95 protein-coding genes, 1 other RNA gene, 1 pseudogene and 2 riboswitches (1 of these 99 running past the window's edge) are annotated in these 115,343 nt (G+C 50.1%); of the genes and pseudogenes, 68 read left to right on the top strand and 29 right to left on the bottom strand.

The features are described from left to right. Positions 1–1,240, top strand: the 3' portion of a protein-coding gene (locus tag HA050_RS09660; RefSeq protein ID WP_166825136.1) for a SulP family inorganic anion transporter. It extends 455 nt beyond the left edge of the window; only the last 1,240 of its 1,695 coding nucleotides appear in the window; its start codon lies off the left edge, out of view; it ends in the stop codon at positions 1,238–1,240. A gap of 171 nt (positions 1,241–1,411) precedes the next feature. Here the strand turns inward: HA050_RS09660 and motD are convergent, their stop codons facing one another. From motD to HA050_RS09685, 5 genes are all read right to left on the bottom strand, one after another. Continuing rightward, positions 1,412–2,224, bottom strand: a complete 813-nt coding sequence (gene motD, locus HA050_RS09665) for a flagellar motor protein MotD (protein ID WP_166825139.1) — start codon at positions 2,222–2,224, stop codon at positions 1,412–1,414. Between the two features lie 87 nt (positions 2,225–2,311). Beyond that, entirely contained in the window at positions 2,312–3,244 is a 933-nt protein-coding gene (locus HA050_RS09670; RefSeq protein ID WP_099398459.1) for a S49 family peptidase, read from the bottom strand. Beyond that, positions 3,237–3,593, bottom strand: coding sequence for a Rieske (2Fe-2S) protein (locus HA050_RS09675; protein WP_166825142.1), 357 nt, complete (start codon positions 3,591–3,593; stop codon positions 3,237–3,239). The genes HA050_RS09670 and HA050_RS09675 overlap by 8 nt, the downstream gene beginning before the upstream one ends. Continuing rightward, on the bottom strand, positions 3,586–4,242 hold the full coding sequence (locus HA050_RS09680) for an HAD-IA family hydrolase (protein WP_166825145.1): 657 nt from the start codon (positions 4,240–4,242) through the stop codon (positions 3,586–3,588). Before HA050_RS09680 ends, HA050_RS09675 begins: the two co-directional genes overlap by 8 nt. Then, positions 4,235–5,191 (bottom strand): RluA family pseudouridine synthase, encoded by a 957-nt coding sequence (locus HA050_RS09685; protein ID WP_166825148.1) that lies wholly within the window; start codon positions 5,189–5,191, stop codon positions 4,235–4,237. Before HA050_RS09685 ends, HA050_RS09680 begins: the two co-directional genes overlap by 8 nt. 778 nt (positions 5,192–5,969) lie before the next feature. Between HA050_RS09685 and HA050_RS09690 the strand changes: the two genes are divergently transcribed. The 9 genes from HA050_RS09690 (at position 5,970) to HA050_RS09730 (ending at position 17,970) form a co-directional block, all read left to right on the top strand. Then, complete coding sequence (locus tag HA050_RS09690; RefSeq protein WP_166825150.1) at positions 5,970–8,972, top strand: Rne/Rng family ribonuclease; 3,003 nt, start codon at positions 5,970–5,972, stop codon at positions 8,970–8,972. A gap of 480 nt (positions 8,973–9,452) precedes the next feature. Next, a complete protein-coding gene (locus HA050_RS09695) occupies positions 9,453–10,382 on the top strand; it encodes a branched-chain amino acid ABC transporter permease (RefSeq protein WP_099398492.1) in 930 nt (309 codons plus the stop codon). Between the two features lie 14 nt (positions 10,383–10,396). Beyond that, positions 10,397–11,509: an ABC transporter permease subunit gene (locus tag HA050_RS09700; RefSeq protein WP_166825153.1), complete on the top strand. Its 1,113-nt coding sequence runs from the start codon at positions 10,397–10,399 to the stop codon at positions 11,507–11,509. Next, complete coding sequence (locus tag HA050_RS09705) at positions 11,506–12,276, top strand: ABC transporter ATP-binding protein (protein WP_166825155.1); 771 nt, start codon at positions 11,506–11,508, stop codon at positions 12,274–12,276. The genes HA050_RS09700 and HA050_RS09705 overlap by 4 nt, the downstream gene beginning before the upstream one ends. 73 nt (positions 12,277–12,349) lie before the next feature. Continuing rightward, a complete protein-coding gene (locus tag HA050_RS09710; RefSeq protein ID WP_099398452.1) occupies positions 12,350–13,066 on the top strand; it encodes an ABC transporter ATP-binding protein in 717 nt (238 codons plus the stop codon). A 207-nt stretch (positions 13,067–13,273) separates the two neighbouring features. Beyond that, on the top strand, positions 13,274–14,017 hold the full coding sequence (locus HA050_RS09715; protein WP_166825158.1) for a YdcF family protein: 744 nt from the start codon (positions 13,274–13,276) through the stop codon (positions 14,015–14,017). Positions 14,018–14,421: 404 nt separating this feature from the next. Beyond that, positions 14,422–15,048 (top strand): helix-turn-helix transcriptional regulator, encoded by a 627-nt coding sequence (locus tag HA050_RS09720; protein WP_099399103.1) that lies wholly within the window; start codon positions 14,422–14,424, stop codon positions 15,046–15,048. 76 nt (positions 15,049–15,124) lie between these two features. Then, positions 15,125–16,426, top strand: a complete 1,302-nt coding sequence (locus tag HA050_RS09725) for an HAAAP family serine/threonine permease (protein WP_166825161.1) — start codon at positions 15,125–15,127, stop codon at positions 16,424–16,426. A gap of 152 nt (positions 16,427–16,578) precedes the next feature. After that, positions 16,579–17,970, top strand: coding sequence for an L-serine ammonia-lyase (locus HA050_RS09730; protein WP_166825164.1), 1,392 nt, complete (start codon positions 16,579–16,581; stop codon positions 17,968–17,970). Between the two features lie 236 nt (positions 17,971–18,206). Here HA050_RS09730 and HA050_RS09735 read toward each other — a convergent pair whose 3' ends face one another. From HA050_RS09735 to HA050_RS09760, 6 genes are all read right to left on the bottom strand, one after another. Then, positions 18,207–18,989, bottom strand: a complete 783-nt coding sequence (locus HA050_RS09735; RefSeq protein ID WP_115226851.1) for a peptidylprolyl isomerase — start codon at positions 18,987–18,989, stop codon at positions 18,207–18,209. 49 nt (positions 18,990–19,038) lie between these two features. Beyond that, positions 19,039–19,320, bottom strand: coding sequence for a BolA family protein (locus tag HA050_RS09740; RefSeq protein ID WP_099399107.1), 282 nt, complete (start codon positions 19,318–19,320; stop codon positions 19,039–19,041). Next, positions 19,307–19,606, bottom strand: coding sequence for a YciI family protein (locus tag HA050_RS09745; RefSeq protein ID WP_166825167.1), 300 nt, complete (start codon positions 19,604–19,606; stop codon positions 19,307–19,309). Before HA050_RS09745 ends, HA050_RS09740 begins: the two co-directional genes overlap by 14 nt. After that, a complete protein-coding gene (locus HA050_RS09750; RefSeq protein WP_166825170.1) occupies positions 19,606–20,163 on the bottom strand; it encodes a septation protein A in 558 nt (185 codons plus the stop codon). The genes HA050_RS09745 and HA050_RS09750 overlap by 1 nt, the downstream gene beginning before the upstream one ends. Before the next feature lie 343 nt (positions 20,164–20,506). After that, an RNA gene (gene ffs / locus HA050_RS09755) (signal recognition particle sRNA small type) lies at positions 20,507–20,604 on the bottom strand. Between the two features lie 122 nt (positions 20,605–20,726). Beyond that, positions 20,727–21,704, bottom strand: a complete 978-nt coding sequence (locus HA050_RS09760; RefSeq protein WP_166825173.1) for an asparaginase domain-containing protein — start codon at positions 21,702–21,704, stop codon at positions 20,727–20,729. A 63-nt stretch (positions 21,705–21,767) separates the two neighbouring features. Here HA050_RS09760 and smpB point away from each other — a divergent pair, with 63 nt between their 5' ends. Further along, a complete protein-coding gene (gene smpB, locus HA050_RS09765) occupies positions 21,768–22,223 on the top strand; it encodes an SsrA-binding protein SmpB (protein WP_099399112.1) in 456 nt (151 codons plus the stop codon). Between the two features lie 68 nt (positions 22,224–22,291). On the opposite strand, the gene HA050_RS22465 is transcribed toward smpB, so the two are convergent. Together HA050_RS22465 and plsY are read right to left on the bottom strand one after the other, a co-directional pair. Then, positions 22,292–24,325 (bottom strand): LTA synthase family protein, encoded by a 2,034-nt coding sequence (locus HA050_RS22465; protein WP_166825176.1) that lies wholly within the window; start codon positions 24,323–24,325, stop codon positions 22,292–22,294. Continuing rightward, positions 24,303–24,914, bottom strand: a complete 612-nt coding sequence (plsY, locus tag HA050_RS09775) for a glycerol-3-phosphate 1-O-acyltransferase PlsY (protein WP_166825179.1) — start codon at positions 24,912–24,914, stop codon at positions 24,303–24,305. The genes HA050_RS22465 and plsY overlap by 23 nt, the downstream gene beginning before the upstream one ends. 81 nt (positions 24,915–24,995) lie before the next feature. Here plsY and HA050_RS09780 point away from each other — a divergent pair, with 81 nt between their 5' ends. From HA050_RS09780 to HA050_RS09815, 8 genes are all read left to right on the top strand, one after another. Then, a complete protein-coding gene (locus HA050_RS09780) occupies positions 24,996–25,352 on the top strand; it encodes a dihydroneopterin aldolase (RefSeq protein WP_099399115.1) in 357 nt (118 codons plus the stop codon). A 268-nt stretch (positions 25,353–25,620) separates the two neighbouring features. Then, positions 25,621–26,502, top strand: a complete 882-nt coding sequence (locus tag HA050_RS09785; protein ID WP_166825182.1) for a Tim44 domain-containing protein — start codon at positions 25,621–25,623, stop codon at positions 26,500–26,502. A gap of 132 nt (positions 26,503–26,634) precedes the next feature. Continuing rightward, complete coding sequence (locus HA050_RS09790) at positions 26,635–26,970, top strand: hypothetical protein (RefSeq protein ID WP_166825185.1); 336 nt, start codon at positions 26,635–26,637, stop codon at positions 26,968–26,970. Continuing rightward, positions 26,970–27,641, top strand: coding sequence for a Crp/Fnr family transcriptional regulator (locus HA050_RS09795; protein ID WP_166825188.1), 672 nt, complete (start codon positions 26,970–26,972; stop codon positions 27,639–27,641). The genes HA050_RS09790 and HA050_RS09795 overlap by 1 nt, the downstream gene beginning before the upstream one ends. Positions 27,642–27,690: 49 nt before the next feature. Beyond that, positions 27,691–28,359, top strand: a complete 669-nt coding sequence (locus HA050_RS09800) for a Crp/Fnr family transcriptional regulator (protein WP_099399119.1) — start codon at positions 27,691–27,693, stop codon at positions 28,357–28,359. 178 nt (positions 28,360–28,537) lie between these two features. Then, entirely contained in the window at positions 28,538–29,176 is a 639-nt protein-coding gene (locus HA050_RS22470) for a TetR/AcrR family transcriptional regulator (protein WP_166825191.1), read from the top strand. Next, positions 29,173–30,258, top strand: a complete 1,086-nt coding sequence (locus HA050_RS09810) for an HlyD family secretion protein (RefSeq protein WP_166825194.1) — start codon at positions 29,173–29,175, stop codon at positions 30,256–30,258. Before HA050_RS22470 ends, HA050_RS09810 begins: the two co-directional genes overlap by 4 nt. A gap of 103 nt (positions 30,259–30,361) precedes the next feature. Next, complete coding sequence (locus tag HA050_RS09815; RefSeq protein WP_166825197.1) at positions 30,362–31,948, top strand: DHA2 family efflux MFS transporter permease subunit; 1,587 nt, start codon at positions 30,362–30,364, stop codon at positions 31,946–31,948. A gap of 51 nt (positions 31,949–31,999) precedes the next feature. Here the strand turns inward: HA050_RS09815 and luxS are convergent, their stop codons facing one another. Further along, the gene (gene luxS, locus HA050_RS09820; protein WP_166825200.1) at positions 32,000–32,509 is read right to left on the bottom strand and encodes an S-ribosylhomocysteine lyase; all 510 of its coding nucleotides are present in this window, start codon (positions 32,507–32,509) and stop codon (positions 32,000–32,002) included. Between the two features lie 213 nt (positions 32,510–32,722). Here luxS and HA050_RS09825 point away from each other — a divergent pair, with 213 nt between their 5' ends. The 12 genes from HA050_RS09825 (at position 32,723) to HA050_RS09880 (ending at position 42,235) form a co-directional block, all read left to right on the top strand. Next, a complete protein-coding gene (locus HA050_RS09825; protein WP_166825203.1) occupies positions 32,723–33,697 on the top strand; it encodes an L-threonylcarbamoyladenylate synthase in 975 nt (324 codons plus the stop codon). A 390-nt stretch (positions 33,698–34,087) separates the two neighbouring features. Next, on the top strand, positions 34,088–34,498 hold the full coding sequence (locus HA050_RS09830; RefSeq protein ID WP_166825206.1) for a type IV pilin protein: 411 nt from the start codon (positions 34,088–34,090) through the stop codon (positions 34,496–34,498). A 58-nt stretch (positions 34,499–34,556) separates the two neighbouring features. Further along, entirely contained in the window at positions 34,557–34,994 is a 438-nt protein-coding gene (locus HA050_RS09835; protein WP_166825209.1) for a hypothetical protein, read from the top strand. A gap of 59 nt (positions 34,995–35,053) precedes the next feature. Next, the gene (locus HA050_RS09840; protein WP_166825211.1) at positions 35,054–35,485 is read left to right on the top strand and encodes a type IV pilin protein; all 432 of its coding nucleotides are present in this window, start codon (positions 35,054–35,056) and stop codon (positions 35,483–35,485) included. Further along, positions 35,466–35,915 (top strand): pilus assembly FimT family protein, encoded by a 450-nt coding sequence (locus HA050_RS09845; RefSeq protein WP_166825214.1) that lies wholly within the window; start codon positions 35,466–35,468, stop codon positions 35,913–35,915. The genes HA050_RS09840 and HA050_RS09845 overlap by 20 nt, the downstream gene beginning before the upstream one ends. After that, positions 35,899–36,309: a type IV pilus modification PilV family protein gene (locus HA050_RS09850; protein ID WP_166825217.1), complete on the top strand. Its 411-nt coding sequence runs from the start codon at positions 35,899–35,901 to the stop codon at positions 36,307–36,309. The genes HA050_RS09845 and HA050_RS09850 overlap by 17 nt, the downstream gene beginning before the upstream one ends. Next, the gene (locus HA050_RS09855) at positions 36,287–36,928 is read left to right on the top strand and encodes a type IV pilus modification PilV family protein (RefSeq protein ID WP_166825220.1); all 642 of its coding nucleotides are present in this window, start codon (positions 36,287–36,289) and stop codon (positions 36,926–36,928) included. Before HA050_RS09850 ends, HA050_RS09855 begins: the two co-directional genes overlap by 23 nt. After that, on the top strand, positions 36,925–38,865 hold the full coding sequence (locus HA050_RS09860) for a DUF342 domain-containing protein (RefSeq protein WP_166825223.1): 1,941 nt from the start codon (positions 36,925–36,927) through the stop codon (positions 38,863–38,865). The genes HA050_RS09855 and HA050_RS09860 overlap by 4 nt, the downstream gene beginning before the upstream one ends. Before the next feature lie 191 nt (positions 38,866–39,056). After that, positions 39,057–39,581, top strand: coding sequence for a pilus assembly FimT family protein (locus HA050_RS09865; protein WP_166825225.1), 525 nt, complete (start codon positions 39,057–39,059; stop codon positions 39,579–39,581). Next, positions 39,572–40,192, top strand: a complete 621-nt coding sequence (locus HA050_RS09870; RefSeq protein WP_166825228.1) for a hypothetical protein — start codon at positions 39,572–39,574, stop codon at positions 40,190–40,192. Before HA050_RS09865 ends, HA050_RS09870 begins: the two co-directional genes overlap by 10 nt. Positions 40,193–40,202: 10 nt before the next feature. After that, complete coding sequence (locus tag HA050_RS09875) at positions 40,203–41,543, top strand: pilus assembly PilX family protein (protein WP_166825231.1); 1,341 nt, start codon at positions 40,203–40,205, stop codon at positions 41,541–41,543. Beyond that, a complete protein-coding gene (locus HA050_RS09880) occupies positions 41,537–42,235 on the top strand; it encodes a type IV pilus modification PilV family protein (protein WP_166825234.1) in 699 nt (232 codons plus the stop codon). The genes HA050_RS09875 and HA050_RS09880 overlap by 7 nt, the downstream gene beginning before the upstream one ends. A gap of 252 nt (positions 42,236–42,487) precedes the next feature. On the opposite strand, the gene HA050_RS09885 is transcribed toward HA050_RS09880, so the two are convergent. Beyond that, entirely contained in the window at positions 42,488–42,766 is a 279-nt protein-coding gene (locus HA050_RS09885; protein ID WP_166825237.1) for a (2Fe-2S) ferredoxin domain-containing protein, read from the bottom strand. Positions 42,767–42,862: 96 nt separating this feature from the next. On the opposite strand from HA050_RS09885, the gene HA050_RS09890 reads away from it, so the two are divergent. From HA050_RS09890 to HA050_RS09935, 10 genes are all read left to right on the top strand, one after another. Then, positions 42,863–45,127, top strand: a complete 2,265-nt coding sequence (locus tag HA050_RS09890) for an arginine/lysine/ornithine decarboxylase (protein ID WP_166825240.1) — start codon at positions 42,863–42,865, stop codon at positions 45,125–45,127. Between the two features lie 187 nt (positions 45,128–45,314). Continuing rightward, on the top strand, positions 45,315–46,829 hold the full coding sequence (locus HA050_RS09895; protein WP_166825243.1) for a mechanosensitive ion channel family protein: 1,515 nt from the start codon (positions 45,315–45,317) through the stop codon (positions 46,827–46,829). A 140-nt stretch (positions 46,830–46,969) separates the two neighbouring features. Further along, the gene (clpB, locus tag HA050_RS09900; RefSeq protein ID WP_166825245.1) at positions 46,970–49,552 is read left to right on the top strand and encodes an ATP-dependent chaperone ClpB; all 2,583 of its coding nucleotides are present in this window, start codon (positions 46,970–46,972) and stop codon (positions 49,550–49,552) included. Between the two features lie 198 nt (positions 49,553–49,750). Next, entirely contained in the window at positions 49,751–51,265 is a 1,515-nt protein-coding gene (locus tag HA050_RS09905) for a sensor domain-containing diguanylate cyclase (RefSeq protein ID WP_166825248.1), read from the top strand. A gap of 101 nt (positions 51,266–51,366) precedes the next feature. Further along, positions 51,367–53,058: a SulP family inorganic anion transporter gene (locus tag HA050_RS09910; protein ID WP_166825251.1), complete on the top strand. Its 1,692-nt coding sequence runs from the start codon at positions 51,367–51,369 to the stop codon at positions 53,056–53,058. 164 nt (positions 53,059–53,222) lie between these two features. Further along, positions 53,223–55,235: a BCCT family transporter gene (locus HA050_RS09915; RefSeq protein WP_166825254.1), complete on the top strand. Its 2,013-nt coding sequence runs from the start codon at positions 53,223–53,225 to the stop codon at positions 55,233–55,235. Positions 55,236–55,374: 139 nt separating this feature from the next. Beyond that, a riboswitch (glycine riboswitch) is annotated at positions 55,375–55,470 on the top strand. A gap of 1 nt (position 55,471) precedes the next feature. Then, positions 55,472–55,567: riboswitch (glycine riboswitch) on the top strand. A 53-nt stretch (positions 55,568–55,620) separates the two neighbouring features. Further along, positions 55,621–56,715, top strand: coding sequence for a glycine cleavage system aminomethyltransferase GcvT (gene gcvT, locus HA050_RS09920; RefSeq protein WP_205836384.1), 1,095 nt, complete (start codon positions 55,621–55,623; stop codon positions 56,713–56,715). A gap of 169 nt (positions 56,716–56,884) precedes the next feature. Continuing rightward, positions 56,885–57,262: a glycine cleavage system protein GcvH gene (gcvH, locus tag HA050_RS09925; RefSeq protein ID WP_166825259.1), complete on the top strand. Its 378-nt coding sequence runs from the start codon at positions 56,885–56,887 to the stop codon at positions 57,260–57,262. Between the two features lie 118 nt (positions 57,263–57,380). Then, positions 57,381–60,251 (top strand): aminomethyl-transferring glycine dehydrogenase, encoded by a 2,871-nt coding sequence (gene gcvP, locus HA050_RS09930; RefSeq protein WP_166825262.1) that lies wholly within the window; start codon positions 57,381–57,383, stop codon positions 60,249–60,251. A gap of 181 nt (positions 60,252–60,432) precedes the next feature. After that, the gene (locus tag HA050_RS09935; protein WP_166825264.1) at positions 60,433–61,386 is read left to right on the top strand and encodes a substrate-binding domain-containing protein; all 954 of its coding nucleotides are present in this window, start codon (positions 60,433–60,435) and stop codon (positions 61,384–61,386) included. A gap of 128 nt (positions 61,387–61,514) precedes the next feature. Here HA050_RS09935 and HA050_RS09940 read toward each other — a convergent pair whose 3' ends face one another. Both HA050_RS09940 and HA050_RS09945 read right to left on the bottom strand, forming a co-directional pair. Beyond that, positions 61,515–62,318, bottom strand: a complete 804-nt coding sequence (locus HA050_RS09940; RefSeq protein WP_166825267.1) for a hypothetical protein — start codon at positions 62,316–62,318, stop codon at positions 61,515–61,517. Positions 62,319–62,382: 64 nt separating this feature from the next. Then, entirely contained in the window at positions 62,383–62,940 is a 558-nt protein-coding gene (locus HA050_RS09945; protein WP_166825270.1) for a neutral zinc metallopeptidase, read from the bottom strand. Between the two features lie 747 nt (positions 62,941–63,687). On the opposite strand from HA050_RS09945, the gene epsC reads away from it, so the two are divergent. The 3 genes from epsC to HA050_RS09960 all read left to right on the top strand — a co-directional run bounded on the left by epsC (position 63,688) and on the right by HA050_RS09960 (position 67,269). Then, on the top strand, positions 63,688–64,644 hold the full coding sequence (gene epsC / locus HA050_RS09950) for a serine O-acetyltransferase EpsC (RefSeq protein ID WP_166825273.1): 957 nt from the start codon (positions 63,688–63,690) through the stop codon (positions 64,642–64,644). An 80-nt stretch (positions 64,645–64,724) separates the two neighbouring features. Further along, positions 64,725–65,636: a family 2A encapsulin nanocompartment shell protein gene (locus HA050_RS09955; RefSeq protein WP_166825276.1), complete on the top strand. Its 912-nt coding sequence runs from the start codon at positions 64,725–64,727 to the stop codon at positions 65,634–65,636. Continuing rightward, positions 65,623–67,269 (top strand): family 2A encapsulin nanocompartment cargo protein cysteine desulfurase, encoded by a 1,647-nt coding sequence (locus HA050_RS09960; protein WP_166825279.1) that lies wholly within the window; start codon positions 65,623–65,625, stop codon positions 67,267–67,269. Before HA050_RS09955 ends, HA050_RS09960 begins: the two co-directional genes overlap by 14 nt. Before the next feature lie 35 nt (positions 67,270–67,304). Here the strand turns inward: HA050_RS09960 and HA050_RS09965 are convergent, their stop codons facing one another. Beyond that, entirely contained in the window at positions 67,305–67,898 is a 594-nt protein-coding gene (locus HA050_RS09965; protein WP_166825283.1) for a CoA pyrophosphatase, read from the bottom strand. Positions 67,899–67,950: 52 nt separating this feature from the next. Continuing rightward, positions 67,951–72,426, bottom strand: coding sequence for a PAS domain-containing hybrid sensor histidine kinase/response regulator (locus tag HA050_RS09970; protein ID WP_166825286.1), 4,476 nt, complete (start codon positions 72,424–72,426; stop codon positions 67,951–67,953). Between the two features lie 437 nt (positions 72,427–72,863). On the opposite strand from HA050_RS09970, the gene metG reads away from it, so the two are divergent. Both metG and HA050_RS09980 read left to right on the top strand, forming a co-directional pair. After that, entirely contained in the window at positions 72,864–74,912 is a 2,049-nt protein-coding gene (gene metG, locus HA050_RS09975) for a methionine--tRNA ligase (RefSeq protein WP_166825289.1), read from the top strand. A 151-nt stretch (positions 74,913–75,063) separates the two neighbouring features. Then, entirely contained in the window at positions 75,064–76,536 is a 1,473-nt protein-coding gene (locus HA050_RS09980; protein ID WP_166825292.1) for a hypothetical protein, read from the top strand. Positions 76,537–76,683: 147 nt separating this feature from the next. Here the strand turns inward: HA050_RS09980 and HA050_RS09985 are convergent, their stop codons facing one another. Beyond that, positions 76,684–77,151, bottom strand: a complete 468-nt coding sequence (locus HA050_RS09985; RefSeq protein ID WP_205836385.1) for a WbuC family cupin fold metalloprotein — start codon at positions 77,149–77,151, stop codon at positions 76,684–76,686. Between the two features lie 53 nt (positions 77,152–77,204). Then, positions 77,205–77,642: a PACE efflux transporter gene (locus tag HA050_RS09990; RefSeq protein WP_205836386.1), complete on the bottom strand. Its 438-nt coding sequence runs from the start codon at positions 77,640–77,642 to the stop codon at positions 77,205–77,207. A gap of 84 nt (positions 77,643–77,726) precedes the next feature. On the opposite strand from HA050_RS09990, the gene HA050_RS09995 reads away from it, so the two are divergent. The 8 genes from HA050_RS09995 to mscL all read left to right on the top strand — a co-directional run bounded on the left by HA050_RS09995 (position 77,727) and on the right by mscL (position 85,229). Beyond that, the gene (locus tag HA050_RS09995) at positions 77,727–78,626 is read left to right on the top strand and encodes a LysR family transcriptional regulator (protein ID WP_166825295.1); all 900 of its coding nucleotides are present in this window, start codon (positions 77,727–77,729) and stop codon (positions 78,624–78,626) included. Positions 78,627–78,722: 96 nt separating this feature from the next. Continuing rightward, positions 78,723–79,817, top strand: coding sequence for a hypothetical protein (locus tag HA050_RS10000; RefSeq protein WP_166825298.1), 1,095 nt, complete (start codon positions 78,723–78,725; stop codon positions 79,815–79,817). Between the two features lie 402 nt (positions 79,818–80,219). Beyond that, positions 80,220–80,531 carry a (2Fe-2S) ferredoxin domain-containing protein gene (locus HA050_RS10005; protein WP_166825301.1) on the top strand — a complete coding sequence of 104 codons (312 nt, stop codon included), beginning with the start codon at positions 80,220–80,222 and terminating at the stop codon, positions 80,529–80,531. 93 nt (positions 80,532–80,624) lie between these two features. Beyond that, positions 80,625–81,269 (top strand): alpha/beta hydrolase, encoded by a 645-nt coding sequence (locus HA050_RS10010; RefSeq protein WP_166825304.1) that lies wholly within the window; start codon positions 80,625–80,627, stop codon positions 81,267–81,269. Further along, the gene (locus HA050_RS10015) at positions 81,266–81,931 is read left to right on the top strand and encodes an energy-coupling factor ABC transporter permease (RefSeq protein WP_166825307.1); all 666 of its coding nucleotides are present in this window, start codon (positions 81,266–81,268) and stop codon (positions 81,929–81,931) included. Before HA050_RS10010 ends, HA050_RS10015 begins: the two co-directional genes overlap by 4 nt. A 140-nt stretch (positions 81,932–82,071) precedes the next feature. Continuing rightward, positions 82,072–83,616 (top strand): sensor histidine kinase, encoded by a 1,545-nt coding sequence (locus HA050_RS10020; RefSeq protein ID WP_166825309.1) that lies wholly within the window; start codon positions 82,072–82,074, stop codon positions 83,614–83,616. Positions 83,617–83,646: 30 nt separating this feature from the next. Beyond that, positions 83,647–84,702 (top strand): 23S rRNA (cytidine(2498)-2'-O)-methyltransferase RlmM, encoded by a 1,056-nt coding sequence (rlmM, locus tag HA050_RS10025; protein ID WP_166825312.1) that lies wholly within the window; start codon positions 83,647–83,649, stop codon positions 84,700–84,702. Positions 84,703–84,803: 101 nt separating this feature from the next. After that, entirely contained in the window at positions 84,804–85,229 is a 426-nt protein-coding gene (gene mscL / locus HA050_RS10030; protein WP_099397779.1) for a large conductance mechanosensitive channel protein MscL, read from the top strand. A 61-nt stretch (positions 85,230–85,290) separates the two neighbouring features. On the opposite strand, the gene HA050_RS10035 is transcribed toward mscL, so the two are convergent. Next, positions 85,291–87,474, bottom strand: a complete 2,184-nt coding sequence (locus tag HA050_RS10035) for a sensor domain-containing diguanylate cyclase (RefSeq protein ID WP_166825315.1) — start codon at positions 87,472–87,474, stop codon at positions 85,291–85,293. Between the two features lie 165 nt (positions 87,475–87,639). On the opposite strand from HA050_RS10035, the gene hutC reads away from it, so the two are divergent. The 6 genes from hutC to hutH all read left to right on the top strand — a co-directional run bounded on the left by hutC (position 87,640) and on the right by hutH (position 96,307). Next, positions 87,640–88,347, top strand: a complete 708-nt coding sequence (gene hutC, locus HA050_RS10040) for a histidine utilization transcriptional repressor HutC (protein WP_166825318.1) — start codon at positions 87,640–87,642, stop codon at positions 88,345–88,347. Positions 88,348–88,633: 286 nt separating this feature from the next. Further along, complete coding sequence (locus HA050_RS10045) at positions 88,634–90,442, top strand: DUF1302 domain-containing protein (protein ID WP_166825321.1); 1,809 nt, start codon at positions 88,634–88,636, stop codon at positions 90,440–90,442. A 211-nt stretch (positions 90,443–90,653) separates the two neighbouring features. Continuing rightward, positions 90,654–91,907 carry an imidazolonepropionase gene (gene hutI, locus HA050_RS10050; RefSeq protein WP_166825323.1) on the top strand — a complete coding sequence of 418 codons (1,254 nt, stop codon included), beginning with the start codon at positions 90,654–90,656 and terminating at the stop codon, positions 91,905–91,907. A gap of 62 nt (positions 91,908–91,969) precedes the next feature. After that, entirely contained in the window at positions 91,970–92,893 is a 924-nt protein-coding gene (gene hutG / locus HA050_RS10055; protein WP_166825326.1) for a formimidoylglutamase, read from the top strand. 86 nt (positions 92,894–92,979) lie between these two features. Next, on the top strand, positions 92,980–94,650 hold the full coding sequence (gene hutU, locus HA050_RS10060; RefSeq protein ID WP_166825329.1) for a urocanate hydratase: 1,671 nt from the start codon (positions 92,980–92,982) through the stop codon (positions 94,648–94,650). Between the two features lie 121 nt (positions 94,651–94,771). Beyond that, entirely contained in the window at positions 94,772–96,307 is a 1,536-nt protein-coding gene (gene hutH / locus HA050_RS10065; RefSeq protein WP_166825332.1) for a histidine ammonia-lyase, read from the top strand. Between the two features lie 77 nt (positions 96,308–96,384). Here hutH and HA050_RS10070 read toward each other — a convergent pair whose 3' ends face one another. Continuing rightward, positions 96,385–96,984: an OmpA family protein gene (locus HA050_RS10070; protein ID WP_099397786.1), complete on the bottom strand. Its 600-nt coding sequence runs from the start codon at positions 96,982–96,984 to the stop codon at positions 96,385–96,387. A 3-nt stretch (positions 96,985–96,987) separates the two neighbouring features. After that, entirely contained in the window at positions 96,988–97,422 is a 435-nt protein-coding gene (locus tag HA050_RS10075) for a FecR family protein (protein ID WP_099397798.1), read from the bottom strand. 276 nt (positions 97,423–97,698) lie between these two features. Here HA050_RS10075 and HA050_RS10080 point away from each other — a divergent pair, with 276 nt between their 5' ends. The 4 genes from HA050_RS10080 (at position 97,699) to HA050_RS10095 (ending at position 103,641) form a co-directional block, all read left to right on the top strand. Beyond that, the gene (locus HA050_RS10080; protein WP_166825335.1) at positions 97,699–99,840 is read left to right on the top strand and encodes a CHASE2 domain-containing protein; all 2,142 of its coding nucleotides are present in this window, start codon (positions 97,699–97,701) and stop codon (positions 99,838–99,840) included. An 8-nt stretch (positions 99,841–99,848) separates the two neighbouring features. Further along, a complete protein-coding gene (locus HA050_RS10085) occupies positions 99,849–101,219 on the top strand; it encodes a hypothetical protein (protein ID WP_166825338.1) in 1,371 nt (456 codons plus the stop codon). Positions 101,220–101,705: 486 nt separating this feature from the next. After that, positions 101,706–102,461: a metalloprotease LoiP gene (loiP, locus tag HA050_RS10090; RefSeq protein ID WP_099397789.1), complete on the top strand. Its 756-nt coding sequence runs from the start codon at positions 101,706–101,708 to the stop codon at positions 102,459–102,461. A gap of 217 nt (positions 102,462–102,678) precedes the next feature. Beyond that, complete coding sequence (locus tag HA050_RS10095; protein WP_166825341.1) at positions 102,679–103,641, top strand: DUF4349 domain-containing protein; 963 nt, start codon at positions 102,679–102,681, stop codon at positions 103,639–103,641. A 202-nt stretch (positions 103,642–103,843) separates the two neighbouring features. Here HA050_RS10095 and HA050_RS10100 read toward each other — a convergent pair whose 3' ends face one another. Beyond that, entirely contained in the window at positions 103,844–104,533 is a 690-nt protein-coding gene (locus HA050_RS10100) for an FMN-dependent NADH-azoreductase (RefSeq protein WP_166825343.1), read from the bottom strand. 119 nt (positions 104,534–104,652) lie between these two features. On the opposite strand from HA050_RS10100, the gene HA050_RS10105 reads away from it, so the two are divergent. After that, entirely contained in the window at positions 104,653–105,564 is a 912-nt protein-coding gene (locus HA050_RS10105) for a LysR substrate-binding domain-containing protein (RefSeq protein WP_166825345.1), read from the top strand. Between the two features lie 118 nt (positions 105,565–105,682). On the opposite strand, the gene HA050_RS10110 is transcribed toward HA050_RS10105, so the two are convergent. Beyond that, positions 105,683–106,153 (bottom strand): Lrp/AsnC family transcriptional regulator, encoded by a 471-nt coding sequence (locus HA050_RS10110; protein WP_166825348.1) that lies wholly within the window; start codon positions 106,151–106,153, stop codon positions 105,683–105,685. A 152-nt stretch (positions 106,154–106,305) separates the two neighbouring features. Here HA050_RS10110 and glmS point away from each other — a divergent pair, with 152 nt between their 5' ends. The 3 genes and pseudogenes from glmS (at position 106,306) to HA050_RS10125 (ending at position 111,098) form a co-directional block, all read left to right on the top strand. Beyond that, a complete protein-coding gene (gene glmS / locus HA050_RS10115; RefSeq protein ID WP_166825351.1) occupies positions 106,306–108,123 on the top strand; it encodes a glutamine--fructose-6-phosphate transaminase (isomerizing) in 1,818 nt (605 codons plus the stop codon). Positions 108,124–108,385: 262 nt separating this feature from the next. Then, positions 108,386–109,427 (top strand): annotated as a pseudogene (locus tag HA050_RS10120) (IS3 family transposase); the annotation flags it as partial. Between the two features lie 279 nt (positions 109,428–109,706). After that, positions 109,707–111,098: a lysozyme inhibitor LprI family protein gene (locus HA050_RS10125; RefSeq protein WP_166825353.1), complete on the top strand. Its 1,392-nt coding sequence runs from the start codon at positions 109,707–109,709 to the stop codon at positions 111,096–111,098. A 215-nt stretch (positions 111,099–111,313) separates the two neighbouring features. Here the strand turns inward: HA050_RS10125 and sph are convergent, their stop codons facing one another. The 3 genes from sph to HA050_RS10140 form a co-directional block, all read right to left on the bottom strand. Then, on the bottom strand, positions 111,314–112,927 hold the full coding sequence (gene sph, locus HA050_RS10130) for a sphingomyelin phosphodiesterase (RefSeq protein WP_166825356.1): 1,614 nt from the start codon (positions 112,925–112,927) through the stop codon (positions 111,314–111,316). Positions 112,928–113,182: 255 nt separating this feature from the next. Further along, positions 113,183–114,538, bottom strand: coding sequence for a heavy metal sensor histidine kinase (locus tag HA050_RS10135; RefSeq protein WP_166825358.1), 1,356 nt, complete (start codon positions 114,536–114,538; stop codon positions 113,183–113,185). After that, positions 114,535–115,206 carry a heavy metal response regulator transcription factor gene (locus HA050_RS10140; protein ID WP_166825361.1) on the bottom strand — a complete coding sequence of 224 codons (672 nt, stop codon included), beginning with the start codon at positions 115,204–115,206 and terminating at the stop codon, positions 114,535–114,537. The genes HA050_RS10135 and HA050_RS10140 overlap by 4 nt, the downstream gene beginning before the upstream one ends. Between the last annotated feature and the right edge of the window lie 137 nt (positions 115,207–115,343).

Consider the following 115,343-nt stretch of genomic DNA (forward strand, 5'->3'; position numbering starts at 1 on the left):
TGGGCAAACCACCCCACTGCTTGGCGCGCAGGACCATACGCTGCTGCACGTCATCATACATCAGCCCCATCACCTTCTTTTTGGCCTGACTTGCCTTGCTTTACTCTGGCTGCTGGGGCAGCCACTCAACACCCTGCTGCTGAATAAAAAAGTACCGCATGCCCAGCTGATTGCAAAACTCAGCCCGCTGTTTCTGATACTGCTGATCACCGCCGCAGTACACGGCTTAAACATCCAAACGCGCTTAATTGGCCCATTTCCAGGCCAGTTGCCTGCATTTGCCTGGCCAGATCTTCATCCGGATCAGCTCGCCCGGCTCTGGCTGCCTGCCATCACCATTGGTTTAGCTGGCTTTTTGCAAAGCATCACCATTGCTCAAAGTCTGGCGCTCAAAGCCAGGCGAAATATTGACAGCAATCAGGAGCTGATTGGTTTAGGTGCCGCCAATATTGCAGCTGCAGCAAGCGGCGGGTTTCCTGTGAGCGGCGGGTTTTCCCGCACTGCCGTCAATGCCGCTTCGGGCGCACATACCCCTCTGGCGGGTGTAATGACTGCAGCATGGATTGCTCTGGCGGCACACTGGTTCAGCGATTACTTAGCGCTCCTGCCGCAAGCACTGTTAGCCGCCACCATTATTCTGGTAGCCATTCGCCTGATTGATTTTGATTTTCTGATTCGCAGCTGGCGTTATGACTGGCGTGACGGGGCTGCTTTTATCAGCACAGCCATCGCTGTTTTACTTTTAGGCGCCATGCAGGGCATTGTGGCCGGGACAGGGGTATCGCTCATTCTGTTTTTATACCGCAGCAGCCAGCCGCATATCGCCGTCGTCGGCCGGATTGCGGGCACAGAGCATTTTAGAAACATCAACCGTTTTACCACCCAAACCTGTCCGGCCGTTGTGGCCATCCGAATTGATGAAAGCCTTTATTTTGGCAATAGCGCAAAAATACAGGCTGAACTCATCCAAATTCTTGCCCAGGCACCTGCCGCGAAACATCTGCTGCTTATTCTGTCTGCGGTCAACAGTATTGATTACAGTGCCATGCAGGCGATCAGCCTCCTGCAAGAAAACCTGCGGGTGCGGCAAATTAAAATCCATCTGGCCGAAGTAAAAGGCCCTGTTATGGATCATTTGCGCCGCAGTGAAATGCTGAGCACGCTGGACGGGGAAGTATTTCTCAGCGCCCACTTAGCCATGCAGACCTTAAGCGGAGTGAGTGAGGATTTTTCGATTTAAACAGACAGCCCCAGCCTCAGATCTTCAAACACAGAGCTAAACGGGGGCACAACAAACAGAAAGGCAAGCGCCATAATCCCTCGGGATATTCCTGGCGTACTGTCTTTAAACTTTGTGCTCTCTGTGCCTGCAGATCTTTTTAACGGGAGAGGCCTTACTGATGAGTTTGGTTTATTTAGGCGCAGCAGGAGCGGGGGCAGGCTTGGTTTCATTCCCCGGTGGCAGTACTGCTACTTCGTCTTTATTATCAGCAAGAATATTCAAGGTCACCCTGCGATTGCTGGCCCGGCCTTCCGGGGTGTCATTACTGCCTTGCGGCCGAAATTCACCATAGCCTATTGCCACAAGTCGCTGCGGCGCTACGCCTACATCAACAAATAAACGCACCACGCTGGCGGCACGGGCTGCAGATAATTCCCAGTTGGAAGGAAACTGCCCGGAGCGCATGGCCTGATTATCCGTATTGCCTTCGATCTGAATCAGGTTATCCGTATTCTTAACCATTTCAGCCACCGCAATCAGCGCTGTGGCCGATTCAGTATGTAAATCTGCCTTGGCAGTATCAAACAAAACTGAATCGCTGATTTCTACCGCAATACCCCGCTTGGACTGAGTTACACGCACCTTGCCCTGATCAATCAAAGTACCCAGCGATTTTTTTAAATCACCAGCCATGCCCTGCATTTTTTGTGTCTGCTCAAGCACTTTAGGGCTGGGCGAAGGGACAGATACTGCTGTCAGCACCACAAGCTTATCCGGCACACCTGCAACAGGCTGGTTTTGTTTGATCACTTCTTTGCTGGTTGGTGTTTGCTTGAATGCATCCACCATCGAATTTGACAACACCTTATATTTGCCTTCATTCACCGATGAAATAGCGTACATCACCACAAAAAAAGCAAATAGCAGGGTAATAAAATCTGCATAAGACACCAACCAGCGCTCATGATTATCATGTTCCTCGTGCCTGCGCTTGCGTGCCATGCTGAGCCCCTTTTCAAGATAAAAGGCGGGCACACTGCTGTACCCACCTGCACAAGCCAATATTTTAAAACCAGTCTTGTCTGCCTTTTACTTTAGTTGCAGATTAAATTCTGAAACCAGCTTGTTTGCCGCAGACACCCCAATCTGGCGGGCCAGGCGGTCTGCATAACTTGGGCGGGGCGTAAAATCGACAATATCTTTCGCCTTAACCACATCACGCGCAACGCTGTCCACCGAGCCTAATGCATCAACCAGACCCATTTTGACGCTGGCTGCGCCACTCCACACCAGGCCGGAAAAGAGATCCGGGTTATCTGCCAGCTTATTACCGCGCCCAGCTTTAACCACCGCAATAAACTGCTGATGAATCTCATCCAGCATGACCTGCGCCTTATCCCGCTGCCCCTGGCTCATTGGTGAATAAGGGTCTAAAAAACCTTTGTTTGCACCTGCTGTCAGCAAACGACGCTCTACGCCCAGTTTTTCCATGACACCGCTAAAACCAAAGCCATCCATCAATACACCAATCGAGCCCACCATAGAAGCCTTATCCGCGTAGATTTTATCTGCACCTGCTGCTGCGTAATAGCAGCCGGAAGCGCATATTTCCTCAATCACCACATAAAATGGAATCTTAGGATGCAACTTTTTCAGGCGGGCAATTTCATCCGACATCATCCCAGCCTGTACCGGACTGCCACCCGGGCTGTTGGCCTGTAAAATCACCGCTTTGGTGTTTTTATCTTCAAACGCAGCAGTTAAACCTTCGATCAGAGTGGCTGCATCGGCCTCGCCCCCCGCTGAAATAGCACCCTCCAGACGCACCACGGCTGTATGCGGCCCCGCCAGCTCATCACTGGCTTTCTTACCCACCCAGCCCATCATCATGGCCAGAATCAGAATCACAATACTAAAAGTGACCAGCTTAAAAAAGATATTCCAGCGGCGGGCACTGCGTCTTTCTTTAATACCGGCATGCAGCAAACTTTGTAATTGTTCGCGTTCCCAGGATTCATTCATGCTGTGTTTTTTCCTCAATCAGGCAAACTTGGCCCGCGTATTCGCGAACCGGTAAAGAAACAAGCTTGCGGCCCGGGCAAGGGCCGCCCAGGCAAAGACCCGTATCGGGCGCATAATATGCGCCGTGTGTAGAACAAACAAGCCAGGAGCGGGAGTAATCAAAAAAATCCCCCGGATTAAAATCCAGCTCAATCGGAATATGTGCACACTCATTAATATATGCATACACCTGACCATCATACCTAAGTACGAAAGCATTCCGTTCACGCCCTCCCCACAGCAGGGTAAAGCGCTGCGCCAGGCCACGCTCTGCTAAATCCTGGCTCTGGCACAGCACCCGGTCAGGCATTTAATAAAATCCAATCTTTTAAAGCATGGAAATTATCAAAATGCGCCAACGGCTTGCATGTTAATAACTCTGGCAGTTTGTGTGCACCATAGGTGAGCGCCAAACTTTGCGTCCCCGCATTTTGTGCCAGCTGCAAATCATGCGTGGTGTCGCCAATCATCACTGCCCGGCTCCCATCCACTCCGCATTTATCCAGAATGTAATGCAGCATTGCAGGATGAGGTTTGGAAAACGCTTCATCGGCCGTGCGCGTAATTTTAAAAAACGCATCCAGCCCCGTAGACGCCAGGACCCGGTCTAAACCCGCCCTGGATTTTCCCGTTGCCACAGCCATTTGAAAGCCTGCATCAGCAAATAATGGCAGGGCATCCAGCACCCCGTCGTATAAAGCCACATCCTGATCCTGAGCTAAATAAAAGCGCCGGTACGCCCCGACAACCTCGGTAATCTGGGCAGCACTGGCTTCAGGGGCAAGATGCTGCATGGCCTCATGCATTCCGTATCCAATGACATAACGTGCTTCTTTATCTGATGGCTCAGGTAAACCAACCTCTGCAAAAGCCGATTGAATAGCACGGGCGATCGTGCCCGTGGAATCCATCAAAGTGCCATCCCAATCAAAAACCAGCAAATCAAATTGCTTAGGCATGCGTTTTCTCAAGTTTGTCGATATACGATTGTAATTCGGGCGGCAAAGGCGCTTCCAGCTCTAATGATTTACCTGTAACAGGGTGATCAACCACCAGGCGCCATGCATGCAGAAACATGCGCCGCAACCCTTGCTTTGGCAAGATTTTATTTAAAGCAAAGTCACCGTATTTCTCATCGCCCAGAATAGGATGCTCGCTTGCAGCAAGGTGCACCCGAATCTGATGAGTGCGCCCTGTTTTAAGCTCGCATTCCAGCAAGGAACAATCTTTCCAGACCTGACGGCGATTCACAACCGTATGCGAAATCTTACCTTCGGGCGAAACACGCACACGACGCTCACCCTCGGCAGTGTTGTATTTCAACAAAGAAAATTTGACATGGCTGCGTGGATTTTCCCACACACCTTTCACCAAAGCCAAATATCGCTTATCAATCCGGTGATTATCACGCAAGGCATCCTGCAAAGCAGTCAGCGCAGAGCGCTTTTTGGCCACCATCAGAATGCCCGACGTTTCTCTGTCCAGCCTGTGCACTAATTCCAGAAATTTAGCTTGCGGCCGCTGAGCGCGAATCAGCTCAATCAGACCAAAGCTGACACCCGAGCCACCATGAACCGCAAGCCCTGCAGGTTTATTTAAAATTAAAATGGCATCATCTTCAAAGATGATGGGGATATCAATACGGTGCGAAGCCGCCACAGCTGGCGTGGCATCAGGCTTTTCTGCAACACGGACCGGCGGCAAGCGTAAAACATCACCGGCAGCGATGCGATACGTTACATCACTGCGGCCCTTATTTACGCGAACTTCACCGCTGCGCACAATACGATAAACATGACTTTTGGGTACGCCCTTGAGGTGTTTTAACAAAAAATTATCCAGCCTTTGGCCGGCATCTTCTTCATCCACGGTCAGGAACGTGACGGATGCTTTGCTACTGCCCTTCATCTTGACTTATACTCTCCGCACGCCACAACCCAGAAGGTTGCGGCAGGTTGGCCGGTGCGATAAAAACGCAACGGCAACGATTACCGCAAGGGCTTGTTTTGATAAGGGACTTTTTAACAGCCCCCTCAGGACAAGCACTGCGCAAGGTGGCCAAGGCCACTTTTAGATCCCGCTCTTAAAGCAATACTGCAAGACGATACAGCCGGCGATTACCTTCCCGCCGTAGAGAAATATGCTCTGCCCCTCCCAACTGGCACAAAAAGCCAGTCTTAGCAAAACTGGGAGCGCGAGCGCGGGGCTCGCCTGTCTGCCGTCAAGCTGATGCAACAAGTTCCGGGAAGCGGTTATCTCGCTCACCGCAAAAAGCAGCGATGGTAATTGATTTATATATATAAAGCACTCATCGGATTCTTATTAGCGTACTGGCCTACTTTTACAGAAAAACAAGTAAAAACGCCGGTATGGTACGTTCGGCAGCTAGTCACCATTGTAATGGCCGCAAAAAAAAGGTGAGAGAAGAATAAAAACCAGCAAGAAACCGAATCCAGATCCTTGTTTAAATCATTGCTTAACAAGGATTTTAGGCCGATTTCCAAGCCCAGGTATAAACTTCACCGCCCTTTTGCTGGCCGCTGTAAATAATTGCATGGAAACAGCCTAACTCCCCCAGCGCCATCAATATGATGCGGGCACTTATTAACCGCCTGCGTTCAGGCAGTTACACTGGGCATGCCAGAACCTAATTCCTGCCGCGTGAGTGCGTGCCGGAGTCTTTTTTATGAAACGTATGTTATTTAACGCAACGCAGGCTGAAGAGCTGCGCGTTGCGATTGTTGATGGTCAGAAGCTGGTCGACCTCGACATTGAAACCGTTGGTAAAGAACAGCGGAAATCCAATATCTACAAGGGTGTGATTACCCGCGTAGAGCCTAGCCTTGAAGCCTGCTTCATTGATTACGGCTGCGATCGCCATGGCTTTTTGCCGTTTAAGGAAGTCGCCCGCGCCTACCTGAATGACAATGGCGACGGCAATGGCCGCCCGCGTATCGGTGATTCTCTTAAAGAAGGTCAGGAACTGATCGTTCAGGTAGAGAAAGACGAGCGTGGCAATAAAGGCGCAGCCCTGACGACCTATATCAGCCTTGCTGGCCGTTATTTGGTACTGATGCCAAACAACCCGCGTGGTGGTGGTGTTTCCCGCCGCATCGAGGGTGAAGAGCGTAACGAGCTTCGCGCCGTTCTTGATCAGCTGGAAACGCCAAACGGCATGAGCCTGATTGCCCGCACTGCCGCCATTGGCCGCAATGCCGAAGAATTACAGTGGGATTTAAACTACCTATTGCAACTCTGGCGTGCAGTTGAAGGCGCGGCTTCTACCCAGACTGGCGCTTTCCTGATTTATCAGGAATCCAGCCTGGTCATCCGTGCAATCCGCGATTACTTCCAGCCTGAAATCGGCGAACTCCTGATCGACAAGCTCGATATTTATGAGCAGGCACGCCAGTTTATGAGCCATGTAATGCCGGCCAATGTAAACCGCGTGAAGTTCTATCAGGATGACGTACCGCTGTTCTCACGCTTCCAGATCGAACATCAGATCGAAACCGCCTTTGCCCGCGAAGTGAATCTGCCATCCGGCGGCGCGATTGTAATCGATAAAACCGAAGCGCTTTATTCTATCGACGTAAACTCGGCCCGCTCCACCAAAGGTGCCGATATCGAAGAAACCGCATTGCGCACCAATATGGAAGCCGCTGACGAAATCGCCCGTCAGATGCGTTTACGTGACGTGGGTGGTTTGATCGTGATCGATTTTATCGACATGGAAAACCCAAAGAATCAGCGCGAAGTAGAAAACCGCCTGCGTGACGCCCTGCATCACGACCGTGCCCGTGTTCAAACCGGCAAAATCAGCCGCTTTGGCCTGATGGAATTATCCCGCCAGCGCCTGCAGCCTTCATTAGAAGAAACCAGCCATATCGCTTGCCCGCGCTGCCACGGCACCGGCTTTACACGCGGCATCGAATCTTCTGCACTCAATATCCTGCGGATTATTCAAGAAGAATCAATGAAGGAAAACACCGGTGCAATTCATGCACAGGTGCCGGTTGATGTTGCGACCTTCCTGCTCAATGAAAAACGTGCCGAAATTTTTGCACTTGAAGCACGCCTGAAAGTCAGTGTGGTACTGATTCCAAATACCCATCTGGAAACACCCAACTACAATCTGTCGCGCCTGCGTCACGAAGACATTGGCAACAATGAAGACGTTATTCCTTCCTACAAAATGGTTGACCAGCCAAGTGAAACCGGCTACCAGCCAGGCAAGGTGAAAGAAGAGCAAACCAAGCGCCAGGAAGCCATGGTGAAGGGTATTACGCCTGACCAGCCAGCGCCAATCTCTGCCCGTGATCGTATAGCCGCACCGAGCGACACCGTTGCTGCCCCATCACTGTGGAAAAAACTGCTGACATGGTTCCAGGGTGAGCCTGCTGCTCCGGTTGAGCCACCAAAACCTGTAGCTGCCGCTCGTCCGCAAAACAACTCGCGCAACCGCAATGATCGTGGCCAGCGCCCGCCGCGTGAGCCACGTGAAGGCCAGGCACCACGCGCAGAGCGTCCTGCCCGTAATGAAGAAGCACCTGCACAGGCACGTCGCGGCAGTGGCAAACCTCGCATCGAAGAAGACTTGCAAAAGAGCCGTGAAAATCGTGAAGCGCGTGAAAACCGCGAGCCACGTGAACGGAACGAGCGCAATGATCGCACTGAACGCAGCGAAGCCCCGGCAGAACAACGCCCGCGTAACGAGCGTCCGCCACGGCCACGTCAGGAACGTCAGCCACGTAAAGAAGCCGCTGCTGCAAGTAATACTGAAGCGTTGTTAAATGCACCTGTAGCAGAAAACAACACGGATGAAGCCAGCGAGCAGCAACGCAGCCGCCGCCGTCGCAGCCGCCGTGGCGAGCGTCGTGGTGAACGTGTTGAAACCAGCGGAGCAGAAGCAGCCTTCACAGCCATTGATGCACCAGCACACGGCTTTGTGGCTTCAGCCCCTGCACCAGCGCCCGTTGTGAGCACACCCACCCCGGCTCCGGTACATGCTCCGGTTGTAAATGTTGCGCCTGCTGCTCCTGTCGTAAATATTGCACCAGTGGAAGTTGCAGCTGTACCAGTAGCGCCTGCTGTTGCTGAAGCGGCTCCTGTTGCCCCGGTTGTTGTACCTGCAGCGGTCATCCCTGCCGCACCGGTGCTTGCTCCGGCCCCTGTTGCTCCGGCGGCAGAAGCCATTGCAACCCCAGCGCCTGCGCCAGTGGTTGTAAGCACACCTGCACCTGTTGTCGCTGCTGAGCCTGTTGCTGCGCCAGCACCGGTTGCAGCTCCTGCGGCTCCTGTTGTTACAGTCACCCCGGCTGAGCCAGCGCCTGTTGTACCTGCGCCTGTAACGCCTGCTGCACCAGCACCAGCACCCGCATTACAAATTGGCACACCTGAAGCCGCAGGACTGGTCATGGTTGCTACCCGCAACCTGCCGGCAGCGGCCGAAGAGCCGGTTGTTGTGGCACCAGTGCGCCGCCGCCGCCGCGATGTGCAAGCTGCAAACACACAGCTGGTAAACGAAACACCGATGCTTCAGCAAGTTGAAACACAAGCAGCAGGTAATACGGAAGCAGCAGCGAAACCGGTAGCAGATGCACCCCGTGCGCCGCGCCGTGATGCAGCGGTGCCCGCAAGTGATCACACTGCAGAGCCTTTAGTTCAGGTTCAAACCAAGCAGTTTTAATCAGACCTGAAATAAGCCTGCCCAAAGCCACCGGATCATCTCCGGTGGCTTTTTTATTTCTGTAAACAACAGTCTGTCTATTCTTGCCCTGCCAACAATCAACCCAGAACGAGCAATATCCTTTTCTAAATCAATGCTTATCCCCGCCATTCCCCAAGGTTTAAACCTCATACCAATGAAGTAGCCTTAAATAAATCCCACGCTCCTGATTTACAGAACAAAAGCCCTATCCTCCTGTTTTAAAAAATGAATAAAGCATTCAAAACAATGACAATTAAATAGCAGCGGGCTTATATCCGAATAGAATGCATTAGCCAATAAACCTTAATCTCCTTGTTTAAAACGCCCTCACCCCAGATGGCCAGTTGGGGAAATTCACAAGTATCCGCAGCAATTATTCAAGGTTAATTTTTGTACTCAGACCAAACTGTAATGGTCTTATTCAATCGCATCTGCACTCCTTACTTGGGCCTAAACAACGTGGATATTTTTCTCCAGCAAATTTTTAATGGCTTGGTTGTCGGCAGCATTTATGCGCTGATTGCCCTTGGCTACACCATGGTGTACGGCATCATGCAGCTGATCAATTTTGCCCATGGCGAGATTGTTATGATTGGCGCGATGGTCACCATTACCTGTATCAACGTCTTAATTGGCCACAACGTCGCATTGCCAGGCCCGATGCTTTTATTAATTGGCTTTATGATGGCCGTGCCTGTCTCGATTCTTTTAGGCTATGCGATTGAGAAAATTGCCTATCGTCCGCTGCGTAAAGCCCCAAGGCTTGCCCCCCTGATTACAGCCATTGGTGTATCCATTGTCTTGCAACAGGCCGCCATGCTGATCTGGGGCCGCAACTACCGGCCTTTCCCCGCCATTTTGCCCAGCACCGTACATGAAATTGGCGGCGCAACCATTACCAGCTTGCAAATCGCCATTATTGGCCTGGCCCTGGCCTTAATGGCTGGCCTGTTTTTTCTGATTGAGCGCACCAAGCTTGGCCGTGCCATGCGCGCTACGGCACAAAACCCGGAAGTTGCAGGCTTAATGGGTGTAAACATCAACTCCATCATTTCTATGGTATTTATGATTGGCTCTGCACTGGGTGCGGTAGCAGGCGTCATGGTTGCCGCGAATTACGATCAGGCCCATGCCTATATGGGTTTTCTGATTGGCCTGAAAGCCTTTACTGCAGCGGTACTGGGCGGAATTGGTAATTTAGGTGGCGCAGTATTAGGCGGGCTGTTGCTCGGCCTCATCGAAAGCCTGGGCTCTGGCTATCTGGGCGATTTAACCGGTGGTGCATTTGGCAGTAACTACAAAGACATCTTCGCTTTTATCGTACTGATTATCGTACTGGTTTTCCGTCCGTCCGGCCTGTTAGGCGAGCGTGTTGCTGACCGTGCTTAATGCCCAGAGGAAACATGATGCTATTAAAACTTGAAAATCCCCGCACACGGCTGATCGCCATGGCGGTGCTGACAGTCGTGATGCTGGTCCTGCCTTTTGCATTAACAGGCAGCTTTGAAAGCGGCAAATCCTGGATTCGCACCATCGACTTTGCCCTGCTCTATATCATGCTGGCCCTCGGGCTAAATATTGTTGTCGGTTACGCAGGTCTTCTGGATTTAGGCTATATCGCCTTTTATGCTGTAGGCGCCTATCTCTATGCCATTTTAAACTCACCTCATCTGGCTGCCGTTTTGCCTGCCTGGCTTATTTCTCCTTCTTTTCCTGTCATGATTTTAATGGCCGGCTTAGTTGCCGGGCTGTTTGGCGTTTTATTAGGCTCACCCACTTTAAAGCTGCGCGGTGATTATCTGGCCATTGTTACCTTAGGCTTCGGTGAGATTATCCGTATTTTTATGAACAACCTGGATCGCCCAATCAATATCACCAATGGGCCACAGGGCATTAACAATATTAAGAGCATTCACGTAGCCGGTTACGATTTTGGCCGCCCGATTGAGTTTCTGGGTCTCTCTTTTGAAAAAGTGCACCTCTACTACTACTTGATTCTGGCATTTTGTCTTTTGATTATTTTTGTCTCCATGCGCCTGCAGAACTCCCGTATTGGCCGTGCCTGGGTAGCAATTCGTGAAGATGAAATTGCCGCCAATGCAATGGGCATTAACACCCGCAATATCAAACTGCTGGCGTTTGCCATGGGCGCAAGTTTTGGCGGTGTATCAGGGGCATTATTTGCCAGCTTCCAGGGCTTTGTTTCACCTGAGTCCTTCGTCTTGATGGAATCCATCATGGTGCTGTGCATGGTGGTCTTAGGCGGGATGGGGCATATTCCTGGCGTGATTCTGGGTGCGATTATTGTATCGATCACACCAGAGATTTTGCGGGACGTGATCAATCCACTGCAACACGCCCTGGTTGGCCGCAAAGTGGTCGATCCGGAAAACTTACGCATGCTGATTTTTGGCCTTGCCATGATCGTGATTATGCTGCTCCGCCCCGAAGGCTTGTGGCCATCCAAGCGCCGCAAAGCAGAATTTCACGAAAAAGATGAGGAGGCAAAAGCATGAGCGAATTACTGTTAAAAATTGAAGGCATTACCAAGCGTTTTGGCGGGCTGCATGCTTTGTCTGGTGTTGGGCTGACCATCAATAAAGGTGAAATTTACGGCTTAATCGGCCCTAATGGCGCTGGCAAAACCACGCTGTTTAATGTGCTTACCGGGCTGTATCAGCCTGATGAAGGCCAATTCAGTTTTAATGGTCTGGATTTATTCCGCCAAAAACCCAATATCGTTGTTGAATCAGGCATTGCCCGCACTTTTCAGAATATCCGCCTTTTTGCCAATATGACGGCACTTGAAAACGTAATGGTCGGCCAGCACGTGCGCACTCAGTCCGGTATTCTGGGCGCGATTTTCCATAGCCCCAAAGCCGTCAAAGAAGAGCGCGATATCCACACTAAAGCGACTGAACTGCTTGCCTATGTAGGAATCAGCAAGCACGCCAAAGAGCTGGCACGCAACTTGTCATACGGGGATCAGCGCCGTCTGGAAATTGCCCGTGCCTTAGCGACACGCCCCAAGCTGCTGGCGCTGGATGAACCGGCGGCGGGGATGAATCCCAAAGAAACAGACGATCTGAAAAAACTGATGGAAAAAATCAGAAACGATGGGGTCACTATCTTGCTGATCGAGCACGATGTAAAACTCATGATGGATTTATGTGATCGCATCGCGGTGCTCGATTACGGCAAAAAAATTGCTGAAGGCATACCCGAAATCGTAAAAAATGATCCCCGTGTGATTGAGGCCTATCTGGGCGTTGCACCGGAATGAGTACGCTATTACTGCCGGCCAAAGCGCCCTCAAAAAACGATTGGCGCGAAGCTTTTCAAGGAGTTGCACAAAAATGAGTAGCCCATTATTACAAGTAAAAGACTTAAAAGTGGCCTACGGCGGCATTCATGCCGTAAAAGGAATTGATTTAGAAATCCATCAGGGGGAGCTGGTGGCCCTGATTGGTGCCAATGGTGCAGGTAAAACCACCACGCTTAAAACACTGATCGGCATGTGCAACCCCAGCTCGGGCGATATTTTATTTGATGGTCAGTCAACCGCTAAAAAACCCATTTACGATTACGTTAAACAAGGGCTGATTATGGTGCCCGAAGGCCGGGGCATTTTCAGCCGCCTCACCGTCGAAGAAAATCTGTTAATGGGGGCCTACACGCGCAACGATAAAGCAGGCATTGAGCATGATATGGAGCGTGTTTACTACCTTTTTCCAAGACTAAAAGAGCGGATGAAACAGCTGGCGGGCACGCTGTCTGGCGGTGAACAGCAAATGGTGGCAATTGGCCGCGCCATATTAGGCCGCCCCAAGCTGCTGCTGCTGGATGAGCCATCGATGGGCCTTGCGCCGATTATTGTGCAAAAGATTTTTGAGATCATCAAAATGATCGCCGCCGAAGGGGTCACCATGCTGCTGGTAGAGCAAAATGCCAAACTGGCTTTGCAAACCGCCAACCGTGGCTATGTAATGGAGTCAGGAAAAATCACCTTAGCAGATACTGCAGAAAACCTGCTGGCCAACCCTAAGATTCAGCAAGCATATCTGGGCGAATAAAACCTGCGTTGTTCAACCCCCAAATAAAGAGCCGCCTATCGCGGCTCTTTGTGCATTTGGCAGCTCAAATTCATTCATTTAAATGATCAGCCGGCATTTCTCTCAATAAGCCACAGCACACGCTATTTTTAGTTTTTTTTGCAGCGGAAAAGCCCGTTATATAATCCCCCCAAACATGCCCCCCCTACTTACCGCTCAGGAAGCCCCATGCATTCTGCCGTACTCGCTAAAAACGCTATTGCCGCATGCTTACTGCCACCCGGCCTGTTTTTATTACTGATGACTATCGGCCTAATTTTACTGACCCGTAAGCCTCGCCTTGGGCGTAGCTTGATTGCGGCCGGCATATTAAGCCTTACTATTCTTTCAATGCCGGTGATAGAGAAGCGTTTGCTGCGCATGATTGAGCCTCCTGCCCTCACAACCATCCCTGCGAATACAGTGGCCATTGTCTGCTTAGGCGGGGGAAAACGCTTTGCCGCTTACGATCAGCCAGAAGGGGAAACCATCAATAACGCCACGCTGGCCCGGCTGCGCTATACCGCGCAGATTGCGAAGCAAAGCCAGCTTCCTGTCTTGGTGACCGGCGGAAAACCACTAGGGGGCATCAGTGAGGCGGTACTGATGGCGAAGATTTTGCGTGAAGAATTCAATACTCCGGTGCGCTGGGTAGAAAGTGAATCTGTTGATACCCAGGAAAACGCCAGCCTGAGCGCCAGGCTACTCGGAAAAAACGCCAAAATTGTACTGATCACCGAAGCCGCACACATGCAAAGAGCGCAAATGGCTTTTGAAAATACCGGATTCCGTGTAACTGCGGCTGCTACAGACTACGCAAACCAAGAGCCACTTTCTATCCTTTCTTTTATGCCAAAAGCCGCGGCGCTCAACCGCAGCAGTTTTGCCTTACACGAGTTACTGGGCATGCTCTGGCATCGTCTTCGTGCCTGATTTGTCCGTTCGTCAGCAGTACCCTTGACATTCAAACTGACACAGAGCTGCTAAAAAAACCGCCAAAGCCCCCTTAAAACCCCGCAACCCTACAAAAAAACAACACTTTTACTTCATAAAATGAAGGGTGTTGTTTTTTTTCGCCCTCAATCCAATAAGAACAAAAAAGTAAATAATACAAATTTTACAAAAAACAGTTTAAAGAGATATAAGGCGCTAAACACGCAGCTAAACATAATATATTCCATTTAGCATTAAAATTTTGACATTTTGTATTAATAATTTTTTATTTCTGTGAAAATTTTTTTATTGATGATCATCAAAAAACGTACTTAATCCAACATCATGAACAAAAATTCGGGAGTAGAATCCACACCAACTTATCAAGACAAGAATTTTTTATCATGAAGATCTCGGTAGACCTAGACATCCTCTCAGATTTCCTATCACAGGTATTAGGGGAGTCGACAGAGGTGGCGGTTCACGATATGAATCAGCTGGAAAAATCGCTGTGCATTATTAAGAACCCAATCTCGGGACGAAAAGTTGGCGCTCCAGCCACGGATTTTGCGCTGCGCTTGCTGCACGAATGCCAGAACAGCGCCAAAGCGCCTTTTCGAACTAACTACCAGGGCAAGACACTCGACGGCCATCGCCTGCGCAGCTCCAGCATGCTGCTTCAGGACGAAGCAGGTAAACCCTTTGCCATGTTGTGCATTAACCGCAACGACCATCACCTGCAACGTGCCAGCGAATTACTGCATCAGTATTTTCAGCACGAAGAAAACACACCCAGCGAAGAATTACTCAGCCACTCAGTAGAAGAATTAGGCGACGACATTATTAATCAGGCATTAGCCAGCTATCCGATTGCCGCCAAACATTTAAGCAGCACCGATAAAAAAGACATTGTGCAAAAACTTGAACAAAACGGCGTTTTTTTAGTGAAAGGGTTTATTGCAAAAACAGCCTCTTTACTCTCGATTTCAGAACCCACGCTTTATCGCTATTTGAAAAACAGTACTAACTAAAAGAGAAACCAACGATCCAGATTGATCGACTTAAACATACACACTCAAAAAATTATTTTTATCTAGAGAAAACATCATGTCTGACACAACACTCAATGATCTTGCACTGCCTGGCAGCGCACCAACCTGGACCAAACACGACACCGTTTGGATGCTTGGCCTCTACGGCACTGCCGTTGGTGCGGGCACTTTATTCCTGCCGATTAATGCTGGGATTGGTGGTCTTTGGCCGCTGGTTTTAATGGCGTTTTTAGCATTGCCATTAACCTTTTTTGCGCACCGCGGGCTGAGCCGTTTTGTTTTATCCGGCTCAACAAAAGATGGTGACATTACAGAGGTAGTAGAAGAACACTTTGGTAAAGGCGCAGGTAAAATCATTACCCTGCTTTATTTCTTTGCGATTTACCCGATTCTGCTGGTGTACAGCGTAGCGATTACCAACACCGTGCTGTCTTTTTTAACGCACCAGATGCATATCGCAGTTGGGACAGATTTAGTAACACGCGGCATTTTTGCCCTGTGTCTGATCTTAGGTCTGATGTCTATTGTGCGCCTTGGCGGTGAATTCATCGTTAAAGCCATGAGCGTCCTGGTTTATCCCTTTGTGATTGCCTTAATGTTGCTTGCTGTTTATCTGATTCCAAACTGGAACAGCGCAGTTATCGATCAGGCAGGCAGCCTGGGTGATGCACTGACCAGCGCTTCTTTCTACAAAACCATGTGGCTGGCTATCCCGGTGATGGTGTTCTCGTTTAACCATTCACCTATTATTTCTTCTTTTGCTGTAGGTCAGAAAAAACTGCACCCAGGCAAAGAAGACCAAATCGCATCGAAAATCTTGCTGCGCAGCCACATCATGATGGTGTTGTCGGTCATGTTCTTTGTATTTAGCTGCGTATTCAGCCTGGCACCTGCCGATTTAGTTGCTGCTAAAGCACAAAATATTTCGATTCTGTCCTACCTTGCCAATCACTTTGATAACCCTGTTATTGCCTGGATGGCTCCGATCATTGCCTTTATCGCGATTACTAAGTCCTACCTTGGCCATTACCTTGGTGCAAAAGAAGGTCTGCATGGTCTGGTAATCAAACAATTGCGTGAAAAAGGTAAAACCATCTCAACACCTAAGCTTGAGCGTTACACCTCGATCTTTATGCTGATCACCACATGGTTAGTTGCCACAATCAACCCAAATATTCTGGGAATGATTGAAACCTTAGGTGGCCCGGTGATTGCAGTACTGCTGTTCCTGATGCCGATGTACGCCATCCATAAAGTACCAGCAATGCGTAAGTATTCCGGCGCAGCGAGCAATGTGTTTGTGGTCATGATTGGTCTGATTGCGATCTCTGCGATCTTCTACAGCCTCTTTGCCTAAACACCACCCGCTTTATATACAGCCTGCTTTTCACCCGCGGACTGTCTGACTTAAGCAATCACAATGAGGAAAAAAGTATTTTTTCCTCAGCAGATGAAGCTTAAGCCCGGCAGCCCCGCCAGGTGGCAGGCTGTTTTTACAAGGAAACCGCCATGTTCAGCACCTTAGATATCTACAAAATTGGTATTGGCCCATCAAGCTCCCACACTATCGGCCCAATGAAAGCAGGCCATCAGTTTTTAGGCACATTAAAAGAAACCGGCCAATTTAATGCGGTTACAAAAATTGCAGTTGATTGTTATGGCTCGCTCTCGCTCACAGGCAAGGGCCACTGCACCGATCACGCCATTATGCTGGGGCTGGCAGGCAATCTGCCCGATACCATTGATTTAGACAATATGGCTAAGATCGTGCACGAAGTAGAGCAAAACGGCACGATTTGCCTTGGCCGCACTCAGCAACGTGTTGGTTTTAGCCTTGCCTTTCAGGACAGCTATCTGCCCCTGCACGAAAACGGCATGATGATTCGCGCCTTTGTGGGTGATACCTGTTGCCTCAGCAAGACTTACTACTCGATTGGCGGCGGCTTTATTGTGGATGAAGAGCACTTCAACCAGGGCAGCTGTAACGATATTCCCGTGCCTCATCACTTTTTAAGCGCAGATGATTTGCTGAATATGTGCGAAGACAGCGGCTTATCGATTTCGGCCCTTGTGCTCGAAAACGAGAAAGCCTTCCATGACATCGCCGATATCAAAGCTCACTTTGTACGGGTCTGGAGCGTTATGCAAAGCAGCATCGAACGCGGCATGAAAACCGAAGGCAATCTGCCCGGCCCGATGCGTATTCCCCGCCGTGCCCCTGCCCTGCACCATTTGCTGACCAGCTCACTGGATGTGGCCAATGATCCGCTCAATGTAATGGATTGGGTGAATATGTATGCGATGGCCATGTCAGAAGAAAATGCAGCCGGCGGCCGCGTGATTACTGCACCTACCAATGGTGCCTGCGGCATCGTTCCCGGCGTGATGTCTTACTACAACCACTTTATTAAACCACTGGATGAAGACAGCGCACTGCGCTTCTTCTTAGCCTCTGGTGCAATTGGCTGCCTGTACAAGCTCAACGCATCCATCTCTGGCGCTGAAGTAGGCTGCCAGGGTGAAGTTGGTGTCGCCTGCTCTATGGCCGCTGCCGGCCTTGCTGAATTGATGGGCGGCAGCCCTGCCCAGGTCTGTATGGCCGCAGAAATCGCCATGGAACACAGCCTGGGCCTCACTTGCGATCCGGTCGGCGGACAAGTGCAAATCCCTTGTATCGAGCGCAACGCCATTGGCGCGGTTAAAGCCATTAACGCCGCCCGTATGGCCATGCACCGCAGCAGCAGCCCTAAAGTGTCTTTAGATAAAGTGATTGCGGCAATGTACGCCACAGGTAAAGATATGGATGCTAAATACCGTGAAACTTCATGCGGTGGCCTTGCCCTGCAAATCACGGCTCCGGCATTAAAAACCATTACATTTATGGATAAAGTACCTGCTTAAACAAATGCCAGATCGTGGCCCAGGTGATATTTACCGGGGTTTACTTTATAAGGCAGCGGTTTAATTGTTTATAAAAATGCGGCTGATAAAGCCGCATTTTTATTTGCAGAACAAAGGCAGACGTTCATTATTTGCAATTAATGGCGCTTATTTACAACGAAGCCATTTATGAAAAAACCACAGACATAAAAAAACCCCGCAATCAAATTGCGGGGTTTTTTTATGCAAAAAGCCAATTACTCTACTTTTGCTTTAGCACGTAATTCTTCAACCATTTTTTGTACACGCTGGCCTTGCAGCTCGCGCATTAATTCTGGTTTTACTTCTTCAAACGATGGACCTTTCGCTTCACGCTGATCATCAAGCTTAATCACGTGCCAGCCAAATTGGGTCTTCACTGGATCAGAGATCTTACCTTTAGGCAATTTGCTCAGCGCTTCGCCAAATTCTTTTACGTAGTTAGCAGGTGTAGACCAGCCCAGATCACCACCATTAACAGCACTGCCCTTGTCTGCAGATTTTGCCTTAGCGATATCTTCAAACTTTTTGCCTTTTTTCAGATCAGCCAGAACAGCTTTCGCTTCTTCTTCTGTTTTAACCAGAATATGACGCGCTTTGTATTCTTTACCGGAGAAGTTGACTTTGATCTTGTCGTATTCTTTCTTCAGATCAGCATCGCTTACCGGATTTGCCTTGGCGTAATCATTTACATAAGCGCCAACCAGAATTTGTTGCTTGGCCATATCCAGGCGTTGCTGTACATCTGCGTTCTTTTCCACGCCTTTCTTTTGCGCTTCCTGGAACAGTACTTCGTTACGAATCAGCTCTTCTTTGATACGTGCACGCAGTTCAGGGCTATCTTTCTGACCACGTTCAGCCACTTGCTTCAAAAAGAAATCAACTTTGCTATCAGGGATAGCAACGCCATTCACGGTTGCAACGTTTGCAGCGGTTGCCGCAAATGAAGCAGACAAGAAGCAAGCAGTGAGAGCAAGAGCAATACGGTTCGGTTGACGCATGTGTTCAGTCCTTTGTTCTAAAGTCAGCAGAGCTTAGGTTCAATAGAGTTTACAACTCGTCCGGCGTCAGTGTTTTTTTAATACTGAGCGCATGGATTGGGTGCGGGATTAAATCCACAAACAAGGCCATCACCATCCGGTGACGAGCCAGGGTGTTTTTGCCTGCAAACTGAGCGGAGACAATAGTCAGATCATAGTGCCCGCCTCCTGCCACGCTGCCTGCGTGACCAGCATGCGATGCACTATCATCGTAAATATCGACGTACTCAGGCTGCAACACGCCAAGGCGTGAGTGTATTTCTTCGACAATCATAACGCTAGGGGAGGACATGGCGAAAGGGTTTCACAATAACGTTTACATAAACCCCTGCTTTTAAATAGGGATCGCTGTCAGCCCAAGCTTGCGCAGCAGGCAAAGAATCGAATTCGGCCACAATTAAGCTGCCCGAAAAACCAGCCTCACCCGGGTCTGTTGCATCAATGGCAGGAAAAGGCCCAGCCAGGATCAGGCGGCCTTCTTCTTTCAAGAGATGAAGCCTTGCCAGATGTGCCGGCCGGTTTGCCAGACGCAGCTCCAGGCTATTTTCCCCATCACCAGCCATTATTGCGTAAAGCATCAGGACGGCTCCTTTTTATCTTCAGCCTGATCATTAAGATACCGTGAAAGCACCAGGGCTTGCAGCAGCACAAATACCAGCGTTAATACCAGCGTGCCAAACATTTTGAACTTAACCCAGAGATCTTCGCTGTAGTTAAATGCAACATAAAGATTAAGCACGCCCATACAGATAAAAAACAATACCCAGGCCAGATTGACTTTATCCCAAAGCTTAGCAGGCAGGGTCATTTGCGGGCCCATCAGGCTTTGCATCAGGTTTTTACCCCTGATATAGCGCGACCCGCACAGAATAAGGGCAAACACCCAATACAGTACGGTAGGCTTCCACAAAATAAACATTTTGTTATGCAATAGCAAAGTGGCACCACCCAGCACAGTGATCAGGCCAAAGCTTAACCATAACATGCCGTCAACTTTGCGATGTTTAAACCAGGACCATGCCACCTGCGCCGTCGTCGTGACAATTGCCACGGCTGTTGCCGCATAAATGCTTTTAGTAATGGAATAAGTAACAAAAAACAGAATAACCGAGAAGAGGTCAAAAAGGGCTTTCATTAGCATCTTCAAAAGAGAGATGCCGCATTATGCTGACCCATTTTTACGAAAACAAGTAAATGCAGACAAAAAAAAGCGCCGCGACAGTGCGCGGCGCACAATTTACCACTGGAGATACACGAAGCATCAAGCTCGCGTGATAAGTATCATCAAGCATTCGGGCGCCGGGGGTATTGATATGGATCAATCAGGGGAGACTGATAAAAACATCCGTTTAAAACAATATTCCAAGCAAATAAAACACAAACAACGATGAACGCGCTGTGCGTTTCATCGTTACATTAAACAGACTTGGGAATTGATACACACCCCGCGAAGAGCCGCAGGATTTATAGAATGGGGAGGTGGCGAGCCTGACCCCCGGCACTAGCATCAAAAGCTGTGGCTGCTTCCTTCCGGACCTGACCAGGTTAACCTTCTAGCTATGCGGGGAGACCCGCCGTCGAACACAGGGGCGCACTATAGCACAGCCCGGTTAAAACACCAAGCAATCTGCCAGATTTATGCCCCTCCCCTGCAATAAAATCTGATTTATCTCTTATCAGGCTACTTTATAAAAGCACTTAAGCAAGCCGGTCGCCTGAGTGAGGTGCCAGAAAGAGAGCCACCCGCTCATCCCTGTCCATACCCTTAGCTTGCACATAGTAAAGCTTAGCCAGCGCAGCTTCCGGCGTCATATCCGCACCGTCCAGCACACCCAGGGCTGCCAGGCCGCCACTCACAGCATAACGACCCATTTTTACCGAGCCTTGCAGACAAGGCGTACAGTTCACCACCAGATTTTGCTCAGCCAGTGCCTTCATCAGGGCTGGCTGACTGCCGGCATTGCCTGCGCCAAAGGTTTCCAGCACCACGCCATCAAGGCCAGTGAGTGACGATGCCAGCCATTCTGCACTAAAACCCGGCGCTAACTTTGCCGCCACAATGCGGGCGTTTTCCGCCACAGGCTGCAAACGAAACGAGCCTGTCGGTTTAGTCATAGCCAAGGCCATAGCGGACATCTCCCAATGCCCCGCCTGCCACAAACCAAGCGCGGGCAAATTAGGCGAGGCAAAAGCGGCCATACCGTCACAATCCACTTTACGCACCCGATTGCCGCGCAGGCACAGCCCGGCAAACACCACCGCTACTTCACAAAAGCCTGGCACTGAGGCTAATGCCAATGCTGCTGCAACATGCTCAATGGCATCATTACCCGGCTCGCACCATGGAATTTGCGACCCTGTCACCACCACGGGCTTAGCCAAGTTTTCCAGCATATAAGATAGCGCGGAAGCGGTATATGCCATGGTATCTGTACCGTGCAGCACCACAAAGCCATCGTAATCATCGTAATCCGCCGCAATATCAGCTGCGATACGATTCCATAAAGCGGGCGTCATTTCGCTTGAATCAAGCAGCGGTGAATACTCCAGCACCGACAAGCCCGGATAGAGATTTTGCAACTGCTTCTGCAAATAATCAGGCGCGGGCGCATAGCCGTCGCTGCCGGGCAACATACCAATCGTGCCGCCGGTATAAATGACGCGAATTCTCTGCATCTATGACTTACTCCGTAAAGTGTTAGAATCGGGGTTTAGTGAAACAAAACCGGACCCATTGCGATGTCGATCGTCGATAATAAAAAGGCTTTTCACGACTTCTTTATCGAAGAACGTTTTGAAGCGGGCCTTATGTTACAAGGCTGGGAAGTCAAATCAATCCGCGCTGGCCGTGTGCAGCTCAAAGAATCTTACGTAGTTTATCTGCGGGGTGACTTCTGGCTGATGGGCGCACATATCTCGCCACTCACCAGCGCATCAAGCCATGTATTGCCCGAGCCTACCCGCCTGCGTAAATTATTGCTTAATCAGCGCGAGATCGAAAAACTATCGATCAAAGTTGAGCGTGCAGGCTACACCGTGGCGGCGCTCAATATGCATTATAAAAACGGCTTTATTAAACTGGATATCGGTTTAGCCAAAGGTAAAAAGCAGCACGATAAACGTAACAGCGAAAAAGACCGCGAATGGGTGCGTGAAAAAGCGCAGATTGTTCGTGCCAACAACAAGTATGCCTGAGTGTAAGCATGCAATACAGGCAAGTGCTTGATGCACTTGCCTGTGTCACTTCAGAAACACAATCAACATTACAGTTGTTTTTTTACCGCCTGAATACGAATCATCCAGTCTTGTAATGCAAGCCTTGCCCGTTCGGTTTGTACTGCTTTTTGTAAAGCAGCCGGAGGATTTTCCAAAGGCAGTAACTTATCTTTAGCTGTATTCCAGTGCAGCCAGGTGCTGTGATCCAGCCCTACAGCAACTCCTTCCGGCGTATACAGATCATTAAAATCCCCCAAACCCGCGCCCTGCCAAGTGACTGAAAGCATATCTTCGCCAAAGCCAGGATAAGTTGCGCCAGACAATGAGTGTGCATAAAGCGTAGGGAAAATATCCCGATGCCCGCCCTCTTTATCCGCCTTATATTTCCCTTTAAAGCGATAGGCAGGCGGAATGCGTAAATACAAAGGCACACGATCCAGCCAGTGCAAATCTTCATTCATTTTTAACTTAAAAAACGAGCGAAGATGATGATCACCACTTGCCGCGAGCAATGTTTTATCCGCAAAACCTGAAGCTTTGATCTGATCAATAAAGCCACCTAAGGCATCAGAGGAATACTGAAAAGCCTGCAATGCCAGCTTTGCCTCTGCAGGTGGAAGCGTTACATCATTAAATTTGGCCATATTGATCGGCTTAACGACGTAATGTTTAGGCAAAATACTGGGGACAAATGGCGGATGATTGGTGGTCGACAAAATGAACATCATCACTTTCTGCCCTTTTGCATCTGCTTTTTGCAAAGTATCAAAAGCAAAACGGAATAAAAACTCATCATGCACGCCCGCATCAGCCACACTCGCCTCAGGGTAAGCCGCTTTGATATTATTCATATCCAACACGTCATCAAAATATTGCTTTGAAAACGCACTTTGCAGCCTGCGCCAGCCCCCGCTGCCACCAAACACCAATATGGTCCGGTAACCTGCATCCTTATAAGGCTTAGCCGCCGATGAAGCATAAGAAACACTGCCAAACGAGCCTTGAGTCAAAGGAGTAAGCGGGGTATTAATCAGCAGATTTTCTAAAGACGGGTGAGTCCCCCGGCGGCCCGATGCAAAGTGAGTAAACCAGTAATCTTCGCCAGTGTGTTTAGCCATTCTGCCCAGCATATCGTTATCCGCAGCCTGCCTTGAGATCGCCTGCATTCCCCATGATTCCATCAGGCTCATCACCACATGCGGAGGGTGCTGTTGCAGATAATCATTTTGGGCAGTCTTTCTGAACATAGCCGCCATCACTTCATCATCTGTACGAACATCCCAGCCCAGTACCTGTGCAGCAGCAACAGGGCTGGCAAACCCCAGGCCCTGCAAGCCCGCAGTAACATCGGAGCCAATATCAATTTGCTCCTGCCGCTCTACCCATGCCGCATGCAAGGCAATAGGACCATTGGGCACCAGATCACAGAGTAAGCGATTGGAAGAAACAGCAAAGCTTTCCGGATTAAGAGGCTGACTTGCCAGACTGCCCCTGGCGAAAAGCGCCAGCAGCACAATCAAGCCCGCGCAGGCAGGCCAGCGCACCCGGCGACGCACAGGATGCGGCACGACTTCTGCCCAGGCCAATATTTTTTGCCAGAGCTTTAACTGTACAAACACCAATACCGATACGCCCAGCAAAATGCGGATTACAGAGTAATCCTGCCAGATGGTTTTGAGCACAACCCATGTGTCATCCTCAAACAAACCAAACACAATCGGATTAAACGGGCTGCGATAATAGCCATAATAAAAATGATTACTGACCGCCAGTAAATTGATGATGGCCAGGCTTAAAGCAAAATACACCCGCCCCAGTTTCATTACGCCAGCGGGGCCGAGCACTCTCTTGAATAACAGCGCAATTAACAAAAAAACCAGGAAAACCACTGCCCAAATTTTTAAGTCAAAACGAAACCCCATTAATAGCGCCTGCCAAAAATCAACCTCCCCCAATAAGGCAGTACTGCCATGCAATGCAGCGGTCCACAATCTGACCAGGCTTAAAGGAATAAGGCCGACCAAAAGGCCGGCCAGCACAATGCGTATTAACGACGAATTATTGTTTATCGACCTGCTCACCAATCTGCCCTTCTTTACCTGTTAATAAATCCCTGATATTTCTTTCATGACGCCAGATCAGCAGCACTGATATCACAAATACAGCCGCAATTTGCGCAGAAGACGGCAACCAAACCCATGCCAGCACAGGAGCAAGCAAGGCAGCGAGGAGCGCTGCTAAAGAAGAAATCTTCATCCCCTTTGCCACCACCAGCCAAAGCAGCAGCGTCAGCAAACCAACACGCCAATCGAGGGCAAGCAAAATACCCGCAGCAGTGGCCACGCCTTTGCCGCCCTTAAAACCAAAAAACACCGGCCACATATGGCCGACTGTAACGGCAACAGCGGCCAGAGCAATAACTTCCGGCCCCAAACCCAAGGAGCGCGCAGCCACTTGCGCCAGCACAATGGCCAGCCACCCTTTAAGCGCATCGCCTAATAAAGTGAGCAAAGCTGCTTTTTTATTGCCGCTGCGTAAAACATTTGTGGCACCGGGGTTGCCCGAGCCATAACTGCGCGGATCGGCTAAACCACTGGCTTTGGAGACAATCACGGCAAAAGAAAGAGAGCCGATCAGGTAGCTTACTAAAATTAGAATTAACGGTGTCATACCTAAATCCACTACAATCGTAAGCTTCCGATTTTAAGCTAAATGACCGCTGATGGGTAAAACCCATTAAGTCACCCCATCATGGACATTATCTATTTACACGAAGTGCGTGCGCGCACCCTTATTGGCTGGTACGACTGGGAGCGCGTTGCGCCGCAAGTTGTAGAGCTTGATCTGGAGATTGGCATCCCTTCTGCACGCGCCTGTGCCAGCGACGACTTAGTCGATACCATTGATTACGACGCGGTAGTCAGACACATCCGCAAAGTGCTCGAAGAGCGCCATTTTCTGCTGCTGGAGGCCCTTGCAGAGCATATTGCACAGCTCATCATGCAAGACTTTGGCGCACCCTGGGCTAAGGTTTCTGTCACCAAACTGGGCATCCTGCATGAGGTTGGCCGGGTAGGCGTCACGATCGAGCGCGGCCACCGCGCCTGAAATGATTTGAAAACATCCGCCCGCATGGGCGATGTTTCCCATCATGCCCTGCAGAATTTCATATCAAGCGATTCATGTAAGTGCAGTATTCAGCCGCGCTGACCAGGCTTTACCCGCCTGCAAAAATCGCCCGCACACACAATACCTGCACGCCCCCCTGCTGCTTTCAAATTTCAAGTCATTTTGCATTTATTTGCAGAATGACTTGAACTTTCCTGCATTCAACCTCACTAAGCATGTATTGAATGATTCAACGCAAGGACTTGGCATGAGCCAATTTAGTCGTACTCTGATGGTTACCCTACTCACTGCATCGTTATTTGCCAGCGGCATGGCCGAAGCAAAGCGTGTGGGTGGCGGCCGCTCCAGCGGCATGCAACGCAGCCAGACGACGCGCCCGGCAGCACCACCTCCTCAGCGCAATGTTGCGCCAGCACAGCAACCCGGACAAGCCGCACCTCAGCCACAACGCAGTGGCATGGGCTCGATCATCGGTGGCGTAGCAGCGGGTGCATTGGGCGGTTATTTATTAGGCAACCTGCTTAACTCAAACAATGCTTCCGGCACTTCGCAATCTGCTGGTGGCGGCTTCCCATGGGGCTTATTGCTGCTATTGGGTGCAGGTGGCTACTTTGCCATGCGGATGATGCGCCGTCGTAAAGAAGCGGCATTAGCAGCCAGCCCTGCATTTGCAGGAATGCCAAACCAGAACAACGCACAAACAGACCGCGTTTTCCGCATGGGTGACCAGTCTGCGGCGGTTGCTCCGGCCCAGGGCATTACCCGTCTGCCGGATGGCACAGAAACAGCGGCATTCTTGCGTCAGGCACGAGGCAGTTTTATGCATATGCAAACCCTGCACTCGGCTGAGCAAGTCAATGAAATGCGCAAATACTTAACGCCTGAGCTGTTTAACGAGCTAAGCCAGGAAATCTCAGGCAATGACGAGCCTGCGGAATTTCCCGAACTCAACGCAGAGCTTGTCGATTGCGCCACCGAAGAAGGCAGAATGGTTTCCAGCGTGCGCTTTTACGGCAAAGTGAGTGAATCACTTCACTCTGCCCCTGCACCATTCCAGGAAATATGGCATTTTGTACGCCCTATTAACGGTGACCCGCGCTGGATGGTCGCAGGGATTCAGCAGCTATAAGGCTGTATTGACCTGTAAACAACAAAGGCCGACTCTCGTCGGTCTTTGTTTTGGTAAAAATAATATGCCTGAACAGCAGCCTGATTTTTCGCTTACACTAATAACAATACTATTGACATACTGGCTATAAAAATGCGTCGTCTTATTATTATGCTGTTTGGATTAATGACCCTCACAGGCTGCGATAAGGTCATGGAAGTCGTAAACAAGCAACAGGCCAATGGCAAAGCGATTGGTGCGGCCTGCAGACATAGTGGCCGCGCTCTTGAAGATTGTTACCGCCGCAATATCCGGATTCCCAAGGCCGACATTTTTGCTGGCTGGAAAGAAATGAATGAATACATGCAGCAAAAAAAGATTGATGTCATTGCGCCACCTGAAGACGAACCAGCACCTGCTGAAAAGAAAGTGGAAAAAACTGATGCATCCGAAGAAAAGCCTGCTGAAGCCGAGAAAACAGGGCACTAATGACTAAAAATGAAACACTTCGCCAATTACTCGCTACCGTCCCGCTGTTTACAGACTTAGACGATGAGATTCTGGCCGCCATTGAAAAGATCTCGAACCGGCGCACCCTCAGCAAAGGCTCGCTGCTCTTTGCAGAAGGTGATATTGCCGAATCAATGTATGTACTGATTGAAGGGCGGTTGCGCTGTTTTTCCAGCGCCGATACCGGTAAAGAATTTGTCTTTTATGTCGCCACGGCCGGAACAAGCTTTGGTGAAATGGCATTAATTGATGAAGAACCCCGTTCGCTCTCTATAGATGCGGCCGAAGACTGCCAATTACTCAGTATCAGCAAAACATCTTTTCTTGAACTTCTTGAAAAAACACCATTACTTAACAATAACTTGCTGCGGAATATGATTCGTTACAATCGTTACCTGGCAAATATGGTGAAATCTTTAGCACTCAAGGACGTCTATGGCCGTATGCGCCTGTTACTTGAGAATTTAGCCATTGACGTGAACGGGCGGCGCTATATTGAAGATGCGCTTTCCCAGCAAGCAATCGCAGACCGCGTAGGCTCATCCAGAGAAATGATTGCAAAATTAATGCGCGAGCTGGTATTTGGCAACTATATTCGCATTGAAAACCGACGAATTGAATTATTACAAAAATTACCCGAACATTTTTAACACCCAATATTGCCAGAAATAGGCACTGAGCCACGGAGATATAAACCTCATGGACCATCATTTACTTAAAAACTTTTTATCGCAATCTGCCATTTTCCAGGATTTTGCTGATGAAGATTTAGATATTGTTTTAAATGCAGCAGTAAAACGTCACCTTCCTAAAGGCACCTTCCTGTTCCGCGAAGGCGATCCTGGCGAATCCATGTATATCCTGCTGGAAGGCCGTACACGCTCATTTACCAGCGACAATCAGGGCAAAGAATTTGTCTTTATGATTGGCGAGCCAGGCGATGTATTTGGCGAAGTATCTTTGATTGATGATGAGCCCCGCTCATGGTCTACCCAGACTGAAGATGATTCATCCTTCCTGATGTTCTCCAAACAAGACTTCCGCGAAGCACTGAATGCCCTGCCTAACGCTAAAGACCAGCTGATTATGAATTTGGCCCGAATGGTTCGCCGCCTCTCGCTGACCATGAAAAACCTGGCTCTGCTGGATGTTTATGGCCGCGTTCGCGCCTTATTTGAAGGCATGCTGACCGAAGCTGACGGGCAGGAAATGATTTCCGAACCACTCACCCAGCAAGCCATCGCTGATCGTGTGGGCTCTTCTCGTGAAATGATTGCCCGCATTCTGAAAGAACTCGTTTTTGGCGGCTATATCCGTCTTGAAAACAAACGCATCATCCTGCTGCAAAAGCTGCCAGAACGTTTCTGATCTGCGCCTTGCATTAAGCCTGAGCCAAGCATCTGGCAGACCATCGTCTGCCAGATTTTTTTGCCCGTACACTGCACCCTCCCCCCCACTTTCAAGCCATCAGCCCTGACTGATTCTTGACATCACTCAAAGCAATCTGTTTAATGACTGACCGGTTAGTTATTAGGCAGAAAACAGAGTGACTGACATCACGCACACGCGCCAAAGACGCAAAGAAGCCCGCCCTGGCGAGATTATCGAGGCAGCACTTATTTTGTTTCACCAAAAAGGCTATTCAGCGACCAAGCTGGATGATGTCGCGCGCGCTGCAGGTGTAACCAAAGGTACGGTTTACCTCTATTTTTCCAATAAAGAAGCCCTCTTCAAAGCAGCAATCAGCGAAACTATCCATCCTAATCTCGACAGGATTGAAGAGCTGGCCATCAACAGCACCGAATCGGCCACACAGCGCCTGCGTACCGCAATTGCCAGCTGGGCCACCGCACTCAATGACTGCAAGGGCAGCATTTCCAAGCTCATGATTTCTGAAGCAGGCAACTTCCCTGATTTAACCGATTTTTATATTGAAACCGTGGTCAAGCGATCACGACTTCTGCTTATCAAACTTATCCAGGCCGGAATAGACAGCGGTGAATTTCGCCAGACTGACCCCGACATGCTGGCCAGAGTTTTATTCTCCCCTATTTTGCTGACCAGCATCTGGCGGCATACCTATGCAAGACAAGATCCAATTACTTACGACTTAAACCAACTCGCCCAATTTCACCTCGACATCGTTTTGCATGGCATTGCCATCGCCCCGGAGCACACGCTATGAGCACTAAACCTGCCTCACCTGCACGCAGCATTCTTGCGATTATTTTCCTGCTTGTTTTGTGTTTTCTAGGCTACCGCTGGTGGTGGGGAAGCCACCATATCAGCAGCGACAATGCTCAGTTAGAAGGGCATATTGTGCCTGTTGCGGCCCGGGTAAGCGGCTATGTAAAAGCGGTTCCTGTCAGCGACAATCAGCTTATGCCGCAAAAATCCTTACTGATCGAGCTTGACCCGCGTGATTATCAGGTCAAAGTTGCACAAGCCGAAGCTGACTACCGCCAGGCCCTGTCTGCAGCCGGCCACGATAAACAGCCGGGCGAGGCGCTTGCGCGTATTGGCGCTGCAGCGGCCAATGCAGCAGCCGCTACTGCGCAATCCCACACCGCCGAAGCACAGATTACAGAAGCCCGTGCCAATGCACTGAAAGCCCGTAAAGATTTATCCCGCAGCAAAGAGCTGGCCGCACAAAAAATGCTGAGCCAGTCTGCATTAGATAGTGCTGAAGCCTTGCTCAAATCGGCTGACGCCCGCGTAAGTGCACTTGAATCTGCCCTGCGTACTTCAAAAGAAAGCGCAAATGCGGCCGACCAGCAAGTGGCTGTTTCTTCTGCGGGGCTTAAATCTGCACAGGCTAAAGCCATGGCCGCAGAAGCCACCTTACAATTTGCACGCAATCAGCTGATTGACACACAAGTCTATGCCCCTGCCTCCGGGGTAATCAGCAAAAAAGCTGTCGAGCCAGGCCAGATGATTCAGGCAGGCCAGACCCTTATGTATTTAGTACCTACTGATAAAATTTGGGTCATTGCCAATTTAAAAGAAACTGAACTCAAGCAAATTAAGCTGGGCCAGGAAGCCGAAATTGAAGTCGATGCTTTCCCTGATTTAAAACTTAAAGGCAAAGTAGATTCATTCAGCCCCGCAACCGGTGCGCGCTTTACGCTATTACCCGCAGATAATTCAACTGGTAATTTCACAAAGGTGGTGCAACGTGTGCCGGTTAAAATTGTTTTAGATGAATTGCCTAAAAACAATCCATTACGCCCTGGGCTTTCGGTGAATGTGACGATTCATACGCCGTAATTAATCAATTGCAAATTACAGCAGCGGGCTTGATTCCCAAACTGCCAGCCTGCACAGGTTCACAGTTTGGGCAAAAAGCCTTATCAGATGATAAAGAGGCGATATGAAAGCCATTTTGCCGGGTTTATCCCGATCAGATACGCCGGAGCGTATTTACGCGCATCGCTATATTATTGCGATGTCTGTTACGCTGGCCTGCGTATTAGAATTATTAGATACCAGTATTGTGAACGTCGCTGTGCCGCATATGATGGGCAGCCTTGGCGCAACACTGGATGAAATCACCTGGGTATCCATTGGCTATGTAGTGGCCAATGTGATTGTTCTGCCCATTTCCGGCTTTCTGGCGCAATTATTTGGCCGCCGAAATTACTTTATTTTATCGATTGCCCTGTTTATTTTTTCTTCTTTTGCCTGCGGCAATGCCACCAGCTTAGGCAGCCTTGTTTTTTGGCGGATTGTGCAGGGTTTAGGGGGGGGCGGCTTAATTGCCACGGCTCAATCCACTTTATTTGATACCTTTCCCAGCAAGGAAATGGGCACCGCCATGGCTATTTTTGGCATGGGGATTATGACAGGCCCGATGCTTGGGCCTACATTAGGCGGCTGGCTGACGGATCAATATTCATGGCCGTGGATTTTTTATATTAATCTGCCACTCGGCGGTATTGCACTGTTTCTGACTCTGCTTTATATGCCGGAAGCCAAACACCAGCAAACCATTAACAAAATCGACTATATCGGTTTGATTTTAATGGCCGTTGGCATTGCCACTTTGCAATTACTGCTGGAAAGAGGCGAGCGCTTAGAATGGTTTACCTCGCCCGAAATTATCAGCTATGCGCTGATTAGCTTTTTCTCACTCAGCTTATTTATTATCCGCCAGCTGGAAATCAAACACCCCATTGTTGATTTATCCATCTGTAAAGACCCGCAATTTTCTGCGGGCTTAGTCATGACATTTTTGCTGGGTGCATCGCTCTTTTCCACGGTATTTATTTTTCCAGTTTATGTGCAAAGCTTAATGGGCTATACCGCATGGCAAACAGGTTTAATGATTTTACCTTCGGCGATGGCATCGGGTTTAGCCATGCCTATTTCTGCAAAATTAGTTGCACGGGGTGTTTCTGCCAGAGCGCTGATTGCCCTGGGCGCTATGCTGTTTATGTATGGAATGTGGCAACATTATCATTTCACCACCGATTCCGGCATGAATGACTTTCTTTGGCCCATGATTATTCGCGGATTAGGGCTGGGGATGATTTTTATGCCACTGAATGCACTGACAATGGCCAATATTTTGCCGCAACAAATTCCTAATGCAGCGGGCTTATATAACTTAACCCGTCAATTAGGCGGCAGCGTCGGTATTGCCCTCTCGGCCACGCTCCTTGCCCAATTAGGCGATGCAAAACGCGCTGCGCTAAATGAGCATGTGATTAGCAATAGTGCTCAGACCATAGAACGTATTGCCGGATTAAAAAGCCGCTTATTGTTTATGGGCACACCAGAAACACTCGTCCCAATCAAAGCTCAGGCGCTCCTCGCCCAGCAAATTGCCAAACAGGCACAAATGCTGTCTTTTGCACATTTATTTATGCTTTTTGGCATTGCCATGCTGTGCGTGACGCCGCTTTTATTTGTTATGAAAAAACAAACCATGAGTGCAGGCAGCGATTTATCTCATTAATAAGCAATAAAAAAGGCTGATATAAAATCAGCCTTTTTTACTTCTGCCCAATTAAAGCGACTGCAGCTTTTCCGCTGAGAGTGCTAATTCATCATTGCGATTGACGCCAATACCACGATCAATCACATTCTGAGCAATACCTTGTGCTTCTTCTAAAGAATGCATGACAAAAGTACCACATTGGTATTCGTTCAGCTCCGGAATCTCGCTTTGCTCTTTCACCTTTAAAACATCTTCCATTGCCAGCTTCCAGGCATTCGCAACACGCGCTTCGCTGGGTGCGCCGCATAAGCTCATATAAAAACCAGTACGGCAACCCATAGGCGAAATATCAATAATCTCTACGCCGTCCCCGTTTAAATGGTCGCGCATAAAGCCCGCAAATAAATGCTCCAGGGTATGAATACCGCGCTCAGAAAGAATTTCCTGATTAGGCACGCTAAAACGCAAATCAAACACAGTGATCGTATCTTTACTTGGGGTCTGCATGGTTTTGGCAACGCGCACCGCAGGGGCCTGCATACGGGTGTGATCAACTGTAAAACTATCTAGTAAGGGCATTTTAAGACTCTCTGCTATAGCCGCCCCCCCAAAAAAGGGCGCGCCTGTTGGATATGTTTTTCTGCTTAATATTCTGCCTGAAGATGGTATCACTGCGCAAAGACGAATCATCTTTCAATATATGCGCATTCAACATCCTCCCCACCTGCAAGCTTACCCTGCCAACGATCCGGCCTTCGCGCTATAATTCGCTCTTTTGTATAAAAGCTTCTGATGACTAGCAATCTGGATCAAGCCCTTGCCCTTCTTAAAGCCGGAGAGCTGGTCGGCATTCCCACTGAAACCGTATACGGCTTAGCAGCGGATGCGGCACAACCACTGGCCGTAGCCAAAATCTTTGCCGCCAAAGGCCGCCCGAATGATCACCCTGTGATTGTGCATATTGCCGGTAAGGCTCAGCTTAATGATTGGGCGATGGATATCCCCGATGACGCATGGAAGCTGGCCGATGCTTTCTGGCCAGGCCCGCTGACGCTGATTCTAAAAAAACAGCCACATGTTTCTTATGCCGTAACCGGCGGGCAGGATAGCGTGGGCTTACGCGCTCCTGATCATCCAATCACGCATGAGCTTTTGCAGCGTTTTGGCGGAGGCATTGCCGCCCCTTCGGCCAATCAGTTTGGCCACGTCAGCCCCACTACCGCACAGCATGTAAGAGATGAATTCAGCACAGAAAGTGTGTCACTCATTCTGGATGGCGGCGCTTGTGATGTGGGCGTTGAATCAACGATTATCAGCCTGATCGGCCCGCGGCCCGTTCTGCTTCGCCCCGGTGGTGTAGCCCGCGGGGCGATTGAAGCCGTGCTGGGCCACAGCATTGAGCATTTGCAAAACGCCGGCAGCGCCAAGATTCGTGCCTCAGGTTTATTGGATTCTCACTATGCACCGCGCACCACGCTTTTAACCGGCAATCAGACACAAATGGCCGCTGCCGCCGAGGCAAGAGCGGGACAAAAGCTGGCGGTTTTACATACACAGGCGCCCTTGCCGCAGGGTGACACCACTCTGCACATCCTGATGCCGGATAACGCGGATGAATACGCGCAAATGATTTACGCCACTTTGCGCGATTTAGATACTCAGGGGCTGGATGCCATTTTACTGGTACTTCCTCCTGATGAGCCCGCCTGGCTGGCAGTACACGACAGGCTGGGCCGCGCCGCACATCAAAAAATGAGCAAGGAGTAAATCCTCCTCCCATCCCGCTGTGATTAAGCAGACCTCTGAAATCCCCGGCACATCTTGCCGGGGATTTTTTTATCTATATCCACGCCAAGCAATACCACTTTTAAAATTTCAGCCTTGTTTTAATTAAAACAACACAGAAGAACTTACGTTTACCGTCTTTAACCCCAAGAAAAAACAATCAGGACCAAAGGAAAAAACAAAGAATATATACCTTTAAAAACAAAAAGATAGATAAAATACACCACGATCACACTCAGATGATTTTCACGACACTTACCGCAAGTCATCGTAAAAATAACAGTTTGCTTATATTGCATAAATAGATTGCCGCCTTTCTTCAATACCACTAATATCTTCTTACATAAATAAAACACCCTAAGTGAATTCCTTATGAACAGAGGCTTTACACTTATTGAGATGATGATTGTCGTGGCAATTATCGGCATTCTTGCGGCCATCGCCCTTCCAAGCTACCAGGACAGCGTGAGAAAAAGCCGCCGCAGCGATGCAGTGGTGATGATTGCAAAAATCCAGCAGGCTGAAGAAAAGTGGCGTGCAAACAATACCGCTTACACCAGCGATCTTGGTACTTCCGGGCTGAGACTAAGCAGCAGCAGCGATGCCATCACAAGCGACAGCGGGTTTTATGAAGTGAAGGTCAGTCAGCCCACGGGCTCTGGCTATGTCATTACAGCCAAAGCGGGCAAAACACAAAGTAAAGATACAGGCTGCACTGAATTAGTGATGACCATCAGTCTTGGCAATGCAAACGGCTCACCGGCCCAGTGCTGGCAAAAATAAAACTCAGAATATGGCACACCACGACGAGCAAAACACTCCACCTGCTGAAGGCTTTATCATGCTCCGCACTCTTTTTGCTTTAAGCATTCTCTTTTTATCCGGCACCCTGATGGCCTCTGCGGTGTATGTACAAAAAGAAGCCAATGGCAGCGTCACATTTGGTGATGCGGCATCGATGTCTCCCAAGGCCAGAGTGCACATCGTAAAACCAGCTACCGCTGCGGCCGCACAAGCCTCTGGCCCCGCAACGCCGCCCCCCAATGAAGCACTCACCATATTGAACAATATGGAGCAGCGCAATTTAAAAAACATTGCAGAATCCAGAGAAAAATTAAGCAAACTTTATAAAAGAGCCGCAGAAGAGAAAAACCCTAATTTGCGTGAAAATCTGCTCAGCCAGATTCAGGCAGAAACACAGGCAACTGAAATTTATAATGCAAATTTAAATCAAATCAAAAAAAACAAAGACGCACTGAATAAAGAACGCACTTTATAGTTTTAGCCTTAATCAAAAAACATAAACAATTTAATTAACTCAGTGTATTTCGGGCTGTTATGAAAAAGAATGGTTTTACTTTAATAGAAATGATGATTGTTGTGGCTATTATCGCCATTCTGGCCTCGATTGCCATTCCCAGCTATCAGCGCTATATCCGCCAGGCAGCAGCAAAATCTGCAGCAGGAGATTTGGTTTCTTTATCACTTTTTTTCGAACAAAAACTACAGCGCAGATTAAGTTACGAATTCACAGATGCGGATGGCAATGTCGTTGACGAGCTGTCCACCACTACCACGGATGCCACAAAGACATTAGTCTCCGGCTGGCAGCCTTCTCAATCAAACTTTACTTACAAAACAAGTATTGCGGATGACAGAAACAGCTACACACTGACCGCCGTCAGCACAAAATTCACCTGCACACTCAAGCTGACTTCGGCTAACTCCCGAACCGCAACAGGAGCCGATTGTGGATTCGCAAGCTGGTAAGCAAACAGGCTTCAGCCTGATCGAGCTGATGGTGACCATGGTGATTTTTGTCATGCTGACGCTTGCAGCCGTTTCGCTTGGCTCTTCCTGGCTGGTTTTAAGTGATTTGCAAAAGTCAGAAAGCGTTTTAAAAATGGCGCACTCCAAAGCTAAAGCACTGGCCATCAGAAACGCCAACGGCACAGCAGCTGGCTTGCAAATCACCGGGCAAAAAGTCTTTATCTGCGCTGGCAATGTGGCAGGTGGCAGCTGCACGGCCAGCAACGCAATCTGGTCGGCGGCTTTTGCAAAAAATGCCGCAGTCAGCATCAGTGACAGTGCAAGCAGCGATATCACCACCATACAGCTGGACAGAACTGGCCTTGCCGCCAGAGCACTGACTTACACCATTACAGAAAAAGGCGATCGCGTTGATGGCGAGCTTGTATAAACAAAAAGGCGACGCCATGATCGAGGCACTGGTTTCCATTGTGCTGCTTGGCGTGATTATGATTGGGCTGACTTTTTTAGTGGCCAAAACGGCCGTGGCACAAAAAAACACCTCGGTGCAAAACATGGCCCTGTTTGCCCTGCGCTCAGCCGCACAAACAGAGGGCCTCAGTGCTTTATGTGCCGCAGCCAGCCCTTCGGTTTCTGTAGCGAATACAAATGTGGCGCTGACGGCCCAATGCCAGCGCAATGCATTTACTGCGACGGTTGCAGGGCAGACGATTAATATTCCTGCGGCGGCCAACTCGCCGATTACAGCGTCAGCACTGACCACAAAACAAGATGTAACAAACGCGAAACTGATTGGGGGCGATGGTGTTATTTCGCTCAATTAAATCGCAAAGCGGGGTTTCTTTAATCAGCATGCTGGTGGGCATCACCATCTCGCTGATTACCGCCCTTGCCATGCTGACCCTGTTTCGCCATTCAATCAAAATTACGGCAGATACCACTCAAATCAGCAAACAAGACGCTGAAAGAACCAGCGCCATGACCATTGCACCCATTTTGCTGCAAGACGCAGGTTTTGGTATTAACAACGCCAGAGTCAGTGACAATATCATCGCACTTAAAGGGGCCGCTTTCTCTGCAAGCAAGCTTAGCGGCACAGTTGCAGCCAGTGGCGAAACAGCCAATGCCCTGGTCTGGCTGCGCAATCTTGGAACCAATTTTCAATGCTCAGCCTTGTTTGCTGTGCCAGGCAAAGGCCTGCTGCTGCTTGGCCCCATCAACTGCACAGGCCTCAGCACATGGTCAACGGCCAGCTGGGCTACCGCCAAGCCGCTTGCCAGCCTTGGCACTTTTAATTTTGTGCTGAGCAATACTGCGGGCACATGCAGCCAGTTTGGCTATGCCAGCCCGGGCAGAGCCACCGTCACCATTCAATCAAACAATGCAATCGGGCAGTCTGTCAGCTCGCAAAGCTGCTTATCCAATCTGGTGGTTTCCCCATGAAAAACCCGCAAAAAGGCATGGCGACGGTTCTGATCCTTATTTTTGTCGGCCTGGCACTTGGCGCAACTGTTTTGGGCGCTAATTACTATGTAAAAGGGATGCAGGAGCAACAAAACACCTCGCTGGCCGCCACTCAGGCCCAGATGCGGGCATGGCAGGGTCTGGATATCGCCCAGGCTGTTTTTAACAACATGACGGCCACTCAGCTACAAACACTGGCAACAGCGGCAGCCACCTCGCCACAAAATATCACGCTCACCGGCGTGCCCAATATCACGATGCAAGTCACCGGCGCAACAGCAGGCCCGCCAAGCCAGTTTAATATTGTAGTCACCGGTCTGGCAGGCACTAATACCAGCCTTGCTTCCAGCTCAAGGCTGGCAGCAAGTATTGTTGTCACCCCTGCCACGCCTCCCGCACGCCCATCCAGAGGCGTGGTGATGTTCAATAGTGATTTGAAGCTGGGCGGTGCCATCAAATTATTTGAAGGTGATGTGCATAATATGGAAATCCGCGTGAACGGCGATGTTGAAACCAGTGGCAATTCAATTACCGGCGTTGGCGTTATCCGCTCTACCGGCAATATTACAATCACCTCGGGCAGCAGCTTTGGCCTGCTGCACGCCAATGGCAATATCACACTCACAGGCAGTACCAGCTCCAAAGCCCTGCTTTCCCGCGGCGATCTCTTACTGGATAATAACGGCACCATTCATCATGCAGCAGCCAATGGCAATATCACGGTGAAAAACTCAACCGAAGTGCTCGATCTTCTGGCTGGTGGCGCGCTGAATATCACAAATGGTGGCGCAAAATTTCAGAGCGGATACCAAACCGCCCATAGCTTTAACCCTGCTGCCGACCATTTTGAAATCACTACACTGCCCCAGTTTGACGTGGCCTCAGGCTATACGGGCGCAACGGGCAAACCTAAATTTGACAAAGTAAAGCTGGGCATAAGCAAACCAGGGGATTGGTTTGATACCCGCATGATCAGCGTTGTGCCCGATTTAATCGTGAATGTACCCGTGGTCACGCTCACCCCTGACGATAGCTTTGATGCCTATGCTTATAAAGATTTAGCCAATTATGCTTTCTATACAGACAGCAAGGGCTATATGAAAGTGAAAGTCAAACGAATCAGCGGCATCGCCGAAGGTGATTACTATATTGGCTCTTATGGCAATAGCCAGAAAGATTATCTTTGTAGCGCTGTATCCGGCCCGGTATCGGCAGCTCAATGCACAGGCCGCGCACTTGATACACAAAAAACAATTTGTGAAGGGTTTTCAAGCTCAAATTCCTGCTTTTCTTATGACAGCAGCCAAAAACTATGGACCATTAACGGCAAAGGAATTGCACCCGGCGTAGCATGGTTTGAGGGTAATTTAGCGGTGCAAAATGGTACCTATTACAATACTTTTATTACCACTTTAAATTTTAAAACCTCTGCATCAGCCACCATTTATGCGCCCAATTATGCGGGCTATTCAGGCCGGGTTGACGCCAATGTTTATTCACCTCTTGGCTATTGTAATCAAACCTATTATGGATTAAATCCAAGCCAATTTTGTGCTTCAGCCACCAGCTGGAATAGCGATATTGATGGCGGTATTGGTAATTTCTCCACCATGGCAGGCAGCACGCTCAATGATGTTTACCAGGGTGGCGATATCAGCTTTGCCAATAGCTCTGATATTTACGGCAGCGTTTGGGCCGGCAATTTATATGGCAATACGGGTGATACTAAAATTCACGGCTATATCACAGCTTTGGCCTTAGGCTCTAAATCAAGTAATACGATTCAAAATAGTACAAATATTATTCTTACCAATTTGCCTGCCAGCTTTAAAGCAGACCAAACCGCCTCCACCCCTGGCTCGGGCAGTAATGGCAGCGCAGCCAGTTCGGTTGTACGCTGGGTCAGATATATCTGACCCCCTGCACAGCCCCGTAAATCTGATTTATGGGGCTGATTGATATTAAGCCCCGTCAGCCTTTGATTTAAACCAGCAGCACACTCCCTGTTTAAGAGTAAAATCCACTCCTCCGGCCCGCCACGCTACCAGGCAAACTGGCACAGCCCGATGCTATACCTCTACAACTGCAGCACAAAAAAAATCCCCCCATGCGTAAACACCATGCTTTTAGCTTAATCGAATTAATGGTCACCCTGATTGTGCTGGGCATTATCCTGAGCATCGCCATCCCCGCCTTTACAGGCATGCTGCAACGCTATCGCTTGCAAAGCACTGTTTTAGAAGCACAAAATGACTGGTTGTTTGCCCGCAGCACCGCGGTAAAATTTGGCGGTGCACGCAGCCCTGCTGTTTTTTACGTAGCCAAACGCACGAGTAATCAAAGCTGGTCTTTGCAAATTTGCACAATTACCCCCTGCGGTGAAGGCAGCAGACTGCTTCGTCAGCAAAAATCAGAAGAGCACAGAGGGGTTGAATTAACCTCATTGAGTGATGCATTAAAAGAAAATAAATTCCATAATTTCAATGGCCTGCCTGATTTTACGCAGCAGCAGTTTATTCAGTTTCAATCCGGGAAATACCAGCTGCAATTACAAATTACCGCCACCGGCTTATCCACACTTTGCCGCCCCAAAGGCAGCCTGACCTTTGGGAGGTATGCGGAATGCATTTAAGACTTCATTCCCAGCAGGGCTTATCTTTAATTGAAATGATGCTGGCTACCGCCATGGGGCTGTTACTGCTTGCGGGCATTTCCAGCTTGTCACTCAGCAATTTATTCACCAGCACAGATACCCAGCGCAGTATTATTTTGCAGCAGGATACGCAGGCCATGCTGTCATTAATCAGCCGCGATCTGCGGCGCGCCGGATATCATCCTGATGACAATCAAATCAGCGAAATGCGCAAGATATGGATTATTAATACGCCAGAACAAAGCTGCGTTTTATTTCGCTACCATAATCCGGATTTCCCTGATAAAAACACGCATGGTTTTCAATTTAAAGCATCAGATAAAACAGGCCGCTTTGTAAATATGCTGACCTCCAACGAGGCCAGCACTTGTGGCGATGGCCAGTGGCAGGCCCTGAACAGCCCCCGCAATATCCTGATCACTCAATTTAAAATCACACCTCAGCATTCATTTGAAAAAGCAGGCAATGAAGTAAAAATGGTGATCAACAGCTTAGATATTGATTTAGAAGCCACAGATAATGCAGGAAAATTCAAAACGCATCTGAATCAGAATGTGCAATTACGCAATCGCCCATTTTTACAGGAATAAGGCGATATCTATGATGAAAGCGCCCATTTATCAGCAAGGCATTGCCGCACTGGCCGTCACCCTGGTGCTGACTTTAATCGCCACTATTTTTGTTTTATCAACCAATAAAAACAGCTATCTCTTTCAAAAGACATCGGTTAATCATTATCAGCAAACCCAGGCTTTTGAAGCGGCAGAGGCAGGCGCGCAGGCGACGCTGCTGCAAATGCGCCGTGATATTGAGGCCATTAATTTAAACCCCGATTATGATGGCGTTATTTTAAAGAAAATAAAATCGGCCCCGCCGCCAGCGCCCGACACAAATAACTGCGGCTGGGATACGGTAATCGTAAATAGCGATTCCTACGATTACTCTGAGCAATTCAAAAAAAATAATTATCTGTTTTCAAAAAAAACCACCAGCCTTTTTCAAAAAATAGGCTCGCTGGAAATCAATGCTGACAACACGGCCTGGCGCAGCAGTGTGGATTTAAAAAATGGCATCGTCAGCAGTGAAGGCTGCGCCGATGAAAGCAGCGATAGAGGCCCGTTTTGCGCCGATACCCGCAGCGATCAAACGGCCGCCGTCGTGAGGCGGGGCTTTGATATTCCGCGCAAGGCTGAATTTAACCCCAAAAAAATTGCCCTTACCATCAAGGGGCATGTGGATATGAGCGGCAGCATGACGCTGGCTCCAAACTCCGGCCAGCCCAAGCCGCTTTGCAATGTCTCCAGCGGGAAGGAATTTGGCTATTGGGGCGCGCCGCTCAGCCCGGACAGCATCCACAACACGCCCTTGGCTGCGCTGAGTAACATCCAGCTTTTTGGCGCAATTTTTGGTATGAGCCCGGCAGAATTTAAAAAACAAGCCACGCAAATCAATCCAGCCGATGGCAGTGACACCGTCAGCAGCTGCCCGGCCGCCGTTGGGCTGATCTGGATTAACGGCAATTTTACCCCGCCCAAAAACTGCACCATTGGCAGCAGCTATCCCCGTTTTGCCCCCGCAATCGTGGTGGTTGGCGGCGCGGGCAGCAATGCACTTACTACAGGGGGCACAGGCGGCAATATGGTATCAGACAGCCTTTTGATTAACGGCATGCTGTTTACAAATCATTTTAACGGCAGCATTCAGGTATTGGGGGCCATGGCCGTCAATGGCAATATCGAAGGCGCTTTAAATGGCATTTTCGACAATACGCCGGGCGATTGTGTATATGGCCTGTGCGCGCAAAAACCGGGCACCGGCTCTACCGGATCCATCAACGTTGCATACGATGAGCGCATGTTTATTGGTGCCAATGCGGGCGGCGATCTCAGCGGCAATAAATCAGGCAGCTGGCATGACTTTTGTAAGGACGGAAAATGCTAAAGCAAAACGGCTTTTCCCTGCTGGAGATCCTGATTACACTGCTGATTATTGGCATCGCTGCACTGGCATTAAACGCACTGCAAACCAACGCCTTAAAAAACAACAGCATCGCGCAAAACCGCAATGAAGCGCTGTTCCTTGCAGAAGATAAGCTGGAAAAACTTCGCCAGAGCAATCTTTGCCCGCGCAGCAGTGCTACTTCTGGCGGGCTGAGCGTCAGCGGCGATCAGGGCACAGGCAATGCAGAGCTGGAAAACATACAGCGGCAAACCGCCAGCTACCGCCGTATCACCCTGATTAAAGACATCAGCCAGCCTGCCCGGCCGGCACCTGATTTTGGCTGCCCGCCGATAGCAAAAAACCCGCCATCCGCCGCCACCCTGCCCGATCCGCAAAAGCTCTACCAGGTTGAGCGCAACGTACAGGTTGCCATCGACTGGCAGGACAGCTACGGCGAAACGCAATACATCACTCTGAGCAGCCAGATCAACTGGTCATCGCAGGGCGATTTACCTACCCCGCCCGGCGACGCCTGCAGCTATGCATGGGTGGCAAAAAAAGATCTGCTCTGGGGAGCGTGGGTGAAATTTGGCAACAGCCTCTACCAGTGCACAACAGAGGGCGGCTGCCCAGGCAGCGATATCACACCGGATATGGCGGCAGGGCAATGGAAAAGGATAGGGGGGTGTTAGTTTTAGTGCCTTCGGCACGCTGATTTAGGTACCCCTTCCGGACCTTCCTTTCTTATGTGGCCAAGAAAGGAACGAAGCCACAACCCCAATAGCACGAAAGCCCCTGCGCGGTGGACAGCCGGCGGCGGGCGAGATTGGCTCATTCCCCGCTCCCAAGCGTCACGACATGAATCGATTTTACTGAAGTTGATACAACTAAAAACCCAATAAGCAGCTCAATTCTAAATGGTTCTCTTTGTAAAACTCCATATTTTAAGAATTGGGTTTTTCCTGCCTGACAGCCACCACCCCTGCCTCCTCCAAAATCAGCGGCAACATGGCTAAATCCACTCCGTGATACAGATCTCCGCCAGCCACTTTTACGTTCGGTCCCGCCTCGCACGCCCCCATGCAGGGCAGGCGGATAATTCTGATATCTGCATGCATTTTTGTCGCTATTTCAAGGGCCTGCGCCAGCGCTTCGCTGCCTCTGGCGGCACAAGATGGCTGACCGTTCAGACGTCGATTTACACAGATGGCAATTGTTTTCATTTTTCACCACATATCAACACATTTTGGGATTAATATACGCGCCTTTCCGGCTTTGCCGTCCTCTGTACAAGCAGGCGTTTTACTAAGGATTTTGCCATGCGTTTTTACTTCCCTATCATCATCATCGATGAAGATTTCCGCACCGAGAACACCAGTGGTTCCGGTATTCGTGAATTAGCGGCGGCCATTGAGGCCGAGGGCAGAGACGTAGTTGGTTATACCAGCTACGGCGATTTAACCTCATTTGCGCAGCAGCAAAGCCGTGCTTCAGGCTTTATTTTATCGATTGATGACGAAGAATTTGGTGGCGGCTCACCCGAAGAAACCCACGAAGCGCTCACCAGCCTGCGCAGCTTTGTGGCTGAAATCCGCCGCCGCAACCCGGACATCCCGATTTATATCTATGGTGAAACCCGTACCGCCCGCCACATCCCTAATGATGTGTTGCGCGAATTACACGGTTTTATTCATATGCACGAAGACACGCCCGAATTCGTGGCACGCCATATTATCCGCGAAGCGAAAAGCTATCTGGATACCCTGGCCCCGCCGTTTTTCCGTGCGCTCACTCATTACGCCCAGGATGGCTCTTACAGCTGGCACTGCCCGGGGCACTCCGGCGGCGTGGCTTTCCTGAAATCCCCTGTTGGCCAGATGTTTCACCAATTTTTTGGTGAAAACATGCTGCGTGCCGACGTATGTAATGCGGTAGAAGAACTTGGTCAGTTGCTGGATCACACCGGTCCCATTGCCGCTTCCGAGCGCAATGCGGCACGTATTTTCAATGCCGACCATTTATTCTTTGTGACCAACGGCACATCAACTTCCAACAAAATCGTCTGGCACTCTACTGTGGCCCCAGGCGACGTGGTGTTAGTAGACCGTAACTGCCATAAATCGATTTTGCACTCCATCATGATGATGGGCGCAGTGCCTGTTTTCCTGATGCCTACGCGCAATCACTACGGCATTATCGGCCCGATTCCGAAAAGCGAATTCGAGCCGGAAAACATCCGCAAAAAAATGATGGATAACCCGTTTGCCCGTGAAAAACTACTGGCCGACCCTAACTTTAAGCCGCGTATTCTGACGATTACCCAGTCTACTTACGATGGCATTATGTATAACGTCGAAGAAATCAAAGGCATGCTCGATGGCGAAATCGACAGCCTGCACTTTGATGAAGCATGGCTGCCACACGCTGCATTCCACGATTTCTATGGTGATTACCACGCCATTGGCGAAGATCGCCCGCGCTGCAAAGAATCAATGATTTTTTCAACGCAATCCACGCACAAACTGCTGGCAGGCTTAAGCCAGGCTTCGCAGATTTTGGTACAAGACCCGGAGAACCGTAAGCTTGATCGTGATTTATTTAACGAAGCTTACTTAATGCACACCTCCACCAGCCCGCAGTACTCCATTATTGCGTCCTGCGACGTAGCGGCGGCCATGATGGAAGCGCCAGGCGGCACGGCTCTGGTTGAAGAATCGCTGGTTGAAGCGCTGGATTTCCGCCGCGCCATGCGCAAAGTGGACGAAGAATTCGGTGATGAATGGTGGTTCAAGGTTTGGGGCCCGGATGATTTGACCGATGAGGGTCTGGACCACCGCGATGCATGGATGCTGAAATCCGGCGACAACTGGCACGGCTTTGGCGATATCGCGGATGGCTTTAATATGCTGGACCCGATCAAAGCCACCATTCTGACCCCGGGGCTGGATTTAGACGGCAAGTTCTCTGAAACCGGCATTCCGGCCAGCATTGTGACCAAATATCTGGCTGAGCATGGCGTGGTAATCGAGAAGTGCGGTCTTTATTCCTTCTTTATTATGTTTACCATCGGCATTACCAAGGGCCGCTGGAACACCCTTGTGGCCGCCTTGCAGCAATTTAAAGACGACTACGATAAAAATGCCCCGCTGTGGCGCATTCTGCCGGACTTTATTGCCCAGTATCCGCAATACGAGCGCATTGGTCTTAAAGACCTGTGTCAGCAAATCCACGGCATTTATCGTGCCCACGATGTAGCGCGCCTGACCACCGATATGTATTTATCGAATATGGAGCCCGCCATGAAGCCCGCCAAGGCTTTCGCAAAGATGGCGCACCGAGAGATCGACCGCGTGGCAATTGACGAGCTGGAAGGCCGTATCACCGCCGTGATGCTCACCCCTTACCCGCCAGGCATTCCGCTGCTGATCCCCGGCGAAGTATTCAACAAAACCATCGTTGATTACCTCAAATTTGCACGGGATTTCAACAAACGCTTCCCCGGCTTTGAAACCTATATTCATGGCCTGGTGGCAGACAAGAGCAGCGGCGAAACCCGTTACTTTATGGATTGCGTAAGAGCTTAACTTCCTGGAAGCGGGGAACGGGGGGCTGTCTGCCCCCTGCCCCCCCCACTTATTCTGCCCTCACCACACTTCTATCCACCACTCCCGCGCCCCCGTCTTCCCGCCATATTTCTGTACTCCATCGCAATCAAAGGCTACAAACAAGGAAAGCGAATTCCTTTCTACTCCCTGTGCCCGGGGTTTTGCGATGCAATATCTGCCAACCGAATTACAAATCCTGATTTATTTTATGGCCAGCAGCCTGATTCTGGGCACGCTGCTTTACTACCGTGTCCGCACCAGCCGCCATCGCTTATTTAACAGCATCTTACTGCTCACATTCAGTTGCTTAGGCCTCTACAGCGCGCAATTACTGGAAAGCTACAACCTGAGCAGCGCCGCCAAAGCAGTACATGAAACGTTTATGGTTGTGCTGGGTTTTGCTCTGATCCGCTACTGGGGCATGCTGCTTTTCCAACTGATTGCCCCGCTCTTCAGGCTTAACCCTCCCCGGATTCTTGAAGATTTACTCGAAGCGATCGCCATGCTGGGCTGGGGGTTTTATCGCCTGCACCTGGCGGGACTGGAGCTGGGGCAACTGGTCACCACATCGGCCGTCATCACCGCCGTGCTGGCCTTTGCCATGCAAGACACGCTGGGCAATATTCTGGCGGGGCTGGCACTGCATCTGGACAACTCCATTGAGCAGGGTGACTGGATTAAATTAGGCGAACTCACTGGCCGGGTTGTCGATTTATCCTGGCGTGCCACCCGGGTTGAAACACGCAATGGCGAAACGGTGATGATTCCCAATGGCATGCTGATGAAAGGCCAGTTTCAGCTGCTGGGCAAACGTACAGACAAGCCGCTGGCCTGGCGGCGCTGGGTATGGTTTGAAGTAGGCCTTGATACCCTGCCCACGCAAGTGATGCTCTTAATTGAAAATGCCATCCGCGAAGCTGCCCCGCCCAATGTCGCTCAGGATCCGCCGCCCTCCTGCTTATTAATGAATGTAGAAAAAGGCAACGCCCGCTACGCCGCCCGCTACTGGCTGACCGACCTGCAAAATGACGACCCCACCGATTCGCAAATCCGTACCCTGATAGACGCCGTTTTACGCCGCAACAGCCTGCGCCTTGCGGCGCCGCAATATAAAGTATTTGTTACCCAGGAAAACGAGCGCTACTTTGAAGGCCGCCACAAACAACACACCCAGGAGCGGCTGGCTGTACTGCAAAAACTGGAGCTGCTCGCATCCTTAAAAGAAGACGAGCTTCACACCCTGGCAGACAGGCTGCGCTTCACCCCCTATGTGGCAGGCGATGTAATGATACGCCAGGGCGAAAAAGTAGAATGGCTGTATATCCTGATCAAAGGCGAAGCAGAAGCGTGGGTACAACCCACTCGTGGCGAGCGCAAATTATTTGCAAAACTCGGCCCCGGCAGTTTTTTTGGAGAAATGGGGCTGATGACCGGCGAAGCCATCCGCGCCACGGTTGTGGTCAGCACCAATGTAGAGTGTTATCGCATTGATAAAGAATCTTTCCAGCAGATTCTCTTATCCCGCCCCGAGCTGGCAGGCGTGTTCTCCGAAGTACTGGTCAAGCGTCAGGCCGAAGAACAAATTCTGTTAAATGACGACAGCAGCATCATCCCGCCCGTTGCCCGCTCGGAAATCCTCGCCAGACTACAGCATTTTATTGGGCTGAACCGCGGGGCGTAAAACCCACATCTGAAAACACGGAGAACACTGAGTTCCATGGAGAAACGCTTATTCGCGATTAATGCTGTTCAAAATCCTCTTGATCTCGCCCTGCCATGCCCCCATGTATAACGTAAGAACCAACTTTGGAGGTGCGCGGAATGCGTTTCGATAAACTGACCACAAAATTTCAACAAGCCATAGGCGATGCGCAAAGCAGCGCTAATGCCAATGACAATCCCTATATTGAGCCACAACACGTGCTGGCTGCGCTGCTGGCCGATGTAGATTCAGGCACTTCCGCCCTGCTGGCCCGAGCCGGGGTGAATGTGAATCCGCTCAAAACTGCACTTGCAGCCGCCATTGATCGCCTGCCAAAAGTCAGCGGCGGCGATGGTGAAATCACTGTTTCTAAAGAACTGAGCAATTTACTTAATCTGACCGATAAAGCCGCGCTTAAACGCAACGATCAGTTTATTTCCAGCGACCTTTTTTTATTAGCGTTAACCGCAGATAAAGGCGAAACAGGCCGCTTACTGAAAGAAAACGGCGCTAAAAAAGAAGCCATCGCCGCAGCCATTGATGCCGTACGCGGCGGGCAAAGCGTGGATAGCCAGGAGGCAGATCAAAACCGCGAAGCATTGGATAAATACTGCCTGGATCTCACCGAGCGCGCCAAAGCCGGAAAGCTGGACCCGGTAATTGGCCGCGACGATGAAATCCGCCGTGCCATGCAGGTTTTGCAGCGCCGCACCAAAAATAATCCTGTTTTAATCGGTGAACCTGGCGTGGGCAAAACCGCCATTGTAGAAGGTCTGGCCCAGCGCATCGTCAATGGCGAAGTACCCGAATCGCTTAAATCCAAGCGCGTACTGGTACTCGATCTGGCATCTTTGCTGGCTGGCACCAAATACCGTGGCGAATTTGAAGAGCGCCTGAAAGCCGTGCTGAACGAGCTGGCGAAAGACGAAGGCAATACCATTATCTTTATCGACGAGCTGCATACTCTGGTCGGCGCGGGCAAAACCGAAGGATCAATGGACGCGGGCAATATGCTCAAACCCGCGCTGGCACGGGGCGAGCTGCACTGCATCGGCGCAACCACGCTGGATGAATACCGTAAGTATGTAGAAAAAGACCCCGCACTGGAGCGCCGCTTCCAGAAAGTATTAGTGGGAGAGCCGAGCGTTGAAGCCACCATCGCCATTTTGCGCGGCTTACAGGAAAAATACGAAATCCATCACGGGGTAGAAATCACCGACCCTGCGATTGTGGCCGCTGCCGAACTGAGCCATCGCTATATCACCGACCGTTTTTTACCCGATAAAGCGATTGATCTGATCGACGAAGCCGCCGCCCGCATCAAAATGGAAATCGATTCCAAGCCCGAAGTCATGGACAAGCTGGACCGGCGGATTATTCAGCTCAAAATCGAGCGTGAAGCGGTAAAACGCGAAAAAGACGAGGCCTCTAAAAAGCGCCTTGCCCTGATCGAAGAGGAAAGCGCAAGGCTAGAAAAAGAATATTCTGACCTGGAAGAAATCTGGAAAGCCGAAAAAGCCAGCGTGCTGGGCAGTCAGGCGATTCGGGAAGAAATTGAACGCGTTAAAACCGCCATGGACGCCGCCCAGCGCCGTGGCGAGTGGGATAAAGCCAGCGAATTGCAATACGGCCAGTTGCCGCAGCTGGAAGCTAAACTCAAAGCCGCTGAAGCATCTGAAGCCACGGGTGGCAAGCCCAAATTACTGCGCACGCAGGTAGGATCGGAAGAAATCGCCGAAGTGGTCAGCCGTGCTACCGGCATTCCGGTCAGCCGCATGTTGCAAGGAGAGCGCGCCAAACTGCTGGCCATGGAAAACTCACTCCATCAAAAAGTGGTGGGGCAATCCGAAGCCGTACGACTGGTTTCTGATGCCATCCGCCGTTCCCGCGCCGGGCTTTCCGACCCTAACCGCCCTTACGGCAGCTTTTTATTCCTTGGCCCCACCGGCGTAGGTAAAACCGAGCTGACCAAGGCACTGGCAGAATTCTTATTTGATTCGCCGGATCATTTAATTCGCCTCGATATGAGCGAATTTATGGAAAAACACAGCGTATCCCGTTTAGTGGGCGCGCCTCCGGGTTATGTGGGTTATGAAGAAGGCGGCTACTTAACCGAGGCCGTGCGCCGCAAACCCTATAGCGTGATTTTGCTGGATGAAGTCGAGAAAGCGCATCCGGATGTGTTTAATATCCTGCTGCAAGTACTGGATGACGGTCGCCTGACCGATGGACAGGGGCGCACGGTGGACTTTAGAAATACCGTGGTGGTCATGACCAGCAATCTGGGCAGTCAGCAGATTCAGGCGATGGCGGGTATGGATTATCCACTCATCAAAATGGCAGTCCTGGCTGAGGTGCAAGGCCATTTCCGCCCCGAATTTGTAAACCGGATTGACGAAATGGTGGTTTTCCATTCTCTGGATCAGGCCGCCATCAGGAATATTGCGCGCATTCAGCTTAACCGTTTACAAAGCCGCTTAGCCCATATGGAAATAGAATTGAGCGTAACAGACGCGGCACTGGATATTGTGGCAGCAGCTGGGTTTGACCCGGTTTATGGTGCAAGGCCTTTAAAACGGGCTATTCAAACCGAAATTGAAAATCCTTTATCCAAAGCCATATTGGAAGGCAAGGTGAGTGCGGGCCATCTGCTCACGATTGATGCCGACAATGAAACGCTTTGCTTTAAGCAATCTCATTAATTCTGCAGCACTTAACGGCATTCTTCGGAATGCCGTTATTTTATTCCCGTGCAAAACCATAAGTAAGCATCTTCCTTTCAAAAAAAGCGGGCTTTATATACCAATAGCCCGTCAGAAAATTGTACTTTCGTAATCAAATACTCAACAATTATCAAAATAATAAGATAAGCTTAATGATCGAATTCTCAAAAAAATGTAATGAAGCAGGCACTTACATTTCTGACATCCCCTAAAGCCACCAAGGCTTTCTTGCTGCTGATCATTTATCTGGGCATTGGTTTTCTGAGCATTCAATTTGCTATGCTGCCCTCAGAAAACTTTGCCGTTATTTGGTTTGCTGCGGGCTGCGGGCTGGTTCTTATGCTGGAGCTTGGAAAAACGGGGATTCCTTTTGTTTTAGCCGGCAGCGCCATCCTGAATACCCCCACCTATTATGCTTTTTTGAGCCATGCGGGCATGAATCATGCACTGCCCCTGTCTGTTATTTTAGGTCTTATACCCGCTGCCATTGATACCTGGCAAGCCGTGATGGCCGCCAATGCATGGAAAACTTTTATTGAAAAGTATCATCACCCGCCATTACAAACCCCCGGAGATCTGCCTTATTTCTGGCAAAAAATCTGTTTTATGCCTGCACTGATCAGCATGACACTTTGGCATTTACTGCTGAGCTGCAGCAATACAATACCTTACAACGGCTTATTTTCTAATCTTCAACAAATGTTATTACTGATCCTTGGCGATACTGCGGGCATTTTTGTTATTGCCCCTATATATGCCTCATGGAAATCAGGCGCTTTAAGAAAAACAATCAGTCCTGCATCACCTTACTTTGCCACCATTTTACTGATTGTTGGGCTTGGATTTATAGTACACAGTTATTTAATGATGCTGGTTTTGCCGGTTTTATTATTAATTGCCATTCATTTCAAACTGGCGGGTACATCGATCGCTTTATTTATTGTATTTACCCTGTCGGCAATTGGAACGGTCTATCAGACGGGGCCGTTTCTCAATGCCAACTTAATGATTACTTTCATTAATTTACAGCTTTTTCTTTTTCCCCTCGGGCTGACACTGCACTATCTGGCTCTTTTACAAGAACTGCTCAGCCAAAGCCAGATGCAACTTGAATCTGAAGTGGCCAGCAGAACGGAAGCCTTAGCCGCAGCCAATTTACGCCTCGAAGAATTAGTCACCACGGACGAGCTGACGGGTGTAGCCAACCGGAGAGAATGGCAGCGCCGCTGCGATGAAGCCATAACCTATGCCCGCCGCTACCAGCAGCCCCTGTCTATTTTATTAATTGATATTGATCACTTTAAAAATGTAAATGACCAACACGGCCATTTAGCCGGGGATTTAACCCTGAAAGAATTATGCCGGATATGCACCACAGAATTACGCGCCACAGACAGCTTTGCCCGCTGGGGAGGCGAAGAATTTGTCCTGCTTCTGCCTGGTACCACACAGGCAGAAGCCATGCTCGCAGGCAATAAATTAAGGCTGGCCGTAGAAGAGCAAGCGCAAATTGAATTTGAAAACAAAGATATCCGTATCACCATCAGCATTGGCGTGGCCATGCTGGAAGACAGCGATCCCAGCCTGGATTGCCTGCTGAACCGTGCCGATCAAGCCATGTACGCAGCAAAAGCAGCAGGCAGAAATCAGGTGCAATGCGCATTAAGCAGTGCATATTTTGCCAGCAGCTGAAATCAGTACCCTGAGGCCAAAACAGCAACAACTTACTTGAGACTTATACATATTCAAAAGAGTGCGCCATAATTAAACCCTGCCTTTTACCTGGCTCAATCATGCTTACCCGTTTTCGCCCCCGCTCCCTTGATATCCTCCACAATTACAGCAAAAGCCAGCTGATGGCCGATATCACCGCCGGTATGAGCGTGGGTATTGTAGCGCTTCCTCTTGCTATGGCCTTTGCAATCGCCAGTGGGCTGACACCCGCAGCCGGGCTGACCACAGCCATTATTGCGGGCTTTCTGATTTCGCTTCTGGGCGGATCAAAAGTTCAAATAGGCGGGCCCGCCGGGGCATTTATTGTGGTGGTTTACGCTATTGTTCAGCAATATGGTTTAGGCAATTTGCTTTTAGCGACCATGTTGGCTGGTGTATTTATGTTTTTACTTGGCCTGCTTGGCCTTGGGGCATTAGTACGCCATATTCCCGTTTCAATTGTGATTGGCTTTACCAATGGGATTGCTGCCTTAATTGCCTTATCTCAGCTTAATGATTTTTTTGGTTTAAATATTGATCATCTTCCTGCTGAATTCTTTTCAAAAACTAAGGCAATTGGATTGGCCCTGCCTCATATTCATTTGGCCACACTGAGTATTGGCGTATTTTCGCTGGCCATTCTGATTATCTGGCCCAAAATAGCCAGGCATTTGCCCGCAGGTTTAAAACAAATCCCCGGCAGTATGATTGCTCTTTTAGCAGGCACTTTACTTTCTCAATGGCCGGAGCTGAATGTGGCCACCATAGGCAGCCGCTTTGGCGATATTCCGTCGCAGCTACCCACGCCTGCCTTTCCTCAGTTCACCTGGCACTCTCTGGCAGCTATTATTCAGCCCGCCCTGACAATTGCCGTACTTGGCGCCATTGAATCCTTACTTTGCGCGCGCATTGCTGATGGCCTGATCAATGACCGCCATGACCCCAATCAGGAGCTGATGGCTCAGGGCATTGCCAACTTTGTTTCGCCCTTATTTGGCGGGTTTTGCGCCACCGGCACCATCGCCCGCACCGTTACCAATATTAATAGCGGGGCCAGCAGCCCTGTTTCGGGCATGGTGCACGCCTTATCTATTTTGCTGATCATGGCCATTGCTGCGCCATTTGCCAAACTGATTCCCCTTTCTACGCTCGCCGCCGTTTTACTTTATGTGGCCTGGAATATGGGGGAATGGGCCGAGTTCCGGCGCTTGCAACATTTCACAGGCAATTACCGCACCATTTTACTTTCTACTTTTATCCTGACTGTGGTCGTGGATTTAACTGTGGCGATGGAAGTTGGTCTGCTGCTTGCCTGTGTTTTCTTTATTACCCGGGTATCCAGCCTGACTCACTTAAAGAAAGTGAAGCTCCCTGAACACTTAAAAGCAGATCCAATCGAAGCATGGAGTATTCATGGCTCCTTATTTTTTGGATCGATTGCCAAAATAGAAAGCTTACTCGACCCGCATAAAATCCAGCCCGATCTGCTGATTTTAGATTTGTCATCTCTCTTAAATATGGATACCACAGGGCTGGAGGCCTTAGAAACACTGCAGCAGCAATTACACCACCAGGGCGCTTGCCTGATTATTTGCGGCGCGGGCATTCAGCCTCATTCACTGATCCACAGATCCGGGTTTTATCAGCACTTAGGGGCAGAATTTTTATTACCTGACCTGCAAAGCGCATGGCAGCTGGCAGATCATTTATCCCAAAAAAAGCACGCAGATCATCAGGAAAACTGCGAAAAAACGCATCATCACAATGTGTGATTTAGTCACTAATTTGTACTATTTATCATTACAAACCCAGCAATCATTGTTAGAGTGACTGTCGCTTTTCTATGCCAATAGTCTTATAAATACATGGGCATAGCATTGAAATCCGCTTTTTATCCCCAAACGGCCCCGTTTTTTTGGCCACTACAAGGAGATGCATGAATACAAGTACACGACTTCGCCTTCATCACACCTTAAGCATGCCGGTGTTTTTACCCAGCATGATTTTAATTGGCATATTGCTCGCCATTTGCACGCTTAATCCTCAGGCTGCAGAGCAAATCTTCTCGCAAGGCCAAGCCTGGGTTACACAGAAATTCAGCTGGTTTTATATTCTTTCTGTGGCTATTTTTGTTATCACCTTAGTCGCCATTGCCTGCAGCCCTTACGGCAATATCCGCCTTGGCCCGGACGACGCCAAACCCGAATACAACTTTACCTCCTGGGTGGCCATGCTGTTTGCCGCGGGCATGGGTATTGGTCTGATGTATTTCGGCGTGGGCGAGCCGATGCAACATTATCTCTCACCGCCACTTGCCCAGGGCAGCACCATGGCGGCAGCCCGTGAAGCCATGACCATGACCTTTTTCCACTGGGGTTTTCATGCATGGGCGATTTACTGCCTGGTTGGCCTTGTGCTGGCTTATTTTGGCTTTCGCTACAATCTGCCGCTGACTATCCGCTCCGGCTTGTATCCGATTTTGCGCGACAAAATCAATGGCCCAATCGGCCACGCAGTCGATGTATTTGCCCTCTGTGGCACTATTTTTGGGATTGCCACTACGCTGGGCTATGGCATTTTGCAAATCAGCGCAGGCTTACATTCACTCACTGGCTGGGAAACCTCAAATCTGCACTTTCAGTACGGCCTGATTGCCGTGGTGATCGGTCTTGCGGGCTGGTCTGCCGCATCGGGCCTGGATAAAGGCGTACGCCGCCTGAGCGAGCTAAATTTAGGGCTCGCTATTACGCTGATGCTGTTTGTTTTATTCGCAGGACCAACGCTGTTTTTGCTTGGCGCATTTGGCGACAATATCGGCCATTATTTTTCCAGCCTGGTCGAGCTGACTTTCCGCTCTTACACCTATGAACCTACGCAAAAAGAAGGCTGGTTCAGTGGCTGGACGCTGCTGTATTGGGCTTGGTGGATTTCATGGTCGCCATTCGTTGGGATGTTTATTGCGCGTATCTCCCGTGGCCGCACCTTACGTGAATTTATCATCGGTGTGATGCTGATTCCTGCCCTGTTTAACCTGGTATGGATGACGATATTTGGCAATACCGCTATCTGGCTGGATATGCATACGGCTGCCGGTGCGCTCTCGCAAACCGCTGCCAATGTGGATGCACTGCTGTTCAAATTCTTTGAATACCTGCCGCTGGTTAAAGTCACGTCATCGATCACCATCCTGCTGATTGCCGTGTTTTTTGTCACCTCGGCGGATTCAGGTGCTTTTGTGCTCAACACCATTGCCACCCGTGGTGCAGAAAAATCGCCCGCCTGGCAGAGCCTGTTCTGGGCGGGCTTACTTGGCGCTACGGCTGCTATTTTGCTGACTGCCGGTGGTTTAAAAGCGCTGCAGGCCGTCACCTTAATCGCTGCCCTGCCCTTCACGGTGATTATGCTGCTGCTCTGTTTCAGCCTGTGCAAAGGCCTGGCGGCAGACAGACAGCACTTCTCACAGAAGTTTTCCCCCAGCACTACCTTCTGGACAGGCCAGCACTGGCGGACCCGCCTTGCACAAATTTTGCACGAGCCGCGTTTAAGTGATGTTGAAAAATTCATCACTAAAAGTGTTCAGCCAGCGCTCAATGAAGTGGCCGCCGAGCTGCAAAAACAAGGCCTGAGTGCTTCTGTATTGCTTGGCGAAAATGGCGCGGTTTCTTTGGTGGTGCCACAAGCTAATCTGCGTGACTTTGTTTATGGCGTGCGGCCTTTAAAGCAGCCGGTGGCTACTTTTGCGCTGCGCGATGCATCGCTGCCCATGTCGAGCAGGCCGCATCACTATGTGCCCATCACCTTCTTTGAAGACGGCCGCCAGGGCTACGATGTGCAATATATGATTCAGCAGGAGCTGATTGCCGATGTGCTCAAGCAATACGAGCGTTATTTAAGCCTGGTACAAAATCAGGATACGCATCTGCTCAACAGCGCCCCCGGCCATACTTAGACTCAGCTTGCCGGCTATAACACCCCGCTTACATACAAGCGGGGTGTTATGCCATTTGAATACCCAAAAACCATGTGCAAAATGCCCGCTGACTTGTACATGTAAAAATTGACAAGCACCGTCTAAGTGGTTAAATTCCGACCACTAAAGAGGAGAGAGTAGCCAGGGAAAACCCTGATTACCGCCGAAGGCGCAACGCCCGCGAACGCTCAGGCAAAAGGACTCTTTGGCATCAACACTCTGGAGAGCGGCGTGAAACGCCCACCGAAGGGGCTAACAAAACGGATCGTCATGAGCCGTTTTGGAATCTCTCAGGTACCAAGGACAGAGGGGCCGCTGCACAAACCAGCCAAACTTGGCTCGCAGCGCTATGCCCGAGAGCGCCATGTCCGCCCAACTCCACACTACCCCACTCAATGCTGCCCACCGTGTTGCCAACGCCCGTATGGTTGATTTTGGCGGCTGGGACATGCCGGTCAACTACGGCTCACAAATCGAAGAACACCACGCCGTTCGTACCGATGCAGGCATGTTTGATGTAAGCCATATGCGCGTAGTGGATCTCAAAGGTGAACAAGTTCGCGCCTTTCTGACCCGCGCCATTGCCAATAATGTGGCCAAGCTTAAAGTTTCCGGCAAGGCGCTCTACTCCTGCCTGCTTAACCCACAAGCGACTGTCATCGACGATTTAATCGTTTATTACTTCACCGAAGACTACTTCCGCTTAGTCGTCAACGCAGGCACCGCAGATAAAGACATCGCATGGCTGCAGCAGCTCAATAGCGATTGGAATACCGGCCTTACCATTACTTCCCGCAATGATTTAGCCATTCTGGCCGTTCAAGGCCCTAATGCGCGCGCAAAAGTCTGGGAAGTGTTGCCAGAAACCCAGGCCGCCAGCGAAGAACTAAAACCCTTCAACGCCGCACAAATTGGCGAAGTGATGATCGCCCGCACCGGCTACACCGGTGAAGATGGCTTTGAAGTGGTATTGCCTGCAACGCAAATTGAAAACTTCTGGAACCAGCTGATCGCCGCAGGCGTTCGCCCATGTGGCCTTGGCGCACGCGACACACTGCGCCTGGAAGCCGGGATGAATCTATACGGCCAGGATATGGACGAAACCATCAATCCGCTGAACGCAGGTTTAGCCTGGACGATTGATTTGGTTTCCGAGCGCGATTTCGTAGGTAAAGAAGCCCTCGTCGCCCAAGGCCAGACTCAACAATTCCTGGGTTTATTGCTGCTGGATAAAGGCGGCGTACTGCGCGGCCATCAGGTGGTGCATACCGAACACGGTGACGGAGAAATCACCAGCGGTACGTTCTCGCCAAGCCTGCAACAATCCATCGCTATGGCGCGTTTACCACTGGGCGTGGCCATTGGCGACACCGTACATGTAGCTATCCGCGACAAAAAACTCGCCGCCCGCGTGGTGAAAATGCCTTTTGTACGCAACGGTAAATCACAGCTTTCATAAAAAAATCTAAGATCTGCAGACACAGAGCGCACTGAGAAAACCTTTGAAGTAAAAAAACTGAATTGATTTTCTCAGTGACCCCGCTTTATTTTCTTTGTGTTCTTCGTGTCTGCAAAACATTTTGACCTTAAATAACACACAACAACACACCCCATACCGGAGCACTTTTATGTCTATCCCAGCAAATTTGAAATTCACTGACACACACGAATGGCTTCGTCTTGAAGCAGATGGCAGCATCACCATCGGTATTACCAACCACGCACAAGAAGCACTGGGCGATATCGTATTTTTGGAATTGCCAGCAGCCGGCACTCGTTACGCTAAAAACGACGCTTGTGGTGTGGTTGAATCAGTTAAAGCCGCCAGCGATATCTACTCGCCACTGGCGGGTGTGATTCTGGAAAGCAATGACGACTTAACCAACGCGCCAGAGCAAGTCAACACCGATGCTTACGGCGCATGGCTATTCAAAATCACCCCGGACAATGTGGCTGATCTCGATGGCCTGTTAAGCAGCGACGATTACGAAAAAGCCATCGGCTGATCAATTTGCAGCTTGGGCTGTTCATTTAACCGGCCCAATATTTGCTCCATCCCGTGTTGGGCTGATAAGACATTAGCCCAACCTATATATCTGCCTACGTACTCTTACGGTTGCCGCCATGACCACTGCATCTCTTAGCCATCTTGAAGATCACGCCGCTTTTGTGGCCCGCCATATCGGCCCAAATGCTGCGGAAGAAGCCGCCATGCTGGCCACGCTTGGCTACACAACCCGCGCTGATTTGATTAAAAATATCGTTCCTGCGGCGATTGCCCGTCAGGATGCTTTGCCACTGGGTGAATTCACTCAGGCCAAAAGCGAAGCCGGGGCTTTAGCTACGCTGAAAGCCATTGCAGGCAAGAATGTGCTCAAAAAGAGCATGATTGGTCAGGGCTATTACGGCACCCATACCCCCAGCGTGATTCTGCGCAACATCCTGGAAAATCCGGCCTGGTACACAGCTTACACGCCATACCAGCCAGAAATCAGCCAGGGCCGTCTGGAAGCGATTATTAACTTCCAGCAAATGATTACCGATATGACCGGCATGGCGATTGCCAATGCTTCCATGCTGGATGAAGGAACCGCCGCTGCCGAAGCGATGACACTCTTGCTGCGTATGAGCAAAAGCAAATCGACTATTTTCTATGTGGCCGCCGATGTGCTGCCACAAACTCGCGAAGTGATCGCTACCCGCGCTGCACCGCTGGGCGTTGAAGTACGCACCGGCCTTGGCGAGGCAGGCGATGGTTTTGGTGTGCTGCTGCAATACCCAGGCGTGAACGGCGATGTGCCGGATTACCGCGCACTGGTGGCTGATTTACACGCCAAAGGCACTTTAGTGGTGGTCGCCGCTGATTTGCTGGCGCTTACTTTATTAGAAGCACCGGGCACTTGGGGCGCTGATGTAGTGGTGGGTAATAGCCAGCGCTTTGGTGTGCCGCTTGGCTTTGGTGGCCCGCACGCTGGTTACTTAGCCACACGAGATGAATTCAAACGCTCGATGCCAGGCCGTTTGGTCGGCATTACTGTAGACGCGCAAGGCAAGAGCGCTTACCGCCTGGCCCTGCAAACCCGCGAGCAGCATATCCGCCGCGAAAAAGCGACTTCCAATATCTGTACCGCACAGGTATTACTCGCTGTGATGGCCAGCATGTACGCCGTTTACCACGGCCCTGCCGGCTTAAAACGCATCGCGCATCGCGTGCACCGTTTGACCAGCATTCTGGCTGCAGGCCTGAAGCAGCTTGATGTTAAAGTCCTGAACGAAAACTGGTTTGATACCCTCACCATTGCAGTAAAAGACGCTTCGGCCATTCATACTCTTGCCCATGCCCAGGGCATTAACTTACGCCATATCGATGCCACAACGCTTGGCGTTTCTCTGGATGAAACCAGCACCCGCGAAGATATTGCGGTGTTATGGAATATCTTTGCAGCGGGCAAAACATTGCCAGCGGTAGACGCCATCGATGCAGAAATCGCTGGCGCATTGCCGGGCGAGCTGCTGCGCCAGACAGATTTCCTGACTCACCCAACCTTTAATCGCTATCACTCCGAAACAGAGATGATGCGTTACCTGCGCAGCCTGGCAGATAAAGACCTGGCGCTGGATCGCACCATGATTCCGCTTGGCTCATGCACCATGAAGCTCAACGCTGCCAGCGAAATGATGCCGGTCACCTGGCCGGAATTTGCCAATGTCCACCCGTTTGCGCCAAATGCACAAACAGCAGGCTATCGCGAAATGATCGCCCAGCTCGAAGCCATGCTTTGCGCGGCAACGGGTTATGCGGGTGTCAGCTTGCAGCCTAATGCAGGCAGCCAGGGTGAATACGCGGGCCTCTTGATTATCAAGGCTTACCACGCTTCGCGTAACGATGCCGCCCGCAATATCGTGCTGATCCCGGCATCCGCACACGGCACCAACCCCGCCTCTGCGCAAATGGCAGGCCTCACCGTGGTGGTAGTGGCATGCGACGAAGCCGGTAATATCGATCTGGCCGATTTACGCGCCAAGGCCGATAAGCACAGCGCCAATATTGCTGCGATTATGATTACCTACCCAAGCACGCACGGCGTGTTTGAAGAATCGGTTAAGGAAGTCTGCGAAATCGTGCACGGCCACGGCGGCCAGGTATATATCGACGGCGCAAATATGAATGCCATGGTGGGCCTGTGCGCACCCGGCCAGTTTGGCGGCGATGTCAGCCACTTAAACCTGCACAAAACATTCTGCATTCCTCACGGCGGCGGCGGCCCGGGTGTTGGCCCGGTGGCAGTAGCGGCACACTTAGTACCGTTTTTGCCTAATCAAGAAAGCAGCGGCTATGTGCGTGGCGAGCAGGGTATTGGCGCGGTCAGCGCAGCGCCTTATGGCTCGGCAGCGATCTTGCCTATCTCATGGATGTATATCGCTATGATGGGCGCGGAAGGACTGAAAAGCGCAACGGAAGTGGCGATTCTTAACGCCAACTACATCGCCAAACGCCTGGCGCCTTTCTACCCTGTGCTTTACAGCGGTCACGATGGTCTGGTTGCGCACGAATGTATTCTGGACCTGCGCCCACTGAAAGACGCCAGCGGCATCAGCAATGAAGATGTAGCCAAACGCCTGATGGATTACGGCTTCCACGCGCCAACCATGAGCTTCCCGGTGCCTGGCACACTGATGGTGGAGCCTACCGAAAGCGAATCAAAAGCAGAACTTGATCGCTTTATCGACGCCATGATTGCAATCCGCAGCGAGATTGATCGCGTCGTAAGCGGTGAATGGACTCTGGCGGATAACCCGCTGGTGAACGCACCGCACACGGTAGAAGTATTAACGGCAGAAACGTGGGAACACGGCTATAGCCGCGCTACTGCAGCATTCCCGCTGGAGAGCATCAAACGTAATAAATACTGGCCACCCGTTGGCCGTGCTGACAACGTGTACGGCGATCGCAACCTGTTCTGCGCTTGCCTGCCGATGTCTGATTACGAATAAGCTGCTTTTTAAAGCCTGAAGCAAAGGCCATCCGCAAGGGTGGCCTTTTTAATTTAAACCTGAATTTACATGGTGAAATCAAGAACGCTGCAGCCTGTACAAACCGTCAGACTGCAGGCTGCATCGCAGCCATTTAATTAGCTATATTGCAATTAGTAACAACATGCACGTGGAGTGCGAAATGCAATTAATGCGTCTTCTATTGTGTGCAGCTTATTTATTAGCTGCCGCTGCAACAGCAGCCCCGCTTAAGGCCGTTTTTATCCCCAAGGGGGCGACACAGATTTTCTGGAAAGAAATGGCGCGTGGCGCTGAAGACACGGCAAGAAATTTGCATATTGAAATGGTCTGGCGGGGTCCCAGCCAGGAAGATGGTGTTGATGCCCAAGCCCGTATTATTGATTTTTATATTCAGCAAAAATACTCAGGAATTATTTTAGCGCCCAATTCTACGGCACAACTCGATAAGCCAATTCGGGAAGCCATCAATAAGGGCATTAAAGTTGTTATTGTGGATTCCCCATTAACAGGACAAAACACCCTGCCCTATGTAGGCACAAATAATAAAGAAGCAGGCGCTCTGGCTGCCGCACAGGCCGCTAAAGATTTTCCGCAGACAAAAAAAATATTACTGCTTCGGTATTCAGCTCAGCATGGCTCTACCACAGAGCGGGAAACAGGATTTTTAGACAGTATCCATAAACTGCTGCCCAATGCAGAGGTAATTGATACGCAATACGCCGGCATTTCAATGCAGGCTGCCGAATCCACTGCAAATGCTCTTCTGAGCCGGATCCCGGATATTGATCTTATTTTCACCCCCAATGAATCAAGCACAGAGGGTACAGTACGTGCGCTTAAAGCCAAAAACCTTGCAGGAAAAACACACCATTATGGCTTTGATTTTAATCACAAAATCAATGAAGCAATAAAAGACGGCAGTCTGAATGGTGCAGTCATTCAAGACCCTTTTTTAATGGGGCAAAAAGCCATGCGCACCCTGTTTGAATTACTGAAAAACAAACAAACCCCCGCCCTGCTGGAAACGCCTGCAATTATGATTACCACAAAAAATATAAATAATCCGGAGATCCGGCTAAAAACCGACCCTTTTCTAAAACTCTATCCCAGATAATAATGGCGAGAAAAAGCAAACATCTGCAGCCAGCCCGGCCTGCTTAAAGGATTTCACTTAAATTAATCAGCTTGAGGCAAGCCCCGGAAATACTGCCACTAAAACCCCGGGGTACTCCGGCCCTCACATTAAGACTTAAATATCGGCGTGCGGTTTGCTGCTTTGCTGCGGCCGTCTAATTCTGCAATCAGAACCGGTAATTTAGCTTTAGCCGCCTGCTTTAGCTGATCACTGGCTTCTGTATATACCTTTGTGCTGCGAAACCAATCTGCGCTGATACTGTCACCCAGGCGATCCGAAATCAAATGCCATGCATAGGCATCCACCAGATTATTTTCTTGCAGATAAAGCTCGGCAATAATCCCCGCAGAGCGGATATTCCCCGCCACTAATGCATCTTTAAAGGTGGATTTAGCCTGATTGGCATAGTCAGTTTGCGGATCATAATCAGGGTTTTCCGGGTTTTTATTTAATTCAAAATAATACTTCTCACCCAGATGCACCATGGCATAAGCATCCCCTGATTTCGCCAGCTTTTTTAAGCTTTGCAAATCTTTCGTTAAATAATCAGCGGGCACCATATAGCCCAAAGCTTCCATCTTTTTGCGGCGGGCAGCTTCTTCCGGGCTGATTACTTCTTTATCCGGTGTATTTATGGCGGTATTCAGATGCGGGTCGGTTTTTACCTCGTCGCTGCTTAAATCAATACTTTTGTTTTTAGCAAAAGGGGAAGCTTGCAGCATGGCAGACTGGCTGATGTTTTTATCTTTCACCTGTAAAGCAGCAGAAGAAATTGTTTCAGCGTGATCAGGCTTTGCCGGTGATTTCACGGACGCAAGCAGACTGGATAAAACAGCAGCAGGTGATTGCCAGAAAGAGAGCATTACGCCACCGGCTAATGCCAGCATAAGCAACAGAATTGGTTTTTTCATATTTTGCCTCACTCCATTCTCTCTGATACCTGGCATCAGATATCAGAGAGATTATTTTAATTAATTATTTTGGCAAATTATTAAAACACTTCAGCAAATCACCCTGAGCATAGCCCCAGCGTGTAAACGCATCGCGCTGGGCTGGCGTGCCATGCGTGCTGTAATCCGCTGCCGCCCGGGCACTGCTTACAGCGGCTTCCAGGAAAGACTGATAGCCCAGCTTATTCACGGCATAGCGAATAAATGATCCGCCATTGCAATCCGCTTGCAACTCCATATAAGGCGCTTGCAAGCGAATATTATTAGCAAACTGAATGGAATGACCCCACTCATGGGCCAATACCATTTTGGCTGCGTAATTGCCGTGCTGGCTTTCCTGAGTCTGCAGGAATTGTGTGCCCACGCTGATAATAGAAGGACCACAGGCCATCGCATTCGGGCTGGGTTCGCCACAAGCACGTTGGTCGGTATAAATGGTTGGCCGTGCATAGCGGCCTTTTTCCTGACTTATTTCAGAGCCAGTTTTATTGATGTAAGTCTGATTCACCGTAACTGCATTTACAACTTGAGTCAGGCCTAAGCCCATTAAAAGTGCAAAAGCCATGCGAGCTTGCTTTGTCATCGTTATCTCCATTTTTTACTGGTTGCTTATTGCGCACGTTTCGTTTTGAAAGCAATTAACCATTAAGAATCAATCACTTTCTGCCACAGATCATCAACCTTATGTCATTGTCATGTCAATACATGAAAAATAAAATGATAACAATCACAGCAATAAAGCAACACAAATATTACCAAAGCATACACGGGCCTTTTTATAACGCTCAGACACCCGCCTCTGCTGCTGAAAAACACCGCCCAATATGGCTGGCATTTTGCCTCATAAAAAACCCTGCAATATGCTTACAATAAATTAACTTTAAGTTTTTAATTAACAAAAATAATCTACTTGAAATCTAATGCTCGCCCTGTCTGCACCCCATTACACCAGCCAGCCAGTCTCTTATCCGCAACATTTTTTTAACTCAATGCAATCTGCTGCCCTCTTCAGCTTCACGGCGCGCAGGCAAGCGGGCTCATTCATTCAAAACAAGCCCCCCCCTTTAGAAAAAACATACAACAACAATACAAGCAATTGTTTTTATTAAACAAATAATTTAAGCACCAAAAAGAATTATCCATAAAGCTTTAATTTTCGACAAAAAACGACCTTGTCAATATTCTTATTTTTTATGAGAAAACAATACCAAAGTCATAAAATGCATATGCAAATGATTAAAAAGTTCTAAAAAATCGATTTTTATATCAATTTTGTTGTGTATTATTTTTGGGGTCAGCCTTCTTAATTTGTCAGTAAAAAGTAATAAAAATGAATAAACATTTGATCGTTTCTGACGAAATACACGATTTTTTAGCAGATAATTCGCCGCATGCCGATCCATCGCCCCTGCCCTGGCGCTTGGAAGACGTGGTTCGAGGCTTACGCCAATCACGCGAACACGCACAAAAAATACGCTTTCATGGAGAGGTACGGGAGCTGCCCTCCGGAGAAGTGATGGGGCAGATTATGGAAGGCTTGGCGGCTGTTCTGTTCCCCACGCATTACGGCAGACCGGATTTATCCGAAGAAAGTATCGATTACTTTGTTGGCATCACTTTGCACGCCACGCTGACACAGCTGTTTGAACAGGTCCGGCGCGGCCTGCTGTTTAATGCCAGCCCCGGCGACACCTCCGATCACAAGCATGCCGCCCGTGAAATCGCCCGCCGGTTTGCCCGCCAGCTGCCTGATATCCGCGCCGTTCTGGTAGCCGATTTACACGCCGCCCAGCAGGGTGATCCGGCGGCCAGAAGCATCTCTGAGATTTTGCTTTGCTACCCCGGTTTTCGAGCCGTACTGAACTACCGCCTGGCCAATAGCCTGTATTTACTGGGCGCCCCCTTCTTAGCGCGGATTATTTCCAATCTGGCTTATGCCTCTACAGGTATTGATATTCATCCCGGCGCACAAATTGGCCCGGAATTTTTTATTGATCATGGCAGCGGCGTCGTGATCGGTGAAACCAGCATTATTGGCCAGCGGGTGCGTATTTATCAGGCTGTCACACTGGGGGCCAAAAGTTTTCCGGTGGATGAAGAGGGGCAACTGATCAAGGGCAAGGAGCGCCACCCCATTATTGAAGACGATGTGGTGATTTATGCAGGTGCCACTATTCTGGGCCGCATCACTATAGGCAGGGGATCCGTGATTGGCGGCAATGTCTGGCTGATGCACAGCGTCCCCCCTGGCAGCCGGATTTCCCAGGCAGATAACCAAAGCCATTAACAAGCCAGGTCTTCAGATGAGGTCAGACCTGGTCATTCTCATCCGTCCGTTTTCCCAACCCAAGCTCGAAGGAGCACATTATGACTGTTGAACATCAAACCGCCCTGGGCGATGTCGCCGCGCGGCAACTGGCCATTGCCACCCGTACCGTGCCCCAGCTCTCTACCATTACCCCGCGCTGGCTGACGCATTTATTGCAATGGGTGCCGGTAGAGGCCGGCATTTACCGCGTTAACAAGGTAAAAGACGCAGGCAATGTAACCGTAGACTGCTCGGCCCGTGACGAGCGCACTCTGCCAAACACCTTTGTGGATTACATCGAAGACCCGCGTGAATATCTGCTTTCAGCAGTCAATACCGTACTGGATGTGCATACCCGTGTTTCTGATCTTTACAGCAAACCCTATAACCAGATCAGCGAGCAATTGCGCCTGACCATCGAAACGATTAAAGAGCGTCAGGAAAGCGAGCTGATCAACAATAAAGAATACGGCCTGCTCCACAGCATTGCCCCTGGCCAAAGAATTAAAACCCGCACTGGCGCACCTACTCCGGATGATCTGGATGAGCTAATCAGCAAAGTATGGAAAGAGCCGGGCTTTTTCCTGCTGCACCCGCAGGCCATTGCTGCCTTTGGCCGTGAATGCACCCGCCGTGGTGTGCCGCCGCCGACTGTTTCCCTGTTTGGTTCGCAATTTCTGACATGGCGCGGCATTCCATTATTTCCATCGGACAAAGTGCCGGTTGAAAATGGCAAAACCAAAATTCTGCTGATCCGCACCGGAGAAAGCCGTCAGGGCGTAGTGGGCCTGTATCAGCCCGATTTACCAGGCCAGCAAACGCCGGGGCTGGCGGTACGCTTTATGGGCGTCAACCACAAGGCCATTGCATCCTATCTGGTATCGCTCTATTGCTCGCTGGCCGTGCTGACCGATGATGCGATTGCGGTACTGGAAGATGTAGAAACAGGCAAATACCATGAGTACAAATAAGCCGCTTGCAGAAGGGGCAGAGATTGCTGAGCTGACGGCGTGGCTCGCGCAGCAGGCCAATGCACTCTTTGGTGCACGGCCACAGGGCGAAGCCAGCGCTGCTGCACCGCTGGCCGCACTGCATCCACAATCAGCAATTCCGCAAAGCTTGCAGCAAACGCCGCAGCAGCCAAGCCACGATCAACATCCTTTGCAGCACAACAGCCCGCCACTGGGTAATGCCCACGCGGTCAACCCGGCCGATTTTGGCCTGCCCAATGAGGATGAGCTGCGGGCCTTGCTGGCCCCGAAAACGGGCTTCTCCAGCCAGATACCCGCCTCGGCATCCGGCATCCGGCCGGTGCAGTATGCCGTGCCCAGTGGTTTTGCTGATCCTTTGCAAGCCCGTCCGGACGCCACCGCAGCCCCGGCGCTGGATGTGCATTTAATCCGCCAGGATTTCCCGATTTTACGGGAACGGATACAGGGCAAGCCGCTGATCTGGCTGGATAATGCTGCCACCACACAAAAGCCGCAGGCAGTGATCGACAGAATCAGCCACTTTTACGCGCACGAGAACTCCAATATCCATCGGGCCGCGCACGAGCTGGCAGCGCGTGCAACCGATGCCTACGAAGGAGCGCGTGAGATTGTGCGTGGTTTTTTAAATGCACGGTCGGTGAATGAAATTATCTTTGTTCGCGGCACCACCGAAGGCATTAACCTGATCGCAAAATCCTGGGGAGAAGCCCATATTGGCAAAGGGGATGAGATTATTGTCAGCCACTTGGAGCATCACGCCAATATTGTGCCCTGGCAGCAGCTTGCCGCTAAAACAGGCGCAGTATTGCGGGTGATTCCTGTGGATGATGACGGGCAGGTTTTGCTGGAAGAATACGCAAAGCTGCTTAATTCCCGCACCAGGCTGGTGTCGTTTACCCAGGTATCCAATGCACTGGGCACCGTGACTCCGGCCAAAAAGATCATTGAAATGGCCCATAGTGCGGGTGCAAAAGTACTGCTGGACGGGGCGCAATCCGTTTCTCATATGCGCTCTGATGTGGCGGCACTCAACTGCGACTGGTTTGTGTTTTCAGGGCATAAAGTCTTTGGCCCAACCGGCATCGGCGTGGTTTACGGCAAAGAAGAAATCCTTAATGACACCCCGCCCTGGCAGGGTGGCGGCAATATGATTAAAGATGTCACCTTCGAGCATACCCAGTACCATGCCGCACCCACCCGTTTTGAAGCCGGCACCGGCAATATTGCGGATGCTGTTGGCTTAGGGGCCGCGCTGCAATATGTAAGCAATATTGGCATAGACCGGATTGCCGCTTACGAGCACCAGTTGCTGATCTATGCCACCCGATTACTCAAAGGCATACCCGGCCTGCGTTTAATCGGTACGGCCCAGGACAAGGCCAGTGTTTTATCTTTTGTGCTGGAAGGCTTTGAAACGGCAGAAGTAGGTGCATTGCTGAATAAAGAAGGGATTGCAGTGCGCTCTGGCCATCATTGTGCACAGCCTGTTTTGCGGCGTTTTGGGCTGGAAGCCACCGTGCGGCCATCTTTGGCTTTTTATAATCATTGCGGCGATATTGATACGCTGGTTGCCACCCTGGTCAAAATCCAGAGTGGCCGCAGCAGGCTGTGATGAATAAAGCGGCACCCGCAGCCGCGGGTGCCGCTTTATTCCAGGCTTTTGGCCAGCATCAGCAGCATTCCCGCTGTTGCCCCCCACACCACACGGCCATCATGTTCTAAAAAATTAGTAAAGCCGCGCTGGCCGTTGCGCTCTATCATCCGGCGCTCAAAACGGCGCGTATCCAGCAAAACAGAGAGCGGCAGCTCAAACACATCCGCCACTTCATCAGGATCAGGCATTAAATCAAAGCCCGGCTGCAACACCCCCACCACGGGCGTCACCCTGAAACGGCTGATGGTGAAATATTCAGCCAGGCTGCCCATCACCGCCACCCGATCCGGCGAAAGCCCAATTTCTTCCTGCGTTTCACGCAAAGCCGTGGCGATTAAATCTGCATCCTGCGTTTCATACGCACCGCCTGGAAAACTAACCTGCCCGGCATGGGTAGAAAGATGAGCCGCGCGCTCAGTAAACAAAACAGTCGGGCCATCAGGATGCAGTACCAGAGGAATCAGCACCGCAGCCTTACGGCTTTCCGGCATGACCTCTCCACCCAAATCACCAGCGGTTATACGTGCTGCATCATCCAGTTTGGATTGCAGCCATGGGATCATTAAACCCGAGCTTGGCAAAATCACGACAGTACCTGTTATTTTTGTTATTCATATTCTGAAAATACCACTTACCGGATCAGCGCTCACGTAAGCGCTGCCCGACAGCACTGCCTAAAGACATAATCTTCGCATGATATGGCCATGCATTATCCAATGCTTTTTCACGCCCGGTCTGCTCTACTTTTTTGCATAAATCGGCCAGATTCTGCGCCCCCAGCTGAGCGGCCGCACCTTTCAATTTATGGGCACAGCTCACCACTGCATCCCCGTCGCCCGACTCAATCACCGTGCCCAGATTGGCCAGACACTCATCCAGTGTAGGCAGAAACAATTGAATCAGCTCATCCGTCATATCCATACCCAACATGGTTTTTAAATCTTCAAAGGTATGGTTAATACTGGCCATTTCTTTATCCAGCTCTTCATTACCCGCAGGCGAAGTCATATGATCTCCATTCAGAGCATTTACAGCCTGCCCCTGTGACTGATTGAAAAAAAACCGCGATAAAACACGAATCAATTGCTCAGCACTAATCGGCTTGGCAATAAAATCATCCATGCCCGCCTCATAACAACGATCTTCATCAGCTTTATACGCATTAGCGGTTAAAGCAACGACAGGCACCTTGCTTTGCGGCCCCGCCAAAGCACGAATCAGCGCAACCGAGGTATAGCCATCCATTTCCGGCATCTGGCAATCCATAAAAACCAAATCGTAATTGCCTTTCTGAACCTGATTAAGCGCTTCTAATCCATTATTTGCGACATCCACTTTACAACCCAGCTTTTGCAACATCATCATGGCCACTTTCTGATTAATCAGATTATCTTCAGCCACCAAAATATGTAAATCCAGTCTTTCTATTTCATCTGCCGATAAACTGTCTGCCCAATCCGGTGCACTTTCACCGTGTTGTAAAGCCTCTTCAATACAATGCCGCAACTGTTTTTCCTCTGTAAACTTCGCTAAATAAAAATTCAGCGGATTAACTTTGCGGTGAATCTCTTCTGTCCGGCTCAAAATTAAATGAATAACTGGCAAGGCAGCGCCATGCAAATGATCATGAATACGGTGGCTTAAATCAACAGCTTCAAAACGCTCATCCATTATCACAAAGGCAAATTCTGTACAGTCCTGATTTAAGGCGGCCATGCCCTCTTCAGAATCAGTATAACAATGCGCATGCAGCCCAAGCCTTGCCAGAGTGATCGCAAGAGATTCGGCGTATACAGGAAAAGGCTCAAATACCAGCACTTTACGCCGCTGACTATACACAGGCACCGGAGGCTCTGCAGGCACAATAGTAAATGGCACTTCAATCCAGAAATTAGCTCCTGCACCGGGCTGGCTTTCTACCCCAATTTGTCCTTCCATTGCATCAACCAGACGTTTACAGATAGATAAGCCCAAGCCCGTGCCGCCAAATTTGCGGGTCGTTGAATTATCTGCCTGGATAAACGGGCTGAATAATTCATTCTTCACCTGATCAGATAAACCCAGCCCCGAATCTTTTATTTCAATCCGAATCATAACGCGCTGTGAATCAATCACCCCGCACAATACACGGGCAATAATATTTCCCTCCCCAGTGAATTTAATGGCGTTACTCATTATATTAACTAACACCTGACGTAAACGGGCTGGATCACCCATTAAATGCTCAGGCACATCAGGGGAAACAAGACATGCAATTTCTAATTTTTTTTCATACGCTCTGGGTGCAGAAAAAATAAACAGCTCTTCAATAAGATGTCGCAAATTAAATTCAATACATTCCAGCTCCAGCCTGCCCGCCTCTATTTTTGCAAAATCCAGTAAATCATTCAAAAGTGATAATAAAGAATGGCCTGCCGTATGAATTGAATCTACCAAATCCCGCTGCTGCGGGCTAAGCTCGCTTTCAAGTACTAAAGATGAAAACCCCAGTACCGCATTAAGCGGAGTGCGAATTTCATGGCTCATATTGGCCAAGAAATCGCTTTTAGCCCGGCTTGCCGCTTCTGCCAGCAGAATGGCGGCCTGTAAGGCTGCCTCATTAATTTTCCTTTCATGAATATCAATATTCACCCCAAGCATGCGCAAAGGCTTGCCGTCCTGACTAAAAGAACTTACCCGCCCCACGCTTAAAATCCAGCGCCAGTTTCCTTCCTTATTTTTCACTCTGAATTCAGCGGCACAAATAGCCAGCTCGCCACTAAAGTGCGCCTGCAATAATTTTCGGGCGGCAAGCACATCATCCGGATGCGTTAATTCAGACCAGCTGTCTAAGTGGGCCGGCATTTTTTCCGGATCATAGCCCAGTATTTCTGCCCATTGCCCGCCAAATAAAACCTCATTATTGCTGATATTCCAATCCCATATTCCGAGGCCCGCACATTGAATGGTTAAATCCATTCTTTTTCTGCTTTCATTTAAGGCGGCTTCATGTTTCAAAATTTCAGTAATATCTTCGTGCGAACCCACCATTCTGACCACTTCGCCTGATTCATTTTTCAAATGAACAGCCCGGCTGCGCACACTGACCCAATGCCCTGATTTATGTTTAAACCGGAGTGTCACTTCAAAGCGATCCATTGCCCCATGATTAAATTCATGGGTTAAGTGCAAGAACCGCTTTCGGTCTTCCGGTTCAATCAGCCTGTCCCATGTGGCAAAATTGTTTTCTAATTCATCATCTGCATAACCAAAATTTTCTTTCCACTGGGGAGAAAACCACACCTCGCCCGTTTGCATATTCCAATCCCAAATGCCTTCTTTAGCGGCCTGTGCGGCCAGAGAAAAACGCTCGCCTGATTCACGCAGTGCATATTCAGCCTCAATCACACGGCTCATATCAAAATCAATACCAATAACCCTTTCCGGGAAGCCTTTATCATCCAGAATTAATTTTCCATGCGTAGAGATATAACGCATTGACCCATCAGGCAAAATAATTTTCAATATTTCACTAAGCGATTCACCACCATGCAGCATGGCATGCATTGCACCATCAAACAGAATGATATCTGCCCGGCTGATACGGGCCGACCAGCTGGCATAATCAAGATAAAACGATATGGGGTCCAAACCATACAGTGCATACATTGCACCATCCCAGCTTATTTTATTTTTATCTAAATGCCATTCCCATGTCGCTAATTTTGCAGATTCAATCGCCAGACTTAACTGCTCTTTGATTAATTTTCCTTCCTCTGAAACAGTGGTGTCATTGAGCAGACACATTATTTTCTGTTGATTACAAACGTAAAAAGCATTGAATTTAACTGTAAAAATAAGCCCATTCAGATCAAGCCCTTTCAGAACAAGTGCAGGATTTGTTACGTCAGACGATTGATTTTTTTCCGCACTTAAAAGACAGGATTCAAAATCATGGTAATTAAAATCAAAAAACAACCTGAACACAGGCTGACCACACACATCCGCAGCCACCTGCTTAAAAAGCGCAAGTGCATAGTGATTGATACTGAGCACCAGGCCATGCCTGTCCAAAATAAAAGCAGCCCCGGGCATAGCATTCAACATAAGCTCTATTTCTTTATCCTGAACTTTCTTTTTATTTTCTTCATCAGTCTTATTTTTATTAACGATGTTTTTATTTAAAAACATATAATAAACGGTTGCGCACAACAAGCTCATCAGCACACCCAAAGCCATCATCCACACATAATCATTTCTCAGATATAACTGATCAAAAGCCTGCTGACTGGATATTTTTAAAGTGAGCTGTTTTCCACCATAAGCAAACACCACTTCGCGATGGTATAAAGGAATGGCATAGTCCGGAGATGTCAGATCCCTCTGATATAAATTAACAGGCGCAGTTTTATTCTCTGAAATACTTAACTCACATTTAAATAAATTCGCGTATTCACAATCAATCTTGTCCATCATTTTTTTTACACTAACCGGAATATAAACATACCCATGAAGAAAACCATTTCTATCAAATAATTTGCTGCTGTTTTTATCCGTTAAATACCATGGGTAGAAAATTAAAAAATCAGCCCTGTGTAATTCTGACAAGCGCTTTGAAACAATTAACAACACATGGTCTTTTCCTGCGGATGATTGCAAATCATTAACGAAATCTGTATATAAAGAGAAGTCATAGCCTCGAATTTCTTCTTTAAAAAGTCCAGGCTCCAGTGCTTCAACAATATACGCATCTGTATTTGTGCCGGAGATATCAGCCATTTTTAAGGGAATGCTTGCAAATTCATTTGCCCATTTTTCCTGATAACTGGCCCGGTCTTTGTCAGCCACCCCTCTGAGCAGGCCAACAGACAAAGCACCTGCTTGTGTAGCGGGCAAATCTAACAGCTGCACAGCGTATAAGAACCCGGACTGTGCGTCCCCTTTTCCGGTAAATGCGCCTGCGCGCCGCAGACTCTCACCAAATGCGTTCATGTGATTTTGTACATCAGAAACATAGCGGGCGCTCATTTGCAAAAACGCAGCTTCTGCCCGCTCCGCATCCAGGCGATAGGAAAAAAAAGCAAAGATAGCGCTGATCAGTATTCCGGCCAGCCCGAGTAATACAGGGCCTGGCATTGTGGTTTTATTCCTATTTAGCCGATGCAAAAAAGACTTCATTACTCGCGGACTCTGTGAATGTTTGTTTTACAAACTGCACCCAATATGAGAAACCCAGGAAACAATCGGCCATTTCTGCCCAAGTCGGCTTAGCGGCGCTCTGAATGCTGCAAAGCCAGCTGAGAAGCACAACAATTTATGACTTATCAATATAGAGAGCACCAGGGCGGCTTGCCAGATAAAGACCAAAACTCATGACAAAAGCATTGCGCCCCCCGTAATAAAACCCCGAAGCCGTGGGCATATATATTTTCACTTCAGCAAACCCAAGTGATTTATGCGTGTTTACACAGGCTTTTCGCTGCAATGCCACAAATATCTGTGTATTCACCTCGCAGTCGGGCGAAATATTGGGGATAATTCCCTATTCTCTTTATTCCTTGGTTTTCGCCACGATGCCGCGCAAGATTCTCGTTACCTCAGCCCTTCCCTACGCCAACGGTGCGATTCACCTTGGCCACCTTGTTGAATATATCCAAACCGATATCTGGGTGCGCTTTCAAAAGCAGCGAGGCAACCAATGCCATTACGTCTGTGCTGATGACACCCACGGCACGCCGATTATGCTGCGCGCTGAAAAAGAAGGCCTGACGCCAGAAGCGCTGATTGCCCGCGTACACGGTGAACACACCCGTGATTTCGCTGGCTTTCATGTCAATTTTGATAATTTTTACTCGACCAATTCGCCAGAAAACCGCGAGCTGGCTTACCGTATTTACGGCAAATTAAAAGAAGATGGCAAGATTGCCAGCCGCACTATTAATCAGCTTTACGATCCGGTTAAAAACATGTTTTTGCCTGATCGTTTCGTAAAAGGCGAATGCCCGAAGTGCGCGGCTAAAGATCAGTACGGCGATAATTGTGAAGTGTGTGGCGCAACTTACAGCCCCACCGAACTCAAAAATCCGTACTCGGCTGTTTCAGGTGCCACACCTGAGCTGCGCGAATCAGAACACTATTTCTTTAAGCTGGGCGAGTGCGAAGATTTCCTGAAACAATGGACCACCACGCCCGGCAAGCTGCAAAAAGAAGCCTCCAATAAGATGCAGGAATGGTTTGAAGCGGGTCTTTCCGACTGGGATATCAGCCGCGATGCGCCTTATTTTGGTTTTGAGATTCCGGATGCGCCAGGCAAATATTTCTATGTGTGGCTGGATGCGCCGGTTGGCTATATGGCCAGCCATAAAAACCTCTGTGATCGCCTGGGACTGGACTTTGACAGCTACTGGAATAAAGATTCTGATGCCGAGCTGTATCACTTTATTGGCAAAGATATTCTGTACTTCCACGCGCTATTTTGGCCGGCGATGCTGGAATACGCAGGCTACCGCACGCCAACGGCCATCCACGCCCACGGCTTTTTAACCGTAGACGGCGCAAAAATGAGCAAATCGCGCGGCACATTTATTACCGCCGAATCCTACCTCAAACACCTGAACCCGGAATGGCTGCGTTATTATTTCGCGGCTAAATTAGGCAGCGGCGTGGATGATCTGGATTTAAATCTGGAAGACTTCAGCGCCCGGGTTAATTCTGATCTGATCGGCAAATACGTCAATATCGCCAGCCGTGCAGCGGGCTTTATCAGCAAACGTTTTGAAGGCCGCCTGCACGATGGCATTTTCACCGCCAGCGATTACCCGCTGATGGATCGCATCGTTGCGCTGCAAGGCCAGTTACAAGGCGCGGGTGAAAAACTGGCTGCGCTGTATGAAGCGCGTGAGTATGGCCGGGCCATCCGCGAAATCATGACGCTGACCGATGAAGTAAATCAGTACGTCGATAGCGTAAAACCTTGGGCGATGGCCAAAGACCCTGAGCAGAGCCTGCATCTGCACGTGGTTTGCAGCTTTTTGATCAATGCTTTCCGTATTCTGACTATTTACCTCAAGCCGGTGCTGCCTAAGCTGGCGGCAGATGTAGAACAATTCCTGAATGTGGCCCCGTTTACCTGGAGCGATGCCCAGGTCTTGCTGCTCGATCACACCATCGAAACTTACCAGCACTTAATGACCCGCATCGATCCAAAAGACATTGCCGCCATGGTTGAAGAAAACAAGCAAAACCTGGAAGCCACCGCACCTGTGGCCAAGCCGGATTATGAAATCCCACCGATTGCAGAAACCATCAGCATCGATGATTTTATGAAAATCGATCTGCGCGTGGCCATGATTACCGAAGCCAAAGCAGTAGAAGGCGCAGATAAGCTGGTGTCTTTAACGCTGGATATCGGCAGTGAAACCCGCCATGTATTTGCAGGCATCAAGGCAGCGTACAAGCCGGAAGACTTGCAAGGCCGCATGACCGTGATGGTGGCGAATCTTGCCCCGCGTAAAATGAAATTTGGCGTATCAGAAGGCATGGTACTGGCTGCCGGAGGAGATGGTGGTTTATACATCCTCAGCCCGGACACCGGCGCCAAGCCTGGCATGCGCGTGAAGTAAAGCGCAATTAAACCGCCATTCGTGGCGGTTTTTTTTGCTGATCAATCCCTTTGGCAAAAACTCAGTTTTAGTGCTCAAGCTTTCTGCGCCTGAAACAGGCTGCAAATGCTGAGTATTTTTTGCCTGACCCGGTCCCAACTAAAAGAGTCCTATGCTAAAACGCCTCTTATCCATCAGCCTCTTACTATCCAGCCAAGCTTATGCAGAGCAGGGCGACACACTGATTCAAAAGCCTGCGGCATTTAAACTGGGTTTTGAAACCATCACCCTGCCAGATGATGAAAAGATGGGCATGGTGGGTGGCAGCTATTTAATCGAAACCCTACCCGGCCTCTATCTGGGCCCTGCGGCCTATGGTGCAATCACGGGCGAGCGTGGTGGCTTTTTTACCGGCGGTGGTGAAATCACTTACCGCCTGCCTGTGAGCAAAGAAATCAGCGTGGATACCGGCTTTTACCTGGGCGGTGGCGGTGGCGGCGCGGCAGGTGTGGGCGGCGGGCTGATGCTGCGCCCGCATATCGATTTGCTCTGGGATTTTGGCGGTATTCGTGCGGGGCTTTCCGCATCAGAAGTACGTTTTCCAAGCGGTAACTTCAGCAGCCGCCAGCTTGGAGTAATGATTTCTGTTGACGATACATTCAGCTACAGCGATGCCAGCAGCATCGGTCAATACCTCACGGCCACCCGCCGGGGCGGCGTGGGCTTTGATCGCATCGCCATTGTTGCAGCGCAATCCAGGCCACAGGGCAACAGCGTTAAAACCACCACCGGCGCAGCAGCACCAGACAGCACCTCTTATGCGGGCTTTTTAATGACGCAATCGCTGAATCATGGCTGGTTATGGGGCGTGGAAGCCGCAGGTGCAGTGAAAGGATCATCTGACGGCTATGCAGAAGTACTGGGCACTTTCGGCTGGGAATATGCATTTAACTCTGCCCTGCGGGCAGGCACACGCGCATCGCTGGGTATGGGCGGCGGCGGCGCTGTAGATACAGGAGGTGGCGCATTGGGCAAGGCCGGCCTGTTTGGTACTTATCAAATCAGCCATGATCTGGATTTAACATTAGAAACCGGCCTGTCCAAAGCCTTTGACGGCAGCTTTTATGCCCGCTATGCCAGCCTGCAACTCGGTATGGCACTGGATCACCCCCATGCAAGCAGCGATATTCTGAACCGGATTGAAGGCTGGGAATGGGATGCCAGCGCACAACACTACACCAGTGCCGCACGCCGGGATGGCAGCAAGCGCAGCATGCAAAATATTGGCTTTAAATTAAACCGCAAAATCGATGATGGCTTTTATCTCAGCGGCCAGGCGCACAGTGCCCTGGGTGGCGGCGCAGGTGGCTACTCGGTTGGCTTGATTGGCGCTGGCTGGGAAAGCCCGGAAATCATCGGCAAATTACGCCTGAGTGCAGAAATGCTGGCCGGCGCAGCCGGTGGTGGCGGTGTAGATTCAGATGGCGGCGCCATCATGCAGCCTATGGCCTACGCCAGCTATCCCATCAGCAATAACTGGCAGCTTAAAGCCGGTGCTGGCGTAGTTAAATCATTCAAAGGCGAGCTAAACAGCCCCGTACTTGATTTATCAATCGGCTACCGCTTTGGCCTGCCACGGCGCTAAAAGCGTGTAGCTGATTTTGTGCAACAAAACCCAGGTATTGGGCCACGCAGGAAACAAAAACACGGAGGGCCACGGAGAAAAACATGACAGGTTTTCTCCGTAAAACTCCGTGCTTTCTGTAAACGCCGTGTTTCAAGATTTGGGTTTTTAGCTAAAACAAGCCACCATCCTGGCTAAATACGCCGCACAGCCCGGCTCGCCCTCAGCGGGTGCCCAGCTGGCTTTTTCGCTATCACTGAGTGGCACATAGGGGCCGGCCTTGCTTTCAAAAAAGACCGAGCCACTTTCCAGCGCCACCATGCTGTGAAACGCGCCTGCAGGAATATTAATCCCCAAATTGCCATCGGCCGTAAGCACCACCTGCTCGGTGATCTCGCCTGTCTCATCAAAAATCAGCACGCCAAAACGCCCGCTCAGCGCAATCATGGTTTCATCTTTTTCCGGATCAGAATGGCGATGCGGCTGCACATAAGTACCCGGCTCCAGCGCATTTAAAAGGCGATGACAGGCCGATTCATTACTGGCATGAAAATTCAGATTTTTACGCAGCCTTGGGCTGGTTTTTGCAGCTGCAGATAAATCAGCCAGCATGCCCTTATTAATTAAACTCACCATATTATTTTTTATCTCAATTTAAAGTAGATCAGGGCACCGCAGCTGCAGCGCGACTAAACTGCCTGCCACCCCGGCAGGGGGAATACTTTATCGTAAGCCCAGTTATATACAAAGGCATAAACCAGATAAAAAGTGGCAAAGCCCAAATCCATAATAAAAGCTTCCCAAATCCCGATATTCAGCCACCACGCCACCAGCGGCAGGCTGACAAATAATAAGCCGCCTTCAAAACCAAAGGCGTGCACAACACGCTCCAGCGTATTTTTCTTTACGCGTTTTTTCCAGCGCGCAAGTAAGTGATCAAAACCTAAGTTGTAAAGGTAATTCCAGGCCGCAGCAATCACCGACATTGTCACGGCCAGCACCCCCAGTTGCTGTACCGAAAAGCCAAACGCCCAATGCGCCAGCGGCACAAAGAGTAAAAAACCGATCACCTCAAAACCAATGGTCTGGCGGATACGATCTGCCCGATTTCTCATTTGTACTTTCATGCTGTTCTCTCATTTCAGGATAGCCACCATAGTAAACTGCTTCTATGATGGTTGTTAGTTAGAAACCATCACAAAAACAGATAGATGAAATATTCATTAGATCAGCTCAGCGCATTTAAAGCAGCGGCCGAATGCGGATCTTTCTCTGCCGCTGCCCGCCGCCTGGGCAAGGCGCAATCCCTGATCAGCACGGCGATTGCCAATTTAGAGATTGATTTAGGCATCAGCTTATTCAATCGCGAAGGCCGCTACCCTCAGCTCAGCGCAGAAGGTGCACGGCTTTTGCCTGAAGCAATCGCTATTTTGCAGCGCTGTGATCAGTTGAGCGGAATCGCTCACGGGCTGACTGCAGGGCAGGAGGCCAAGCTGCGCTTAGCCGTGGATGATTCTGCCCAAATGCCATGGCTTGGCGACTTGCTGCAACAGCTGGCGGCAAAATTTCCACATTTAGAGTTAGAGCTGTTATTCCCGATTATGGAAGACCTCTACAAACTGCTGCTCTCGGGCCGGGTTGATCTTGGCATCAGCTACGAGGCAGCCGAACATCCCAAAGAGCTGGCTTTTCATGCTTTAAGAGAATGTGAAATGCAATTTGTGGTATCCCGCCAACACCCTTTAGCCCTGGAAAAAACCCTTACTTTAGAAATGCTGCAAAACCACAGGCAGCTGATGGTCACTGGCCGCCACAGTGGCGCAGAAAAAGAGCGCTTCAGATACTCACCCTCAGTCTGGTGGGTGGAGGGTGACTGGGCCGTACTTGAGCTGGTACGCCGTGGCCTGGGCTGGGCTTGCCTGCCCAATCACTTTGCAGATCTGGCTTTAGAACAGGATATTGTGCAACTGCCAATCCGGCATTTTGAAAGCAGCCTGCAGCTGGGCGTACAACTGGTCTGGCACCCTGCTCACTCCCTTGGCCAGGCCGGGCAGTGGCTGAAAGAAACTTTAATTCACAATTCAAGCCAAATAAGCGGCAAATCGGGGTGAAATAAACCCCTGTTCAAGTTGTGGATTAGCCAAATAATTCAAACAGCCAGACTCTCGGTATAATCACCCCTTTGTCACCTTTCGTTCAGGCCAGCCATGTACCTGCCAGATCCTCGCCTCTACGCCAGAGTTAACGCACAAAACCCAATTATCCGGCTATTGATGTCGCTGCTGACAGAATCGTCCAGCGCCCTCGTCAGCCCAAAACGCGAAGAGCTCACACGCCTGCTCGCCGACACACTGGCCATCAATGATCACGCCGGTTTAAACGCCGCCTTGACGCAAGCACCGTCTTTAGATGCCTATCTGGAGCTGTGGAGCCTGCTGCGCGCTGCGGTTGAAACTGCGCCCAAAGATGCAGAGCAATACGCCATTCCTTTTGCCATCCCGGTTATTTTAGTAGCGGGCTTTAAAGGCACAACCGAGCTGTCAGGCCAGCTTAAAGATATAGACGCCGTGCTTGCCCTCTTAAAGCAGCACGAAGTCATCGCATCCGATGCTGATGTCTGGCTGTCTGCCAAATTGGTGCATGCTGAAACGCTGGCGGGTGTAAATCCATCACAGCTCAGCCAGTGGCGCGATCAGTTGCAATACGCCTCAGGCGGCTTGCCCATCGATTTAAATACTTCACCGATGCCGCTGAAAGACGAAGCCGTTTTTCTGCGCTATCTGGTAGGTGTGGCCATGCAAAAGAAAGATGCAGCACCCGCAATCAAGCTGGGTGGCAATCTGGGCGCATGGGGCATGCAGCTGGCTAATTTAATTGGCGAGCAGCTTAAAACCAATGGCGTGACTTTATTCCCGATTCCCCGCACGCCAATGCCGTGGCTGACTGCCGGTGAAGCAGGCCGCGAAACCCAGCTGGAAACACGCTTGCAACTGATGACCAGCAATGCGCTGCGCAGCATCCGCAGCAAAGGCCGCACGCCGGTCATCTGTATTGCCGCGCATGAAAATGCTGAAATCCGCATTACCTTTTCGACCATCGAAGATGCTGAGCGCTGGGAAGGCTTTGTCTGGCCGCTGTCGGCCTGGGACCATGTGGAAAAAATCCACCAATACGCAGTCGAATTATTCCGCGAGTGCATGGTGACGGATATTCGCATTATCGAAAACGTACAGCCTGATATGGATAGTGATCAGTTACCGTTTTTTGTGACGGCGCATATTAAGGCAGTTGTGCAGCATTAATTGATTTTGGCGGGTGTAATCACATCTGAGCTAAGCCTTTTTTGCATTAGCAAACAACAAAAAGACGTCATAACAGCGCTCTCAGCACAGGGCTTAGAAGTCCCCTTGAAACACGCCGGAGCGAGGAACGAGCCAATCCCGCCTGCCGCCGACTCGATTGTCCGCAGCGCAGGGGCTTTCGTGTTTCGTGGGGCGGCCTTCTTTGCTTCCTTTCTTGGCCGTTCAAGAAAGGGAGTCCCCTGCGGGGGATTCCCGCACCTGAATCAAGGTGCCGAAGGCACTAAAAAGGTCTTTTTGACTTTGGTTAGCGTACATGGAGCAACCCGCCAATAATGAGACGATGTAAGCACGCCGGGTTGCCCCACCCTAAGATAAATTTCAACTTCCCATTTCGAGGCCACCATGAGCCATTACCAGCACCACGTATTTTTTTGCCTGAACCAGCGCGAGCCAGGTGAGCGTCAGAGTTGCGCCAGCTGCGGCGCGGTTGAGATGTGGGAGCACGCCAAAGGCCGCATCAAGAAGCTGGGTTTAAACCAGCCAGGCAAAGTGCGTATCAATAAAGCAGGCTGTCTGGAGCGCTGTGAAGAAGGCCCTGTACTGGTCGTTTATCCTGAGGCGGTTTGGTATACCTATATTGATAAAAGCGATATCGATGAGATTATCGACGAGCATATCGTCAATGGCCGCGTCGTTGAGCGTTTAAAAATTTAAGCGCCTTCCGGCATGCACCGGGGCAATCCGCCTGATTGCCCGTATTATTTATATCCATTCATCAGGCGGGCCCGCCCCGCAAAGCCACACGCTATGAGCACACCCCGTAAAGCCCCCTCTTTTGAACTCATTGAGATTGATGGTCCGGCAGGCAAACTCGAATGTTTACGCCTCTCATCCGCACTCGAAACCACCGTCGGCATTGTGCTGGTCGCCCACCCCAACCCCACCGAAGGCGGCACGTTCAGCAATAAAATTGTGCATACCCTCGCAAAAACCCTCAGCCGCTTAGGCTATGTGGCCTACTGCCCCAATTTACGTGGCGTGGGCAATTCGGCGGGTGCTTTTGAAAATGGCATCGGCGAAGTCGACGATATGGCCGCCGTGCTGGCTTTTGCTCAAAGCGAGCATCCAGCGCTTAGCCGCCTGACACTGGCAGGTTTTTCCTTTGGCACCTTTGTGCAAAGCCAGCTCTGCGAGCGCATGGGCAGTGATGCAGTGGAAGGCCTGATTTTGATTGGCCCTGCGGTCAGCAGGCATAACTTTCCTGCTGTGCCCGTCAGCAAAACGCTGCTGATTCATGGCGAAGAAGATGAAGTCATCAGCTTAGACACCGTACTGAACTGGGCCAGACCACAATCGCTGCCGGTCGTAGTGTTCCCGGGCGTAGGACACTATTTCCACGGCAAGCTTACCCAGCTTAGCGATTGGGTGAATAAAGAATGGCGTATTAAATGAACCTGCACGCCGGGCCATTTGCAAACTGGCTGCTGCTGACTTCATTTCTCATCAGCGGTGGCCTGATTTTGCACGCAGCTTTGCGTATCCCATGGTTTGCCCTCACCCAGGAGCGCCTCACCGGCTGGTTTGGCGCAAGCGTTTTTGTGCTGTGCTTCTGGCAAATGAAAGCCAGCATTCAGCCGGGGCTGTCGTTTCACTTACTTGGTGCCAGCGCACTCACCATGATCGCCGGGCGCGATAAAGCCCTGCTGGGGCTGGCAGCCGTGCTGATTGCAGATACGGCCTACGGGCATTCGGCGTGGGCAAGCATGGGCTTGTCCTGGCTGATAATTGCTTTTTTGCCGGTTACGCTCACTCATGCCCTGTTTAACTGGGCGCAGCGCGCTTTGCCCGCCAATTATTTTATATATATTTTTGTCAATTGCTTTGCCGCAAGCATGCTTTCCATGTGGTGCACCGGCTTCTTTACCTGTGGCCTGCTTGCAGCCAGTGGCGTCTATCCTGTCGATTTTCTGATAGAAGAACAGCTGCCCTATTACTTCCTGATGGGCTGGCCAGAGGGCTTTACAAGTGGCGTCTATTTATCTTTATTGGTGATCTGGCGGCCCCAGTGGGTCAGCACCTTTAATGATGCGTTTTATCTTACGCGCAAAAATTAGCCTGTTACGCCGCCCCGCTTACAAAGCATTGCATCAAAAAACACATCGCTTCTTATTTATGCAAGGCAAGCACAGGACTTAACTTGCCCTTTAATTACATTGAGGGCTATTGTTAAGCAAACATCCACAGCATAAATAGCATGCACAGCATACGCTTCCGCCTGAATATGATTTTCTTAGCCATAGTGACGCTGTTTTTAGCGACATCGGGCGTGATTTCCTATTGGCAAACACAGCAAGAGCTCGAAAACAATATGCGGCTCTCGGCTATGGCATTACAAAAACGCTTGCAAACCGTTTTGCCAGGCATACTTTGGAATTTCGACAGCACCCAGCTGGGCTTAGTGGTCGAGGCCGAAATGCAGTCTGCTGATTTAGCACTGCTTTTGGTTTTTAATAATGAAGAGCAAGTAGATGGCCGGATCAACAACCTCGGCAAAATGACCGCCGTGCATAAAAGTGTTGTGCCACCCAATGCACAGACTTTCCCTATTTACTATCCCGCCAATGAAGTATCCAAACCGATGGGAAAAGTGGTTTATGTTTTCTCAAGGGAAAAAATCGCCGCCCGCTTAAACCAGATGGTGGTGGCTAAAATTATCGAAGTTGTTTTACTGGATCTGCTTCTCTTTATGGCGCTTTCACACAGCCTGCTGCTGGTTGTGATACGCCCCTTGGGGCAGCTCAGAGAAGCCCTTGTTCACGCCGCCGACGCCAAAGACTTTGATTTTAATGACATCAAGCTGGCCCACCACACCAAAGATGAATTTGCCGATGTGGCCGATGCAGTACACAGCATTACCCGCAGGCTGTGTGATGATTTAGAAAGCCGCAAAGCCGCAGAGCATGCCATGCGTGTAACCAGAGATCTCACCGAAAGCGCTTATAAGCAGCTGAATGAAACCAAAAATAATTTAGTTCAGGCCGAAAAAATGGCCTCACTGGGGGGCCTGGTTGCCGGGGTTGCCCATGAGGTCAACACACCTGTTGGCGTTATTTTAACCAGCGCATCGGTTTTATTTGAGGACACGCAAGCTTTCAAAACCAATCTGGATGCCGGTGCAATCAAAAAATCAGAAGTGCTGCGCTATTCCGAAATGGCTATTGAATCCAGCCGCCTGATTCTGGCTAATGCAGAACGCGCCGCCCAGCTGATACAAAGCTTTAAACAAGTCGCTGTAGACCAGACCTCTGAAGCAAGGCGTACCTTTGAGCTTGGGGAATACATTGACGAAGTCATTATGAGTTTAAAGCCCACACTGAAACGTACCTCGGTACGCATTGAAACCAGCTGCGACGAAAAGATCAGCCTTGATGGCTACCCTGGCGCTATTTCCCAAATCATTACCAACTTTCTGACCAATGCCTTAGCCCATGCTTTTGCTGATGGGCAGGAAGGGCTGATTTCACTTAAGGCCACAAAAATAGACGATAGTGTCACCCTGCGTTTTGAAGACAACGGAATGGGCATTCCCAGCGAGCACTTGAATAAGATTTTCGATCCTTTTTTTACCACCAAAAGAGGCAGCGGCGGCAGTGGCCTGGGGCTGAATGTTGTCTTTAATTTGGTCACGCAAACCTTAGGCGGCACGCTGGTGGTGAATTCGGAGCCAGGCAAAGGAACTTGTTTTATTGCCTGCTTTCCCCTGATTGCCCCACAGGGAAAGGATGGCAAGCACGCCTAAAATCAACCGTATTCTGGTATCCTTACGCCCATGACACATGCCATTCTTTTTTATTGCCGCCCCGGTTTCGAAGCCGATGTGGAGGCCGAATTCTCCTTTAAAGCAGATATCCCGGGTAAATGGGAAACTGGCCAGGGGTTTTGCATCTTTTTGCCTAAGCGCCCCGCCGATTGGGACAAGCTTTACCGCACATTAGAATGTGGCGACTGGGTTTTCCCGCGCCAGATTATTTTTGTGGCCGAAATGCTTGATTTGCCGCCTAAAGATCGCCTTACGCCTATTCTGACTGCGCTCGATCAGTTACACGAAGCACACAAAGGCCCATGGCGGGATGTATGGATTGAGTATCCTGACACCAACGATGGTAAAGAAATCTCTTCGTTCAGCCGTAAATTTGGTGCGTTGCTCGATGCAAAACTTGCCACCAAAGGTTTAGCCAGCGATGCCAGTGCCAAAGCTCGTCTGCATTTATTTTTTCCAAACTTAGAACGTGTTTATATCGGCTTTACCCGCCCTGATTTTTCTGTGAACTGGCCGCTGGGCATTCCGCGCCTGCGTATGCCAACCGATGCCCCAAGCCGCTCAACCTTAAAGCTGGCCGAAGCGTTTATGATTTTGGTGCCCGAGTCGGCCCAGGTGAAGCCCGGCATGAGCGCCGTAGATTTAGGCGCAGCTCCAGGTGGCTGGACCTGGCAAATGGTCAGCCGTGGCTGCACCAAAATTTTTGCCATTGATAACGGCCCCATGAAAGGCAGTATGGCCATTCACCCCAGCGTAAAACATCTGCGCGAAGATGGCTTCAGATATCGCCCTAAAAGCCCGGTAGACTGGCTGGTTTGCGATATGGTTGAGCAGCCTGCCCGTATTGCTGCGCTGATTTCAGACTGGCTGGTAAAAGGCCACGCCCGCCAGGCGATTTTTAACTTTAAACTGCCCATGAAAAAACGCTGGAATGAACTGCAGCGCTGCCTTGATATTATTGATGATGCGCTGGATGGTGCAGGTATCCGCTACCAAATTCGCGCCCGACATCTTTATCACGACCGCGAAGAAGTCACCTGTTATTTAACCAAAATTAAGCGCTGATTATTGCATTGCGTGAGGGGCAGCCACACCCCTTGCGCAAAATCCGTCTATTTTTAAAGAGAGTTGGTCCATTGTTCATCACTAAGCAACAGGGGTATCGCATGTTTAAAGAATTCAAAGAATTTGCAATGCGCGGTAATGTGATCGACCTGGCCGTCGGTATTATCATTGGTGCGGCATTCGGTAAGATTGTTGATTCACTGGTAAAAGACATCATCATGCCGCCTATTGCCATGCTCATGGGCAAGGTGGATTTTGCTAATTTGTATTTTTTATTATCCGAAGGTAAAACCCCTGCGCCTTACGCCACCTTAGATGCGGCTCAAAAAGCCGGAGCAGTCACATTAAACTACGGTGTATTTATTAATGTGCTGATCAGCTTTGTTATCGTGACCTTTGCCGTGTTCCTCGTGATTAAAGGCCTGAACAAACTGAAGCGTGAAGAAGCAAGCGCGCCTGCCGCACCTGCTGCTACACCTGAAGATATCGAGCTATTGCGCGAGATTCGTGATTTACTTAAAAAATAAGCACTTACTTTTCAAATTGAAAGCATGGACATTTGTCCATGCTTTCATTGCTTTTTCATCCTTAGCCGCTTTTCACCCGTGCCTCCTGCAAGATCGCCACATCGGGCTTATTAGGCAAAGCGGTTTCTGCTTTCTGCAGGCTGGCTACAGATAAATCCACAGCATGAACAGGCAAATCTGCCCCTTTGCCTGCAATACACACTTTATTTCTGCCCGTCCGCTTAGCCTCTAATAAAGCCATGTCTGCAATATGAACTAACTCGCTAAAATCAACCGGCCCAAAAGCTGCAGCCAGCCCAAAACTCGCCGTAAACACAGGCAAACCCGCCACAGCAATCCGCCCTTCCAGCGCGGCCCTTACACGCTCAAGACCACATAAGCCGCCTGCCTCATCAGTGTTTGGAAACACCACCACAAATTCTTCACCACCAAATCGCCCCACCAGATCCCCCGGGCGCAAAGCTTCTTTCATTACACGGGCAAATAACCGCAAAGCCCGGTCGCCCGTATCATGCCCGTGGCTGTCATTTAAGCGCTTAAAGTGATCAATATCTGCAAAAGCAATACACGCAGGCTCGGGCATCACCAGCACTCTGGCCGCCTGATTTTCTAAACTGCGGCGGTTAAGCAATCCTGTAAGCGGATCAGTGCGGGCTTGCAGCTGTGATTCGCTCATCACCCGCAACACGCCTAAACGCATCCCCGCATGCGCTGCAATGGCTGTTGCCCTGAGCATTTCGTCTTCATCCGGCAAATGCCGCGCAGGGCCAACAATATGCATAATGCCAACGGCCTGCCCTATGCTGGTCAGCGGAATACACACGGCCGAGCACTCGCCTCCCGCTCTGCCGCGCATATAGCGGCATACATCCAAAGCGCTGGCATCTTCAAATTTCTGTACCTGCCCGCGGCGAAAAGCCAGACATTGCACGGGCGATTTAACCCCGCAGCCAGACTCTGCCGAATAATTTTCACTGCGGGACATCACAGATAAATGCGCAGTACTGGAATCGGACATCAGCAGCGCCGTCGATCTCTGAGGCAGACCCAGCTCAATGGCTTCAGAAACGATTCCGGCGGCATCACTGTCGTTTTCGGCCAGCTCCAGCGCGCGATGCACCTCAGATGTAAAATCCTGCAATGCGGCATCCCGGATCAGGGCCTGCTCACGCTGCAGGGTAATTCTCTGAAACCGCCCGCTCATCATCAACGCCAGCCATATCACCATGGGAATGGCAATCAGCAGGGAAATCAGCACAATACGGCCCAGCTCTCTTACTGAGGCAAATGCTTCCCCGGTATCCTGCCGGACGACCACGCCCCAGCCATAGGCGGCAAAGCCCAGTGCTCCTTTTGAAGAAGAAAAAGCCACCAGCTCTTCATCTCCATGGTTTATCTCTGTAAGTACCCCGTTATTACCACTGATCAAGGCCTGCACTGCAGGCGAGCGTTTGGCCAATGCAAGTGAGCCAAAAGGCTCGCCTGCTGAATCACTCAGCACGCGCCCCTGCTTATCAACTACTTGTAAATGAACCTGCTTGTAGCCACTTTGATTCAGATGCGCTTTAGCCGAGCTGACAATGGCATCCACTACTCTTTCATAAGAGGCAAAATTAGCCCATACGCGCACTATTTTGCCCTGAGCATTAAAAACCGGGGCCGCAAACAACAGGCTGACTTCCGGCTGGCCCAGCGCCTGTGCCAGTAAAGGGTCTTTTCGGGCATCTGAATAATACGTTTGCCCGGTGCCCAGTGCCCCGGCACTGATTTTTTTAAACCAGTCTGTTTCCGCCACACTCTGGCCCAGCAGTTTTTCAACTTCAATGCGCCGCCCGTCTCCGCTCACCGTATTACTGGCAACAATCCTGCCCTGCATATCCGCCGCAATCATCAGGTCATAAAAACCATAAGCACGGACATAGGCATCTGCAGCCTGTGCAGTGATTCCGGCGGAGCCACGCACATTGGGATTTAATGCAATCATTTGCACATCGCCATAGCGCTCAAACAAATTCCGATCGATTTTATCGATGATGGCATCGGCTTGTGCCGCCAGATAAACGCCTGTCTTTTCTCTGAGGCTTAACTCACTCCGCTGATAGGCCAAACCACCCGTAAGCAAAAGAGGCAGCAAGCCCAACAACAACAGCCCCCATAAAAGCTGCCTGCTCAGGCGGTGTAGTGCGGTATGCTTCCCGGTAACAACAGTTTTTACCTTATGCCCGCTAAACCATGCCGTGCTCATTAAATACCTCCGGCCTTTATTTCTTACAAAGCTTAAAATACCCAACTAAACTTATTTAATGTAGACCAGGATAATTAATACATACATCTTACCAAGGCAAATAGAGCGCTCAGCGTACTGGCTGACGGCCTGCCTCATCTTCACAGCTCACGCTACAATAGCGATATGAATAAACCCATCCACTTACGTATCCGCCAATTTATTCTGGAAGGCATACGCGAACGCCGCTTTTTGCCAGGCGCAAAAATCCCCACCGAAGCCGAGCTGGTTTTGCAATTTGGCGTGTCCAGGATGACCGTCAATAAAGCTGTGCGTGATTTAGCCAGCGAAGGCGTGCTGATCCGCTTTGCAGGGGACGGCACCTATGTGGCTGAGCGTAAAGCCGAATCGCCGCTGCTCGATATCAATAATATCGCCGAAGAAATTGCCTGTCGCGGGCACCGCTACCGCGCATCAGTAGAGCTGCTGTGTGCCGGGCCGGCTCAGGATGAAATCGCACTCTGGCTGGGCCTCGTGACTGGCGAAACGCTGTTTCACTCGCTCATTGTGCATTTTGAAAACGATAAAGCGATCCAGATTGAAGATCGCTATGTCAACCCCGCCTTTGCACCGGATTATCTGCAGCAAGACTTCACCATCGAAACTCCGAACGCTTACCTGATGAAAAGCTGCCCGCTCACCGATATCGAGCACACAGTAGAAGCCGTGCTTCCCAATGCAGCCGAGCAAGCTTTACTCAATATCGCCGCCACCGAGCCCTGCCTGCGCGTACTGCGCCGCACCTGGTCGCATAAGCATTTAGTCAGCTTCAGCAGGCTGTTACACCCTGGCAGCAGCTACAAACTGCGCTCGCAGACCAGGGTGAAGAAGTAAGCCCTTATCAGAAAACTCAAACCATTCAGCCATCCTGATCCCCAAGCTCAATAAAGCCTTGCCGTTGTTAAGCTAAGGTAAAAAAACGTTGTTTTCAGCAGGCTGAGCCAACCCCGGCCCTGGCGTCCTCTTGCAGCTAGAAAGCATGTGAAGCAGTCTCTGAAGATAACGCCCATCCTGTTTTCTCAAGGTTTCTCGTGTAAAAACCTGCGTCATAGATATTGACGCGAGCCAGGCAAGAACACAGATACCAGAGGATGGCAGGAAACCATACCAGGGGGTGCGTATGAAGCAAAAACGAGTCTGTATGGCTGTTTTATTGTTTAAAACGCTGCTGTTTACCCCACCGGGTGCAGAGGCTGGAGAGCTTGTTTTTGGGAATGTGCGCTCAGGGCTGGGCGAGGGAATTAAAGTTGATTCAGGCGATGTTCAAATCGAATTGAAGGGTGCTTTAGGAATCAGCACCATTATCAGGGCAGAAAGCCCTGACACCTCCCTCACCAGTGGCAAGGGCATGTCCACTCACAATGATGGAGATCTGAATTACGAACAGGGCGATGTGGTATCTCAAGTACTGGACGCCTATCTGCAAGCCAATCTGTCGGCTGGCAATTATGGGCTGCTGCTCAGTGGCAAAGCATGGTATGACCAAAGCCAGTTAAATAATCCGGTTCCGCACGGGCATGTCAGCAATGATTATGCTGCCGGCCCGTTAAATGATTCAGGGTTTGCCACACTCAGCCAGTTTAGCGGTGTTCAGTTGCACGATGCATATGTGTACGGCCACTTTACTGTCTTTCAAAAAGCACTCGAGCTTCGGGCCGGGCAGCAAGTGATTCCCTGGCGCACGCCCACGACCATCCTGGGCGGTATACAACAAGTCAACGCACTGGATTTTGCAGGTCTTCGCCGGGGCAACCCGCTGCCAGAAACCATGAGCATCCCCGTTCCCGCACTCTATGCCAAGCTCAGGATAAATGAGCAGCTGTCGCTTGACGCCTACTACCAGCTTGATTTTCTACCCAATGCCTACCCCGGCTGCGGAACCTTTTACTCAAGTAACGATTACGCACAGGCTGGCTGCAATAAATTAACCTTAAACGGAGCCATGCTCAGCGTCTTAAACAATAAGCCCATCTCCACCAACGACCAGCAATCCAGCACCAACGCTCTGGATTATATTGCCCGAACCGCCGATCTCATTCCGAACGAAGAACAATTTGGCTTCAGCTTTAATTACAAAATAACGGAGATGTCCTCACTGGGCGTTTTTTACGCCCAATACACCAGCCGTAATGCCGTGATTCAGGCAGAACGCAGTGGCCCGGGTGTGTTTCTGCCCAATAAGGCAGAGCCCGTAAGTATCGCAGGGCAATACAGACAGGCCTACCCTGCCCACCGCCATTTATTTGGGCTCAACCTGAGCCAGAGACTGGAAGGCGGCGCAGGCCTTTACCTGGAATACAGCTATCGCCCCAATCAGCCTTTACCATGGAATGGCGCAGATTTTTTGAATGGCATGCTGCTTGGCATTGGCCCCCTGAAACAACTAGCTGGCACAGCGACAGGCTATATTGCACAGGGTTATGATGATTTTCAGATGAGCCAATGGATAGTAGGCGCAAAATCCCCTTTACCTGCGGCTTGGGGAGCAAATGCTACGCTTGCTGGCGAACTGGGCATACGACACGTCCATAACCTGCCTGATCCATACGAGAAGCGCTATGGCCGCGGTGGCTTTGGTATGGCGCCCAGCTCCGCCTTTCCTGCTTGCACTGGCCCGCAGGCCACATGCGCCGTAGATGGCTTTGTCTCCGCCACGGCCTGGGGCTGGCGGCTAAAATACGAAAATGATGTTCTGCCACAATCCGGCAACTGGGTATTGCGGCCTTCTCTGTCCTTTGCTTACGATGTAAAAGGCTACTCTGAAGACGGTCAGTTTTCAGAAGGCCGCTACCTGTCTGTGGCCGGCATCAGCGCCATCTTTCAAAAAAACCACCAACTGGATTTCCGATACATCAAAACAGGCGGTGGCCTGTATAACCTGCAAAAAGACCGCAGCAGCTTTATGCTCAGTGCACGGACCACCTTTTAATCAAATGACAATCATCCACACCGCTTATCTGCCTGCCATTCAGGCAAATAACGTTTTAAATCCCGCCTGCCCGCCCCTGCTGGCAAAGCCGGCCTGACACTTGCTCTCATCAAATCTGTCTATACAAAAACACCCCGCACCCCTGCCGGCCAGCAGTAAATCAATACTCATCAGACCTTTCCCTGCTTGACATCAACAGCAAAATGCGTAAATGTATATACAATTACACAGCCTGCTGCCAATGATGACCCACACTACAGAATCGCTTTGGATTAACGCCCGCATTGCTACCCTGTCTACTGAGCACAATGCTGCTTACGGCGCACTGCATAGTCATGCTTTGTGGATTAAGGGTGAAGAAATCTATGCAATTTTGCCGCAGAACGAGGCACTGGCTGAGTTTGCGGGCAGAGGTGAAATCATTGATGTGGCGGGGGCCTGGATCACCCCAGGGCTGATCGATTGCCATACCCATCTGGTTTATGGCGGCAACCGTGCGGCGGAATGGGAAAAGCGCCTGACGGGCGTGCCTTACCAGCAAATTGCCGCAGAAGGCGGTGGCATTGTGTCCACAGTCAATGCCACGCGGGATTTATCGCAGGCCGACCTTGCGGCACAAAGCCTGCCGCGCCTCCTGGCCCTGATGAATGAAGGCGTGACCACGCTGGAGATTAAATCCGGCTATGGCCTGCGCCTTTATGATGAATTAAAACAACTGCGCGTGGCCCGCCAGTTTGCTGAAAACTATCCGGTAGAAATCTCCCCCACTCTGCTTGCAGCCCACGCCCTGCCGCCCGAATTTGCGGGCCGCAGCGATGAATATATTAATGAAGTCATTTCACGCATCCTGCCTGCCGCCGCCAGCGAAGACCTGGCCGAGGCGGTGGATGTATTCTGTGAAGGCGTCGGCTTTAGCCCGGCCCAAACCCGCCGTGTATTTGATGCCGCAAAAAAGCACAGCCTGAAAGTAAAAGGCCACGTAGAGCAACTCTCTAATTTGCACGGCGCGGCGCTGGTAGCGGAGTTTAATGGCCTTTCTGCTGACCATATCGAGCATCTCGACGATGCAGGCATTGCCGCGATGCGAGCCGCTGGCACGGTGGCGGTGCTGCTGCCCGGCGCGTTTTACTTTTTGCGCGAAACCCAAAAACCCCCTGTTGCAGCACTACGCGCCGCAGGCGTGCCGATGGCGGTTTCAACCGACCTCAACCCCGGCACCAGCCCCTTTGCCTCTATCCGTATGGCAATGAACCAGGCCTGTGTGCTGTTTGGCCTCACCCCAGAAGAAGCGTTAGCGGGCACCACCCGCCATGCCGCAGCGGCTTTAGGCCGTACCCATACCCATGGCCAGCTGGCAGCGGGCTTTGTGGCCGATTTTCTGGTATGGAATATTGATCACCCGGCCGAGATTATTTACAGCCTGGGCACACCACTGTTAAAGCAACGGGTATTTAGAGGTCGTTAAAACGGCTGCGCCCCCCCCCGGGGCACTGAATACTTTTCTAAAAAATTGAACAGGATAAAACCATGACCGTCTGGACAGGCCGTATTGATGCTGCTGAAGGCGATGCCGCGCGGCGCTGGCATCAGGTCGTGCAGCCCTTAGCTGCAAATCAGCCTGCGGGCATTGCCCTGCTGGGCTTTGCCTGTGATGAAGGCGTGCGCCGCAATCAGGGACGGGTGGGTGCGGTGGCAGGGCCACTGGCTTTGCGTAAAGCGCTGGCGAATCTGGCTTACCACCCCACGCAGCCGCTTTACGATGCAGGGGACGTGGGCTGTGAAGATGGCGATTTAGATGCCGCGCATCAACGCCTGGCGGCTGCCGTGAGCCAAAACATCCAAGCCGGTCATCTGTCACTGGTACTCGGAGGCGGGCATGAAACGGCTTTCGGCCACTGGCTGGGCATTGTCAACGCACACCCAAGCCAGCGCATCGGCATTATCAATTTCGACGCGCACTTTGATCTTCGCGAAGCAGATCTAGCGACTTCCGGCACCCCCTTTGCCCAGATAGCCGCAGCATGCGCCAGGCAGGGCCAGTCATTTAACTATCTCTGCATGGGCGTGGCCGAAACAGCCAATACCCAGGCTCTGTTTGCCACAGCAGAACGGCTCAAAGCCACATGGCGGCTCGATACCGAGATGAACCCGTGGCAACTGGCTGAAACCGTGGCGCAGTTACAAACCTTTATTAATGGGGTCGATCTGCTTTATCTGACCATTGATCTGGACGTGCTGCCTGCTGCGCAGATGCCTGCCGTATCCGCACCCGCCGGCTTTGGCGTGGAGATCAGCGTGATCGAACACCTGAGCCGCCTGATCGCCGCCAGCGGCAAGCTCGCCGCAGCTGACCTGGTGGAATTTAATCCCGCCTTTGATACCGACAGCCACGGCGCCAAAGCTGCTGCCAGGCTGGCATGGGCCATTTGCAGAGACTTCAAACCCCGATAGCCCAAGAGTGGGTATTGCCCCCCCCCCCTATTTGATCAAAACCTGAGGATGGGCTCAGCCCACCCTACTTTAACCGGAGCCACACCATGACCGACCCACGCCATGACCCTTCCCGCGTTATCCGCGCGCCACGCGGCAGCGAGCTGACTTGTAAAAGCTGGCTGACAGAAGCCGCTTTTCGCATGATTCAGAATAATCTCGACGCCGAAGTGGCCGAGTATCCACAATCCTTAGTGGTTTACGGCGGGATTGGCCGTGCGGCGCGTAATTGGGAATGCTACGACAAGATTCTGGAAGTGCTCACCCGTCTGGAAGACGATCAAACGCTGCTGATTCAATCAGGCAAGCCGGTTGGCGTGTTTCCATCGCACCCCGATGCACCGCGCGTGCTGCTGGCCAACTCCAATCTGGTGCCTCACTGGGCCAATTGGGAGCACTTTAATGAGTTAGATAAAAAAGGTCTGATGATGTACGGCCAGATGACCGCAGGCAGCTGGATTTACATCGGCAGCCAGGGCATTGTGCAAGGCACTTACGAGACGTTTGTAGCGATGGCCAAGCAGCATTTTGGCGGCGAAGTCAAAGGGCGCTGGATTCTGACTGGCGGCTTGGGCGGCATGGGCGGCGCGCAGCCACTGGCCGCTACCATGGCCGGTTTTTCCATGATTGCCGTGGAATGCGACGAAACCCGCATCGATTTCCGCCTGAAAACCCGCTATGTAGACCGCAAAGCCACTACCCTGGATGAAGCGCTGGCCATCTTGGCGGACGCCAAAGAGAGCGGCAAGCCCGTCTCCGTAGGTCTTTTAGGCAATGCAGCCGATGTGTTTGCCGAGCTGGTTGCCCGAGGCATTACCCCCGATGGCGTCACCGACCAAACTTCAGCGCACGACCCTGTGCACGGCTATCTGCCGCAGGGCTGGGATATTGCCAAATGGCGCGAAGCGCAAAAAACCGACCCGGCTGGCGTCACCAAGGCCGCTAAGCAATCAATGGCCAAACAAGTGCAAGCCATGCTGGATTTACAAGCGCGTGGCGCGGCAACGGTTGATTACGGTAACAACATCCGCCAAATGGCGCTGGAAGAAGGTGTAACAAACGCATTCGACTTCCCCGGCTTTGTGCCCGCCTATGTGCGCCCGCTGTTTTGCGAAGGCATCGGCCCTTTCCGTTGGGTAGCGCTGTCTGGCGACCCGGAAGATATCTACAAAACTGATGCCAAGGTCAAAGAACTGATCCCTGACAACCCACACCTGCACAACTGGCTGGACATGGCACGTGAACGCATCGCCTTCCAGGGCTTGCCAGCCCGTATTTGCTGGGTAGGCCTGAAAGATCGCGCCCGCCTTGCGCTGGCATTTAATGAGATGGTTAAAAGTGGCGAACTGAAAGCGCCTATCGTGATTGGCCGCGATCACCTCGACTCCGGCTCGGTGGCCTCACCAAATCGCGAAACCGAGTCCATGAAGGATGGCTCGGATGCCGTATCCGACTGGCCGCTCTTAAACGCGCTGCTCAATACCGCAGGCGGCGCAACCTGGGTGTCGCTCCACCACGGTGGTGGCGTAGGCATGGGCTTTTCCCAGCATTCAGGTGTGGTGATTGTGGCTGACGGCACCGACGCCGCCGCCAAACGCTTGGGCCGCGTATTATGGAACGACCCCGGCACCGGCGTCATGCGCCACGCCGACGCAGGCTATGACATCGCCAAAAACTGCGCCAAAGAGCAGGGCTTAGATTTGCCAATGCTGAAATAAACTAGCAGACCCAAATCCCGAGCCACAAAGTTTCACAGAGAAGAACAGCTCGCAGGATGGGTAGAGCCGGTGTTTTTACGGCGATACCCATCCTGCAAATACAAACACACTGGATCACACAATGAGCACATTCAATATCAAGCCCGGCCAATTAACGCTTACTGACTTACGCAAGATTGCCCGAGATGAAAGCATCACCCTTAGCCTGGATGCGTCTTCCCATGCAGGCATCGACGCAGCAGCCGCTACCGTAGCACGCGTGCTGACTGAAGGTCGCACGGTTTATGGTATTAACACGGGCTTTGGCCTCTTGGCCAGCACCAAAATCGCAACAGAAGAGCTGGAGCTGCTGCAACGCTCCATCGTGCTTTCCCACGCAGCAGGCATTGGCAAGCCAATGGAAAACGGTACGGTACGTTTGCTGATGGCACTGAAAATCAACTCGCTGGCGCGTGGTTTTTCCGGCATTCGCCGCTCGGTCATCGAAGCGCTGATTACCCTGTTTAACCATCAGATTTACCCGGTGGTTCCACAAAAAGGCTCGGTCGGCGCATCGGGTGATTTAGCCCCGCTCTCCCATATGAGTGCGGTTTTAATTGGTGAAGGCGAAGCCTTTGTGGATGGCAAACGCGTCACTGGCGCAGCAGCAATGCAAGCCGCTGGACTAGAGCCCATCGTACTCGCCCCCAAAGAAGGCCTGGCGCTATTGAATGGCACACAGGCATCCACCGCTTTTGCGCTGGAAGGCTTATTTGCCGCTGAAGACTTATTTATTGCCGCGTCCGTTGCAGGCAGCTTATCGGTGGAAGCCGCCATGGGCAGCCGCACACCGTTTGACGCCCGCATTCATGCGGTGCGCGGCCATGCCGGGCAAATTGATTCGGCGGCGTTTTACCGTGACTTGCTGGGGGAAACGAGTGAAATCGCCCAGGCCCATGCAAACTGCGGCAAGGTACAAGACCCGTATTCATTGCGCTGCCAGCCACAAGTGATGGGCGCATGCCTGACGCAAATCCGCAATTCGGCAGAAACTTTGTTAGTAGAAGCCAATGCCGTATCGGATAACCCGCTGGTGTTCTCTGACGATAATGTGATCCTGTCTGGCGGTAATTTCCACGCCGAGCCGGTCGCCTTTGCTGCAGACAATCTGGCGCTGGCCATTGCCGAAATCGGCTCCTTGTCTGAACGCCGTATGGCTCTGCTGATCGACAATAATCTGTCTAAATTGCCCGCCTTCCTCGTGAATAACGGCGGGGTGAATTCGGGCTTTATGATCGCCCAGGTAACGGGCGCTGCGCTGGCCTCTGAAAACAAATCGCTGGCACACCCAGCGTCGGTAGACAGCCTGCCCACATCAGCCAATCAGGAAGATCACGTTTCCATGGCCACTTTTGCTGCGCGCCGCCTGAAAGACATGAGCGAAAACACCGCAGGCATTCTGGCAGTAGAGTTACTCGCAGCCTGCCAGGGGATAGATTTCAGAGCGCCAAACAAGGCCTCCGATAAGCTTGAAGCCGCTAAAGCGCTGCTGCGTGCCGAGGTGACTTTCTACGATAAAGACCGCTACTTTGCGCCCGATATCGAAAAAGCTGCCGCCCTGATCAGCCGCGCGGCATATAACCACTTCAGCCTGCCAGGTCTGTTACCTTCGGTGTAATTGCATTTTAAGCCGCCACAAAAAAAGCCCGCTTCAGATCAGCGGGCTTTTTTATTCGATTTAAAAAACTTAAACCATCAGCGAATTGAAATCTCAACCCGCCTGTTTCTTGGCTCCAGCGTTTCATCAGGGGTCATCACCAGCAAATTACGCTCACCGTGCGATTCCACCGTCAGGGCGTGATATTCAAGCCCTTTTTGCTTTAACCACTCTGCCACTAAATTCGCCCTTACCAGAGCCAGCTCTTCATTAATGGCCGCACTTCCCAGGGTATCTGTATGCCCCACCACAGAAATATCTACCGCCGGCCATTTTTTGGCTTCAGCAATGATTTCCGGCAGCAGCATTTCAGATTCTTCTGTCAGCATGGTATCAACCTGAAAATACAATAAGAAATGCTTAGGAATTTTAGGCCGCGCCGCCATTGCATCGCCAAAGTCTTCCTGAATCTTTTCTGCATCAACCGCAGCTGGCGTTTCTGATCCATCCAGAGCCGCACCATAGCCTGCGATATTAATCAGCTGTTCACCCTGCTCACCCTTTACCTGCACCGCTCCTGTGTGCCCATTTGGGTTTTCCAGCAGCACAATATAAGAGTTTGAAGCACAGCCCTGTAGCAAAACCGCCACAAACAATAAAACTGAGCCCGTAAATCCCTTCAGCTGATTCAAGCGCATACATTATTCCTCGACTTTAACTACAAATTGCGTACCCCGCACACCGATAATACCGGCGGGTGTTTTAATAGCAACGGCATCTGGCTGCAATTTTGCAATCACACCAGAGACATAGTTCATGGTTCCCCTGGCCATCATGCTGACCAGGCTAAGCTTGCCCTGAGCGGGTGCATAGAGGTATTCATCCACGGTCAGCTGGGTATCCGGGCCAAAAGACATAATGGTTTCGTCTTTAAAAGTAAGCCCCATACTGCTTTTAGCCCCGGTTTTTAATACACTGCCCTGCATAATGGCGGTGCCCACCTCAGCTTTCACCACCTTACCTCCCGTCGTCACCGAAGCCTCGCCACTCACATTTTTAACATAAGCAATCGGAGTTTCAGCCGCCCATAAAGCAGAGGATAATAATAACCCGCAGATAAAAGTGAATTTAAACATGACTTTTTCCTCCTTCTCTGATGGAAAAGCTTTAAATACCATAAGCTTAACATGCATTTGTAAGCATTGATTGTCCATATTCCCTCAGTGCTGACAGCCGTATTCCATCGGATCTGAGCAGCATTACTTCATCGCAGCCCTATCTGTTTTCTACAAATAGAATTCAGGATAAGGAAAGACAAGCAATAATCTGAATTACCAGGGCAGCAGCACTTTTATTGTGCCACTCTGCTAAAAACCATGCGATTAACGTAAGAAAAGCACAATCAGGCTTATATGAACAATAGATCACTTCTGCGCCTCAGCGTTTTTCTTCCGCTTGCTGCAGCCCTGTTGGGCTTAACCCTGCTGTTAGCAGACCCAGCCCTTTTGCAATCGCTGCGTAATAATATGTTTGATCAGTACCAGCGCTGGTCGCCCAGAGAAAACACGGATGATTCAGTCCGCATTATTGATATCGACGATGAGAGCCTTGCCCGCCTGGGGCAATGGCCCTGGCCACGAAAACAAGTTGCCGAAATAACAGACCGCCTGCATGGCGCGGGCGCAGCCGCCATTGGCTTTGATGTGGTGTTTGCAGAATCAGACCGCACTACGCCCCGTGCCATGGCCAATCTCTGGGCGCTTAATGGCCCCTTACGCAGCGAGCTTGAAGCCCTTCCCGATCATGATCAAATGTTTGCACAAAGCATCAGAAAAGCCCCGGTTGTGCTTGGCTTTACGGTGCAGCGCGAGCGGCCGCCTCAGGAAGAAATACACTTACCTGCCCGCCCTTTTCGCTATGTTGACACCGGGCCGCAGCCAGAGCGCTGGCTGCATTCATTTCAAAGCGCCATCCTGGCCCGCACAGAATTTGAAAGCGCAGCCAGTGGCAATGGCGCACTTAATTTTGTACCCGACAGCGATGGCGTGGTTCGCCGTATTCCACTTTTGCTGCGTGTTGCCAACGAATCTGTCCCCTCACTGGATGCAGAAATCCTGCGCGTGGCTCAGGGCGAAAAAAACTATATTTTAAAATCACAGAAAAATGGCCAGGGTATCAGCGAAATACGAATTGGCCGCTATACCATCCCCACCACCGAAAATGGTGAAGTCTGGATGCACTACGCCCCCTATAGCCCCAGCCGCTATTTACCTGCATGGATGCTGTTCACCGGGCAAATTCCTAAAGAGCAGTTACAAGGCAAAATGGTACTGGTGGGCAGCTCGGCCCAGGGGCTGATGGATCTGCGTTTTAGCCCGCTTGGCCGTATCCTTCCCGGAGTAGAGGCACACGCTCAGCTTCTTGAGCAAATCAGCTCCGGCCATATTTTGCAACGCCCTGCATGGGCCAGAGTGGCAGAGATACTGGCCACTCTGGCGGGATGCATTGTCATCGGCCTGGTGGCCGTCAGAACCCGTGCGCTGCATGCAGCCAGCATCACGGCAGCCTTACTTTTATGCTTGCAGCTGGGCGCATGGTATGCATTTACCGAATACGCACTGCTGATTAATGCGGTAACCCCTTCACTCATTTTTGCTGCCACATTTATTGCGGGCAGCCTCTTACATCACTGGATGAGCGAGCGCGAGCAGCGCTGGATTAAGCAGGCATTTTCCCGCTATGTATCGCCCAACCGAGTCAGGCATCTGATTGAACATCCGGATTCAATGGCTTTAGGCGGGCGGCGGCAGGAGTGCAGCTTTATTTTTACCGATCTTGCCGATTTTACTTCGCTGATGGAAAGCATCGATCCTGCCAGGGCAGTGGTCTTACTCAATGATTATTTAGACCAGATGATTGCCATCGCTTTTAAGCATGAGGGCACACTGGACCGCATTGTGGGCGATGCGGTTGCCATTATGTTTTCTGCCCCCGTACCACAGGCCGACCACCGCGCCCGCGCCTTAAGTTGTGCATTAGAAATGGATGAGTTTGCCAGCGATTACTCCAAAACGCTCAATGCAAAAGGGCTGCATTTTGGCCTGACCCGCATCGGCATTCACTCTGGCGAGGTGATTGTGGGCAACTTTGGCGGCTCAACCATTTTTGACTATCGCGCACTGGGTGATCCAGTTAACACCGCAGCTCGTTTAGAAAGTGTAAATAAACATCTGGGCACGCATATCTGCCTGTCCGAAGCCACCTTATCAGGCTGCCCGGATGCACAAACCCGCCCGGTTGGACGTTTAGTCCTTAAAGGAAAAAACAAGGCATTGCAGGTTTTTGAGCCACTCCCCCCGACACGCGTCTCAGACTATGCCGGGCTTGAAGCTTACGAAAGCGCTTATCAGGCAATGGCTCAAAAATCCCCGGATGCGATCAGCCAATTTAACGAGATGGCCCGGCGCTTCCCCGGCGATCCCTTAGTCCTGCTGCATCAGCAAAGGCTAAACCGGGGAGAGCAAGGCGATTTAATTGTTATGACAGAAAAATAGAGGTCTATATGAGCACCGCAAAAATCAACCGCTTTATTCAAATTTTCAGCGATGCTTTTACCCGGCTGGGTGCTGATGTGCCCATGCCGCATATAGAGCGGCTGGCGATTTTAATCCACCGCGCCATGGAAAACAGAACCCGCAAATATCACACCTCCATGCATATTTTCGAGCTTTGTGAAGGCCTGAGTGCAAGGCCCAAACTGGCCGCCCTGTTTCACGATTTAGTCTATTACCAGCTGGATGGCTGCTTTCCCCAACAAACCCATTCTTTACTCAGCAAAGTGTGCCACCTCGAAAATGGCGGGTTTATTTTGCAGGAAATGAGCCATGACCCGCTGGCCACCCTGTGCGCGGAAATTTTTAATTTCAAGCCCTATCAGGCTCTGCCGCTCTATGGCGGCATGAATGAATTTTTAAGCGCGGTGGTGGCCGTCAGGCTGTTAAAACCCTATCTGCCTCTGAGTGATTTAATCGCCATTGTGGCCTGTATTGAAGCAACCATTCCTTTTCGGGAAACAGACGCCAATAACTGCGGGCTGCTGGAAGATAAAATCATGCAGCAATGCAAAAAACGGCTTGAGATAGCGGATGATGCACAATGCGATGAATATGTGGCTGAAGTCATGCATGAAGCAATCAGCTTAAGCAATGTGGATGTAGGTGGCTTTGCCGAAGCCAACCCCAGCAAGTTTTTATCATCCACCTGGCTGCTGATTGAGGAATCAAACACCCCGCTCAACGCGGTTGGTGTTTACACCCTGCAAGACTATCGGATGGCCTTACTCAGAATGGAAAAATTTCTGCACGGCTTAAAAGCAGAGGTCGTATTTCACCAGTATGCCGGCGTCCCGGATGCCGAAGAATATCAGCGACTGAGTAAAGCCGCGCATAACAATATTATGTTTTCCTGTGATTTTCTGGCGGCAAAACTCACCTCTATTGCCCTGATTGAGGCAATGTCCGCCGAAACTGGCGGGGATTGCCCTGTATCCATGTTTTTGGGCGATATTCACAGCAGCAGCGGCACGAAACCAAAGCGTGCAGAAGACTACCTGCCCCTGCCGCATGATGCGCTTGATATCAGGCCAGAGCTGCTGCAGGTTTTTGAGCAGGGCCGCTCAGAAGAAACCGAGCTGGATCTCAACGCCTCCCCCCTTACGGCTTTTCTTTACCGCAGCTTAGGGCATCAGGGCACATTACAGGCGTGGAAACAGGCACAGCGCTTTTTTTCCGGCGAGCTGTCCTCGCTTGATTTTCTTAAAAGCCTGGACCCTAAGCTGGCCATCGCAATGACAGAAGCCTGCATGCACATTGCCATATCCAGAAAAGAAGAGCTGCAGCAGCTGCATAGCAGCTTATCTGCAGCGGCCGCTTAAGCCGCCCGATAAGCCGCGGCGAAATAATCCTTGTTTTTCTAAGCGGGCTTACTTATCAGCAGCTCCTTAGCAAAACATTAGAAACACATAGATTAAGCCGCATGAAGAAGTATCAAGGACAAATCAAAGCACAGCAGTAAAGGCATTAAAAAATCAGCACATTAAAAACGATGCAAGCCATTTGAAATAAATTCATGCATCACCACACCACTTTGTAAGTTAAACAGTAATGTTCTTAATTTATTTACAAGAACATACTTACAGCGATATAAAGCACCCTCGTGCAAATTATGCCATCAAGATTGCGGTGTGAAGTTTGGCAAGCCATTGTCTTTTGCAGTACAACAGCCCGCCCCATAAGGCCGCGCTTTCGTCTCCAGAAAACCTGTTGCTCCCCTCATCATCCATCGCGCTGTATCAATGCCTGCCAGATTGCAAAACGATTGCTTCGGGCAATGCACCAAATTTTAACGAAGGAAGCATTAAATGAAATTGCGCTCTATCGCCCTTACCGGCCTGTTTACCTGTTTATTAGCCCCTGCTGCCTCTGCTTTTGATATTGGCGGCCTGATCAAGGCGGGTGAGCAAGCTTTGCAAGCCGCTACACTTTCAGACACTGATGTTAAATCACTGGCTAACCAGGCTTGCGTACAAAGCGATTCAGAATCAAAAATTGCACCCGCTAAAAACAAATACAGCAAACGCATGGATGCGATTGCCAAAAAACTGGGCACAGAAATCAACGGCCAGCCTGTTAATTACAAAGTGTATTTAACCAACGATGTCAACGCATGGGCGATGGCAAACGGCTGCATCCGCGTATACAGCGGCCTGATGGATCTGATGACAGACGATGAAGTTATCGGCGTAGTGGGCCACGAAATGGGCCATGTGGCTCTGGGCCACTCCAAGAAAGCCATGCAAACCGCCTACGCGGTTGCTGCAGCACGCACCGCAGCGGGCTCATCCGGCAATGCCACCGTGGCTCAGCTCAATGGCTCAGATTTAGGCGAATTTACTGAAGGCCTGATCAATGCTCAATTCTCGCAATCGCAAGAATCAGACGCTGATAACTTCTCTTTTGATGTATTAACACAGAAAAAACTAAACCGCGAAGCCTTAGCCACGGCCTTCCAAAAACTGGAAAAACTGGGTGGCGGCGAGCACAGCATGCTGAGCTCGCACCCGGCATCTGCTGATCGCGCTAAAAACATTCAAAACCGCATCGCCAGCGGTAAATAAAAGCTAAACGCTTAATATGCAAAGGGGCTTTGCTTTATTTTTAAAAAGCAAAGCCCCTTTGCACTCGCCCTTCCCTGCGATCAATCTCTGCCTGCATCCATCTGAAGATACAAGCTTAAAGATCGCTGCCGTTTTATTTTCAACTCAATTAATATACATGTACGCAGCACGTCAGCCTGCAATAAAACCGCACAAACCACCTTCAGGAAATCCAGCCTTGCAGATCAAACCACTCTGTCTTTGCCTTGCCATTGTCCTGCTTTGTGCCTGCGGTAAAAAAGAAGAAATGGGCGACATGCCTGCCGAAGCAAGCACGGCCGAATCAGCGGCAGAACTCTCCCCGGTCAGCAGCAAAGAACAACTTAGCTCCAGCGCAAACACCTATAGCGACAGCACCCGCCAGTTTATCCGCACGGCCGATGCTAAGTTTCAAGTGAAAGATGTATATAAATCTGCGCTGATTATTGAAGATATCACCGCTCAGCTGGGTGGTTTTGTTGAAAAAAATGCCATTAAATCTGAAATTGCCCAAATTCACTTTGAAGAGATTGGCGATAATAAAAAGCTGAAACTCACTGAATACACCGTAAATGGTGCATTGATTATTCGGGTGCCCAGCGAAAAAACCCAGGATTTTCTGCGCCAGATTGCCGGGCAAATCACCTTTTTAAATGAGCGTACTTTCCTCGCCCAGGATGCACAATTTGAGCTGTTAAAACAAAGACTGGGCATTCGCCGCAATCAGGAAACGCAAAGCCAAATGGGCAAAGCTGCCAAAAGCAGCGGCAATGCAGAAGACAAAGCCATTGCAATTGATGCTCAAGACAGCAGTAAACAAGCCAGAGACCATGCCATTATTCTGGAAAAAGAATTTGCCGATCAGGTGGCATTCAGCAAAATCACTTTATTTTTGGATCAGCCCTCACAGATCAATCAAACCGAAGTCAGCGATACAGCAGCCATCATTAAACAAGCCCGCCCAAACTTTTTCTACCGTCTGGGCAAAGCGATTCAATCAGGCTGGTATTGGGGGCTGGACGCCAGTATCGAGCTAATGAAGATCTGGCCTTTATGGTTGCTGATTGCCGGGATTGTTTTATTGATACGCAAGTTTAGAAAAACTAAAAAAGTATCCGGAATAAAATCCGGACATGAAACAAAAATAAGCGACGCAGAATAACAGCCACCCTGCCATTTAATCCGCTCAGCTTAATATCCTGTTCTGCTGGAATGGCTTTAGCTGCAAAACGGTATCCACAGCGCTGCCGCAGCTAAAGCCTAACCACTGTAAAGAACACTTACTTTTCGATTTTTGCTCGCCTTGCCAGGACGGCCATGGCAAGGCTTTATGAATTCAAACAGCCAGTACAAACCTATACTTTTCAATCTGAAAACAAAGGCTCTGCCCCGGCCTTTTGCCATGCTAAACGATCTACAGCTTCCTCCGCCCGCTTGAGCGATTGTGCCAAACGCCCGTCAGCAAATTCATCATATTCAACCGCCACGCTCTCTGTGTGGGTAATGCCGATATACGCAAATGCTGTTTTCACAGCGGCCTCCACATGGTTACTTGCTGCTAATCGCCCGCCTGAATCGTAACCAAAATCACCACGGGCAGATAACAACACCAGCCGCTTAGCTTGCCCGCTCAGCATGGGCCAATAAGGCTGGCCTTTACGGCTGCGATCAAAACCAAAAGTCACACCCACCCGTACAATATTGTCGATATACGCCTTAAATTGCGCAGGCGGCCCAAAGTTATACATCGGCACGCCCGCAACAATGACATCAGCAGCAAGTAACTCACTGATCAATAGATCGCTTTCAGCCAGCACATCGCGCATCCACGCTTCACGGGCTTCCGCTGGCGTAAACGCAGCATGGATCCATTGCCCGGTAATAAACGCAGGCGGCGCGGCACCCAAATCGCGGTAAATCACTCGCCCATGAGGATGCTGGCTTAACCATTGCTTCGCAAAACGGGCACTCAGGCGCCGGGTATGCGAGCCATGAGCATCTGCCCCGGAAAAACCACTGCGCGCACTTGAATCAAGGTGTAATAGGGTCGGCATGTTTTAAACTCCAATCAGTGATTAAATTCATTCATGCCTTAGTTTGTTTCAATTAATCCGGTGCTACAAACGAGTAATTTTGCTGCTATAGCTGATTTAAATTCATGTATTATTTAAAGATGAGACCCAGACTTCCCTCCCTTTCTGCCCTGCGGGCCTTTGAAGCAGCCGCGCGTTTAAAGAGCTTTAAGCTTGCCGCAGAAGCGCTGTCCGTCAGCCCCACCGCAATCAGCCATCAGATTCGGGCATTAGAAGACAGCTTGTCTTGCGCGCTGTTTGTGCGCCAAACGCGCAAAGTAGATTTAAGCCCCGAAGGTGAATTACTCTACGCCGCCACAAAAGAAGGCTTTGATTGCATTGCGGCAGGCATTGAGCGCTTGCGGACAAGGCAGCGCAGCACAGTGACGCTTTCAGCAACACCAGCCTTTACCACAAAATGGCTGGTGCCCCGCATGGCGGCGTTTCAAGAGGCCCACCCCGAAATCGATCTGCATATTCACGCTTCCAATCAAGCGGTGGATTTATACTCAGGAGCCGTTGATTTAGCCATTCGTTATGGCCTGGGTAGCTATCACGATTTACTGGCCACGCGGCTACTGCAAGACCACTTTGCGCCCGTTGCCAGCAAGCAGCTGCATATCCGGCAGTTATCTGATTTAAACCTGCATCCGCTGATTCACTTTAACTGGCACAGCCCGCCACCAGCGCATTTAACATGGGCAGGCTGGCTACAAAATGCAGGGATAAGCAATCTGGACAGCACAGCAGGCATTCGTTACTCAGAAGAAAGCCACGCCATCCAAGCCGCCCTTGCCGGGCAAGGCGTTGCGCTGCTGAGCTTAGAATTAGTCAGAGAAGAAATAGCAATGGGCTTGCTGGAAGCCCCTTTGACGCCCGTCGTCGAAGGGCTGGCCTACCACCTTATACGCCCGGCGCTAAAACAAGCGGCTGCAGCGGTAACCATCGTTGAAGAATGGCTGATACAAGCAGCGGGCACTCACCCAAAAGAAAACTCTGGCCTGCATCAGTAAGCACACAAAAAACACTAAAACACCCTAAACCTGCCCAGTATTTCTCTGTGTTCTCGCTGTGCTCTTTTTAACACTGTGCCTGCAGATCTTTTTGCTTTAAAAGGATTATTCCACAAGATCACAACGCCAAATACGTCTCAAACTTGCTTCTGAACATCGAAAAAAAGCTTCTTACATTACGGATATTCGATTGGGTAGCAAACAGGCGGTGGGCCAGCTGGTGATAGGCGGTCATGTCCGCTACCTGAATAATCAGCACAAAATCCGGCCCTGGCGAGACGCGATAGCATTGCTGCACAGTTTTTTCGGTGGCGGCGAGTTGCTCAAACTCCTGCATCTTTTCTGAAGTCTGTATATCCAGCGTAATTTCAACGATGGCCGTTAAGCCTGCGCCGACTTTTTCTGGCGCCAAAATCGCTACTTGCTTAGCAATCACGCCTGTATCTGTTAATCGCTTTACGCGGCGCAGACAGGTGGGCGGCGAGGCATGCACTTTAGCGGCCAGATCCTGATTACTGAGTGAAGAATCTTGCTGTAATTGTTGCAAGATGCGCTTATCCAGCTCATCTAAGGCCGTAATTGATGTCATAAAAATTCACTATCTAAATAAATATGAAATAAAAATTCATACAAATGAATGGCAATGCATTTATTTCATAATACATTAAATTTTGAAAGATATATTCACACCAAACCCTTTAGCATGGCTATATTCCATTAAATATTCCTTCCGAGGTTGCTATGTGCGGTATTGTCGGTGCAGTTGCTCAGCGTAATATCACCCCTATTTTGCTGGAAGGGCTTAAACGGCTTGAATACCGTGGCTATGATTCCTGCGGCGTGGCCCTGCATGTGGATGGCAAGCTGCAGCGCTCGCGCAGCACCTCACGCGTGACCGAACTGCAAGCACAAATCGATCAAACCGGCTTAGCAGGCTTTACCGGCATTGCCCACACCCGCTGGGCTACCCACGGCGTGCCTTCATCGGCCAACGCTCACCCGCATTTCTCGCGTGAGCGGATTGCGCTGGTGCACAACGGCATTATTGAAAACCATGAAGAACTGCGCACCGAGCTGAGCACCGCTGGCTATATCTTTGAAAGCCAGACTGATACCGAAGTGATTGCGCATCTGATCGATCATCTTTACCATGGCGATTTATTTGAAGCGGTTCAGCAAGCCGTAAAACGCCTGAGCGGCGCTTTTGCCATCGCCGTATTCTGCCGCGACGAGCCGCACCGCGTGGTGGGTGCACGTTTAGGCTCGCCCTTAATTGTGGGCGTGGGCAAGGGCGAAAACTTTATTGCCTCGGATGCCATGGCTTTGGCCGGCACCACCGACCAGATTATTTACCTGGAAGAAGGTGATGTGGTTGATCTGCAATTACAAAAATGCTGGATTGTGGACAACCAGGGCAAATCGGTACAGCGCGAAATCCGCACTGTGCATGCCCACAGCGGCGCGGCTGAGCTGGGCCCTTACCGCCATTACATGCAAAAAGAGATTTTTGAGCAGCCACGCGCCATTGCCGACACTTTAGAAAATGTCACCAATATCATGCCCGAGCTGTTTGGCGATAAAGCCTATGGCATTTTCAAAGAAATTGACTCGGTACTGATTCTGGCCTGCGGCACCAGCTATTACGCCGGTCTTACCGCCAAATACTGGATAGAATCCATCGCCAAAATTCCGGTAAATGTAGAAATCGCCAGCGAATACCGCTACCGCGACAGCGTGCCTAATCCTAAAAGCCTGGTTGTTACCATCAGCCAGAGCGGCGAAACCGCCGACACCCTGGCCGCGCTCAAACACGCCCGCAATCAGGGCATGCTGCACACCCTTACCGTGTGCAATGTAGCCACCAGCGCCATGGTGCGCGAATGCGAGCTGGCCTATATCACCCACGCCGGGGTAGAAGTGGGCGTAGCCTCCACCAAGGCCTTTACTACCCAGCTGGCGGCGCTGTTTTTACTGGCGCTCTCTTTAGCGCAAATCAAAGGCCGTCTCAATGACGAGCAAGAAGCCGGGCACATCAAAGCCATGCGCCATTTGCCGGTAGCCATCAGCGCCGTACTGGCGCTGGAGCCACAAATCATTGCATGGGCCGAGCAATTTGCCGCCAAAGAAAACGCTCTCTTCCTGGGCCGCGGCCTGCACTACCCGATTGCCATGGAAGGCGCACTTAAGCTGAAAGAAATTTCCTATATCCATGCCGAAGCCTACCCCGCTGGCGAGCTAAAACACGGCCCGCTGGCGCTGGTGACCAAAGAAATGCCGGTCGTTACCGTGGCCCCTAACGACACCCTGATCGAAAAGCTCAAATCTAATATGCAGGAAGTACGCGCCAGAGGCGGCGAGCTGTATGTATTTGCCGATGCCGATTCGCACATCACCGCCAGCGAAGGCATCCACGTCATCCGCCTGCCCGAACACTACGGCCTGCTCTCCCCCATCCTGCACACTATTCCCTTACAACTACTGGCCTACCACACGGCACTGGCAAGGGGGACGGATGTGGATAAGCCGAGGAATTTAGCGAAGAGTGTTACGGTGGAGTAAGGGAAGTAGTTGGTTAATTTTTTTGTGTCCTTGAGAAATAGAAGTACTTTTATACTTCGTTTTTTTAAAAAAACCGAAGGGGTAGTTTCTGGCTGTAACCCGCATCCAGACTAGAAATAGTACTCTTTTATTTCCAAGGACTTTTACAGGATAGCGCGCTCATGGTACCCCCCCACAAAACAAGCTCATTTTTAAGTAGAATTTTCTCGCAGTGTTTGAGGAGCTCTACATGAAAGCCGTGGGCAATTGATAACGCCAGATTATGGCGATTTTAAAGCAAGCCGAAGCCGGTTCAACCGTCCCGATTTGTGCCGCGAGCACGGTATGAGCTATGCCTCTTTTTATAAGTGGCGCGCCAAGTTTGGCGGCATGGACCTCTCGATGATGACGCGCATGAAAGAGCTGGAGGACGAAAACATGCGCCTTAAAAAGATGTATATCGAAGCCCAAATGCAGGCGGATATCATCAAGAAGGCCATGTCAGAAATTATCTGAAACATCTCAACGTCATGAGATGGCTCACTGGGCCGTTGAAACCAAGTCCGTGTCCATTCGTGCGGCTTGTGCCAGCTTTGCAATTAGCACGACTTGCTATCGTTATGTGGCCATGCTGGATGCAGAAAATGCCCAAATCGCTGATTCATTGGCCCAGCTCACGGAAACGCATCGCCAATGGGGCTTTGGCCTTTGTTTTTTACATCTGCGCAACGTCAGGAAAAAACGCTGGAATCATAAACGGGTCTACAGGATTTACTGCGATTTAGAATTAAATTTGCGGATTAAGCCTAAAAAACGTTTAGATCGTGAAACGCCAGCGCCATTAGCGGTGCCAGAGGCAAAAAAATGAAACGTGGTCGATGGATTTTATGCACGATCAATTGGCCGATGGCCGCAGTATTCGCTTATTTAATGTGATTGATGATTTTAATCGGGAAGGATTAGGTATTGAAGTCGACTTCTCTTTGCCAGCAGAGCGCGTCATACGCAGCCTGAATCAAATTATTGAATGGCGCGGCAAGCCCAAACGAATCAGGTCCGATAATGGCCCTGAATATATTAGTCACATATTAAAGAATTGGGCAGAGCAACAATCGATTGAATTGGCTTATATTCAGCCTGGCAATCCACAGCAAAACACATATATTGAGCGTTATAATCGGACTGTGCGTTATGAATGGCTGGCCTGCGATGACTTTGAAAGCCTCGCTGAAGTGCAAGAAACTGCAACGCAATGGCTTTGGACATACAATAATGAACGCCTTCATATGGGATTGGGCGGCATCACCCCGAAACAAAAACTGGCATTACATGCCTATGCTCTACTTTTGACTGAGCTTAAAAATGGGGGGATTATCAGTGCAGTTCGGCCAAAGCGGATAATTATCCCTTCTTTTTCCTTAGTCAAAATCAGCGTGCCACTACATACTACCTAGAGTGACACACTTTAGAGTCAATTGCAGCCTATCTTGGGTTTTGCTTTTGGTGTGGGTTAGTCGAATACCTACAGTTGATATAGTAATTCATCGGCGACAATAACTGATATAGCTTTTTAGAGCTGCTTGGCGCTCTAAACGGGGGCTTCTTTGCAACACAAATTCTTGGTTAGACTCACATTCATTTTCGCATTCATCTTTGTTTCGGGTGTTTCCAATGCGCAAGATATCGCTTATCCTCAAGCAAATAGTGACACGAAAAAAACGATTTTCGCCAATCCATCATTGCTGCAATTGGATCAAACTTTATCGACCTTATTTAATCAAGTCATTCAATTTCCTGAGCGTGCCAGCTATCGGCAATCGCAAAAGAACTGGCTAAAAAAGCTTGATCTTTGCAAGAGCGATATCGCGTGTATTACGACTAGCTACCAAACGCAAATTGTGTTCCTACAAGGTTTACTTCATGTGAACACTGCTTATCAACCCGATCAAATCGATAAGCTGGCCATTTTGGATTTAAAGAAAATGATTCAAGCTCGAAGCAAAATTGACCCAGAGTTTGCTTTAGAAAATACGCTGAAATCGTTAACGATTAAAAATCGGAGCGCCGAATTTACCAATCAAAAAGATGATATAGAAGAATTTGCAGAGCAGCGCTTTCCGAAAGTAAAGCCAAAAGGTGTCAGTATTGAAGAATGGCGTGCATTAGTGGCTGCAAATATCGAGGGTGGCGGTGAGAATGGCAATGCTCGCTATACTCTTGTAGATCTTGATGCGGATGGGCATCGCGATTTGATTATCGACTCCTATATTGGTGGTACTGGCTTATATTCGTATATCAGTGTGCTACAGCAAAGTGGTGGTAAGTTTGTTGGTGCTTATACATCGGCGAACTCATTTGCTAGCGAGGATGAAAATCAACGCTCTTACCTTTATTCACTCAATGGTCGTGGATCGAATCAAGACGCGAGTTTGATTCGTTTGCGCGAGCGGACTTACTTTGCCTACCGCAGTGGTCACTATGGTTCAGATCGCCTTTATTTGCTCAGGGCGCTAAAGCCTGTTGGTAAGGTGCCCACTTTAACTCTGAACTACCGCTATCAATTCTCAATTCCTAAAGTTCAAAAGCGTGAGAATGGCACAACTTGGAAGCTCAATAAGGATTTGCAAGCCGCATTATCCCGTTCGCTGACTCGTGTGGATAAGCAATCAAGTCGATACGGCATAAATGAGCACCCCTTGTGTCCGATTCCTGAATCGGTCAAAGAAGAAGATCTTAGTACTTATTACGGGTTTGGACCAGGGCATTATACGTTTGAAATTGTTGCGGACATTCCGGTCAAACTGAAAGGTCAGTGCTATGTTGCCCAAGTTGTAAATTGGTTTGGATTTTACTCTGCCAAAGGGGGCTTATCAGCTCAATTATGGATGCGAAAACCACAAACGGAGGAAGTACAAATCTTCGGCGTGAATGGCGTGCGCCACCTCATTGGCATTACAACCGCAGTTGCTTTGTTTGATGGTGATGAAGTGAATTAGTGTAGTCTCTTACGGAGTTTGGTCACAAAACAAGATTGCACAGATGATCTGCTTTGGCCGATCTGTTGATACCGAAGCCCTAGATACGAAAGGCCGCAAACCATCAAGGTTGCGGCCTTCATTATTTGTGCCTGGAGCCAGTGCTGATCGGCCTTACCAGTCATTTTGTTACTTCTGGCGTGACACAATACTACGAACTGAATTTCGCAAGGCGATTAGTAAATCAACTGTTCACGCCAGCTCACAGCAGAGTGCTGCTTAGGTATTTGTACCTTAAACTCTTCTCGTGGCCCAACGCTATTGCTCCATAAAAAGAGGGAATCATCGTAACTACCTCCACTCCAAACCGTGACGAAATAATCTGCTGCGCGAGCCCAATCTTTGAAGGCAACGGTATCGCCATCTTTCAAACATCCCGCTGGATTGCTCACATTGATAAGGCGCAAGTCACCACTGGCATTTAATGCACCTTGGCGAGTGTAGTATGAATACTGGCTGCCATTGAGCGCTCCAGACCAAGTCCAAAACCAATCGGGGATATCGCTGCGCTCGACTCGAATATAGTCGCCAGAACGAATGCAACCGTTATCTCGCATTGAAAAATTATTTGAAAGATTAAAACGTGTTTTGTTTGTTAAATTCTGACTGGCATTGGCCAGCAACCAGCCATCGTTATTGCTCGCAGATTGAACCCATCGCCCATTACCTATGTTTTGAAATGCCACAGACCGATGGCTACCGTCCTGCGCTACAAACGACTGTGTCGGCGTGGCTGTATCTGCGCGGGCAAATCCCATTACGGGGTAATGATCGGAAAAGTCGGTATAGGCATAAGTCCGCGACTTAGTATTGTCAGAAACAGTCCATTGCGGCGAAGGTGGATCAATCGTCAGATTTTGCCAAACAGAAGGTTGACGGTGCGACTTGTCCACCAAAATGTAATCAAGATACTCAACCGGATCTCCTGTGCGAGCACCATAGCGCTCCAGCGCTAAACCATTAGTTTTGGTATCAAATGTATAGGGTAATCCGACATATTTTGGCTCATTAACTTGCAAAGTCGCCAGCATCGCTTGGTACTCAACTTGGTTAAGTTTATTAATATTGAAATCGCCAGTGATCACAACGATTTCATTGCTGGGAATATTTTTTTGATCAATCCACTGACGGATTTCTTTGAGTTGTGCTTGTCGGATGCCCGCATGGCCGCCATTTGAATTGCAACCCCATGATGATTCTGATTGCATGTGTGTGCTGATCAGATGATAAAACTCGCCGTTGCGATTGATCTTCACATAAACAAAGCCTTTGAGGGCGGGGAAATCATCCCCACACCCGGCGACATTGTAAAGATACTGTGTCTTTTCAATGATGGGCCATTTACTCACAACGGCCACTCCGCCATCTTCGGGTAATCCACTGCGCCATGTACCTTGTGTGGCATCCCACCCGGCCTGACTACGGCCAAGAACAGAAGTCTGATAAGGAAATTGTGTTTTCAACTGCATTAGGAGCAGTTCAGATGCTTCGTTATCGAACAACTCCTGAAACGTGACAACATCTTGGGTTTTTAACCAATCGGCCGAAGCAATCAATTTAGCACGTTGGTTTTGAGCATAATTTGGAAATGCCGAGCTCGGCAGGAGCATCACGTTCCAATTGCTCACTTGTAGATCATCTGGATAAGCTGCCCAGAGTGGCGAACTGATCAATGCGGCCAGTAATGCGATTCTAACTTTCACCCTCTCACCCCATTTTATAAAAAGGGCTGATTCTTTCCCCGCAGCATGACAAGGGTATTGAATCCTAAAGACGTTTTGATTAAACATTACATGCGCTTGATTCGTAGCTGCACATAAGTTTTGCCCATTTATAAAGATGCTATTACCGTCAGTGTTGTGGCTGAATCATTTCGGCCATCAACAGTGGCGCAAAGTGTTAGCAAACGCCGAGGTGTCGATACAAGGGCTAGGAAAACGAAAGGCCGCAAACCATCAGTTTGCGGCCTTCAATATTTTTGATTTGTGCCAGTACTGTTCAGCCACAGCAGACACTTTGTAACGCTTTGAATTTAGGATGATGCTTTAAGGTTGGCTGCACGGAAAAATCAAAGTGAAGCATGTCTGCTGCAAAGTGCTACTGACCTGTGTATCACCATGATGCAGTTGCATGATCGAGCGCACAATTGCCAAGCCTAAACCACCTGAATCTCCAGCCTGACTGCGTGAGGGGTCACAGCGGTAAAAACGATCAAAAATAAATTCAATTTTATTTGGGTCTATCATTGGCCCTTCATTCGTGAGGCTGAGTTCAATATTGCCAGCAACTTGTTGACTGCTGATGATGATAGGTTTTGCTTTATCGCCATAGCGCAAGGCATTAGCCATCAAATTGGCTAAAGCTCGCCGCAATAAATCAGGCTCGGCCCACAGCTGATTATTCGCCTGGTTAATGAGTGTGACCTGCCTTTCTTCCGCCATTCCTTCAAAATAATCACACAATTGAGCAACTAAATCGTGAAGTTCGATCTGCTCAGGCTTAATTGATGCATTCGACTGTTCGGCGCGAGCTAAAAACAGCATATTGTCGATCATGCGAGCGAGGCGCTCATATTCTTCTTGATTTGAAAATAATAAGTTTTGATATTCATCCTGCGATCGATTTTGCTGTAAAGCCAAACTGGTTTGCCCCATTAAATTATTCAGTGGGGTGCGCATTTCATGCGCCAGATCTTCGGAGAACCGTGAGAGTTGTAAAAAGCCATTTTCTAAGCGACCGAGCATTTGGTTGAGTGCTTCAGTTAAAGCTGCCAGCTCATGTTGTTGCTCAAAATTTGTCAGCCGCAGATGCAAATTTTGAACGCTGATCATGGTGGCTTGATCGGCTAATTTACGTATGGGGCTTAATCCTCGAAAACTCACCAGCCAGCCCAACATAAATGCCAGGATTGTGCCGATCACGACTGCAAAGCCTATTTTTAGAATATAAGCAGCCAGCATTTGTTCACGTTCTAATAGTAATTTGCCTGCAATCAAAGTAACACGTTGTGAGCCGTACTCAATCGTTTGAATGGCTAAGCGCGTGGGCTGCTGATCGTCCCAATTTAGCAACTTGATTGCGTTTTGTTGTGCTACTTTGGGAATCGGTAATTGGGGCGGATTGATTTCAATGACCGTTTGCCCTTGCTCGTTGAGAACCCATAGCAAGTTATCACGATTGCCCAGCATGTTTTCGTAGAGCTGTGGCCGCTGCCCCAATGCAACTAAGTTATCACTATCGCCAATAATTGCGTGAATACGTTCTAACCGGCCCTTTAATGCCTGATCATCGCGCCAGATAATTTCTTGTTGCAGTGAAAGATAGAGGTATACGCCAATTCCGCCCAGCAATAGCTGGCTAACCAAGGCAAACATCAATGCCAGTCGAATACTCAGACTCATGCTTGAACTTCCAAGCTGTAGCCCATACCGCGAATCGTGTGAATCAGTTTCACTGAGTAAGGATCGTCAATTTTGGCGCGCAGACGTCGAATAGCCACATCGACAACATTGGTGTCACTGTCAAAATTCATATTCCAAACCTGAGACGCAATTAAAGTTCTCGAAAGCACCTCTCCTTCACGACTGAGTAGTAAATGCAGTAAAGCAAACTCTTTATTAGTTAACGTGATTCGTTCTCCTTGGCGGCTAACTCGGCGTTTTATTAAATCGAGATGTAAATCGGCTATTTGAAAAAACTCTGTTTCTCTAGGTGGTCCACGGCGTAGCAGTGTTCGTACTCGTGCCAATAGTTCAGCATATGAAAACGGTTTAATTAAATAATCATCAGCCCCAAGTTCAAGCCCTTTTACACGATCTTCAATCGCATCGCGCGCAGTGAGAAACATAACGGGCGTTTGTGATGTTCGGCGCAAAATTTGCAACAGTTGCCAACCATCTAAACCAGGCAGCATGACGTCTAGAATGATGAGATCAAATTCAAACTCTTGAATGAGATGTTGGCCATCAAAACCATTTAGCGCGACGTCAACAATAAATCCAGCCTCAGATAAGCCTTTGCGTAAATAGTCAGCCGCTTTAATTTCATCTTCCACTACTAGGATTCGCATTAAGTTCCTTCACCGCACTTAAGTCGTGCTAACAGTCCTTAAGAGTAGGCGAAAACGTGCTTTCGGCCCATTACAAACTTGTCATCTTCTGGCAATCAGTTTGACGGTGTGTGTTTGGCAAGATAGCGACATCTGAA

The organism is Iodobacter violaceini, from assembly GCF_011601265.1.
GTDB classification, from domain to species: domain Bacteria; phylum Pseudomonadota; class Gammaproteobacteria; order Burkholderiales; family Chitinibacteraceae; genus Iodobacter; species Iodobacter violaceini.

Excerpts from the sequence above, each read along its gene's own strand:
- motD (WP_166825139.1), bottom strand. The coding sequence starts at position 2,224 with ATGGCACGCAAGCGCAGGCACGAGGAACATGATAATCATGAGCGCTGG.
- HA050_RS09670 (WP_099398459.1), bottom strand. The coding sequence starts at position 3,244 with ATGAATGAATCCTGGGAACGCGAACAATTACAAAGTTTGCTGCATGCC.
- HA050_RS09675 (WP_166825142.1), bottom strand. The coding sequence starts at position 3,593 with ATGCCTGACCGGGTGCTGTGCCAGAGCCAGGATTTAGCAGAGCGTGGC.
- HA050_RS09680 (WP_166825145.1), bottom strand. The coding sequence starts at position 4,242 with ATGCCTAAGCAATTTGATTTGCTGGTTTTTGATTGGGATGGCACTTTG.
- HA050_RS09685 (WP_166825148.1), bottom strand. The coding sequence starts at position 5,191 with ATGAAGGGCAGTAGCAAAGCATCCGTCACGTTCCTGACCGTGGATGAA.
- HA050_RS09690 (WP_166825150.1), top strand. The coding sequence starts at position 5,970 with ATGAAACGTATGTTATTTAACGCAACGCAGGCTGAAGAGCTGCGCGTT.
- HA050_RS09700 (WP_166825153.1), top strand. The coding sequence starts at position 10,397 with ATGATGCTATTAAAACTTGAAAATCCCCGCACACGGCTGATCGCCATG.
- HA050_RS09705 (WP_166825155.1), top strand. The coding sequence starts at position 11,506 with ATGAGCGAATTACTGTTAAAAATTGAAGGCATTACCAAGCGTTTTGGC.
- HA050_RS09710 (WP_099398452.1), top strand. The coding sequence starts at position 12,350 with ATGAGTAGCCCATTATTACAAGTAAAAGACTTAAAAGTGGCCTACGGC.
- HA050_RS09715 (WP_166825158.1), top strand. The coding sequence starts at position 13,274 with ATGCATTCTGCCGTACTCGCTAAAAACGCTATTGCCGCATGCTTACTG.
- HA050_RS09720 (WP_099399103.1), top strand. The coding sequence starts at position 14,422 with ATGAAGATCTCGGTAGACCTAGACATCCTCTCAGATTTCCTATCACAG.
- HA050_RS09725 (WP_166825161.1), top strand. The coding sequence starts at position 15,125 with ATGTCTGACACAACACTCAATGATCTTGCACTGCCTGGCAGCGCACCA.
- HA050_RS09730 (WP_166825164.1), top strand. The coding sequence starts at position 16,579 with ATGTTCAGCACCTTAGATATCTACAAAATTGGTATTGGCCCATCAAGC.
- HA050_RS09735 (WP_115226851.1), bottom strand. The coding sequence starts at position 18,989 with ATGCGTCAACCGAACCGTATTGCTCTTGCTCTCACTGCTTGCTTCTTG.
- HA050_RS09740 (WP_099399107.1), bottom strand. The coding sequence starts at position 19,320 with ATGTCCTCCCCTAGCGTTATGATTGTCGAAGAAATACACTCACGCCTT.
- HA050_RS09745 (WP_166825167.1), bottom strand. The coding sequence starts at position 19,606 with ATGCTTTACGCAATAATGGCTGGTGATGGGGAAAATAGCCTGGAGCTG.
- HA050_RS09750 (WP_166825170.1), bottom strand. The coding sequence starts at position 20,163 with ATGAAAGCCCTTTTTGACCTCTTCTCGGTTATTCTGTTTTTTGTTACT.
- HA050_RS09760 (WP_166825173.1), bottom strand. The coding sequence starts at position 21,704 with ATGCAGAGAATTCGCGTCATTTATACCGGCGGCACGATTGGTATGTTG.
- smpB (WP_099399112.1), top strand. The coding sequence starts at position 21,768 with ATGTCGATCGTCGATAATAAAAAGGCTTTTCACGACTTCTTTATCGAA.
- plsY (WP_166825179.1), bottom strand. The coding sequence starts at position 24,914 with ATGACACCGTTAATTCTAATTTTAGTAAGCTACCTGATCGGCTCTCTT.
- HA050_RS09780 (WP_099399115.1), top strand. The coding sequence starts at position 24,996 with ATGGACATTATCTATTTACACGAAGTGCGTGCGCGCACCCTTATTGGC.
- HA050_RS09785 (WP_166825182.1), top strand. The coding sequence starts at position 25,621 with ATGAGCCAATTTAGTCGTACTCTGATGGTTACCCTACTCACTGCATCG.
- HA050_RS09790 (WP_166825185.1), top strand. The coding sequence starts at position 26,635 with ATGCGTCGTCTTATTATTATGCTGTTTGGATTAATGACCCTCACAGGC.
- HA050_RS09795 (WP_166825188.1), top strand. The coding sequence starts at position 26,970 with ATGACTAAAAATGAAACACTTCGCCAATTACTCGCTACCGTCCCGCTG.
- HA050_RS09800 (WP_099399119.1), top strand. The coding sequence starts at position 27,691 with ATGGACCATCATTTACTTAAAAACTTTTTATCGCAATCTGCCATTTTC.
- HA050_RS09810 (WP_166825194.1), top strand. The coding sequence starts at position 29,173 with ATGAGCACTAAACCTGCCTCACCTGCACGCAGCATTCTTGCGATTATT.
- HA050_RS09815 (WP_166825197.1), top strand. The coding sequence starts at position 30,362 with ATGAAAGCCATTTTGCCGGGTTTATCCCGATCAGATACGCCGGAGCGT.
- luxS (WP_166825200.1), bottom strand. The coding sequence starts at position 32,509 with ATGCCCTTACTAGATAGTTTTACAGTTGATCACACCCGTATGCAGGCC.
- HA050_RS09825 (WP_166825203.1), top strand. The coding sequence starts at position 32,723 with ATGACTAGCAATCTGGATCAAGCCCTTGCCCTTCTTAAAGCCGGAGAG.
- HA050_RS09830 (WP_166825206.1), top strand. The coding sequence starts at position 34,088 with ATGAACAGAGGCTTTACACTTATTGAGATGATGATTGTCGTGGCAATT.
- HA050_RS09835 (WP_166825209.1), top strand. The coding sequence starts at position 34,557 with ATGCTCCGCACTCTTTTTGCTTTAAGCATTCTCTTTTTATCCGGCACC.
- HA050_RS09840 (WP_166825211.1), top strand. The coding sequence starts at position 35,054 with ATGAAAAAGAATGGTTTTACTTTAATAGAAATGATGATTGTTGTGGCT.
- HA050_RS09850 (WP_166825217.1), top strand. The coding sequence starts at position 35,899 with ATGGCGAGCTTGTATAAACAAAAAGGCGACGCCATGATCGAGGCACTG.
- HA050_RS09855 (WP_166825220.1), top strand. The coding sequence starts at position 36,287 with ATGGTGTTATTTCGCTCAATTAAATCGCAAAGCGGGGTTTCTTTAATC.
- HA050_RS09860 (WP_166825223.1), top strand. The coding sequence starts at position 36,925 with ATGAAAAACCCGCAAAAAGGCATGGCGACGGTTCTGATCCTTATTTTT.
- HA050_RS09865 (WP_166825225.1), top strand. The coding sequence starts at position 39,057 with ATGCGTAAACACCATGCTTTTAGCTTAATCGAATTAATGGTCACCCTG.
- HA050_RS09870 (WP_166825228.1), top strand. The coding sequence starts at position 39,572 with ATGCATTTAAGACTTCATTCCCAGCAGGGCTTATCTTTAATTGAAATG.
- HA050_RS09875 (WP_166825231.1), top strand. The coding sequence starts at position 40,203 with ATGATGAAAGCGCCCATTTATCAGCAAGGCATTGCCGCACTGGCCGTC.
- HA050_RS09880 (WP_166825234.1), top strand. The coding sequence starts at position 41,537 with ATGCTAAAGCAAAACGGCTTTTCCCTGCTGGAGATCCTGATTACACTG.
- HA050_RS09885 (WP_166825237.1), bottom strand. The coding sequence starts at position 42,766 with ATGAAAACAATTGCCATCTGTGTAAATCGACGTCTGAACGGTCAGCCA.
- HA050_RS09890 (WP_166825240.1), top strand. The coding sequence starts at position 42,863 with ATGCGTTTTTACTTCCCTATCATCATCATCGATGAAGATTTCCGCACC.
- HA050_RS09895 (WP_166825243.1), top strand. The coding sequence starts at position 45,315 with ATGCAATATCTGCCAACCGAATTACAAATCCTGATTTATTTTATGGCC.
- clpB (WP_166825245.1), top strand. The coding sequence starts at position 46,970 with ATGCGTTTCGATAAACTGACCACAAAATTTCAACAAGCCATAGGCGAT.
- HA050_RS09905 (WP_166825248.1), top strand. The coding sequence starts at position 49,751 with ATGAAGCAGGCACTTACATTTCTGACATCCCCTAAAGCCACCAAGGCT.
- HA050_RS09910 (WP_166825251.1), top strand. The coding sequence starts at position 51,367 with ATGCTTACCCGTTTTCGCCCCCGCTCCCTTGATATCCTCCACAATTAC.
- HA050_RS09915 (WP_166825254.1), top strand. The coding sequence starts at position 53,223 with ATGAATACAAGTACACGACTTCGCCTTCATCACACCTTAAGCATGCCG.
- gcvT (WP_205836384.1), top strand. The coding sequence starts at position 55,621 with ATGTCCGCCCAACTCCACACTACCCCACTCAATGCTGCCCACCGTGTT.
- gcvH (WP_166825259.1), top strand. The coding sequence starts at position 56,885 with ATGTCTATCCCAGCAAATTTGAAATTCACTGACACACACGAATGGCTT.
- gcvP (WP_166825262.1), top strand. The coding sequence starts at position 57,381 with ATGACCACTGCATCTCTTAGCCATCTTGAAGATCACGCCGCTTTTGTG.
- HA050_RS09935 (WP_166825264.1), top strand. The coding sequence starts at position 60,433 with ATGCAATTAATGCGTCTTCTATTGTGTGCAGCTTATTTATTAGCTGCC.
- HA050_RS09940 (WP_166825267.1), bottom strand. The coding sequence starts at position 62,318 with ATGAAAAAACCAATTCTGTTGCTTATGCTGGCATTAGCCGGTGGCGTA.
- HA050_RS09945 (WP_166825270.1), bottom strand. The coding sequence starts at position 62,940 with ATGACAAAGCAAGCTCGCATGGCTTTTGCACTTTTAATGGGCTTAGGC.
- epsC (WP_166825273.1), top strand. The coding sequence starts at position 63,688 with ATGAATAAACATTTGATCGTTTCTGACGAAATACACGATTTTTTAGCA.
- HA050_RS09955 (WP_166825276.1), top strand. The coding sequence starts at position 64,725 with ATGACTGTTGAACATCAAACCGCCCTGGGCGATGTCGCCGCGCGGCAA.
- HA050_RS09960 (WP_166825279.1), top strand. The coding sequence starts at position 65,623 with ATGAGTACAAATAAGCCGCTTGCAGAAGGGGCAGAGATTGCTGAGCTG.
- HA050_RS09970 (WP_166825286.1), bottom strand. The coding sequence starts at position 72,426 with ATGCCAGGCCCTGTATTACTCGGGCTGGCCGGAATACTGATCAGCGCT.
- metG (WP_166825289.1), top strand. The coding sequence starts at position 72,864 with ATGCCGCGCAAGATTCTCGTTACCTCAGCCCTTCCCTACGCCAACGGT.
- HA050_RS09980 (WP_166825292.1), top strand. The coding sequence starts at position 75,064 with ATGCTAAAACGCCTCTTATCCATCAGCCTCTTACTATCCAGCCAAGCT.
- HA050_RS09985 (WP_205836385.1), bottom strand. The coding sequence starts at position 77,151 with ATGGTGAGTTTAATTAATAAGGGCATGCTGGCTGATTTATCTGCAGCT.
- HA050_RS09990 (WP_205836386.1), bottom strand. The coding sequence starts at position 77,642 with ATGAAAGTACAAATGAGAAATCGGGCAGATCGTATCCGCCAGACCATT.
- HA050_RS09995 (WP_166825295.1), top strand. The coding sequence starts at position 77,727 with ATGAAATATTCATTAGATCAGCTCAGCGCATTTAAAGCAGCGGCCGAA.
- HA050_RS10000 (WP_166825298.1), top strand. The coding sequence starts at position 78,723 with ATGTACCTGCCAGATCCTCGCCTCTACGCCAGAGTTAACGCACAAAAC.
- HA050_RS10005 (WP_166825301.1), top strand. The coding sequence starts at position 80,220 with ATGAGCCATTACCAGCACCACGTATTTTTTTGCCTGAACCAGCGCGAG.
- HA050_RS10010 (WP_166825304.1), top strand. The coding sequence starts at position 80,625 with ATGAGCACACCCCGTAAAGCCCCCTCTTTTGAACTCATTGAGATTGAT.
- HA050_RS10015 (WP_166825307.1), top strand. The coding sequence starts at position 81,266 with ATGAACCTGCACGCCGGGCCATTTGCAAACTGGCTGCTGCTGACTTCA.
- HA050_RS10020 (WP_166825309.1), top strand. The coding sequence starts at position 82,072 with ATGCACAGCATACGCTTCCGCCTGAATATGATTTTCTTAGCCATAGTG.
- rlmM (WP_166825312.1), top strand. The coding sequence starts at position 83,647 with ATGACACATGCCATTCTTTTTTATTGCCGCCCCGGTTTCGAAGCCGAT.
- mscL (WP_099397779.1), top strand. The coding sequence starts at position 84,804 with ATGTTTAAAGAATTCAAAGAATTTGCAATGCGCGGTAATGTGATCGAC.
- HA050_RS10035 (WP_166825315.1), bottom strand. The coding sequence starts at position 87,474 with ATGAGCACGGCATGGTTTAGCGGGCATAAGGTAAAAACTGTTGTTACC.
- hutC (WP_166825318.1), top strand. The coding sequence starts at position 87,640 with ATGAATAAACCCATCCACTTACGTATCCGCCAATTTATTCTGGAAGGC.
- HA050_RS10045 (WP_166825321.1), top strand. The coding sequence starts at position 88,634 with ATGAAGCAAAAACGAGTCTGTATGGCTGTTTTATTGTTTAAAACGCTG.
- hutI (WP_166825323.1), top strand. The coding sequence starts at position 90,654 with ATGTATATACAATTACACAGCCTGCTGCCAATGATGACCCACACTACA.
- hutG (WP_166825326.1), top strand. The coding sequence starts at position 91,970 with ATGACCGTCTGGACAGGCCGTATTGATGCTGCTGAAGGCGATGCCGCG.
- hutU (WP_166825329.1), top strand. The coding sequence starts at position 92,980 with ATGACCGACCCACGCCATGACCCTTCCCGCGTTATCCGCGCGCCACGC.
- hutH (WP_166825332.1), top strand. The coding sequence starts at position 94,772 with ATGAGCACATTCAATATCAAGCCCGGCCAATTAACGCTTACTGACTTA.
- HA050_RS10070 (WP_099397786.1), bottom strand. The coding sequence starts at position 96,984 with ATGCGCTTGAATCAGCTGAAGGGATTTACGGGCTCAGTTTTATTGTTT.
- HA050_RS10075 (WP_099397798.1), bottom strand. The coding sequence starts at position 97,422 with ATGTTTAAATTCACTTTTATCTGCGGGTTATTATTATCCTCTGCTTTA.
- HA050_RS10080 (WP_166825335.1), top strand. The coding sequence starts at position 97,699 with ATGAACAATAGATCACTTCTGCGCCTCAGCGTTTTTCTTCCGCTTGCT.
- HA050_RS10085 (WP_166825338.1), top strand. The coding sequence starts at position 99,849 with ATGAGCACCGCAAAAATCAACCGCTTTATTCAAATTTTCAGCGATGCT.
- loiP (WP_099397789.1), top strand. The coding sequence starts at position 101,706 with ATGAAATTGCGCTCTATCGCCCTTACCGGCCTGTTTACCTGTTTATTA.
- HA050_RS10100 (WP_166825343.1), bottom strand. The coding sequence starts at position 104,533 with ATGCCGACCCTATTACACCTTGATTCAAGTGCGCGCAGTGGTTTTTCC.
- HA050_RS10105 (WP_166825345.1), top strand. The coding sequence starts at position 104,653 with ATGAGACCCAGACTTCCCTCCCTTTCTGCCCTGCGGGCCTTTGAAGCA.
- HA050_RS10110 (WP_166825348.1), bottom strand. The coding sequence starts at position 106,153 with ATGACATCAATTACGGCCTTAGATGAGCTGGATAAGCGCATCTTGCAA.
- glmS (WP_166825351.1), top strand. The coding sequence starts at position 106,306 with ATGTGCGGTATTGTCGGTGCAGTTGCTCAGCGTAATATCACCCCTATT.
- sph (WP_166825356.1), bottom strand. The coding sequence starts at position 112,927 with ATGTTTAATCAAAACGTCTTTAGGATTCAATACCCTTGTCATGCTGCG.
- HA050_RS10135 (WP_166825358.1), bottom strand. The coding sequence starts at position 114,538 with ATGAGTCTGAGTATTCGACTGGCATTGATGTTTGCCTTGGTTAGCCAG.
- HA050_RS10140 (WP_166825361.1), bottom strand. The coding sequence starts at position 115,206 with ATGCGAATCCTAGTAGTGGAAGATGAAATTAAAGCGGCTGACTATTTA.